The sequence below is a fragment of the Kosakonia sp. WA-90 genome (assembly GCF_039871955.1).
In the GTDB taxonomy this organism is placed as follows: domain Bacteria; phylum Pseudomonadota; class Gammaproteobacteria; order Enterobacterales; family Enterobacteriaceae; genus Kosakonia; species Kosakonia oryzendophytica.
This window is the reverse complement of the sequence record NZ_JBDPLJ010000003.1, coordinates 229,894-345,236: the sequence shown is the minus strand read 5'-3', so window position 1 is coordinate 345,236 and position 115,343 is coordinate 229,894. Positions and strand designations below refer to the sequence as shown.

General features: G+C 54.7%; 101 protein-coding genes and 2 pseudogenes (1 of these 103 running past the window's edge). 35 read left to right on the top strand and 68 right to left on the bottom strand.

The window, feature by feature from the left end; translation table 11 throughout:
* Window positions 1-351, bottom strand: the 5' end (the start) of a protein-coding gene (locus ABGA49_RS08090; RefSeq protein WP_347665407.1) for a substrate-binding domain-containing protein. It extends 381 nt beyond the left edge of the window; the window shows 351 of its 732 coding nt (coding positions 1-351); it begins with the start codon at window positions 349-351; the stop codon falls past the left edge of the window.
* Between the two features lie 162 nt (window positions 352-513).
* Between ABGA49_RS08090 and nikA the strand changes: the two genes are divergently transcribed.
* From nikA to nikR, 6 genes are read left to right on the top strand one after another with little or no spacing between them, the layout of a single operon-like run.
* Complete coding sequence (gene nikA, locus ABGA49_RS08085; protein WP_347665406.1) at window positions 514-2,085, top strand: nickel ABC transporter substrate-binding protein; 1,572 nt, start codon at window positions 514-516, stop codon at window positions 2,083-2,085.
* Window positions 2,082-3,023, top strand: coding sequence for a nickel ABC transporter permease subunit NikB (gene nikB / locus ABGA49_RS08080; RefSeq protein ID WP_061492763.1), 942 nt, complete (start codon window positions 2,082-2,084; stop codon window positions 3,021-3,023). Before nikA ends, nikB begins: the two co-directional genes overlap by 4 nt.
* Window positions 3,023-3,856 (top strand): nickel ABC transporter permease subunit NikC, encoded by an 834-nt coding sequence (gene nikC / locus ABGA49_RS08075; protein WP_061492762.1) that lies wholly within the window; start codon window positions 3,023-3,025, stop codon window positions 3,854-3,856. The genes nikB and nikC overlap by 1 nt, the downstream gene beginning before the upstream one ends.
* Window positions 3,856-4,620 carry a nickel import ATP-binding protein NikD gene (gene nikD, locus ABGA49_RS08070; RefSeq protein ID WP_061492760.1) on the top strand — a complete coding sequence of 255 codons (765 nt, stop codon included), beginning with the start codon at window positions 3,856-3,858 and terminating at the stop codon, window positions 4,618-4,620. The genes nikC and nikD overlap by 1 nt, the downstream gene beginning before the upstream one ends.
* Window positions 4,617-5,402, top strand: coding sequence for a nickel import ATP-binding protein NikE (gene nikE, locus ABGA49_RS08065; protein WP_088238336.1), 786 nt, complete (start codon window positions 4,617-4,619; stop codon window positions 5,400-5,402). The genes nikD and nikE overlap by 4 nt, the downstream gene beginning before the upstream one ends.
* Entirely contained in the window at window positions 5,390-5,791 is a 402-nt protein-coding gene (gene nikR, locus ABGA49_RS08060) for a nickel-responsive transcriptional regulator NikR (RefSeq protein ID WP_061492756.1), read from the top strand. The genes nikE and nikR overlap by 13 nt, the downstream gene beginning before the upstream one ends.
* 2 nt (window positions 5,792-5,793) lie before the next feature.
* Here the strand turns inward: nikR and ABGA49_RS08055 are convergent, their stop codons facing one another.
* Complete coding sequence (locus ABGA49_RS08055; protein ID WP_061492754.1) at window positions 5,794-6,885, bottom strand: iron-containing alcohol dehydrogenase family protein; 1,092 nt, start codon at window positions 6,883-6,885, stop codon at window positions 5,794-5,796.
* Between the two features lie 216 nt (window positions 6,886-7,101).
* Between ABGA49_RS08055 and purB the strand changes: the two genes are divergently transcribed.
* The 4 genes from purB to ABGA49_RS08035 are packed head-to-tail and all read left to right on the top strand — an operon-like array spanning window position 7,102 to window position 11,469.
* A complete protein-coding gene (gene purB, locus ABGA49_RS08050) occupies window positions 7,102-8,469 on the top strand; it encodes an adenylosuccinate lyase (RefSeq protein ID WP_061492752.1) in 1,368 nt (455 codons plus the stop codon).
* Entirely contained in the window at window positions 8,466-8,993 is a 528-nt protein-coding gene (locus ABGA49_RS08045) for a GNAT family N-acetyltransferase (protein ID WP_061492750.1), read from the top strand. The genes purB and ABGA49_RS08045 overlap by 4 nt, the downstream gene beginning before the upstream one ends.
* Window positions 8,994-9,004: 11 nt before the next feature.
* Window positions 9,005-10,150: an amidohydrolase gene (locus ABGA49_RS08040; RefSeq protein WP_061492748.1), complete on the top strand. Its 1,146-nt coding sequence runs from the start codon at window positions 9,005-9,007 to the stop codon at window positions 10,148-10,150.
* Window positions 10,147-11,469 carry an MmgE/PrpD family protein gene (locus ABGA49_RS08035; RefSeq protein ID WP_088238334.1) on the top strand — a complete coding sequence of 441 codons (1,323 nt, stop codon included), beginning with the start codon at window positions 10,147-10,149 and terminating at the stop codon, window positions 11,467-11,469. The genes ABGA49_RS08040 and ABGA49_RS08035 overlap by 4 nt, the downstream gene beginning before the upstream one ends.
* On the opposite strand, the gene ABGA49_RS08030 is transcribed toward ABGA49_RS08035, so the two are convergent.
* From ABGA49_RS08030 to ABGA49_RS08015, 4 genes are read right to left on the bottom strand one after another with little or no spacing between them, the layout of a single operon-like run.
* Window positions 11,446-13,740, bottom strand: a complete 2,295-nt coding sequence (locus ABGA49_RS08030) for a molybdopterin-dependent oxidoreductase (protein WP_347665405.1) — start codon at window positions 13,738-13,740, stop codon at window positions 11,446-11,448. The two genes, ABGA49_RS08035 and ABGA49_RS08030, sit on opposite strands and share 24 nt — an antisense overlap.
* 1 nt (window position 13,741) lies before the next feature.
* The gene (locus ABGA49_RS08025) at window positions 13,742-14,503 is read right to left on the bottom strand and encodes an amino acid ABC transporter ATP-binding protein (protein WP_061492741.1); all 762 of its coding nucleotides are present in this window, start codon (window positions 14,501-14,503) and stop codon (window positions 13,742-13,744) included.
* Window positions 14,496-15,422: an amino acid ABC transporter permease gene (locus ABGA49_RS08020; RefSeq protein WP_061492739.1), complete on the bottom strand. Its 927-nt coding sequence runs from the start codon at window positions 15,420-15,422 to the stop codon at window positions 14,496-14,498. The genes ABGA49_RS08025 and ABGA49_RS08020 overlap by 8 nt, the downstream gene beginning before the upstream one ends.
* Window positions 15,422-16,315: an ABC transporter substrate-binding protein gene (locus tag ABGA49_RS08015; protein ID WP_061492737.1), complete on the bottom strand. Its 894-nt coding sequence runs from the start codon at window positions 16,313-16,315 to the stop codon at window positions 15,422-15,424. The genes ABGA49_RS08020 and ABGA49_RS08015 overlap by 1 nt, the downstream gene beginning before the upstream one ends.
* A 224-nt stretch (window positions 16,316-16,539) precedes the next feature.
* On the opposite strand from ABGA49_RS08015, the gene ABGA49_RS08010 reads away from it, so the two are divergent.
* Window positions 16,540-17,334 (top strand): SDR family oxidoreductase, encoded by a 795-nt coding sequence (locus ABGA49_RS08010; protein ID WP_088238331.1) that lies wholly within the window; start codon window positions 16,540-16,542, stop codon window positions 17,332-17,334.
* A 16-nt stretch (window positions 17,335-17,350) separates the two neighbouring features.
* On the opposite strand, the gene ABGA49_RS08005 is transcribed toward ABGA49_RS08010, so the two are convergent.
* A complete protein-coding gene (locus ABGA49_RS08005; protein WP_347665404.1) occupies window positions 17,351-18,328 on the bottom strand; it encodes an AEC family transporter in 978 nt (325 codons plus the stop codon).
* A 359-nt stretch (window positions 18,329-18,687) separates the two neighbouring features.
* Between ABGA49_RS08005 and ABGA49_RS08000 the strand changes: the two genes are divergently transcribed.
* A complete protein-coding gene (locus ABGA49_RS08000) occupies window positions 18,688-20,088 on the top strand; it encodes a hypothetical protein (protein WP_347665403.1) in 1,401 nt (466 codons plus the stop codon).
* A 62-nt stretch (window positions 20,089-20,150) separates the two neighbouring features.
* Here the strand turns inward: ABGA49_RS08000 and ABGA49_RS07995 are convergent, their stop codons facing one another.
* The 10 genes from ABGA49_RS07995 to ABGA49_RS07950 all read right to left on the bottom strand — a co-directional run bounded on the left by ABGA49_RS07995 (window position 20,151) and on the right by ABGA49_RS07950 (window position 24,948).
* Entirely contained in the window at window positions 20,151-20,510 is a 360-nt protein-coding gene (locus ABGA49_RS07995; protein ID WP_071889834.1) for a hypothetical protein, read from the bottom strand.
* Entirely contained in the window at window positions 20,507-21,007 is a 501-nt protein-coding gene (locus ABGA49_RS07990) for a hypothetical protein (RefSeq protein ID WP_061492730.1), read from the bottom strand. Before ABGA49_RS07990 ends, ABGA49_RS07995 begins: the two co-directional genes overlap by 4 nt.
* Window positions 21,004-21,387, bottom strand: coding sequence for a hypothetical protein (locus ABGA49_RS07985; RefSeq protein WP_061492728.1), 384 nt, complete (start codon window positions 21,385-21,387; stop codon window positions 21,004-21,006). Before ABGA49_RS07985 ends, ABGA49_RS07990 begins: the two co-directional genes overlap by 4 nt.
* Window positions 21,388-21,432: 45 nt before the next feature.
* Entirely contained in the window at window positions 21,433-21,783 is a 351-nt protein-coding gene (locus tag ABGA49_RS07980; protein WP_088238329.1) for a hypothetical protein, read from the bottom strand.
* 75 nt (window positions 21,784-21,858) lie between these two features.
* The gene (locus tag ABGA49_RS07975; protein ID WP_061499713.1) at window positions 21,859-22,398 is read right to left on the bottom strand and encodes an SMI1/KNR4 family protein; all 540 of its coding nucleotides are present in this window, start codon (window positions 22,396-22,398) and stop codon (window positions 21,859-21,861) included.
* A gap of 40 nt (window positions 22,399-22,438) precedes the next feature.
* Entirely contained in the window at window positions 22,439-22,882 is a 444-nt protein-coding gene (locus tag ABGA49_RS07970; RefSeq protein WP_061492725.1) for a tetratricopeptide repeat protein, read from the bottom strand.
* Window positions 22,883-22,897: 15 nt separating this feature from the next.
* The gene (locus ABGA49_RS07965; protein ID WP_061492723.1) at window positions 22,898-23,467 is read right to left on the bottom strand and encodes a hypothetical protein; all 570 of its coding nucleotides are present in this window, start codon (window positions 23,465-23,467) and stop codon (window positions 22,898-22,900) included.
* Window positions 23,464-24,246 (bottom strand): hypothetical protein, encoded by a 783-nt coding sequence (locus ABGA49_RS07960; RefSeq protein WP_347665402.1) that lies wholly within the window; start codon window positions 24,244-24,246, stop codon window positions 23,464-23,466. Before ABGA49_RS07960 ends, ABGA49_RS07965 begins: the two co-directional genes overlap by 4 nt.
* 53 nt (window positions 24,247-24,299) lie before the next feature.
* The gene (locus tag ABGA49_RS07955; RefSeq protein WP_061492718.1) at window positions 24,300-24,623 is read right to left on the bottom strand and encodes a hypothetical protein; all 324 of its coding nucleotides are present in this window, start codon (window positions 24,621-24,623) and stop codon (window positions 24,300-24,302) included.
* Between the two features lie 31 nt (window positions 24,624-24,654).
* On the bottom strand, window positions 24,655-24,948 hold the full coding sequence (locus tag ABGA49_RS07950) for a hypothetical protein (RefSeq protein WP_061492716.1): 294 nt from the start codon (window positions 24,946-24,948) through the stop codon (window positions 24,655-24,657).
* A 96-nt stretch (window positions 24,949-25,044) separates the two neighbouring features.
* Between ABGA49_RS07950 and ABGA49_RS07945 the strand changes: the two genes are divergently transcribed.
* Entirely contained in the window at window positions 25,045-25,635 is a 591-nt protein-coding gene (locus tag ABGA49_RS07945; RefSeq protein WP_061492714.1) for a DUF4291 domain-containing protein, read from the top strand.
* A gap of 34 nt (window positions 25,636-25,669) precedes the next feature.
* On the opposite strand, the gene ABGA49_RS07940 is transcribed toward ABGA49_RS07945, so the two are convergent.
* From ABGA49_RS07940 to tssI, 19 genes and pseudogenes are all read right to left on the bottom strand, one after another.
* Window positions 25,670-26,116: a hypothetical protein gene (locus ABGA49_RS07940; RefSeq protein ID WP_347665401.1), complete on the bottom strand. Its 447-nt coding sequence runs from the start codon at window positions 26,114-26,116 to the stop codon at window positions 25,670-25,672.
* 63 nt (window positions 26,117-26,179) lie between these two features.
* Complete coding sequence (locus ABGA49_RS07935) at window positions 26,180-26,521, bottom strand: hypothetical protein (protein WP_061492710.1); 342 nt, start codon at window positions 26,519-26,521, stop codon at window positions 26,180-26,182.
* A complete protein-coding gene (locus tag ABGA49_RS07930) occupies window positions 26,511-26,990 on the bottom strand; it encodes a hypothetical protein (protein ID WP_347665400.1) in 480 nt (159 codons plus the stop codon). Before ABGA49_RS07930 ends, ABGA49_RS07935 begins: the two co-directional genes overlap by 11 nt.
* Before the next feature lie 50 nt (window positions 26,991-27,040).
* Entirely contained in the window at window positions 27,041-27,820 is a 780-nt protein-coding gene (locus ABGA49_RS07925) for an SMI1/KNR4 family protein (protein WP_271044634.1), read from the bottom strand.
* Window positions 27,821-27,887: 67 nt separating this feature from the next.
* Window positions 27,888-28,331, bottom strand: a complete 444-nt coding sequence (locus tag ABGA49_RS07920; RefSeq protein WP_347665399.1) for a DUF6386 family protein — start codon at window positions 28,329-28,331, stop codon at window positions 27,888-27,890.
* Between the two features lie 48 nt (window positions 28,332-28,379).
* Window positions 28,380-28,628: a hypothetical protein gene (locus ABGA49_RS07915; protein WP_347665398.1), complete on the bottom strand. Its 249-nt coding sequence runs from the start codon at window positions 28,626-28,628 to the stop codon at window positions 28,380-28,382.
* Between the two features lie 275 nt (window positions 28,629-28,903).
* The gene (locus ABGA49_RS07910; protein ID WP_134319074.1) at window positions 28,904-29,245 is read right to left on the bottom strand and encodes a hypothetical protein; all 342 of its coding nucleotides are present in this window, start codon (window positions 29,243-29,245) and stop codon (window positions 28,904-28,906) included.
* A 175-nt stretch (window positions 29,246-29,420) separates the two neighbouring features.
* Window positions 29,421-29,930 (bottom strand): hypothetical protein, encoded by a 510-nt coding sequence (locus ABGA49_RS07905; protein ID WP_347665397.1) that lies wholly within the window; start codon window positions 29,928-29,930, stop codon window positions 29,421-29,423.
* A gap of 101 nt (window positions 29,931-30,031) precedes the next feature.
* The gene (locus ABGA49_RS07900; RefSeq protein WP_347665396.1) at window positions 30,032-30,409 is read right to left on the bottom strand and encodes a hypothetical protein; all 378 of its coding nucleotides are present in this window, start codon (window positions 30,407-30,409) and stop codon (window positions 30,032-30,034) included.
* 772 nt (window positions 30,410-31,181) lie between these two features.
* Window positions 31,182-31,352 (bottom strand): hypothetical protein, encoded by a 171-nt coding sequence (locus tag ABGA49_RS07895; RefSeq protein ID WP_347665395.1) that lies wholly within the window; start codon window positions 31,350-31,352, stop codon window positions 31,182-31,184.
* Window positions 31,353-31,479: 127 nt separating this feature from the next.
* Window positions 31,480-31,785 (bottom strand): hypothetical protein, encoded by a 306-nt coding sequence (locus ABGA49_RS07890; RefSeq protein ID WP_134319077.1) that lies wholly within the window; start codon window positions 31,783-31,785, stop codon window positions 31,480-31,482.
* A 9-nt stretch (window positions 31,786-31,794) separates the two neighbouring features.
* A complete protein-coding gene (locus tag ABGA49_RS07885; RefSeq protein WP_347665394.1) occupies window positions 31,795-32,250 on the bottom strand; it encodes a DUF4329 domain-containing protein in 456 nt (151 codons plus the stop codon).
* Window positions 32,251-32,253: 3 nt separating this feature from the next.
* Window positions 32,254-32,376 (bottom strand): annotated as a pseudogene (locus ABGA49_RS07880) (RHS repeat-associated core domain-containing protein); the annotation flags it as partial.
* A gap of 249 nt (window positions 32,377-32,625) precedes the next feature.
* A complete protein-coding gene (locus ABGA49_RS07875) occupies window positions 32,626-32,928 on the bottom strand; it encodes a hypothetical protein (protein ID WP_134319078.1) in 303 nt (100 codons plus the stop codon).
* 337 nt (window positions 32,929-33,265) lie between these two features.
* Window positions 33,266-33,868: pseudogene (locus ABGA49_RS07870) on the bottom strand (RHS repeat-associated core domain-containing protein); the annotation flags it as partial.
* Between the two features lie 348 nt (window positions 33,869-34,216).
* Complete coding sequence (locus tag ABGA49_RS07865; protein WP_061492693.1) at window positions 34,217-34,534, bottom strand: hypothetical protein; 318 nt, start codon at window positions 34,532-34,534, stop codon at window positions 34,217-34,219.
* Window positions 34,535-34,537: 3 nt separating this feature from the next.
* Window positions 34,538-38,983, bottom strand: coding sequence for an RHS repeat-associated core domain-containing protein (locus tag ABGA49_RS07860; protein ID WP_347665393.1), 4,446 nt, complete (start codon window positions 38,981-38,983; stop codon window positions 34,538-34,540).
* 2 nt (window positions 38,984-38,985) lie between these two features.
* On the bottom strand, window positions 38,986-39,405 hold the full coding sequence (locus tag ABGA49_RS07855) for a DcrB-related protein (RefSeq protein ID WP_134319082.1): 420 nt from the start codon (window positions 39,403-39,405) through the stop codon (window positions 38,986-38,988).
* Window positions 39,405-41,327 carry a type VI secretion system tip protein TssI/VgrG gene (gene tssI / locus ABGA49_RS07850; protein ID WP_061492673.1) on the bottom strand — a complete coding sequence of 641 codons (1,923 nt, stop codon included), beginning with the start codon at window positions 41,325-41,327 and terminating at the stop codon, window positions 39,405-39,407. The genes ABGA49_RS07855 and tssI overlap by 1 nt, the downstream gene beginning before the upstream one ends.
* Before the next feature lie 520 nt (window positions 41,328-41,847).
* On the opposite strand from tssI, the gene ABGA49_RS07845 reads away from it, so the two are divergent.
* The 3 genes from ABGA49_RS07845 to ABGA49_RS07835 all read left to right on the top strand — a co-directional run bounded on the left by ABGA49_RS07845 (window position 41,848) and on the right by ABGA49_RS07835 (window position 44,720).
* The gene (locus tag ABGA49_RS07845; protein WP_061492671.1) at window positions 41,848-42,552 is read left to right on the top strand and encodes a GNAT family protein; all 705 of its coding nucleotides are present in this window, start codon (window positions 41,848-41,850) and stop codon (window positions 42,550-42,552) included.
* 140 nt (window positions 42,553-42,692) lie between these two features.
* The gene (locus ABGA49_RS07840) at window positions 42,693-43,313 is read left to right on the top strand and encodes a histidine phosphatase family protein (RefSeq protein ID WP_347665392.1); all 621 of its coding nucleotides are present in this window, start codon (window positions 42,693-42,695) and stop codon (window positions 43,311-43,313) included.
* Window positions 43,314-43,892: 579 nt separating this feature from the next.
* Entirely contained in the window at window positions 43,893-44,720 is an 828-nt protein-coding gene (locus ABGA49_RS07835) for a DUF1796 family putative cysteine peptidase (RefSeq protein ID WP_061492666.1), read from the top strand.
* Between the two features lie 54 nt (window positions 44,721-44,774).
* Here ABGA49_RS07835 and ABGA49_RS07830 read toward each other — a convergent pair whose 3' ends face one another.
* A complete protein-coding gene (locus tag ABGA49_RS07830; protein ID WP_061492664.1) occupies window positions 44,775-45,974 on the bottom strand; it encodes an NAD(P)/FAD-dependent oxidoreductase in 1,200 nt (399 codons plus the stop codon).
* 228 nt (window positions 45,975-46,202) lie between these two features.
* Between ABGA49_RS07830 and pitA the strand changes: the two genes are divergently transcribed.
* Window positions 46,203-47,699 carry an inorganic phosphate transporter PitA gene (pitA, locus tag ABGA49_RS07825; RefSeq protein WP_061492662.1) on the top strand — a complete coding sequence of 499 codons (1,497 nt, stop codon included), beginning with the start codon at window positions 46,203-46,205 and terminating at the stop codon, window positions 47,697-47,699.
* Between the two features lie 130 nt (window positions 47,700-47,829).
* Here pitA and uspB read toward each other — a convergent pair whose 3' ends face one another.
* A complete protein-coding gene (gene uspB / locus ABGA49_RS07820) occupies window positions 47,830-48,165 on the bottom strand; it encodes a universal stress protein UspB (RefSeq protein ID WP_061499696.1) in 336 nt (111 codons plus the stop codon).
* Between the two features lie 454 nt (window positions 48,166-48,619).
* Between uspB and uspA the strand changes: the two genes are divergently transcribed.
* Window positions 48,620-49,054 (top strand): universal stress protein UspA, encoded by a 435-nt coding sequence (gene uspA, locus ABGA49_RS07815; RefSeq protein ID WP_061492660.1) that lies wholly within the window; start codon window positions 48,620-48,622, stop codon window positions 49,052-49,054.
* 65 nt (window positions 49,055-49,119) lie between these two features.
* Here uspA and rsmJ read toward each other — a convergent pair whose 3' ends face one another.
* From rsmJ to ABGA49_RS07800, 3 genes are all read right to left on the bottom strand, one after another.
* A complete protein-coding gene (gene rsmJ / locus ABGA49_RS07810; protein WP_088238311.1) occupies window positions 49,120-49,872 on the bottom strand; it encodes a 16S rRNA (guanine(1516)-N(2))-methyltransferase RsmJ in 753 nt (250 codons plus the stop codon).
* Between the two features lie 4 nt (window positions 49,873-49,876).
* A complete protein-coding gene (prlC, locus tag ABGA49_RS07805) occupies window positions 49,877-51,919 on the bottom strand; it encodes an oligopeptidase A (RefSeq protein ID WP_134319084.1) in 2,043 nt (680 codons plus the stop codon).
* Between the two features lie 158 nt (window positions 51,920-52,077).
* Window positions 52,078-53,349, bottom strand: coding sequence for a phosphatase PAP2 family protein (locus ABGA49_RS07800; RefSeq protein ID WP_347665391.1), 1,272 nt, complete (start codon window positions 53,347-53,349; stop codon window positions 52,078-52,080).
* 194 nt (window positions 53,350-53,543) lie between these two features.
* Here ABGA49_RS07800 and ABGA49_RS07795 point away from each other — a divergent pair, with 194 nt between their 5' ends.
* The 5 genes from ABGA49_RS07795 to potE all read left to right on the top strand — a co-directional run bounded on the left by ABGA49_RS07795 (window position 53,544) and on the right by potE (window position 60,144).
* Window positions 53,544-54,386 (top strand): 23S rRNA (adenine(2030)-N(6))-methyltransferase RlmJ, encoded by an 843-nt coding sequence (locus ABGA49_RS07795; protein WP_347665390.1) that lies wholly within the window; start codon window positions 53,544-53,546, stop codon window positions 54,384-54,386.
* A gap of 82 nt (window positions 54,387-54,468) precedes the next feature.
* The gene (gene gorA / locus ABGA49_RS07790; protein ID WP_061492650.1) at window positions 54,469-55,821 is read left to right on the top strand and encodes a glutathione-disulfide reductase; all 1,353 of its coding nucleotides are present in this window, start codon (window positions 54,469-54,471) and stop codon (window positions 55,819-55,821) included.
* A gap of 447 nt (window positions 55,822-56,268) precedes the next feature.
* Entirely contained in the window at window positions 56,269-56,373 is a 105-nt protein-coding gene (gene speFL / locus ABGA49_RS07785) for a leader peptide SpeFL (protein ID WP_134319175.1), read from the top strand.
* Window positions 56,374-56,629: 256 nt separating this feature from the next.
* On the top strand, window positions 56,630-58,828 hold the full coding sequence (speF, locus tag ABGA49_RS07780; protein WP_347665389.1) for an ornithine decarboxylase SpeF: 2,199 nt from the start codon (window positions 56,630-56,632) through the stop codon (window positions 58,826-58,828).
* Complete coding sequence (gene potE, locus ABGA49_RS07775; protein ID WP_061492648.1) at window positions 58,825-60,144, top strand: putrescine-ornithine antiporter; 1,320 nt, start codon at window positions 58,825-58,827, stop codon at window positions 60,142-60,144. The genes speF and potE overlap by 4 nt, the downstream gene beginning before the upstream one ends.
* 192 nt (window positions 60,145-60,336) lie before the next feature.
* Here the strand turns inward: potE and ABGA49_RS07770 are convergent, their stop codons facing one another.
* Window positions 60,337-61,230, bottom strand: a complete 894-nt coding sequence (locus tag ABGA49_RS07770; protein ID WP_082794119.1) for a LysR family transcriptional regulator — start codon at window positions 61,228-61,230, stop codon at window positions 60,337-60,339.
* Window positions 61,231-61,365: 135 nt separating this feature from the next.
* On the opposite strand from ABGA49_RS07770, the gene aguB reads away from it, so the two are divergent.
* Window positions 61,366-62,250: an N-carbamoylputrescine amidase gene (gene aguB, locus ABGA49_RS07765; protein WP_061492644.1), complete on the top strand. Its 885-nt coding sequence runs from the start codon at window positions 61,366-61,368 to the stop codon at window positions 62,248-62,250.
* 3 nt (window positions 62,251-62,253) lie between these two features.
* Window positions 62,254-63,336, top strand: coding sequence for an agmatine deiminase (aguA, locus tag ABGA49_RS07760; protein ID WP_347665388.1), 1,083 nt, complete (start codon window positions 62,254-62,256; stop codon window positions 63,334-63,336).
* Between the two features lie 34 nt (window positions 63,337-63,370).
* On the opposite strand, the gene ABGA49_RS07755 is transcribed toward aguA, so the two are convergent.
* Window positions 63,371-63,778 carry a GNAT family N-acetyltransferase gene (locus ABGA49_RS07755; RefSeq protein WP_088238304.1) on the bottom strand — a complete coding sequence of 136 codons (408 nt, stop codon included), beginning with the start codon at window positions 63,776-63,778 and terminating at the stop codon, window positions 63,371-63,373.
* Between the two features lie 309 nt (window positions 63,779-64,087).
* On the opposite strand from ABGA49_RS07755, the gene ABGA49_RS07750 reads away from it, so the two are divergent.
* The gene (locus ABGA49_RS07750) at window positions 64,088-65,737 is read left to right on the top strand and encodes an alpha,alpha-trehalase (protein ID WP_061492638.1); all 1,650 of its coding nucleotides are present in this window, start codon (window positions 64,088-64,090) and stop codon (window positions 65,735-65,737) included.
* A gap of 41 nt (window positions 65,738-65,778) precedes the next feature.
* Here the strand turns inward: ABGA49_RS07750 and ABGA49_RS07745 are convergent, their stop codons facing one another.
* On the bottom strand, window positions 65,779-67,365 hold the full coding sequence (locus ABGA49_RS07745; protein ID WP_088238303.1) for an STY4199 family HEPN domain-containing protein: 1,587 nt from the start codon (window positions 67,363-67,365) through the stop codon (window positions 65,779-65,781).
* A 156-nt stretch (window positions 67,366-67,521) separates the two neighbouring features.
* Here ABGA49_RS07745 and ABGA49_RS07740 point away from each other — a divergent pair, with 156 nt between their 5' ends.
* Together ABGA49_RS07740 and ABGA49_RS07735 are read left to right on the top strand one after the other, a co-directional pair.
* Complete coding sequence (locus ABGA49_RS07740) at window positions 67,522-68,058, top strand: GNAT family protein (RefSeq protein ID WP_061492634.1); 537 nt, start codon at window positions 67,522-67,524, stop codon at window positions 68,056-68,058.
* A gap of 68 nt (window positions 68,059-68,126) precedes the next feature.
* A complete protein-coding gene (locus ABGA49_RS07735) occupies window positions 68,127-68,525 on the top strand; it encodes a YdeI family stress tolerance OB fold protein (RefSeq protein ID WP_061492632.1) in 399 nt (132 codons plus the stop codon).
* A gap of 43 nt (window positions 68,526-68,568) precedes the next feature.
* On the opposite strand, the gene ABGA49_RS07730 is transcribed toward ABGA49_RS07735, so the two are convergent.
* A complete protein-coding gene (locus ABGA49_RS07730; protein ID WP_061492630.1) occupies window positions 68,569-69,327 on the bottom strand; it encodes an SDR family oxidoreductase in 759 nt (252 codons plus the stop codon).
* 118 nt (window positions 69,328-69,445) lie between these two features.
* Between ABGA49_RS07730 and ABGA49_RS07725 the strand changes: the two genes are divergently transcribed.
* The 3 genes from ABGA49_RS07725 to ABGA49_RS07715 all read left to right on the top strand — a co-directional run bounded on the left by ABGA49_RS07725 (window position 69,446) and on the right by ABGA49_RS07715 (window position 73,019).
* On the top strand, window positions 69,446-70,345 hold the full coding sequence (locus ABGA49_RS07725; RefSeq protein WP_061492628.1) for a LysR family transcriptional regulator: 900 nt from the start codon (window positions 69,446-69,448) through the stop codon (window positions 70,343-70,345).
* A 55-nt stretch (window positions 70,346-70,400) separates the two neighbouring features.
* Window positions 70,401-71,432: an inner membrane protein YhjD gene (yhjD, locus tag ABGA49_RS07720; protein ID WP_088238302.1), complete on the top strand. Its 1,032-nt coding sequence runs from the start codon at window positions 70,401-70,403 to the stop codon at window positions 71,430-71,432.
* A 270-nt stretch (window positions 71,433-71,702) separates the two neighbouring features.
* Window positions 71,703-73,019 carry an MFS transporter gene (locus ABGA49_RS07715; RefSeq protein ID WP_347665387.1) on the top strand — a complete coding sequence of 439 codons (1,317 nt, stop codon included), beginning with the start codon at window positions 71,703-71,705 and terminating at the stop codon, window positions 73,017-73,019.
* Window positions 73,020-73,157: 138 nt separating this feature from the next.
* On the opposite strand, the gene ABGA49_RS07710 is transcribed toward ABGA49_RS07715, so the two are convergent.
* Both ABGA49_RS07710 and pdeH read right to left on the bottom strand, forming a co-directional pair.
* Complete coding sequence (locus ABGA49_RS07710) at window positions 73,158-75,194, bottom strand: AsmA family protein (protein ID WP_347665386.1); 2,037 nt, start codon at window positions 75,192-75,194, stop codon at window positions 73,158-73,160.
* Between the two features lie 63 nt (window positions 75,195-75,257).
* A complete protein-coding gene (gene pdeH, locus ABGA49_RS07705; RefSeq protein WP_061492620.1) occupies window positions 75,258-76,028 on the bottom strand; it encodes a cyclic-guanylate-specific phosphodiesterase in 771 nt (256 codons plus the stop codon).
* 232 nt (window positions 76,029-76,260) lie between these two features.
* Between pdeH and ABGA49_RS07700 the strand changes: the two genes are divergently transcribed.
* A complete protein-coding gene (locus ABGA49_RS07700; RefSeq protein ID WP_347665385.1) occupies window positions 76,261-77,190 on the top strand; it encodes a sugar kinase in 930 nt (309 codons plus the stop codon).
* A gap of 45 nt (window positions 77,191-77,235) precedes the next feature.
* Here ABGA49_RS07700 and ABGA49_RS07695 read toward each other — a convergent pair whose 3' ends face one another.
* From ABGA49_RS07695 to bcsR, 9 genes are all read right to left on the bottom strand, one after another.
* Entirely contained in the window at window positions 77,236-78,729 is a 1,494-nt protein-coding gene (locus ABGA49_RS07695; protein ID WP_061492616.1) for a pitrilysin family protein, read from the bottom strand.
* A 218-nt stretch (window positions 78,730-78,947) separates the two neighbouring features.
* Entirely contained in the window at window positions 78,948-80,234 is a 1,287-nt protein-coding gene (locus ABGA49_RS07690; RefSeq protein WP_061492614.1) for a dicarboxylate/amino acid:cation symporter, read from the bottom strand.
* Window positions 80,235-80,390: 156 nt separating this feature from the next.
* Window positions 80,391-82,397 carry a biofilm formation regulator HmsP gene (hmsP, locus tag ABGA49_RS07685; RefSeq protein ID WP_061492613.1) on the bottom strand — a complete coding sequence of 669 codons (2,007 nt, stop codon included), beginning with the start codon at window positions 82,395-82,397 and terminating at the stop codon, window positions 80,391-80,393.
* Between the two features lie 218 nt (window positions 82,398-82,615).
* On the bottom strand, window positions 82,616-86,113 hold the full coding sequence (bcsC, locus tag ABGA49_RS07680) for a cellulose synthase complex outer membrane protein BcsC (protein ID WP_347665384.1): 3,498 nt from the start codon (window positions 86,111-86,113) through the stop codon (window positions 82,616-82,618).
* Window positions 86,095-87,198: a cellulose synthase complex periplasmic endoglucanase BcsZ gene (gene bcsZ, locus ABGA49_RS07675; protein ID WP_061492609.1), complete on the bottom strand. Its 1,104-nt coding sequence runs from the start codon at window positions 87,196-87,198 to the stop codon at window positions 86,095-86,097. The genes bcsC and bcsZ overlap by 19 nt, the downstream gene beginning before the upstream one ends.
* A 5-nt stretch (window positions 87,199-87,203) precedes the next feature.
* Entirely contained in the window at window positions 87,204-89,624 is a 2,421-nt protein-coding gene (gene bcsB / locus ABGA49_RS07670; protein ID WP_071889826.1) for a cellulose biosynthesis cyclic di-GMP-binding regulatory protein BcsB, read from the bottom strand.
* A 10-nt stretch (window positions 89,625-89,634) separates the two neighbouring features.
* A complete protein-coding gene (gene bcsA / locus ABGA49_RS07665) occupies window positions 89,635-92,253 on the bottom strand; it encodes a UDP-forming cellulose synthase catalytic subunit (protein WP_061492605.1) in 2,619 nt (872 codons plus the stop codon).
* A complete protein-coding gene (bcsQ, locus tag ABGA49_RS07660) occupies window positions 92,250-93,014 on the bottom strand; it encodes a cellulose biosynthesis protein BcsQ (protein WP_061492603.1) in 765 nt (254 codons plus the stop codon). Before bcsQ (ABGA49_RS07660) ends, bcsA (ABGA49_RS07665) begins: the two co-directional genes overlap by 4 nt.
* Window positions 93,015-93,025: 11 nt before the next feature.
* Window positions 93,026-93,214 (bottom strand): cellulose biosynthesis protein BcsR, encoded by a 189-nt coding sequence (gene bcsR, locus ABGA49_RS07655; RefSeq protein WP_061492601.1) that lies wholly within the window; start codon window positions 93,212-93,214, stop codon window positions 93,026-93,028.
* A 174-nt stretch (window positions 93,215-93,388) separates the two neighbouring features.
* Here bcsR and bcsE point away from each other — a divergent pair, with 174 nt between their 5' ends.
* The 3 genes from bcsE to bcsG are packed head-to-tail and all read left to right on the top strand — an operon-like array spanning window position 93,389 to window position 96,814.
* The gene (gene bcsE / locus ABGA49_RS07650; protein ID WP_088238295.1) at window positions 93,389-94,948 is read left to right on the top strand and encodes a cellulose biosynthesis c-di-GMP-binding protein BcsE; all 1,560 of its coding nucleotides are present in this window, start codon (window positions 93,389-93,391) and stop codon (window positions 94,946-94,948) included.
* Window positions 94,945-95,142 (top strand): cellulose biosynthesis protein BcsF, encoded by a 198-nt coding sequence (gene bcsF, locus ABGA49_RS07645; RefSeq protein ID WP_061492597.1) that lies wholly within the window; start codon window positions 94,945-94,947, stop codon window positions 95,140-95,142. The genes bcsE and bcsF overlap by 4 nt, the downstream gene beginning before the upstream one ends.
* Window positions 95,135-96,814, top strand: coding sequence for a cellulose biosynthesis protein BcsG (bcsG, locus tag ABGA49_RS07640; RefSeq protein WP_061492595.1), 1,680 nt, complete (start codon window positions 95,135-95,137; stop codon window positions 96,812-96,814). Before bcsF ends, bcsG begins: the two co-directional genes overlap by 8 nt.
* A gap of 562 nt (window positions 96,815-97,376) precedes the next feature.
* Here the strand turns inward: bcsG and ABGA49_RS07635 are convergent.
* From ABGA49_RS07635 to dppA, 12 genes are all read right to left on the bottom strand, one after another.
* Window positions 97,377-98,372 carry a glycosyl hydrolase family 8 gene (locus ABGA49_RS07635; protein ID WP_061492593.1) on the bottom strand — a complete coding sequence of 332 codons (996 nt, stop codon included), beginning with the start codon at window positions 98,370-98,372 and terminating at the stop codon, window positions 97,377-97,379.
* Between the two features lie 8 nt (window positions 98,373-98,380).
* Window positions 98,381-98,860, bottom strand: a complete 480-nt coding sequence (bcsD, locus tag ABGA49_RS07630; protein ID WP_061492591.1) for a cellulose biosynthesis protein BcsD — start codon at window positions 98,858-98,860, stop codon at window positions 98,381-98,383.
* Entirely contained in the window at window positions 98,860-102,843 is a 3,984-nt protein-coding gene (locus ABGA49_RS07625) for a cellulose synthase subunit BcsC-related outer membrane protein (protein ID WP_347665449.1), read from the bottom strand. The genes bcsD and ABGA49_RS07625 overlap by 1 nt, the downstream gene beginning before the upstream one ends.
* 14 nt (window positions 102,844-102,857) lie before the next feature.
* Entirely contained in the window at window positions 102,858-105,134 is a 2,277-nt protein-coding gene (gene bcsB, locus ABGA49_RS07620) for a cellulose biosynthesis cyclic di-GMP-binding regulatory protein BcsB (protein WP_347665383.1), read from the bottom strand.
* Window positions 105,131-107,245, bottom strand: a complete 2,115-nt coding sequence (gene bcsA / locus ABGA49_RS07615) for a UDP-forming cellulose synthase catalytic subunit (protein ID WP_347665382.1) — start codon at window positions 107,243-107,245, stop codon at window positions 105,131-105,133. The genes bcsB (ABGA49_RS07620) and bcsA (ABGA49_RS07615) overlap by 4 nt, the downstream gene beginning before the upstream one ends.
* Window positions 107,246-107,262: 17 nt before the next feature.
* Window positions 107,263-108,066 (bottom strand): cellulose biosynthesis protein BcsQ, encoded by an 804-nt coding sequence (bcsQ, locus tag ABGA49_RS07610; RefSeq protein WP_061492585.1) that lies wholly within the window; start codon window positions 108,064-108,066, stop codon window positions 107,263-107,265.
* Window positions 108,057-108,593 (bottom strand): cellulose biosynthesis protein BcsO, encoded by a 537-nt coding sequence (bcsO, locus tag ABGA49_RS07605; RefSeq protein ID WP_061492583.1) that lies wholly within the window; start codon window positions 108,591-108,593, stop codon window positions 108,057-108,059. The genes bcsQ (ABGA49_RS07610) and bcsO overlap by 10 nt, the downstream gene beginning before the upstream one ends.
* Before the next feature lie 619 nt (window positions 108,594-109,212).
* Window positions 109,213-110,226 (bottom strand): dipeptide ABC transporter ATP-binding subunit DppF, encoded by a 1,014-nt coding sequence (gene dppF, locus ABGA49_RS07600; RefSeq protein ID WP_061492581.1) that lies wholly within the window; start codon window positions 110,224-110,226, stop codon window positions 109,213-109,215.
* Complete coding sequence (dppD, locus tag ABGA49_RS07595; protein WP_061492579.1) at window positions 110,223-111,206, bottom strand: dipeptide ABC transporter ATP-binding protein; 984 nt, start codon at window positions 111,204-111,206, stop codon at window positions 110,223-110,225. Before dppD ends, dppF begins: the two co-directional genes overlap by 4 nt.
* A 10-nt stretch (window positions 111,207-111,216) precedes the next feature.
* A complete protein-coding gene (gene dppC, locus ABGA49_RS07590) occupies window positions 111,217-112,119 on the bottom strand; it encodes a dipeptide ABC transporter permease DppC (RefSeq protein ID WP_347665381.1) in 903 nt (300 codons plus the stop codon).
* Between the two features lie 9 nt (window positions 112,120-112,128).
* Window positions 112,129-113,148, bottom strand: coding sequence for a dipeptide ABC transporter permease DppB (gene dppB, locus ABGA49_RS07585; RefSeq protein ID WP_088238290.1), 1,020 nt, complete (start codon window positions 113,146-113,148; stop codon window positions 112,129-112,131).
* Window positions 113,149-113,283: 135 nt separating this feature from the next.
* Window positions 113,284-114,891 (bottom strand): dipeptide ABC transporter periplasmic-binding protein DppA, encoded by a 1,608-nt coding sequence (gene dppA, locus ABGA49_RS07580; protein WP_347665380.1) that lies wholly within the window; start codon window positions 114,889-114,891, stop codon window positions 113,284-113,286.
* Window positions 114,892-115,343 lie beyond the last annotated feature (452 nt).

Genomic DNA, 115,343 nt, shown 5'->3' with positions numbered 1-115,343 from the left:
ATCGCAGCCGGGCGTGGAGGTCGCCAGACGCAGCCGGGTATCCGCCAACAGCGTAAGCCAGTCGGCCTGCCGTGTGGACGCGCTATGACGAACTGTCAGGCTCAGGCAGTTACGGGCAAAGGTGTGCACCTCGAGCGCACACCCGCTTGCCAGTAAGGCCTGCGGGTGTGCGGTATTGGCCGAGGCAAACAGTGCGCAGGGTTCTCCGGCCTCAATACGTTCCCGCAGCAGGCCCGCCGGGCCAAAATCCGCCGTCACCGCCATTCCACTCTGCTCGCGAAAGGCCGCCAGTAAAGGGGTAAAGGCAGACTTCAGGCTTCCTGCCGCCAGGATATTCAGCGTTGTAGTCATCCTATTTACCCTTCTGAGTACGCTGCCATCATGCTACCTGTGCAGGCTGTGCGGTTAAACCCCTTTAAGTGACAGGGTTTTTGATCCAAAACATACTATTCGTATGATGAATATCTAAAATCATCATACTTCTTCGCCATACTTTTCGTCAGGGAACCTACTGTGTCTTTCTATCGTCAAGCCGGCGCTCTGCTGCTGCTCTGCGCATCTTTCGCCGTTTCTGCGGCGTTACCGACGCTCACCACCGCCTGGCCGGTGAACGTTGGCCCACTGAATCCACACCTTTACACTCCGAACCAGATGTTCGCCCAAAGCATGGTTTACGAAGCACTGGTGAAATACCAGGCCGACGGCAGTGTGAAGCCCTGGCTGGCAACAAGCTGGACGCACTCGGAAGACGGCAAAATCTGGGTCTTCACCCTGCGCGAGGGGGTGACTTTTTCCAACGGCGAACCCTTTAATGCCCAGGCGGCGGCAGAGAATTTTCGCGCCGTGCTGGATAATCGCCAGCGCCATGCCTGGCTGGAGCTAACCAATCAGATCACCGACGTCAAAGCCCTGAGCCCCAGCCAGTTACAAATTACCCTGAAAAGCGCCTACTATCCTTTCCTGCAAGAACTCTCCCTGCCCCGCCCGTTCCGCTTTATCGCCCCCTCGCAATTTAAACAACACGGAACAAAGGACGGTATCGTCGCACCAGTTGGCACCGGGCCGTGGGTGTTGCAGGAATCGCGCCTGAACCAGTACGACGTGTTGGTGCGCAATGAACATTACTGGGGCGAAAAACCGGCATTCGGTAAAGTCATCGTCAACGTGATCCCCGACCCGACCAGCCGCGCCGTGGCGTTTGAAACCGGGGATATCGATCTGCTGTACGGTAATGAAGGGCTGCTGCCGCTGGATACGTTTGCCCGCTTCAGTCAAAACCCGGCGTGGCATACACAGCTCTCCGCCCCGATGGAGACCGTGATGCTGGCGCTAAACTCGGCACGCGCACCAACGAACGAGTTAGCCGTGCGTGAAGCGCTAAACTATGCAGTGGACAAAAAGACGCTGATTGATGGCGCACTGTATGGCACACAACAGGTTGCCGACACGCTGTTTGCCCCGTCTGTACCGTACGCCAATATTGGCCTGAAACCGCGCCAGTACGATCCAGCGCAGGCGCGCGCGCTGCTGGATAAGGCGGGCTGGACGTTACCCGCCGGGAAAACCATCCGTGAAAAAGCCGGGCAGCCGTTGCATGTCGAATTGGCGTTTATCGGCACCGATGCGTTAAGCAAATCGATGGCAGAGATCATCCAGGCCAATCTGCGTGCTATCGGCGTGGACGTTGCACTGGTTGGTGAAGAAGAGAGCAGCATTTATGCACGTCAGCGCGACGGGCGTTTCGGCATGATTTTCAACCGCACCTGGGGCGCGCCGTACGACCCGCACGCCTTTATGAGCTCAATGCGCGTACCGTCGCATGCGGATTATCAGGCGCAGCTTGGCCTGCCGGACAAGGCTGTGATCGACAAAGAGATTGGTGAAGTGCTGACGACCCGCGAAGAAACCGCACGTCAGGCGCTATACCGGGATATTCTCACCCGTCTGCATAACGACGCGGTCTATCTGCCGATTAGCTATATCTCCATGATGGTGGTGGCGAAACCCGAACTGGGGGCCATCCCCTTCGCCCCCATCGCGTCGGAGATCCCCTTTGATCAGCTCACGCCAGGCGCCGCAAAATGAGCCGCTATATCTGCAAGCGCTTGCTGTTGCTGATCCCGATGATCTTCGCCGCCTCGGTGGTGATTTTTCTGCTGCTACGCCTGGGCGCGGGCGATCCGGCAATGGACTATCTGCGGCTGTCCAACCTGCCACCCACGCCGGAGATGATTGCCGCCACCCGCATCCAACTGGGTCTCGACCAGCCGCTGATCGCGCAATATAGCCACTGGCTATGGCGCGCGCTGCACCTTGATTTCGGCCTCTCTTATGCCACGCAACGCCCGGTGCTGGACGATGTACTGCACTTTCTGCCCGCCACGCTGCAACTGGCAGGCGCTGCGCTGGTGCTGATTTTACTCACCTCTGTCCCACTCGGCATCTGGGCGGCGCGCCACCGCGACGGGCTGCCGGATTTCGCCGTACGGGCAATCGCGTTCCTCGGGGTGTCGATGCCTAACTTCTGGCTGGCCTTCCTGCTGGTGATGTTTTTCTCCGTGCATTTGCAGTGGCTGCCCGCCCTGGGTTATGGCGGCTGGCAGCATGTGATCCTGCCTGCGCTCTCTATCGCGTTTATGTCGCTGGCCATCAACGCCCGTTTGCTGCGCGCCAGCATGCTGGAAGCCGCCGGGCAGCGCCATGTGACCTGGGCACGGCTGCGGGGGTTAAGCGAGAAGCAAACTGAGCGGCGGCACATTCTGCGTAATGCTTCGCTTCCGGTGATCACTGCGCTGGGGATGCACATTGGCGAGCTGATTGGCGGTACGATGATTATCGAAAGTATTTTCGCCTGGCCCGGTATCGGGCGCTATGCGGTGTCGGCGATTTTTAACCGCGACTACCCGGTGATCCAGTGCTTTACATTAGTGATGGTCATGGTCTTTGTGCTGTGCAACCTGGCGGTGGACCTGCTGAGCGCAGCGCTGGACCCGCGTATTCGTCACCATGAAGGAGCGCACTGATGCACTTTCTGAACACGGCCCGCTGGCCGGTGCGTATTGCGTTGCTGATCTTATTCCTGCTGTTGGTGATTGCCCTGACCTGCCAGTGGTGGACACCTTATGATCCGCAGGCCATTGATTTACCTGCCAGGCTATTGCCACCGGGTAGCCAGCACTGGCTCGGTACAGACCATCTCGGGCGCGATATTTTCTCACGCTTAATGGCCGCCACGCGTGTTTCGCTGGGATCGGTCATGCTGTGCCTGCTGCTGGTACTGGCACTGGGCTTAACGGCAGGCGGCTGCGCCGGACTGCTGGGCGGCCGGGTTGACCAGGGGATAATGCGCGTGGCGGATATCTTTATGACCTTCCCCACCTCCATCCTCTCCTTTTTTATGGTCGGCGTACTGGGCACCGGGCTGACCAATGTCATCATCGCTATCGCCCTTTCCCACTGGGCCTGGTACGCCCGCATGGTGCGCAGCCTGGTGATCTCGCTACGCGGTCGTGAGTATGTACTGGCGGCACGGCTCTGCGGTGCCAGTTCTCTCCACGTCTTTCGCGATCACCTGGCAGGCGCAGTGGTACCGTCTCTACTGGTACTGGCGACGCTGGATATCGGTCATATGATGCTGCATGTGGCGGGCATGTCCTTTCTGGGTCTCGGCGTCACCGCGCCAACCCCCGAATGGGGTGTGATGATCAACGACGCACGGCAATATATCTGGACACAGCCGCTGCAAATGTTGTGGCCAGGACTGGCGCTGTTTATCAGCGTGATGGCATTTAACCTGGTGGGCGACGCGTTGCGCGACCATCTTGATCCTCATCTGGAAACGGAGCACGCCCACTGATGCCTGCACAACTGAGCCTGGAGAGTATTACCCTGCATGCGGAACGCCCGCTGGTGCAGGACGTCTCGTTAACGCTGCAACGCGGGCGCGTGCTGGCACTGGTGGGCGGCAGCGGTAGCGGCAAATCACTGACCTGCGCGGCGGCACTCGGCGTATTACCGCCTGGCGTGCGGCAAACCGCTGGCCGGGTGCTGGCGGATGGCGCGATTGTCAGCCCGCAGGCGCTACGCGGCATCACCGTCGCGACAGTGATGCAAAACCCGCGCAGCGCGTTTAATCCGTTACGCACCATGGCGGAACATGCACGGGAAACCTGCCTGGCGTTGGGCAAACCCGCAGATGACGAAACACTGCTGGCGGCACTGCAGGATGTGGGGCTGGACGAGGCGCAACGCGTACTCTCGCTCTACCCCTTCGAGATGAGCGGCGGCATGCTGCAACGGATGATGATTGCCATGGCGTTGCTCAGCGACGCGGCCTATATCGTTGCCGATGAACCCACCACCGATCTTGATGCCGTGGCGCAGGCGCGCATTCTGGATTTACTGGAGAACATTGTTCGCAAGCGCCAGCCCGGCATGCTGCTGGTGACCCACGATATGGGTGTCGTAGCACGCCTGGCGGACGACGTGGCGGTGATGGATCACGGACGCATTATTGAATATGGCGCGGTGCAGTCACTGTTTCACGCACCGCAGCACCCGGTGTCACGCCAACTGGTGGCGGCGCATCTGGCACTGTACGGGATGGAGCTAACCTCATGAATCTGCTCGATGTGAACGGTCTGTCACATGGTTATCATCAGCAACGGATCCTCGACAATATTTCCCTGCAACTGAAGAGCGGCGAGACGGTTGCCTTACTGGGACGCAGCGGCTGTGGTAAAAGCACGCTGGCACGGCTGCTGGTCGGGCTGGAAACGCCAAACGAGGGCAATGTGGTCTGGCAGGGCACGCCGCTGTCCCGGCTTGACGCCCGCGCCCGCAAAGCCTTTCGCCGCGATATTCAGATGGTCTTTCAGGATCCGATAAGTGCGGTGAACCCGCGTAAAACCGTGCGCGACATTCTGCGCGAACCCTTGCGCCATTTGTTGAAACTGGCGAAAACGGAACAGCAGGCGCGCATTACGCAGTTGCTGGACGATGTTGAGCTGGAGAGCACGCTGCTGGATAAACGCCCGCCGCAGCTGAGCGGCGGTCAGTTGCAGCGCGTGTGCCTGGCGCGTGCGCTGGCGGTGGAACCCACGTTGCTGATTCTGGACGAAGCCGTCTCCAGCCTGGATTTGGTGCTCCAGGCCGGGGTGATTCGCCTGCTCAAACGCCTGCAAGAGCGATCCGGCGTCGCCTGCCTGTTTATCACCCACGATTTACGTCTGGTGGAGCGCTTTTGCCAGCGGGTGATGGTAATGGAAAACGGCACTATCGTTGAAACGCTGGACGTCGCGACGCCGCTACGTTTTACCTCTCAGGCCGGGCAAACGCTACAACAGGCGGTATTGCCTGCCTTCCCCCGCGCATTAACAAGGATCCTGCCATGCAACGCGTGACCATAACACTGGATGATGACCTGCTCGAAACGCTGGATAACCTCAGCGAACGCCGTGGCTACAACAACCGCTCAGAAGCGCTGCGGGACATTCTGCGCAGCGCGCTGTCACAGGAGTCCGCACAGGACAATGAAAAGCAGGGCTACGCCGTGCTCTCGTACGTGTATGAACATGAGAAACGCGATCTGGCGAGCCGTATCGTCGCCACGCAGCATCATCATCACGATTTATCTGTCGCCACCTTGCATGTGCATATCAGCCACGACGACTGCTTAGAGATTGCCGTGCTGAAAGGCAAAATGGGTGAAGTACAGCATTTTGCCGACGACGTTATCGCCCAGCGCGGCGTGCGCCACGGCCATTTGCAATGCCTGGCGGCAGAAGAGTAAGGCTATACCGCATAGCGGGGTGTAAAAAATTGCTCCGTCAGGCGTAGCGCTCGTTCAATGCGTGCGGGCTCCAGCGAAAACGGTAAATGCTCCGCCGCCGCGCGAGGAAAATTGATACTGCGCGCCACCGCCTGGATCACCGCCAGGCGGATCTCTTTCAGCGGCGCCAGCGTCAGCGGCATCTCGTACTGACGCAGTAAACTCAGCAGCGCGGCGTCCGGTGTTTCACCGTCGCCTTCGAGGAACGACTGCACCAGCAAGCTGTAACCTACCCGCTCGCCATGCAGCCAGTCACGCAGCGCCGGTTCGTAGGTTAACCGGTTATGAATAGCGTGTGCGACGCCTGGTGTGGGGATCTCGCCGCGAATGCTGTTGGCCAACCCGGCAATCGCAATATTGGCATCAATAACATTGATTAACGCCTCGCTGACAACCTGCGCTTTATTATCCTGTACCGCCTGCGCACCGTGTTTTTCGTAAATATCCACGGCCAGTCGGGCGGTCTGCACTTTTAACTGCAACGCCAGGTTATCCGGCGAATGTCGTAAATAGGGACGGAATTCGTACCATTTCGCCAGCGCATCCACGATACCCGCTTTTAAATAACGCACGTCGCTCTGTGCAATAATTTCACTGTCCACCAGTACCAGTCGCGGCAATGTTTTCAACGGTTGACTGCGGATTTGCCCGCCTTCTTCAGTATAAAACACCGACAGCGGCGACCAGGCCGCGCAGGTAGAGGCGACCGTCGGGATGGTGACCGACTCACCGCCGTCAAGCGCATCCGCTACGGCTTTCGCGGTATCCAGTACGCGACCGCCGCCGACGCCAACAATCCACTGCACCCCCAGTTTTCGTGCGCGCTGGGCGTAATGCGCCACCCGCTCGTCGGTACAATAGCCGGTCATGATCTCGGTCTGCCATTTCACGCCGCTGGCGCGCAAACTGCTTTCCAGGGCCGGGTTCACTCGTGCCCAGGCCTGCGCACTGGTAATAATTAAAATATGCTGTGACAGCGGTGAAATATATTTCCCTGCGTCATGACGAATACCTGACTGGTGGAACCAGGTTTGCGGCGTTTTTATCGCAAGCATTGAATTGTCCATTTAATTAATTAAATCGCATTATCAGCTCATGCTACAAAAATAAAAACAAAAAACAATCTTTCCTATTTTCTGTATTTTCATATCGATAGAAGAATATTAGATAAGGCGACAAATGCCTTGCCGCCGGTATATTCATGAATGAAGATGCTGAACAGAAAATAAAGTTAACCGGCATCTTTTTTTAATTTACGACAGGCACATAACATGTCATCGCATCCCATCGACTTTCTGATTATCGGCAATAACTTCGCCACACCGGAAATGCGCGCCATCTGGTCGGAAGAAAACCGCCTGCGCCAGCAGGCCGCCGTGGAAGTGGCGCTGGCGCGTGCGCAAGGTGAACTGGGCGTCATTCCGCCGAAGGCCGCACAGGAGATTGCCGACCGCGCGCAACCGCAGGCGCTGCAACTGAGCGATATCGCCCAACTCGCCGCGCAAATGAAGCACTCTTTTATGCCCACGCTGACGGCGCTGCAACAGCAGTGCGGCCCGGCGGGGGAATACCTGCACTACGGCGCCACCACGCAGGATATCGTCGATACGGCCACCATTTTGCAACTGCGCGATGCACTAGGCATTATCCGCCGCGATACCGTTGGCGTCGCCCGCGCCCTGCGCCAGCTTGCCGAACGCCACCAGCACACACTGATGGTCGGCCGTACTCACGGCATGCAGGCGTTGCCCACGACCTTTGGGTTTAAGGTCGCCGTCTGGCTGGATGAGTTTTTGCGCCATCTGACGCGTATCAACGAAATCAGTCCGCGCGTACTGACGGGCAACATCAACGGCGCTATCGGCACCAATGCGGCGCTGGGCGATCAGGGGCCGGAGGTGGAGCGTCGCGCACTGGCGCTGCTCGGGCTGGCCTGCCCGACGATTGGCTGGCAATCCGCACGCGATCGCTTGAGCGAATTCGCCTCGCTGGCGGTGCTGATCAGCGGTTCGCTCGGCAAAATCGGCAACGAACTCTACAACCTGATGCGGACCGAAATCGGCGAAGTGGAAGAGCCCTTCAGCGCCGGGAAAATCGGTTCCACCACCATGCCGCACAAGCGTAACCCTGCCGCGATTGAAGGGCTGGCAAGCCTGACTGCGCCCGTGCGCCACAGCGCCGGTCTGATTTTTGAGTCAATGCATGTTGAACACGAGCGCGATGCCATGAGCTGGCGCGCAGAGTGGCTGGCGCTCCCGGAAATCTGTCTCTATCTCTCTGCGCAACTGCAAAACGCACAGGGGATCCTTAACGGCCTGACGGTGAATAGCGAAAAAATGCGCGCCAATCTGGATATCCAGGCCGGGCTGCTGCTGTCGGAGCGGGTGATGTTTGAAGCCGGGAAAACCCTCGGGAAACAGACGGCGCACCACCTGGTGTACACCTGCGCGATGACGGCATTTGAAAGCGGACGCGATTTTAAAAGCGTGCTGGCGGAACAACCGGAAATCGCCGGTGCAATCAGCGGCGCCGATCTCGACAGCTGGCTGGATCCGGCGCGCTATTTAGGCAGCGCGGTCGAAAAAGTCGGTGATGTCTTGCGCGCCGCAGATGACTCGCAGTTGCTGGAGAGGGTATGAGCGAGCACTATCGCCAGCTGACCGCCGCCGACCGCGATATCTATCTGACGCTGATGCTGGAAGCCTACGCGCAGGTGCGTGAGATGGGCATTCATTTTGATGCCGCCACCACCACCGCCGCGCAGGTGACGCAACACCTGCAACAGCACGGTGTCTGGGGGCTGTTTGTCGATGATGCGTTAGCCGCCTCCATTACGCTGCGCTACCCGTGGGGGCCGCTGCCGGGGCCGTTTGGCCTGCCGCATATCGGCTGGTTTGGCGCGCATCCGCGCCATCGCGGGGAGCAGCGCGGGCGGCAAATCTACGACTGGGTGGAGACCCATATTCTGCGCGGTGTGTTGCGCGCGCCTGCGGTGTCGCTTGGCACCGCCATCAGTCACCCGTGGCTGATCCCCTTTTACCAGCAGTATGGCTTTGTGCCTTCGCATGAGGCGGATCTGGGCAAAGGCCATATCACCCTGTTTATGAAAAAAATCCTTGATGACGCTAACCACACCGCGTGGCTGGCGCGTCGTTCACCCTGATGAGTAACGCTATGACCGACATCGCTGAATTACCGGCCTGGCTGACCGACTTTCGCCATGAACTGCATCGTTTCCCTGAACTCTCTAACCAGGAGTTCGCCACCACCGCCCGTCTTCGTGCCGCGTTGGAAACCTACCAGATACGCATTCTGCCGTTAGACTTGCCGACCGGGCTGGTCGTTGAACTGGGCGGGCAACAACCGGGCCCGTTGATCGTCCTGCGCGCGGATATCGACGCACTGCCGATTGATGAAAAATCCGGCGTGCCGTTCAGCTCAGAGCACCCCGGCGTGATGCATGCCTGCGGCCATGATTTCCACAGCGCCTCGGCGCTGGGCGCAGCGATTTTGCTCAAACAGCAGGAAAGCAGCCTGCCCGGACGCGTGCGCATTCTGTTTCAACCCGCGGAAGAGACCGGACAAGGCGCACCGGCGGTGATTGCCGCAGGCGCGCTGGAGGGGGCAACGGCGATTTTTGGCATCCATAACGATCCGGCGCTACCGGTGGGCGTTATGGGCAGTAAAGCCGGCGCGCTGACTGCGGGCGTTGACCGCTTCCGCATTGATATCACCGGCACCGGCAGCCATGCTGCGCGCCCGCATGAAGGCAACGATCCGGTGGTGATCGCCGGGCAACTGATCTCTACCCTGCAAACCCTGATCAGCCGTAACGTCCCGTCCGATGAAAACGCCGTGCTCTCCCTGACTCAGGTGCACAGCGGCAGCACGTGGAACGTGATCCCGGATAGCGCCTGGCTGGAAGGCACCGTGCGTACCTTTAGCCAGACGGTGCGTGAACAGATTGAGCAGCGCATGCGTGATGTGCTGACAGGGCTGGCCGCCGCGTTTAACGCGCGCATCACGCTTGACTGGCAGCCCGGCCCGCCGTCGGTGGTGAACAGCGAAGAGTGGGTCTCGCTGGCGCTGGAAACTGGTCAGGAGGCAGGTTTTGACGCCCGCCGTATCGCCGCGAATCCGATTGGCGAAGACTTCGCGTTTTACCAGCAACGTCTGCCCGGCGCGTTTATCATGATTGGCTCCGGCGGCCCGTATGCCCTGCACCATCCCCAGTTCCGCGTGGATGACGCCGCGCTGTTCCCCACCGCACAGTGGCTGGCGACGCTGGCGGTAGAAGCGCTGAAAAAGGCGACGGCATGAGCGATATCACCCAGGCTGTCGCCCGGCTGATTGTCGACACGCAGCCGGATGACGCCGCCCGTGAACAGGCGCGGCGCGGTGTGCTCGACTTTTTCGCCGTCGCCTTGCCGGTGGTGAACGGCGCATTACCTGACGCTACCTTAGCGTCATTGCGCCAAATCTGGCCGGGGCAGGACGCGCAGTCTCGCGCGCTGCGTCTTGGCTACAGCGGACATGCGCTGGATTTCGATGATTTTCACCCGGATTTTCGCGGGCATGTCGGGACGGTCATCCTCCCGGCGTTGCTGGCGCTGTCGGCAGAGAGCGCCATCATTGAACCGACGCAGTTTCTCGATGCCTTTGCGCTGGGTGTGGAAATGGCAGGCCGCCTGGGTCTGGCGGTCGGCAGCGGTCATTATGTGCAGGGCTTTCACAACACCAGCACCCTCGGCGTGCTGGCAGCAGCGGCGGCCTGCGCCCGTCTGGTGAAGGCGGATCCTGCGCAAACCGCGAATATCCTCGCCATTGCCGCCACTCAGGCTGCCGGATTACGCGTGCAGTTCGGTTCGGATATCAAACCGCTGCATGCCGGGCTGGCGGCACGGGCGGCGGTCACCGCCGTACAACTGACGCAGCATGGCGTCAGCGCGCAAACAACCGGCGCGCTGGAGAGTTTTCTCGCCGCTTATAGCCCCACGACTGCCCGCCCGGCGTTGCTCACTGAATGCTGGGGCGCGCCGTGGCGCATTGTTACACCAGGGCTGGAGTTTAAGCCCTGGCCGACCTGTAGCGGCACCCACGGCGCTGCGCTGGCGGCACTGACGCTACGTGAGAAATGGCTGGCGGCAGGGTTTTCCATTGCGCAGTTACACCACGATGTGGAGCGGATTGAGGTGGCGTTTCCGCCCGGCGGCGATGTGGCGGCATTTATTCATACCCCGACCAATGGCGTTGAAGCCCGTTTCAGCCTTGAATATGTGATCGCCGAATGCTTACTGGACAATGATTTGCCGTTGAGCAGTTTCGCCCCCGGCAATGTCAAACCGGCTACCGCCGCGCTGGCGGCACGCGTCGTGCGTACGCCGGATCACAACGCGCCGCCGGACGCGCTCAACCCAGCTGCGCGTTTTCATCGCCTTCGCGTAACCACCCGCGCCGGAGTGATACTGGAAACCGAAGCCACACGCCAGATGCTGCTGGCAAAAGGCGTGGATTTAGCGGAGAAACTACACCGCTGCCTGCCACAAGCGGATGACGCCACCCGCAATGGCTGGCTTACGCTGACCCGTCTGGAGAGCGCCCAGGCGCTGCGTACCCTACAGGCGCTCTTGCTGGTTTAGGGGCACAAAAGCCTGCACCTCGCCGACATCGCCGGTAAACAGAGACACCTGAACGACAGTGATCTGCCCGCTGCACCCTTGCCCCAGCGAAGAGGTACCGATGTCGCGCGTCAGAACGTTGGGGTTACCATGACGACACAGTGGACGCGCAGCCAGCGGGTCCACCGGATCGTACCAGGCACCGGTCGGCAGTTGCACCACGCCGGGCATGATGTTCTCCGACAAAGTCACCGCCGCCAGCACGGCACCGCGCAGGTTATGCAACATAATCATCGCCCCTTCGGTAATACCGCGCGCAGCGGCGTCGGTCGGATGCATCATGCACACCTCTTTACCCTGCTGTTTATGCCGTGCACTGTGTCGCCCGTAGTCGAGCTGACTGTGCAGGCGGGTGGCGGGTTGATTGGCAATCAGCCACAGCGGATGCTGCGCGTCGGGTTGTTCGTCCGGCGTCAGCCACACCGGGTGACCGGGGCAATCAGCATAGTTGAAACTGGCGATGGTCGCCGAATAGATCTGGATTTTGCCATCCGGCGTCGGTAAGGGGTGCGCATCGGGATCATCACGAAAACGGCGCATCATGCGCCCGCCATCGTCCACCTGCGGCAGCGTCAACACGCCCTGCTGCCAGAAGCGGTCGAAATCGGGTGTTTTCACCCCTTCCTGCGCCAGTTTTTCCTGCATCTGCCCGTACAGATGTTGTAACCACTCACGCACCGTACGCCCTTCGGTAAACGCCTCTTCACGCCCCAATCGGGCGGCAATATCCCGGAAAATAGCAAAATCATCCCGCGCGTCGCCCCACGGTTCAGCCACCGGGTGCATGGCGAACAGGTGTCTGTCCGTTGGCGCGCCGCCCACGTCTTCGCGCTCCAGCGTCATGGTGGCGGGTAAGATCAGATCCGCATGACGCGCGGTCGCCGTCAGGCTGTGTTCGTGGACAATCAGCGTATCCAGTTGACAAAACGCGTGGCGCAACCGCGCCAGATCCTGGTGATGATGGAAGGGGTTACCGCCCGCCCACCACGCCAGCTTAATGTGCGGATAGCGGCGGCGCTGGCCGTTAAAATCAAAGGGCGCGCCAGGGTTGAGCAGCATATCGGCGATACGCGCGACCGGAATAAACTCGTCAACGCCATTGTTGCCCTGCGGCAGCGAGGGGAAAGAGACGCGGTTAAACGCTTTCCCGTAGTGACCCAGCGCCCCCAGCGCATAGGCATAGCCGCCGCCGGGCAGACCGGGTTGCCCCAACGCCGCGGCCAGCACCATGCCCAGCCACACCGGCTGCTCGCCGTGCTGCGCACGTTGTAACGAATGGGCGACCGTGACCACCACGCGCTTACCGTGCAGGCGCTGCGCCAGCGCAACAATGTGTGCGGCAGGCACGCCGCAAATGGCTTCCGCCCAGGCGGCATCCCGCACCGTGCCATCCTGCGTACCATTGAGGGAGGCAACCAGCGTTGGCCAGCCGGTGCAGTAACGCGCCAGAAAATCTTCATCACTCAGCCCGTGTCGCCATAAGGTGTGCAAGAGCGCCAGCATTAATGCCGCATCAGTACCCGGGCGCACCGGTATCCACTCCCCGGCGGCTTCATCCGGCAAGTCATGGCGCAATGGGCTGATGGAGATAAATTGCGCGCCGCGTTCGGCAGCCTGGCGCATATACCCGCGCTCGGTGTGTTCGCTCATGCCGCCGCTGGCGACCTGGGAATTTTTCAGCGCCAGACCGCCAAAAGAGAGCACTATCTCGCTGTGTTCGGCAATCTCACGCCAGCTCACACCGCGCCGGGAAATCTCATCCTGCGAGGCAGCAATGTGCGGCAGGATCACGCTGGCCGCCGCAGAACTGTATGACCATACCGAGCGAACATAACCGCCGATGGTGGTGTTCAGAAAACGGTGCACCTGGCTCTGCGCATGGTGGAAGCGCCCGGCGCTGGACCAGCCATACGAACCGCCAAACACCGCTTGCGGGCCAAAGCTATCCGCCACGCGTTGCAGTTCGTTTGCCGCCAGATCCAGCGCCTGCGCCCAGCTAATGGCAATGTACTCATCGGCCCCGCGCCGCGCGTCCGGGCCTGGCCCCTGCTCCAGCCAGCCTTTGCGTACCATCGGCCTGGTCACGCGCGCCGGGTGGCGCAGCACATCGGTAAAATTGTCCAGCAACGGGCTGGGATCGGGATCGCCAGCAAAGGGCGTAATGTGCAGTTCATCCCCCGCCGGGGTGGCAGTAAACGCTCCCCAGTGGGAGCTGTGCGTCACGGGCGGCATATTAAAGCACCGTGGAGAGAAAGTGGCTGACGCGAGCGTTGGCGTTATTTTCCAGTACCTGGCGCGCCGGACCGGAGGCGATCACTTTTCCCGCTTCCATAAATACGATGTTGTCCGCCACTTCGCGGGCAAAGCCGATTTCATGGGTGACGATCACCATGGTGATGCCGGAGTGCGCCAGCGCTTTGATCACCTGCAACACTTCCCCCACCAGCTCCGGGTCAAGCGCCGAGGTCGGTTCATCAAACAGCATGACTTCAGGATCCATCGCCAGCGCGCGGGCAATCGCCACGCGCTGCTGCTGACCGCCGGAGAGCTGCTGCGGCCAGTCATCTTCCCGCCCGGAAAGCCCAACCTGTTGCAGAAGCAGGCGTGCTTTCGCCACCGCCTGCGCCCTGGGCTGCTTTTTCACCCGGATGGGCGCATCGATAATGTTTTGCAGCACGGTGCGGTGCGGGAAGAGATTAAATTGCTGGAACACCATGCCGATACGGCTGCGCTGGCGGGCGATTTTGCTGTCGCTCACTTCAAACAGCGCCTGGCCTTTTTGCTCATACCCCACCAGTTCGCCGCCAATGCGGATTGTCCCGGCATCCAGTTTTTCCAGGTGGTTAATGCAGCGCAGCAGCGTCGATTTCCCCGACCCCGATGGGCCGAGGATCACCGTGACCGACCCGGCATCCACATCCAGATCGACGCTATCGACCACCGTCTGCCCGGAGAAACGCTTGGTGATATTGCGTAATTCAATTGCCTCAGCCATTACTCACTCTCCTGGCGTTAAACAGATACACCGGCAGCCTGCGGGCAAACCAGACTTTGGCTTCAACGCGCTTTACACCCCGGGAGAAGTAGCGTTCGACATAGAACTGCCCGACCGACAGTACGGACGTCAGCAGCAGGTACCACAGCGTGGCGACCAGCAGCAGGGGGATCACTTCATAGGTGCGTTGATAGATAATTTGCGCCGAGTAGAGCACATCCTGTAATGAGATAACCGACACCACCGCCGTGGTCTTCAGTTGACCAATCACCTCGTTACCGGCGGGCGGCAGGATAGCGCGCATCGCCTGCGGTAAAACGGTATGGCGGAGAATCTGCCCGCGCGAATAGCCAAGTGCCCGCGCAGCTTCCAGTTGCCCATTCCCAACGCTCTGGATGCCCGCACGGATGATCTCCGCCGCATAGGCGGACTGGTGCATCACCAGCGCGATCACCGCTGCGCTAAAGGGGCTTATCAACGCGTTCGCCGGAGAACTGTAAAGCTCCCCCAGCCCCGGCAGGCTAATGGCGATGGTTGGATAAAGCGCCGCCACGTTGTACCAGAGGAAAAGCTGCACCAGCATCGGCACGCCGCGGAAAAACCACGTATATCCCCAACTTACCGCCACCAGCACCGGGTTCGATGACAGGCGCATCAACGCCAGCACGGTGCCGCCCGCAAAGCCCAGCACGACGGAAATGGCGGTCAGTTGCAGGGTCATCACCACGCCGCTGATGATGGAGTCTTCGGTGAAGCTTTGCGCCACCACGCCCCACTCAAAACGCGGGTTGTTGAAAATGGAATGCAGCAAGCCTGCCAGCAGCAGTAAAACGAACAGGGCGCTGAACCAGCGCCCGTAGTAGCGTTTACCGACAATGCGCAAAGCGTCCTGCGAGGGTGAAGGAGTGGTGTGCGCCATCAGAAAATCTCTTCGTTACGTTTGGACTCTTTTACCGCGCCGAAACCAATCGACCAGTGGTCGAGGATCTTCTGGTAAGAGCCATCTTTGATCAGGGAGTTGAGGGCAGCCTGTACGGCCTCTTCCAGCCCGGAGCCTTTCGGGAAAGCGATAGATACCGGTGCATCGTTAACGCTGATTTGCCCGCTCATGGTCAGCGGTTTCACTTTGCTGACCTGCCAGGTCAGGCCTTCATAGGGGCCAAAGAACATCGGTACGCGCCCGCTGACCACCGCCTGTACACCTGCCGGACGGTCCGGGAAGACGGCGATTTTAATCGGCGCTTTACCCTGTGCTTCACACGCTTTGCTGCCTTCGTTCAGACGGTTGATTTGCGTGGTGCCCGCACCTGCGCCAATCTCTTTGCCGCACACCTGCGTCAGTTCGGTAAAGGCGGGAATGTTTGCATCCTGACGGGAGATAATGCCAAGGCGGGACGCATCGTAATAGCTGACGAAATCCACCTGTTCCAGGCGCTTTTGGGTGGCATTAATGTTGGCGAGCGCCACATCGTAGCGGCCGGATTTCAGCCCCGGAATAATATTGTCGAAACCGCCGGTATCGTGCCACTGCACTTTCACGCCGAGGCGTTCGGCAACCGCGGTCATAATATCGATTTCGCGCCCGGCCAGCGTTTTATTATCTTCCTGATAAAACGTTGTTGGCGGCGTATTTGGGTTGGTGCCCGCAATAATATAACCGCGCTGGATGACCTCCTGCGGTAATTTCGCTTTTAGCGACGCATCTGCCGCAATAGTAAACGTGGTTTGCGCCGGAACGCTCTGTTCAGCGGCATTAACCTGTTGCACGCCACTTATTGCGAGGAGAATGGAGAATACGCCGTATTTATTCATATTGTGGTCTGTCCCCTGAAAAAGAAAATAACTGCCAAATATATTGTGTGAATTCCATTCTGTTAGAGCAGTGAAAACGAGGGAAGCAATAAAACCAGAAAAGCAATGCTGCAAATTGCATAAGCCAGTGCGCACGCGTAATCAGGCAACAATTGGCAATGCGCGTGCTCACTCAGGTGCTAGCCTTGATCCATAGGTTAAATCCCTCAAATCAGGAGCAGACGATGAAGATTGATCTCAGCGGGAAAGTGGCGCTGGTGACGGCGTCAACGGGCGGCATTGGTTTTGCGATTGCCAAAGGGCTGGCGGAAAGCGGCGCGACGGTGATCCTCAACGGGCGAAGCGACGCGTCGACCCGTAAAGCAAAAGCCGCGCTGGAGAAAGAACTACCGGACGCCACATTGCACACGGCTATTGCCGATTTGGGCACAGCACAGGGCGTGGAGGCCTTGCTCAACGCGGCGGGTGACGTGGACATTCTCGTGAATAACGCCGGGATTTACGGCCCGCAGGATTTTTACGCTACCGACGATGAAACCTGGGAAAATTACTGGCAGACCAATGTGATGTCTGGCGTGCGCCTCTCCCGCGCGTTACTCCCGGCGATGGTGAAAAAACAGTGGGGACGCGTGGTATTTATCTCGTCCGAATCGGCGCTCAATATCCCGGCGGACATGATCCACTACGGCGTGACCAAGACGGCGCAACTGTCGCTGGCACGCGGGCTGGCAAAATTTGTCGCCGGCAGCGGCGTGACCGTCAACAGCGTCTTGCCGGGGCCAACCATGTCCGACGGCTTTGCGGAGATGATGAAAGAGGAAATCGAAAAAACCGGCAAAACGCTGGAAACGCTGGCGAAAGAGTTTGTGATGGCCCATCGCCCGAGTTCGGTTATCCAGCGCGCCGCCACGGTTGAAGAGGTAGCAAATATGGTGGTGTATGTCTGCTCGCAACAGGCTTCCGCCACCTCCGGCGCGGCGCTGCGCGTGGACGGCGGCGTGGTTGACGATATTGTCTGACCGGTTCCGGCTGGCCTCAGGGCCAGTCGGGATAAAAATGCCCCATCAGGATCATAAACAGCGGCGTCGTTACCGTAGAAAGGAGAGTGGACAGCAGCATGCTGGTCGCGGTCGCGCCTTGCAGCACCTGGAATTTTTGCGCCATCAGATAGACGTTTACCCCCACCGCCATCGACCCCAGCAACACCACCACCTGACTTTCCGCCCGCGGCAGATGCAACAGGTATGCCGCCGCCCAGATAAGCCCCGGCATCAACAGCAGTTTGAGCAGACAAATGGCGCTGCTCTCACGCAGGCCTTTGCGAATTTGATAGCGCGAGAGGCTCATGCCAAGGGTGATCAGCGTTAACGGCGCGGCAACCTGCGCCACCATGCTGACCGGGCTGTCCAGAAACTGCGGCAACGGGCGGTGCAGCGCAAAACTCCAGAAAAACCCGGTGAAGATGCCAATAATGATCGGGTTACGCAGCACGCTTACCAGCGTCTTGCCAATGCCACGTGCCGAGAAACTGCCGTTCTGCGCCCACTCGACAGACACGGTCACCAGCGTCCACAAAATCAGGCTGTTAAACACCAGCACCAGCGCGACCGACGCGAGACTCGCCTGACCAAGCAGGATGACAGCCACCGGAATACCGAGCATGACGTTGTTAGAAAAGATGCCGCCCAGGCCAAACACCGAGCCGGAAATTGCGTCCAGGTGGAACACATTTTTCGCCAGCACGCGGCCAATAACATAGATGACCAAGCAACTGCCGAAATAGGCGATCAGCAGCCGCATATCCACCGGCGGACTTTGATAAAACTTACTCATGACTTTGAACAACATGCAAGGAATCGCCACGTTAAAGCAGAAGCGATTTAACCCCTCGTTGACCGACTCCGGCCAACCGGCAAAGCGGCCTAAGCCATACCCCAGTGCAATCAGTAAAAAGAGCGGCGCAGAGAGGAGCAGTTGCTGCGCGAGTTGCCCGAAAAATTCCGCCGTGTCCATCCCTTACCCTGTCTGTATTAATGAAATTACTGTTAACGTCTTGTTTTTGACAGTATATGGGGAGGCAACCGCGCCGTCAGTCCCTGATGACGAAGGATCCACGCATTTTTGCGTTTTTCTTTTATTGAAAAGTTATACGTTTCGCTAACTATATAGTTTCATTGGGTAAATATAACGTTTGGCAACAATATTAGTAACAAGATATTTCTAATATATAACAAATATGTAATTTTATTCGTATAATTCCGTTATCTATTTTTTTAAGAAGGCCCACCTGCAACCTGAATTTATCTATTCCTTATCACAGCAATTATTAGCCAAATAGTAAAAACAAATAATGATAGTTCGAGGTTAACTCCATGATAGCACTGAAAGCATCCATTGTGGTTGCTGGCTGCGCACTGCTTTTATCAGGCTGCGCATCCTATGACAACACAGCCTGTAATAATGCCTTCACCGCCGGGCAAAATGCCATTAATAATAAAAACTATGATGCCTACCTGAATAATCGCCAATTAATGCTGCAACTTTGCTATTCCAGCCAGACGGAATATAAAGTTACCAGTGCAGTTATGGATTACGATAATGGATTATTAAAAAAACTCTATGATGATAAAGATTATGCGAATCTCATTAAATTCACTGAACAGCAATTCGCTGCCAGCGATACTAAAGACTATTTTTATCATCTTCTCATGCAATATCAGTACTATAGCGGGCTGGCAAAACAGCAAGCGAGCAGTAATAAAACGCAGGCTATCAGTACTCTGACGAGTTACGAGACGCTGGTAACACGTTATGCCCGCGAATTAGGCGCTGCGCATGCGAATTACCTGTATGCGTCCTCTTACAAAACCCACAGCGAAATAGGCGATGGCTCCAAAACGTTACTGGATAAATTCGTCACCGCGCTGAACCTGACGCCGCTGGCAAGCGGTGATATGTATACCGCAGCAATAAACCTGGCGCGGGACCTGAAAAATAATAAACTCGCCAGCCGCCTGGGGACACAGTGGTCCACGCTAAACAGCGCATGGGGCGGTGTGGATGAAGGCCATCGCGTTGTCGCCGACAGTAATAAACTCCGCGACGTGGCGGCCATTCTGAAGAAGAAAGGCTTTGGTGACCTGTCTGACGTGACGGCCGCGCTGGCGGGTACGCGCCATAAAACGGAGGTCAGTAACCAGCAATACGCTGCGCAGCAGGCACATGCGGAAGCCGAGCGCGCTCAGGCTGCGCAGCAAGAGGCGCAGCAGCCATCGCAGGTCGATACGCTGGTCAATGCGGTGACGGGTGTCGCCAGCAGCGCCATCGTTGCGCATGCCTCTGGCGGCAGCGTGTCTCAGGCCGTCGGTAACTCGCTCAACCAGGCCGCGCTGGCCGCTAACAGCAGCAGTGAGAGCAGTTATTCGCCCTCTGCGTCGTCCGGCGCCGGTGCTTCTTCTGCAGGCAGCAGCGGTGGCGGTTCTGGTGGGGCCCGCCCGGCGCTCTCCGCCGAAGCGATGGCTATCGACCTGAGTGGCGATTGTGATACCGCCGAGCGCAAAGGCACTGAAGCGGCAGAGAAGATAGGCGCACAGGCGCAGTCACCAGACGCCGGGATTTGTTCCTCCGGTAAAGGCGTCAAACTGCTGGGGGAAATCGCCGTTCGTGTTGCGCAGGCCTGTAAAGTCCGCCCGACCTGGAAACAGATGGAAGATCAGGGCTATGAGACGATTAACGAGGCGCAGCAGACCATTAACGATTCCTGTTCACCCTGACAAACAGCGCCCCGCACACTGCGGGGCCTTTCCACGCCGCGATTGATACAGCCGCGCCAGTGTCAGGCACAGAGCTGGTCGATATCTTCCGCGATAGGCTCCATTTGCAGACTACCCAGCGCGCCCAGATCCTGTGTGTAGATGGCTTCCTTGCCCACACGCGCGTGGATGAAATAGCCCACATCGCCATCCTGACCGATCAACAGGTATTCCGGCTCCACCTGCTGGACAGCATAGGTCTGGTTGCGCTCCAGCAGATCGTGGTAATTGAATAACACCAGAGCGTCGCCGTTCGGGGTGGTGATTTCCCAACACGCGTTTTCCCGGATCGTTTGCAGTAAATAGCGGCGGTAGCGCGGCGGCAATGTCATGCCCAGCACGCGCTCAAGGTGTTGCAGTGAAGGTGGCAGCAGGTTACTCATTTTCGTTTCTTCTTCACGTTCTTTACGTTGGGCACCAGCGGCGAGTGATCGTAAACGTAGATTTCGTTCAACGTCAGCTCAGGCGGTATCTGGTGGAGATGATCGGCGAGCTCGTCATGCGGCGAAGGTAGAGGAAACGACAATCCATAATCGTTATCGACAATCAGCGCGCCGTGCAGAATGCGCACCTCTTTCACGAGCATGGAAAGCTTCTCCATGGTGATCCCCGGGTAGAGGGTCTGCCGGTATTTACCGCTATAAGTCTGGTTACAGCCCACCGACACGATGATATCCAGCGAATTGGTGAAGACGACCATCGCGCCGTGATTAATAAAATAGCCGTGCATTGTCTCTGCCTGCGGGTGCGCGGGCGGGTAGATTTTCGTTTCCACCGTGAAGCGCTCAAGCAACTCTTCCAGATAGACATCAATCGACTGGCCAAGGCAGATATTGCCTAGCGAGTGATTACTGATGATGTCCGCATTCAGATCAATCATCCTTCCTCCTGCGTTGCCGGAAACCGGCCACGAAGATACGCAGACCACAGTTGCGTGACTGCCCAGCCGCCCGCCTTCCCGGCAGCCAGACTTTTAGCAATCAGATCGACATCGTCAGCAATACGCGCCGCGATCTCTGCATTGCCGTTGATGCGAAAAGCATGTTTGAATGCTTTTTCGCGTAATGTGTCGATAAAAGTCAGCACCTGCGCCGGGAATGCCTGGGCCTGAAGTTCGCGATATGCCTGCATCCAGGCCTCATCGAATGCAGCTTCATCGCGCAAATCCAGGGCGGCATCGGCATCCAGCGATGCCAGGAAATCAAAAAATCCGTTGGCGGATAAGCGGTTATCCAGCTCGGTTAAGGCAGGACTGATCATCTTGCTACTCGCTCCGTTGGTGCGCTGATGGGGATAGGGACACGCTCAGCGATAGATCCCGCGTTGCTCTGCCTGTTCAATCCAGATGTCCTGCAGGCTTCCCTGGATTTCGGCATCCTGATAATGCACCGCAAAATCGCCATCAATCCCTTGCGGGAAATGACTGCCATCCAGCATGCCGAAGATAACCGAGGCGCTGTCGGCCATCGCCATCTGTATAAAGCGCAACACATCGTGTTGCTGCTCGACGGTAAGCGATGCCAGCGCATTTCTGGCCCTGCCATAGACGTCGCTATCGCTGTTCACCGGTCTGGTCAACGCCTGCTGGTAACGTACGGCATTGTCGTCAAACAACGCGCGGGCAACCGCCTTCACCACCTGTTCATCATGTTCCATTATGTTCTCCTGCAATGGGGCTATCGCGGATGCCGCTCTCCCCTGAGGTCGTGTGCAAATGCAGAAAACGTGGCCTTATGCTATTTCCTGCCAGAAAGCGAGATTAACTGCGCCGACCGCGCTGGCAACCTCTTGCGGGTGCGCGGCCTGTAAAAACAGTGACCCAACACCCCGGATAAACAGCGCAAAACTGTCAGCAACCGGATCGTCATCCGCCGCTGTCGGTTCGCTGGTAATGGCGTAAACGCGCTGATTCAGGGTATTAAGCAGCAGGGTATACGGATCGGAAAGCGCAATCACGATGATGCCCTCAGGACGGCTGACGCCGGGCCACCAGCGGTTAAACGCCTCACTTTGATTGAGCGCTATCACCTGCGCGAGGTAATCCTCACCTGTGCCAAAGGCGATATTGCCAAGGGAGAAATGGTCCAGATCATAGCGGGAAAGAAACGCCAGGAAGTCACCGCTCAGCCTGACATTCAGGATTTGCTCAAGCGCACATATGTCGCCCACCGGTTCGCGCCGTTGTTTTAGCAGTAATTCATCCATCTCACCCTCTAAGGGTAAAAATTTTTCGGCCAGTCGTTGTTCAATATCCGCCAGGGTTAATAGCATCACGTCCTCGTTTACACGGTTTCCATCACATTGAATTGAATCATCGCTGCCGCGCAAGGTAAAACTCCAGGTACTTGTGAGGATATTCTTTAAAAGGCCGACGCTTGCCATAACGATAGATCGCGTCGAAATAGCGGAAGGCCTCATCCAACTGGCCCAGTTCATATAAGGCCATGCCCAAATCCATATGCGGCCCGACATCAATTTCAGAACGGCGATATTCCAGTTCAACCTCCGCCCATGCTTTGGCTTTTTCATAGTTGCCAAGGGCAAACCAGGCGTTGTAATAACTCCCTGTCAGCCATCCACCGATCATTTCCCATGCAAACTTCGGCTCAGGCAACAGTGCACAGGCCTGATCATATTGCCGGATAGCCTCGGCGAATTGCTTTTTATCCGACAATGCATTGCCAGCGTTAATAATATCGACAATCCTGTTTTCCAGTGCGGCGTCAGTTTCTGAGAGCAATGGGCTTAATAACATATCGGCTCCTGATGCTTATTCTGCTGGCTTGTTGTGAGCAGCCGGCGGCGTTAATCCGTATTTATTCATCACATGTCGTGCTTTTGCGGCTACCGGCTGCCACTGACTGTCGGTTAACGCCTGTAATGCGGCAATGGCAGACGGAGTGGCTATTTTCGCCAGCGCATAAATACAGTCCGTCGCCAGGTTAAATATTCCGTTCTCGCGATCATCACAAAGGTAGTCATGATCCGTTGCAGCACACTGATAAATTGCCGCTACCGCGCTTTCACTGCGCGGCGCGAGAGTTAACAGCGCTCTGAGCACTTCCGCATGCCGTTGATGCCAGAATGCCGTTAACGCCGGAATAAGTGCCTCGCTGTCCGGTGGTGAAAAGTGAAAGTGAAAACCAAGGTATAAGGTTAACTCCAGCGCCAGCGCATTTTCCGTCTCTACCGCATGACGCAACTCATCATTAATGAGGGTACCGATAGTTTCCTGGCTGGCCGGGTAGTTGAGGAAAAACACCGCATCGCTGATTTTCCCCTCGCGCAGCGGGCGGTTATCGAGCACCGCTAAAACCAGCGCCAGTTTGTCCGTTATCATGGCAGGCGCTTCCGTGTTTTAGTGGCGTCACCGCCTTTCCAGGCAATCAGTAATCCGGCCTCGCCCAGCGTCTGATTGACTTCAGCAATACGCGCGTCGCTGACCGTCCAGAGCCATAAATCATTCTGCAGGTGTTCAATACCACCGGCACCGGTTGTCGCGATCCAGGTTTGTAGCGGCATGCCCATTACCGGCTGTGCCAAATGATGGCGATTAACGACGTTAACGGGGTAAATCATTCGCAGCATGCTGCGCCTGTAACGCTCCGCCCCGCGGAACCGGCCCGGCGTTTCCCGCTTAAATAACGCGGGGTTTTCGCAGCCGCAAACAGAGACCAGATTTTCGCCGGCCGCATAATAGTAAGCTTTGCTGACCGTGTCGCAGTGGTACGCAATCCCGTAATCGAAATGAATCTCGCAGGCCACCATTCTGAGCAGAGCCGCCATATCCCCACACGCAGGAAGTTGCATATCGATATGGTGAAACTGGCCGAACTCGGCGGTGGACACACCGAAAGAAGCAGACCAGGGCAGCGCACCGGGCTTCTCGCTATACAATCTGAATGCATTGATCTGCTGCGCCGCCACTTTTTCCCGCAATGCATCCAGCGTGGACTCGATCAGATCGTGATCGCCGGGGTGGTCGCCCGGCTGCACATACTGATTCCAGCCACAGGATGAGACCTCCAGCGCAGCGTGTTTGAAAAGCGTCATACCCAGCGCCAGCGCCGAAGCGGGTGAAACCTGTTCTGTGCCGTATAGCGCAATTCCTGTGTACATACCTCTCCCTATGTTGCGGTTATTCCCCAATCCTGGTTTGTTGCACGCGCAAATCAATCACCGGGTTTTTCCCAGCAGCGAATTTTTTCCATTTCACGTTCCAGATCGCCCATATCATCATCGCCCAGTTCATCGTTAAATTTCGCAGACAATATGGCGCGCACCTTCGCCAGACGATGCGTTACCCGGTTACGATCGATAAAACCGGTAGTTTCCCGGCAATATGCCAGCTCATTTTCCGCCGCATCACATATTGTTTCGCCGTGGTAATAGTGGCGGGCGATATCGCGTAGGGAGATCAGGATATACTCAACCTCACTCAAAATGGCTAACGCCTCTTCTCCGGTCAGCTGGATCTGTTCGTTTTCTGCTTTCATATACTCTCCGCAGGCGCTGCAATATGTGTCTTCACTCCAGAAAGATCTGTTCTATATAGCGGTTAACCGCTGAACTCATCCCGGCAAGCGCGCGGGCATCTTCACCTGAAGCATATTTCAAGGCGCCTTCCAGATTATCGCGAAGGACAAACAGTGCCCAGGCGACGGATTTTGGAAGCAGGCTGTTATCTTTATACGCGGCGTAGAACGCATCCAACGCCCGATACAGTTCTTCCACGGTGTCCTTCCCGGGGATATTCGCCAGGCGGACATTCTCAACAATATCGAGAATCAACGCATTTATATGCGCAACACTGTTTTCCATAGTATCCCGTTATCTCTTACAGTAGATTCTCATCGCGGCGCGTTACCACGCCAACTGCGCGGTAAAAGACCGCCATGCACTTAGGATGAGTAAAAGATGATGCAAATAACAGAAAATACTCCCGTCGCGGAACGGGAAATAAGAGCGTTTTATACTAACGATGTTATCCGCGTTTATCAGGCTTATTCCGACGCCATTGCCGATAGCGCCCTTGCGCAGGGTACCTTTGTTTCCCCGCCCTTTAGCATGACCCGTATGACGTGGATTAAGCCCTCGTTTCTGTGGATGATGTACCGATCTGGCTGGGGGAAGAAAGATCCGCATCAGTGCCGGGTACTGGCTGTCGATCTTAGCCATGAAGGCTTTAAGCAGATCCTTAATCAGGGGATTTTAAGCAGTCACCGTCATGCCACTTGCGACGATCAGGCCGAATGGAAAAGTAAAATCGCCGCGTCCGATGTGGTCATTCAGTGGGATCCGGAGCGGGATATTCACATGAATAAACTGCCCTGGCGCACCATTCAGATTGGCTTACGCAACCAGGCAGTGGTGGATTATTGTCAAAAATGGATCGTCAATATCACCGATGTCACCGAACGTGCGACCGACATTCACACGCTGGTTAATGCCGGAAATATTGATGACGCCCGCCGGTTGCTGCCGGAAGAGAGAATTTACACCGTTTAAGCAGGAGGCATAACGCACCGGCCACGCAGAACAGTCAGCCGGATGAGGGGGCGGTACGATTCTGCAAAAAATAATCGAGATATTTTTGTGGTCGCCCCTGAAATGCCCGCCGCTGACCATAGTGCCAGGCTTGCGCAAAATAGTTCAGCGCCGCGTCGTATTCCTTTAGCTCATAGCAGGCCATTCCCAGATCAATGAGCGGCGCGGTATCAATCGCAGAACTGTTCGCGGCCAGAGCGATTTCGCCCCATGTTTTTGCCGCGGCGAAGTTCTGCAAATCGAAACAGGCGCTGTACAGACATGCCGCGACCCAGCCCGTCACGCTCCACGCCATTTTAGGCTCAGGCAGTAGCCCCCAGGCCTGCTGATACGCCGCCAGCGCATCGGTAACGTTCGCATTATCGTGGTGGATGTTGCCGGCTTCAACCAGCATCGTGATGCGATTGTCCAGTTCTGCGTCAAGATCTTCATGTTGCGTCATGTTCAACCTGCCAGGGTAAAAAGCGATCTTTCAAGTGAGTCCGCACTCGCATTACCGCCTCTGTTAAACCTTACCGGTTTGCATAAACTCTTCGAGTTGCCGGATAAAGTGCGCTTTTTGCTTTGTGCGCTTCACGTCCAGTACGCTGACACGGGTGATATGCCCCTTTTTGTCATAATCCTGTTTTTGTAACACCAGCACGAACTCCCCGCCGGGGATCCCTTCGGGTTCGTACCGGGAATCAAAACTCACGCCCAGTCGCTTATTTTCACCGCCGATCAACACCGCGCTGAAAAAGTAATCGATATTTTCGGTCACCGGCTCAACATCATAGAAATTATTAAGCGTGATAAACCATCCCGCAGGAACACGCAGCGGCTGCAAGCCAACATTCTTATCCGTCATGTGTCGCCGCCTTGAAATACGAGGCCGGAAGCGCAGCCAGTTGGTGGATTTCGTTATCATAGGCGTGCCGGCCGATGCCTTTTAACGTGGCCATGCGTTCAAAAAATCGACGCGCCTGTGTTGCCATTTCACGTATAAATTCGCCTTTCCCGACCACGGCTTTCACTTCACCGTGGCAATCAACGCTGATCAGAACCTGGTCCCGCAAGGGTGTAAACCGCACGGTGATAGGCTGATCCGGGAAACACGTTTCGAACGCGTTTTCTTCCGCCAGCGCCAGCAAGCCCGACGTGAAATACGCCCACAGCTGATCGACATAATCCCACATGGCCTGATTAATCAGCTCCACACCGTTTATCCGCAGCAGCAGAGCGCCATCAATATAGTCCGGATCCGTAATGGTGCCTTCAAAGGCGAAAACATCAACAAAACCCTGCTCAGACTTAATAAAACTCTGTACCTCAATCATGGTAAAAACCTTGTTCAGTCACGCTCAGGACATCCTCAGAATCGGGTTAATTAATCCCTTGTATAGCGGGTAAAAGAGGCAAGAAATGCCGAAAAATCTGGCCAGATGCCGAAGATTTCCGCCTGCTCATGCAAAATATAAAAATAGACCTGACCGGCGTCCTTTTCCCTTAACGATACCGCATAGATGCCCGAGCCCGGATCGTAAGCAAACGGGAGTAACTCGCCTTTTTTAAAGCCTTCCGGCAGACCCTCTTCATCGAACTGATGGAAACAGTCCCCTATCTCATCCACTGTAAAAAACGCATTGATGGGATAAATATAGGCATCGTCATGAACATACGAAGGCAGCGGCTGGCCGCCATTGAATGTCTGGTATAACGCGATCATCCCGACAGGCAGCGGCACGGGCGTGAGTGCGGCCAGGCGCGCAATGTCATTTTCCGTTGCGGGCGGCAGACTGTCGGTCAAAAACAGCGCCCCCTGGTAATCCTCGGCCGCATCAATGACCTCTCTCAACCAGTCGGCGAAGGTGTCAAACACCGTGACATTCTCGTATCCCGCGCTCGCAAAGTCGTGAATGATAATGACACGCTCGCCCTGATCCCGTTCCCAGCAGGCTATATCGTCGTTATCTTCCCGGCGGGCGAAAGGCAGCAGCGCCCGCCCCGGATAGCGTGTTTTCACGCCCTCATAGCGTGTCTTCAGCCTGTCGCCTTGCAGAATAATCCACGGGTCGAAATCCACCGTTCCTTGCGCGCAGAGTCGCAAAAAATCCGCTGGGTAGCTAAACCATGCCGGTAATTCACTGGCCGTTAAAAGTTGTGCCATGTCTTTTCTCCCTGTTAGTTACAGACCCAAGGGTTTCGTTTTTGCCGCAACGGCACAAGCCGGGTATTTATATTCTCAGGAGATCCTGAATATCATTTGATGCGCCCTCGACGGGGGTGAAGGACAGCGATATTTGCGACTGTGATTTGCTGTAACGGACCCTATAACAGCCCACCGGAAGGGGCAAAAATATGCCAGCCATTACCGCTGAGCCGTCAGGTTCAAGATCGCCGCCGGAGGTATCTTCGCCTGCGCCAATAAACACCCTGCCGGACGGAACGCGCAGCGACAGCGAGGCGCAGGTGTCATCGAGATCATCCATGATGATCACGCGGTATTCACCGTCCTCACCCAGATTAAGAAACAGCGCATTCCCGCGATTAATTTCTTCTATTTCATCTTCAGGAATGCTCCACCAATCAGCATCATCACTGACCCGATGCTGCAAACAAGCCAGGTCAAAAATCGCCAACGTCGCCGTGCCGGTGACAAAAGTAAATGTCGTCTCCATCAGGTATCCTTTGAGGTGAAGGCGCAGCTATAAAACGCCAACGGAGGGTTATTCATAGCTTTTAGCAGCTATTAATACATCGGCAAAAACGCCCCAGCTAATATTCTGGGGAAGCGGCAACTGCCTGTTTTTGTAATAACCGTCCATATCTTCCATCCACGATGCCATGGCCTCAAGATAATCCGCAACGCTTTTATTTTGCCACGCTTCAGGTGAATGTCGGGCATCGGTTGCTAATGCCTGTATCAGGGTTAGTAGTTCCTTCCGGTTATTTACCGGGAAATATTCTTCACACATGCTGTGCTCCTTATCCGTTCTCTACGATGTTGAGACCGATGATAAAGCGTACCGCTATCTTACCGCGGTTTTATCACAACAGATTTTCCGCACCTGCGCCCTCGATCAGTAAGGTGACCTGGCGATAATGAGGGTGAAATTTAAAAAATCGTGCGTCATTCAGGCTCCTTACACGCATACCCCCTGAACTAAAGCGCGTTGATCGTGTGTTGCGCAGAATAACAACAACACAGTGATGTGTGGATAATGATATTCACCACGTAGTAGCCCGGAGATTAGGGTAAAGAATGCGGAGCCCAACGTCGTCTCGTCCACTGTATTGCGTGATCAGATAACAGGGCTTTAATCCGTGCCTCAAACGCTTCATTGAAGTGGTCATCAGAAGCGATAATCACATCCAGAACATAGTGTTCGTCGCACAGCAATTCACTCAGTCGGTCCTCTTTATCGATAACCTGGATTTCAAAGCCCTGACAGACCGCACGGGCGATATAGCGCCCTTTATCATCACGACAGATGAGCGGCTGTTGAAAAGCACGCTCGAACTTGCAAAGTAGCGCGTCGAACGTCCCCTCTTCCGCTAGGACAAAACTCAACCACCGTTTATTGCTCGTCATATTTACTCCCCTGAATGAGACCAATAAATTAGCCCATATTGCTGGCTACGGTCGATGCATGCCCGTAGATGAGGATGGCGCTGCTCTGGCAAAGAGCCAAAAGCCGACATGTCTCCTTGCATCGCATACGCATTTTAACGGCTTAGACATTCCATCTTTCATAAATATGATGATATTAATAGATTATCAGCTTACCCACTGGCCATTTTCCATTCCAGCCGCAGGGAATATGCCCATGTTCATAGATATTAATAAGCGACTCAAAGAAGAGACTACCCTTTAAATGTTTTTTATACGCATCTTCCATCAAATAATTAATCAAATCCCATTTAATATTATCCAGAATAACATGTTGAACCACTTCATTATTTATCATTAGCGGGATAATTGCAGTATCGATAATTCCCTGAGCTTCTCTGGCAAGAGTATTCCATTCTTGATAGTCATTACTGTGTTTTTTGGCTAAATGCCCCGTTATTTCATTCCGTGCCTCAAGGGTGGTGTCTTCCCAATCCGTACTGGCAATCTCTTTAATAAACGCATTTTCATCAGTAAGCTGCGTTGCATCATATAAAAAAGTAGGCTTTCCTAAATTTATGAACCAGTTAATTTTCAGCAAGCGATCTACGGCTAATCTGGAGATATTCATGGCTTCACCTGATTTTTTTCGGTATTTCTGAGACATTCCTTGCACCATCCAGCACCGAGCGCATCGGGCAGATGCAAGCTGTTGCCGCAGCAGCACGGTGGAAACCGTAACATAAAAGTCCGTTAAAACCTCATAAATCAATCATTAAAAAGTAACGATGCTTTGGCAAGGTTATGTTCTTGTATATAGTTATCCTCCCATACAAGGTAACCCTCTGGTGCAGTGTAACTGTATCCTTTATCAAAAAAATGTTCGCCATGCGACATGACCATAGCCCAATAGTACTCTTCTTCATGACCTAACAAAGATGCTTCAAGATAATTTTGGGGTGGACGGGTAAACAGAGGCGTATTATTAATTATTCTTTGCGCCTCATCTTCAGTTTTTTGACCATAAAAAATCATGATCCCTTTAATAATAGATACCCAAGTATAAAAATTAAATATGATAAAGTCATTTGGGTTATTTTCATCTACAAATACCAAACCATCTTGTAGCTTTTCATTTTTGATCATATTATGTATTCACCATGTAAAATTCCATCTTTCATGTTAAATAATTCTTGGTCCGTTACTTTTTTGTCGTCAATAGACTTCCCACCAATGATTAAATTAAAACAATACATTAGATTGCTGGAGATTAGCGATAAAAGATAATTTTTAAAGTAGATATTTTTGCAATCAATGCCGTCACCTTAAACACTAGAATAAACCAATAAACAATGACAATATAAACCTAAAAATTATAATTTTCGAATGCATTACTGCTAAACACAATTATCCACCCTGATTTATTATAGAGAAAACACTTATTATTTATAAGCCACTTCTTTTAGAGTCTTAATTAAGAACGTTATGGTTTAGTGGATAAAACGGAAATCAAATAATAAATAACCAGCAATCACAATAACTTCCTGGCTTTGCTAAGTTTAACGATCATCGAAAATTCAAAGCGATAGTTTAGGATTAAGGATTTCAGACCCAATAGACTATTCAAAAGTCTATTGAGTCCAATGCTGGCAAGAGTATTATTTTATATAAACATTTTTCATGTATTTACCCCATCCAGCTTGTTGAATGTCATTTTCTGTTGCAAAAGAAGAAGGAACCTCATGTCCTAAAAAAACAGAGTTACTATCTCCAATATCCTTTTCATTAAACCACGATGAGTCACACTCATCGCAATTGAAGAACAAACGGCCATTCAGTTCCGATCGCTTAATAACCAATCGTCCTTGCCCGTAGCATTTTGGACATATACAAAACCAAAACATCTTTCCTCCTTACTTTACTCAACTGGAAAACCGGTACTAATTTTATTAGTATTTCTCTTAACAACGATAAAAATTTTATTCAATTCCTTCCCAGTATCTCTGTCGTATCCGATAGGATATTTCATATCAACAATAAATGTATCTGATACTGCATCAGATGAGTCCAGAAATGGATTAGACTTCATTCTTTTCTTCCATGCTTTATTGATTTGTTTAATAGGATTTTTATTAAGAAAGTTATGGTTTAGTGAATAAAGCGGAAATCAAATAGTAAATAACCGGGAACCACAGCAAGTCCCGGCTTTGCTAAATTTAACGATCACCGTAAATATAAATAATCTCTTGTGTTTTTATATCTATATCAACATTTACGCCACCTGCAATCCCTGCAGACATATCCATCCAGTTATCTTTTGTTACTTCTTGAGCGTAGAAACGAATGGTGTAGCATTTACTATTAGCTCTTTTATTAATTTTACTGTCAAACGAAATATAGTACTTAGAAATATCATGCATACCGGAAATAACAAATTCACTTTTCATTACAGCGCTAATAGCTTTTAATAAATATGGAGTATATTTTTTATCAAGCTTAAAAATAAGTTCATCCTGGCTCATATCTCCCCCTTATAAAGGTGTTGCGTCGTTAGGACCGCTGACTCTACCAAAAATCTTCCAGAACCGACCACTTGGAGTTCCTAAAGCATCTGTATAGCCAGGGAATGTATTATTGGCATTGTTGTGAATTCTTATATCGGCACCAGAGAATATATCACTATCGTGATAATCTCCTGCCTTATTTGTCCGGTTAAAACCTGCATCTGAATAATCACCATGCGTATGATATTGACCTACCGGTGTAGATCCTTTCGGTAAACCGGCTGATGATTCTTTAAATGTCGGTGCTGTTCTCCCCGTGCCTAACCGACCTCGGGTATAACCATATGTCCCATCCTTCGCTCTATATATAATTCCACCATATTCTCTGTTCTTAAATATAGACATAGGATTGTATTTATTCAGTGCAGATCTTGCGGCATCATCAACACTGCTAAATCCTCCAGTACATTTTCTCAAACCCAACGGATCCACCCAGACCAGCGGATCCACAACATAAGTATAGGTGTTCAGCCCACCCTGCAGCCCGATGGGGTCTCTCTGGGTGTAGCAGCCCCCGTTGGGGTCATAGTAGTAGCGGAAGGTGTTGTAATATAACTCCGTATTTTAATAATGTGACTGATTCGTTTTAACCCAGTCAGATGTTATTATAGCAACCTCATACCATTAGGATTGTTCTCCTGCTATTCACATACGCCTCTCTGATATTTTAGAAAAAAAAGTACAGCCCAATATATGAATATCTCCCTTCGGCTCTCCACCCATCTAATTAATCTGAACAATTCAAAATTAAGTAATAAAAGGCCGGAAAGACATAATCTTGCACCGGCTTTTATCCATTTAAAATGGTAACGTTCCTCTAATTGCAGAAAACCTAGTAATATCAACCCCTTGAATGCTAAAATAATTAAAAGCATCACCTATATCGGAAAATGAACTGATTTCTTCAGTTGCATAGTCCTCGACAAGTTCCATTTTTTCTTCCGGCACCTGAAAAAAATAGGCGCGATAAATATCACCATCTTTTTTTAGAGCGTATTGAAAGTAATAATTCTCACCATTAACCTCCTTCACCTCATCAAAACCTCTAACCTTCCCCTTTTCTATTGCAAGCACTAATTGTTCAATTGGCAAATCAACCATCTATATCGATCCTCACCATTGTTCCATCTGAACGTTTAATATTAACATGAGGCAAAGAACCATGCCCCGTTCCTTTTGGATCATCATGACCATATACGCGACCAGTATTAGAATCAATAGGATAGTCTTTCCTATAACGGACAGTACCGTCTCTTTTCTTAAATTGCTCCATTTTATGTTTCCTTCTAATACCAGTAGCATCCTGCGAGCCGATCCCTCTTACTTTCTGAGCATCAGGGAAAGCCTCCATTAATAAATCATGGGCTTCTTGTTTCGATTTAACAGTAATAACCGTCCCTTGAGGCCCCTCTCGTAAGGCTTTAGCATTTTTAGAGCAGGTCAACCCCAACGGGTCCACCCATCCCAGCGGATCCACAACATACGTATAGGTGTTCAGCCCGCCCTGCAGCCCGATGGGGTCCATCTGGGTGTAGCAGCCCCCGGTGGGGTCATAGTAACGGAAGGTGTTGTAGTGCAGTCCCGTTTCGCGGTCCAGGTACTGTCCCTGGAAACGCAGGTTCTGCGGCACGTCCCACTCCGCATGCACGCTTTCGCGCTGACTGCGCCCCCAGGCGGTGGAGGTGCCGCGCCACACGATTTCACCACGGCTGTCGGTTACTTTCTCCGGCAGGCCGTTGATTTCCGTGTGATACCAGTACATCTCCGCGTGCTGCTGCCGGCTGTCGATACGGGCCAGCGGCTCGTAACTGTTTTCCGTGTAGACATACTGCACGGCTGCGTCCGGGTCGCTGTCGCTGCGTTCGCCCACCATCTGCAGGCCTGACCACGCGTACTGCGTGCGTTCCGGTTTACGGGCGTGGCGTCGCCACACCTGTTTCTCCGTACGGCGGCCCAGGGCATCGTAGCGGTACTCCGACCGGGTGAACGCCGGGTCACCCTCAATCACCACCGCGCTGATGCGCTGCTCATCGTCGTAGCTGTGAGGATATGCTGAGTGCTGGACTAAAAGTATCTGCTTAAAACTTGTCTATCAAAGTTATTGACAAGAATGTTTCCATATAAGATTTGTGAAAATGCAAATTAATCCATTTTCACTCATAATGCAGTTACTCTGGAAAGTTAGATATTTGAAACTGCTATATGGCACACCGGGCACTAATATTCAAGTGTCGCCATTTAGCGAAGATCAAGTTTTCCTAAAACATCCAAATCAGTAGATGTGCCCTATAAAGTATGCCCCAATAACGATATTGTTGCTTATCTGATTATTAATAACCATTTCATCAACTCTTGAAGAAATTTTAACGCCCTCTTTCACAAGAGTTAATTATTTTTTATTTAGCATTTCTAGAATTTCCTCTTCCGTTTTGCCATAAGGAGGACGCCATACTGCAGTCTCAACCTCTAAATATTCATCAAATTCATCAGGAGACATTCTTTCCTCCAGCTCATGGTATAAAAATTTTCTTACTTTGGACAATTTGTCAAGCACATTGCATTGATTAAAGAAAAGTAATAATGCTGCGGCTGTAACATTACTATGCTCGAAACCGGAACCTATCTTATCTGATACAGAGACAATTTCTTCCAGAAAAGCCGTAACTTCTTTTAATTCTTCAATATTTTCCTTACTCTTATTTTTCATACATCAGCACCTTTTAATAAATTTCGTGGTTTTCGAGTTAAGTTCAACATCACCTTTTATCTTATACTCTTCAACACCTAAATCATTTTTCCTAAATTCGACACGACTATCGTCAATATCGAAGTCTATATAATTGCGAGCATGGTTCTGTTTAATTTTAAATCTATCAGCTGCATCAGCCATACTTAATGGTTTACCTTTTGCCTTAGTGGCAAATACTGCATTCTGATCTCCAGCCTTAATTACCATTGTTTCTTGGATACCAGTAAACCCTTGGTTGCTTGTATAGTGCCTCAAACGAACGACAGCTAAACCCAACGGGTCCACCCAAACCAGCGGATCGACAACATACGTATAGGTGTTCAGCCCGCCCTGCAGCCCGATGGGGTCCATCTGGGTGTAGCAGCCCCCGGTGGGGTCATAGTAGCGGAAGGTGTTGTAGTGCAGTCCCGTTTCGCGGTCCAGGTACTGACCCTGGAAGCGCAGGTTCTGCGGGACGTCCCACTCCGCATGCACGCTTTCGTGCTGACTGCGTCCCCAGGCGGTGGAGGTGCCGTGCCACACGATTTCACCACGGCTGTCGGTTACTTTCTCCGGCAGGCCGTTGATTTCCGTGTGATACCAGTACATCTCCGCGTGCTGCTGCCGGCTGTCGATACGGGCCAGCGGCTCGTAACTGTTTTCCGTGTAGACATACTGCACGGCTGCGTCCGGGTCGCTGTCGCTGCGTTCGCCCACCATCTGCAGGCCTGACCACGCGTACTGCGTGCGTTCCGGTTTACGGGTATGGTGTCGCCACACCTGTTTCTCCGTACGGCGGCCCAGGGCATCGTAACGGTATTCTGCCCGGGTGAACTCAGGGTCACCCTCAATCACCACCGTGCTGATGCGCTGCTCATCGTCGTAGCTGAAACGCTGTGTGATGCCGCGATGGCTGTCGTGGCGCTCCGTCATCCGGCCAAAGCCGTCATACTCCCGGCGCACACCGTCCAGCCGTTTTAACAGGTTGTCCCACACCGGCTGTAAATCCGGTGTCGTGCGGTTATCCGCCGCGTCATACCAGAAACGCTCTTCCCCGCCCGGCTGAAGGCTCTGCGTCATGCGTCCTGCCGCATCGTAACCCCACAGCGACTGACGGTATTTCTCCGCCGGGGTCGCCGGTGCGCCGTCGGTGTACATCTGGCGGATAATCTGGTCGGCGCGGTCCCACTGGTAACGCCGCTCAAACACCAGCCGGTCACGCACATTGTCCATGCAGCGGCGCTGCGTGATGCGCCCGGCAACGTCATACTCCGTATCCAGTGCCAGCGACCCCAGCGTGCGCTGCGTCTCCCGGTGCAGTTTATCGCGCTGATAACCCGTCACCGGCAGCGTTTTACCGCCGAACGAAAGCTGCATCTCCAGCAGGTGCCCGGTGCCGTAACGCAGATACTGCATCTGCCGCCCGTCCGGGAAGGTGGTCGCACTCAGGTTGCTTAATGCATCGTACTGATGCTCGTATTTGCCGGACGCATTCTCTTCACTGACCAGGTCGCCGAGCTTGTTGCGCGTCAGAATGATGGTATCGATACTCTGCGGCTCGCGCATATCAATAACCGACTGACGCCACTCACCGTAGGCATAACGGCGGATTTCCGTCGCCAGCGCACTGTAGCGGTACTCGGTGCGGTGCTGTTCGGTTTCCCGCGCCACCATCCGCCCGAGCGCGTCGTATTCGTAGTTCACCATCTGCGGCGGCAGCGCACTGCCGCGGGCAGGGTGACGGGTCATCGTCGCCACCTGCTGCGCGGCGTTGTACAGATACTCGGTCTGCCGCCCGGCGTAATCCTGCTGGCGGGTCAGCAGCCCGGTGGCGGTGTAATCAAAACGCCACTGCTGATTGTTGGCATTGGTCAACGTGACCAGGCGGCCAGCGCGGTTAAAGGCAAAACGGGTGACCTGCCCGGCAGAATCCACCGCTTCGATGACCTGGCCGCGCGCATTCAGCGTGACGTTGCGCTCCAGCATGCCGTCAATGTTCTGCCCGCACAGTAACCCGGCTTTGTTGTACTTGAACAACGTCTCGCGGCCATCGGCGCGCACAAAAGTTTGCAGGCGCGACGCCGCGCTCCAGCGGTAACGCTCGGTATTGCCCAGCGGATCGGTCACAGACACAAGCCGGCCTGCGGTGTCGTACTGGCGGCGGCTCTGGTAACCCGAGCAATCCTCTTCGCGGATCAATTGCCCCAGCTCGTCCCACCAGAACCGGTGGCTGTTCTCCAGCGCATCGATGCGGCGGGTTAAATCGCCCTGATCGTTCCACTCAAAGCGGGTGACACCGCCTTCCGGGTCGGTCAGCGCCACCACATCCCCCGCCAGGTTGTACTCATAGCGCCAGATCGCGCCGTCGGGTAACACTTCAATCGCCGGGAAATCATACAGCGGATGCCAGGTCGTCATCCTTGCACGATCCAGCGGATCGCGTTCCAGCGTCAGGTTACCGCGCTCGTCCCAGGTGTATTCCCAGCGGCCGCCATCCGGTTGAATAGCAGAACGTAACTGTTCGGCATTTCCCGCCCAGTTAAATTGCCACTGACCACCGTGCACATCGGTATAGTGGGTGATGCGATACAGCGTATCCCAGTGATGTTCGCTGACCACGCCTTCGTCATTGCTGACCCGGGCGTAGCGCTTTTGCTCGTCGGCGTCGATACGCCAATTCTCCAGCACGGCACCCTGTTCGTCGTGAACCTGGTAGCCGCTCACGCGCCAGTGTTCAGAGCCTGTCTCTGGTCGCCACTGGTAGTGAACCGTTAATCCCGTCGAGAAGCTGTGCCAGGCCAGCATGTCGCTGGCGCGATCCCAACCGAACTGGCGGGTGACCACACCATCGGCGTCCGTCACTGTGATCAGTTGCCCTTGATCGTTATAGCGATAAGAGACCAGCAAACGGCGCTCGTCTGCGCAAATCTGGTACACAGCACTCAGTCGCCCGAAGCGGGATTCATACTCCAGTTCCACATCCAGCGCTTCGTTATCGCTGGAGATGCGCGTCAACTGGCCTTTTTCGTTCCAGCTGTAATAGTGGGCGTTCTCATGGCGGTCATAAATGCGCTGGATGCGCCATTCACCCGATCGAGTCGGATCCGGTTCAAAGATCTGGTGCTCGCCATCGCCCGTTTGCATGGCGATGATCCCGTTCGGGCTGGCGAAGATCCGCATGCCATCTTCCGGGTAGAAGATCATATCGCCGACCCGTACTTCGCCCAGCCCCAGTTCACGCCCGCTCATATCGCGGAAGATCATCTGGTTCTCAGCCAGGCGCAGGAAGCGGGTTTCAAACGGCATCATCCAGCCGGTACCGAGGATGCCGGTGGCGCGATTGCGGCTGTGGTAGATACGCTGCCAGTAGAGTGGCATGCGATCCGGCAGCACAAAGTCGAGATCCTCTTCCTTGGCGAGGATTTTGCTGCCAAGCGGAATATGAACAGGGAAAAAGGTGTGCGCTGCACTGATTAGCGCTGCTGAAAGGGTATCGGAGACGGCAACGCCACCGAGCAGACAGAGAAACTCTTTTGCCAGCCCGCGTAGCAACTGGCGTTCACAAGCGAGCTTCGCCAGCCGCGACAATGCGCCCAGGCCCACGCTGCCCACCAGGTTGCCCAGTAGATAAGCCAGCTGGTTTTTGCCGCTGTGAATATCGCGCACCGTAATGGTATCGCCACCGATTCGCACGCGCGGGTCGTCACTGACTTTGATTTCGGCTTCGCAGGTGCTTTTCTCACCGTTGCGGGCGGCTGGCTGGTTGTTAATTAAGACTTTTTTCGAGCCCTGCGCGACAAAGTTGCTGCTGGTGACCATATGGCCTTTTTTACAGTCAACGTTGTCTTTCGGCATCGGGGTCGCATGAGGATTCGCGCTTTCCACTACCGGTTGTGTGAGGGTTTCCCAAAAGCTGGTGCCCCACTTTTTCAGGTCATCGAGGGTGATATCTTTGGCGCGTTCGGCGACCGCCATCATCACACCGCCTGGCGTGAGGATCGTTTTCGCAGCTGTGGCCGCGACGGCAAGTGCAACCATACCGACAGCGGCCCAGTCAATGCCTTCATCGGCAGCCGCGGGGCTGTTCAGGTAATCGCGCTCCACCGTTCCGGCAGCGCGGGCGGCTTTTTTACCCTTGATATAGACATTGTCCGAACCGGAAACAATAACCGCGTCCGGTGGCCCGGGGTCGATGAGCGCATCCACCATTTTGCCCGCGGCATTGCCGATCTCCTCCAGTTTGCCGCTGAAAATTAGCGCAGCAAGCCCGGCAAGCGCCACACCGGCAACCAGAAGGCCAACACCCGTGCCAACAAAAGCGATGACGCCCCACACGATCGCCCCTTCCACCATCCCGCCAACGAAATCCGCCAGCGCAGAGCTGTGAATAAGCGGATCGTCAATACGGGCAGCGATGTAATCCGTCATCCTTACGCCCTCAGCTGTAAACCCGTTCTGATAGACGCCCAGAATGCATCGGCATCGGCATCGAAAGGCGCAGTACGGCTGAGCGTCAGCACCAGCAGATGGTCTTCTACGCGGGTGATCGCGAGTTTTTCATACACCATCGTGCTCTGGTTTAAGAAACGCAGCGCCACCTCGCGGGCAGGCTGACCAGCGATGGTGCTGTCTTCCACTTCGCCCATCGTGACCTTTTTCATGCTGCGCTGCACTTTCGCCAGTTGCTGCTTAATGAATGTTTCTTCTGCACCAGGCTGAATATCCCATGCCCGGGTGATCGCCAGCGTTGCGTCATACTCTGTGAATTTCAATAAGTTAATACTGCGATCCTGGTACGCGCCCGGCAGATTAAGCTCACCTTCGGACAGTGCAAACTGCGTTGTCGTCATTATTTATCCGTCCCTTGATTAAATGCTTGTTTCACGGCAGCCTGGATTTCTGACGGCGTGGGCGACGCCTGGGTTGCGGGCTTGGCTTCAGAGAGATTCAGATCCAGCAGACCGCCGGTGTTAATCACGCCGTGTCCGCCCGCTTCGATAAGAAAGTCATTGCACTTGAGCTCCACCGTACCGTTGGCGTTCAGCGTGAGCGACGAATAGCCGCTGACTAATGTGATGCTGGTGTCCGAGGCCTGTAGCAACCCACCCTGGACTTTCTGTGTAAACCCGCCGCCCACCAGTTCCCCGTGTGCAAACTGCGTCGCCTGGGTGTGCGAGCCCGCCACCGAACCGGTGTAATCCTGCGCAACGCTGACCGTCCGTGAGCCGCCAACGCTGTGGGTCTCATCGTTTTTAACGTGAGTATCCATATTGCGTTCGGCCTGGATCCACACCTGCTCTTCACCCGCCTTATCTTCAAAACGCAGGGCGTTGGCGTTGTCAACGGAGCCATCTTTCGAACGGCTGAGGAACCCCATCTGCGTGGCGGCAGCCGGTAGTGCCCACGGCGGCATACTGGCTTCGTTATATACGCGCCCGGTGATAATGGGCCTGTCCGGATCGCCGTTGATAAAGTCGATCACCACTTCATCGCCCACACGTGGAATCTGCACGCCACCGAAGCCCTGCCCGGCCCATGCACTGGAGACGCGCACCCAGCAGGAGCTGGTGTCATCACCTTTTGCCAGTCTGTCCCAATGAAACTTCACTTTTACCCGACCATAACGGTCAGTCCAGATGCTCTCGCCCTGCGGACCGACCACTTTTGCCGTCTGCGGACCATAAGTGCGCGGCCATGCGGTTTGCTGCGGTGGGCGGAAAACGACCGAAGAGGGGATCACGCTAAAATCGATACGGTGGATAGTTTCGCTGTCCGCGCCGCTGGCATAGCGATTCTCTTCAAAGTTGTACCAGGCGGCGGTGACCAGGTACTCGCCGTTGTCGTTAAAAAACGCGGCATTGGTCAACTGGAATGTACTGCCCGGCGCAATACCGATCGCCGTTGCGGTGCCTTCGATCTGCTGGTGCTCAACCTGCCAACGCTCCTGACGAATGCGGGCGTAAAATTCACCATGCCCGTGTTCAACAAAACGGCCAGGCCAGTCATAGACATCAATGGCACCAGGAGACGGCGAATTGGGGTTTTGCCGCGCCTGGAAAAGCCAGGCGTTCGGCTTACGGAAATCGTAATCGTCCAGGCTGTACAATCCCGGCGTGACGCTGTCTTCCAGCGCCCACTGACTGATACCCTCTTCGTCGGTGCTGCCGCCGGACGGGGTCTGATGGTAAGGAATGGATTCGTAACCGCTGAACGGTTGATGCTGGGTCGCGGCATCCGTCAACACCAGCGTATGTTTGTCCGCCTCGTGGCGGAAGTGATAGGTAATTCCTTCAAGCTCCATCAGACGGCTGATGAAATCAAAACTGCTCTCCTGGTACTGCACGCAGTATTCCCAGGTGCGGTAACTGCCGCTCAGCTTGTCTTCAATATTGACCTGATACTCGCCAAGCAACGTTTTGACGATCTGCGGTACCGTTTGTTCCTGGAAAATGCGCAGGTTGCGGTCGCGCTTCATCGGCCAGAGATCAGGTTCAACAGTAAGCTGATAAACCGCATAACGCGTACCACTTAGTTCAACGGCACTCACCGCCACACGGGTAATTTTGCCATTAAGATAGCGGGGGCCAGTCAGCCCCTGTGTAGGAATGGTGACGGTAACCGGTTTGCCGAGCAGTGTGCTGCGATCCATTCGCGCATCGGTGCCAAGCAATTGCAGGTTAAAAGCAAATGACTCGGATAACGCTTCCCGACCAGAAAGTTTCCAGAAAAGCAGTCCTTCGACAGGTAACTGAACAGCAATACGATTACTCATAAATCGAATCCTGACATAAAGACGGATGCCGCTCCGGGCTCCGTTCTTGAGTTTAATGTTGCGATATCCGGGTAAAGCTACCGCACGAAATCCGTAAATCAAAAGATCATTATTGTCTGTTTTCTCCGCTAAATAAATGCCAGGAATAATCCTAATCCAGGGTGGTAAACCTGAAAAAAATTCACGTTTTTAGTGGCTTAAGCACAATGAATAATCAAAACGGCAACATAAGATAAATTTTAACCCGCAAAAAGGCGTGTTTTGGATAGGGTCAGTAAGATGCCAAAGCCCCGATTCTGCGTCCTGACGCATTGTTTCGCGAGTATTATCGCAATTTCATCGCAAATATTAGACGGCACGGCTGAAAGGCAGTATAAGTTTTTTATACGTTTTCACATTTATTATTACCCTGGCTATATGCACGTTCTTTTTATATATCCATCGCATAAGCCCTACTGATAGTTAATAACCATTTAATTACGTTTAAGCGAAATTAAACTGGTCATTTATGGAGGGAGTCATGGAAAGTTATAACCAGTTTGGGCAAAGAATTGGCCCGGAATTGCCCGAGTGGACAACCCGGGAAATGCCGGAAAAAGTCAGTCTTCGCGGGCTTTACTGCAACGTCATACCCTTAGCCATCGACCATGCTGAAGATTTGTTTCCTGAATGGCACAGCATCGAAGATGAACGGGACTGGACCTACCTTGAAGGAGACAGACCGAAAGATAAAGCTGCTTGTTATGCCTGGTTAAGAGAGTTAATTGCACATAAAGAAAGATATTATTTTTCGGTGCAGGATCAAAAAGACGATCAAGTAAAAGGCATCTTTTATATCGGTAAAGTGGATCCGGACAATGGCTCTTTCGATATATCCGAAATTAACTGGACGCCATTAATGAAACGCACACGTTCCAGTACTGAATCACTTTATCTTATTCTTGCTTACTTTTTCGACAACCTGAAGTATCGCAGATGCGAATGGCGCACCAGTATCTATAACGCTGAGGGCACCCGCTCGGCGGAGAGGATCGGGTTTGTCAAAGAAGGTGTATTGCGGGATAAAAAAGTCCGCAAAGGGCATTCGACGGATATCGCCGTTTTTTCTATCACCCGAAAAGAGTGGCCAGGGATCGCTTCAATGATCACCGCCTGGCTGCGGGAAGAGAACTTTGACGGTCTCGGTCATCAGTTACAGAAATTAAGTGCCTTGCGTCGCTATTAAATGTAAATGTCATTTGAATATCATCGTTGCCATGCGTTGGTTTCTCTCTGTCAGCGCATGGCTGTTGATGCAGTCACTGGCTGAACCCTCCACGCAACGGTAAGTCATACCCCACCCGATTACTGGAACAATACCTCACAATGAAAGTGCTACTGGTACGCCACGCTGAAACAGAATGGAACCAACGCGGTATTATTCAGGGACACAAGGATAGTCCCCTGACGGTACGCGGCGCGCAGGAAACGTCGGCATTACTGGCAGCGTTAGCCTCTTATCCCATTGCGTGTGTTTATGCATCCCCTCTGGGCCGTGCATGGCAGATGGGACAAGCATTGGCGGGACATTTCGACTGCCCACTGGTGGCACACACGGCATTGAAAGAGCAGGCATTCGGCCACTACGAAGGGATGCCATCAGCGCTATTGCGTGACGAACATCCCTATGAGGCAGAGGCGTTATTTGCAAAAGACGCCACGTTTTGCCCACCCGGCGGCGAGTCTCTGGCGCATGCTTCCCAACGCATTATCGATTTTATACAGCAGCAACAACAGACAGCGGCGCACCAGACGCTCTGTATTGTTACGCACGGGCAGGTCAGCCAGGGCGTTCTTGCTCTGCTTAAGGAAGGGAATATCGATAATTTCTCCCGTTATGCTCAGCCAAACGCAAGCTATTCCGTTTTCGAAATGACGGAAGGTCAATGTATTACGCTCCGCTGGGGGATCGCTACGCATTTACGCACCCTGGCCCTCCATAAATAAATGTATTTCCTCGCAAACCGCCCCACTCAGAACATTTTGGGATTTTCCTGATGAGGGGTAAATCCATTACAAAGCGTAAAATATGTAACGAGCAATGAGTCACTGTATCAGATCGCTTTTTTGTCGACAGCATTCTTACAATTTTATGCTGAGGTTTGTCCGAAGAGAAAACACCGTCCCGGACATAAGCGATATATCCACAGAGACCGTTATTCACCTGAAAAGTTTGCCGCTAAGCGAGCAAACATGCCTCTTCAGGAAAGCCATATCTGCCAAAACGATGCCAATAAATACACTCTCGCGGTCATAGCGCGACGTCGTTATTTGTTGAGAAGCCTCTATTTTTGGGCAATCAGAACGCTGCGACGCGCATAAACCCCTTTCTTAAGGGGATGTATTTCTTTTATGGCCATGTTTTGCAGGCTTCGAGCCTGTTGTGCAGAGAAAACCACATTAACAACCTCTATTCGCGCGACATACCTGTACGAATACAGGGGAATAAAACAACAAAAACTCAGGCGTGATGAGGTTCTCCGTCACGTCATTTGGAATGGTGTAATACAACATGAGGTGCCCTTAATGAAAGGCGAAGCCATTGAACACTGTGTGAGAGATCATCTTAAATCACTGAAACGGACAATTACCAACCTGCATAAGAAATGGAAATATCGAAATAGTTTTAGTTCGGAAGTAAGTTGGATTTCATTGGGTGAAAATTGTCTTCCTGACGATATTCTCCGGCGACATAACAGAAAATCATTCAGTTCTGTATTTTCCTCCGGACGATCAAATATAGAATATATTATTCAGATGGAAAAAGATAATTACCGAAATCTGCTGAAGAAAGAGCATCTGCAACATTTTCCCGATGGTCAGCATTCTGTGGTGCGCTCTACATTTTATAAAAACTGTGTGGGCCAATACAGCGAAAGGCATATGTTGGGGTTTGAATTCACACATCATGACCCGCTCAGAATTAAAGAGGATAACCGCGCTTTCCAACGACGAATCAGCCGTCAGTTACAATACCGTGGGAATAAAAACTTTGTTTTTCTTTATCATCACAGAATAACAGAGAACTCAGATCTTGCTCTTTTACGGGCGCATTTAAATGAATTTCTTACCTTCTACAACACGCAAGGCCGCGATTGCAAAATGGTGCTTTTTTACCAACATATCATCGCGGAGAACGAGACGAAGCGTATCGATTTCACACCGCACGATACAGGGCTCCTCGAATTTACCTGCCATACCCATGAGATATGGGGAGGGGATGATCTGGAAACGTTCTGGGCCAAAAAAGATGATGGCCTGTTCGCAGAAATGTTCGACACGGTTGATAAATACAATCTGAGTGCGGATAAACCTTACCCTGGCAGCCCCCTTGTCCCGGCAGGCACAGTATAAGCCGCCTGGCTCTTCTCTGAGCGTGTTTAACACCTCAGAGAAGAGTCTGCTTTTTTATCCTTCAACAGCCGCCAGTGCCTGTGCGCATGCCGCTGCGCTGGACCACGCCCACTGGAAGTTATAGCCGCCCAGCCAGCCGGTAACATCCATGACTTCGCCAATAAAATAAAGCCCCGGTACATTGCGGGCCTCCATAGTACGTGACGACAATTCGTTGGTGTCCACCCCGCCCAGCGTCACTTCCGCCGTGCGGTAACCTTCGGTGCCGTTTGGCTGTACGCGCCAGCAGGTAAGCGTATCGACCAGCGTTGTCTGCTCGCGGGCATTAAGCTGCTTTAACGTCACATCCGGGATCTGCCCCAGCTGTTGCAGGCATTCCACTAACCGTTTCGGCAACTGCATGGCGAGGGTATTTTTCAGGCTTTGATTCGGGTGCACATCGCGTTGCTGATCGAGGAAGCTTGCCAGCTCGCACTCCGGCAGCAGATTAATGCTGACGAACTCACCCGGTTGCCAGTAGCTGGAAATTTGCAGGATCGCCGGACCGGACAGGCCGCGGTGCGTAAACAGCAGGTTTTCGCGAAAAACCGTCCCGTCTTCGGCAGTGATCACGGACGGCACTGATACGCCAGAAAGCGTCTGCATCTGCTCAAGGAGCGGTTTGTGCAGGGTAAACGGCACCAGGCCCGCACGGGTAGGTAACACCTTTAAACCGAACTGTTCGGCGACTTTATAACCAAACGGCGACGCGCCCAGCCCTGGCATCGATAAACCACCGGACGCGATAACCAGTTTCGCCGCCTGTACGCTCGCACCATTCAGTTGCAGCGTATAACCCTCCTCGTTGCGCTCCACGCTCAACACTTCACTGCGCAGGCGAAGCGTGACGTTGCCTTTCTCACACTCAGCGACCAGCATATCGACAATCTGCTGCGCAGAGTCGTCGCAGAACAACTGCCCGAGCGTCTTCTCATGCCAGGCAATACCGTGCTTGCCCACCAGGTCGATAAAATCCCACTGGGTATAGCGCGCCAGCGCAGATTTGCAAAAATGCGGGTTCTGACTCAAATAGGCCGCAGGTTCCACATAAAGGTTGGTAAAGTTGCAGCGTCCGCCGCCGGACATCAGGATCTTACGGCCCGGTTTTTTGCCGTTATCCAGTAGCAACACGCGGCAGCCCGCCTGCCCTGCCAGAGCCGCACAGAACATTCCCGCCGCACCGGCGCCGATAACAATGGCATCAAACCTTTCCACACCCGTTTCCTCATTTAAAGATCGTGGCGGATTGTAAAGAGATCATGCTGGTCGCACCAGCGCGAATACGCACAGCAAGATGATGACGTTGAAAAATATAAGATATTTTAAAGATTTAAGGGCTTTGTAAGAAATAATGTCAAAAAAAATACATATTTCACTTTGCCCGCACTGGCAATGTCCCTGATAATGCGCCGCGTTCATGTCCTCAAAATGGCGTAACGGCTTATGTTACATTTGTTTGCCGGCCTGGATCTTCATACCGGGCTGTTACTCTTGCTTGCTCTGGTTTTTGTTCTGTTTTACGAAGCGATTAACGGCTTCCACGACACAGCAAACGCCGTGGCAACCGTGATTTATACACGCGCTATGCGCTCTCAGCTGGCGGTGGTGATGGCAGCGGTGTTTAACTTCTTCGGCGTTTTGCTGGGCGGGTTAAGCGTCGCGTATGCAATTGTGCATATGCTGCCAACCGATCTGCTGCTAAATGTCAGCTCTGCGCACGGTCTGGCAATGGTCTTTTCCATGCTGTTGGCCGCGATTATCTGGAACCTGGGCACCTGGTATTTCGGTCTGCCTGCTTCCAGCTCCCACACCTTGATTGGCGCGATTATCGGCATTGGGTTAACCAATGCATTGATGACCGGCACGTCAGTCGTTGATGCATTAAACATCCCGAAAGTGCTGAATATCTTCGCGTCGCTGATCGTTTCCCCGATCGTCGGCTTGGTGTTCGCAGGTGGACTGGTGTTTATACTGCGCCGCTACTGGAGCAGCACCAAAAAACGTGCGCGCATCCATATGACCCCGGCTGAACGCGAGAAAATCGACGGCAAAAGAAAGCCGCCGTTCTGGACGCGTATTGCGCTGATCCTCTCCGCCATTGGCGTGAGCTTCTCCCACGGCGCTAACGATGGTCAGAAAGGCATTGGCCTGATTATGCTGGTGCTGATTGGCGTCGCCCCTGCGGGTTTTGTGGTGAATATGAACGCATCCGGTTATGACATCACCCGTACGCGTGATGCCGTAAACAATGTGGAATCCTATTTCCAGCAACACCCGGCGCTGCTGCAAAAAGCGACGGGTGTGGATCCATTGATCCCAACGCCGGAAGAAGTGACCACACAACCCGGTGAGTTCCATTGTCATCCTGGTCGCGCCATTATCGCGCTGGACCGTGCGAAGTCGATGCTGACGAATGTTGAAAGCTACGACAAACTGCCGGTTGAACAGCGCAGCCAGTTGCGTCGCATTATGCTCTGCCTCTCCGATATTACGGATAAAGTGGCGAAGCAGCCGGAAGTCAGTGTTGACGACCAGCGCCTGCTGAAGAAACTGAAAAGCGACATGCTGAGCACCATTGAGTACGCGCCAATCTGGATCATTATGGCGGTCGCGCTGGCACTGGGTCTGGGCACGATGATTGGCTGGCGCCGTGTGGCAACGACGATCGGCGAGAAAATCGGTAAAAAAGGCATGACGTACGCGCAGGGGATGTCCGCGCAGATGACGGCAGCGGTTTCTATCGGTCTGGCGAGTTATACCGGGATGCCAGTCTCCACCACGCATGTGCTGTCATCGTCCGTTGCCGGCACAATGATTGTCGACGGCGGCGGTCTGCAACGCAAAACCGTCACCAGTATTCTGATGGCCTGGGTCTTTACTCTGCCAGCATCAATTATTCTGTCCGGCGGGTTGTACTGGATTGCGCTGCATCTGATTTAACAAATCAGATGCAGGACAAAAACGGGTCAGGAAACTGGCCCGTTTTTTTATGGCTCAAGAATGGCAATGCGCCGTCACTTATCCGGCTTCTGCAGGCCAGAGAAAGCATAGCCGCCCGACAGCACGGCCTTTAGTGCCAAATCATCAGCGCAATCAAACTCACCACTACCAGCCCGCATAACGCGCTGGTCAGGATGAACTGACGGCGTACGCGTTCGCAGCGGCGAATAAACTCTTCGTCATGATGATCGCGGTAACGCTGGGCGTAGATGTACCACACCAACCGCATCTGTTTACCCGGCTGACCGTGCGAAGTGAAAAAGCCTCCGCCGTCCACATATTGATAGAGTAAGGGGTCACAACCTCGAAGTACCACTAACAGTGCGCGCAACGATGAGTAATAACGCACCATGTTAACCACACACACGACACACAAGGCCCAAAACAGCGCAACAGTGCTGATCACCATATCCCCTCCCCGGCGATTCGCCCACGAAGACCCGCTTCGCAACGACCGCTCCTGGATACTCAACCAAGTCAGACAATGAAGAGTGTTATCAACGCCGAACGGGGCGACAGCACAGGCGGTGTCCCGCAATTGACCGTGCATCCATGCCGGGACAACTGTGGGACACCGTCTGTTTTCCGTACGGTTTATTAATAGTGTAGGAGAAAGGATTCTTTTTTTGCCACAAGGTTATCATCATCAATGCATATGGTTGTAAATATGGCTTAAGTGAATCGTGATCCAGGTTAATTGACGGTGCTGCAAGAGAGTTATAAGGTAGAAATATCTTCTACAATGAGATCCTTAAGGCCGGGCGCTACCCGCTTATGTGATACGCAGGATGCGGGCGCAGTGCACACACATCAGGGCTTTGTCCCGATGGTCATCGACAACTTATGGAAGGAGTAACACTATGGCTTACAAACACATCCTCATCGCTGTTGATCTCTCCCCCGAAAGTAAATTGCTGGTTGAGAAAGCAGTGTCCATGGCGCGTCCTTATAACGCGAAGATTTCCCTGATTCATGTCGATGTAAATTACTCCGATCTGTACACAGGCCTGATCGACGTTAACCTCGGCGATATGCAGAAACGCATCTCCGACGAAACGCACCAGGCGCTGACCGATCTCTCCACCAATGCAGGCTATCCGATTACCGAAACCCTGAGCGGCAGCGGTGACCTCGGACAGGTGCTGGTAGACGCGATCAAAAAATACGATATGGACCTGGTGGTCTGTGGTCACCATCAGGACTTCTGGAGCAAGCTGATGTCTTCCGCGCGTCAGCTGATCAACACCGTTCACGTGGATATGCTGATTGTCCCACTGCGGGATGAAGAGGATTAATGCCTCGCTAATGCACTGTCGTTAGAGCGAATACCGCCCGGCCCGCGCAATGCGGCCGGGCTTTTTTATTCCCCGGAACCGGGGTAGATGTCAAAGCGATGACTTTTGGTCACCACCGCCGATTGTGTCGCGACACCCGCCAGCGGCGGCGCATAATCCGGGCGTTTCACCACCACCCGCTTAATGGCAAGCTGACGCGCGGGCTCCAGCAAACCATCGGCATCCAGATCCGGGCCAACCAGTGACTGAAACACACGCATCTCTTTCTTCACCAGCGCGCTTTTTTGCTTATGCGGGAACATCGGATCGAGATAGACCACCTGCGGGCGCGGCGTGATATCTGCAAGCCCCGTCAGGCTGGAGGCGTGGATCAGTTGCAAACGCTCGCGCAGCCATGAGCCAATTTCCGCATCCGCATAACCGCGATTGAGACCATCTTCCAGCAAGGCCGCCACCACCGGGTTGCGCTCCAGCATGCGCACCCGACAACCGACAGATGCCAGTACAAAGGCATCCCGTCCCAGCCCTGCGGTGGCATCCACCACATCCGGCAAATAACTGCCTTTGATACCCACCGCTTTGGCCACCGCCTCACCGCGACCGCCGCCGAACTTACGCCGGTGCGCCATGCCGCCGCCGACAAAATCGACAAAAATACCGCCAAGCTTAGGCTCATCGCGCTTGCGCAGTTCCAGATGCGTAGGCGTCAGCACCAGCGCCATCAGGTTGTCATCGTCCTGTTCCAGCTCAAAGCGGGCTGCAAGAACAGATAAGGCGCCGTCTCCGGCGCCTGTTTCATCTAACAAACAGATTTTCAATGCATTAGCCTTCGATACCGTAATGCTCAAGCATCGCGTCGATCTGCGGCTCACGGCCGCGGAAGCGTTTGAACAGATCCATCGGCTCTTCCGAACCGCCGCGGGTAAGGATGTTATCCAGGAAGGACTGCCCGGTTTCGCGATTGAAAATTCCCTCTTCTTCGAAGCGGGAATACGCGTCTGCTGCCAGCACATCGGCCCACAGGTAGCTGTAGTAACCCGCCGCGTACCCCCCGGCGAAAATATGGCTGAACGCATGCGGGAAACGGCCCCACGACGGCCCCGGCACCACAGCAACCTGGCGTTTGATTTCTGCCAGCGTTTCAAGGATTTTCGCCCCTTGTTCCGGACTAAACTCCGCATGCAAGCGGAAGTCGAACAGACCAAACTCAAGCTGACGCAGAATAAACATCGCCGCCTGGTAGTTTTTCGCCGCCAGCATTTTATCCAGCAATTCCTGCGGTAACGGTTCACCGGTTTCATAATGGCCGGAGATAAACGCCAGCGCTTCCGGCTCCCAGCACCAGTTTTCCATAAACTGGCTCGGTAATTCGACCGCATCCCACGGCACACCGCTGATGCCCGCGACACCGGCAGTTTCAATACGCGTCAGCATATGATGCAAACCGTGCCCAAACTCATGGAACAACGTGATCACTTCATCATGGGTGAACAGTGCAGGTTTGCCGTTGACCGGGCGGTTAAAGTTACAGGTGAGATAGGCCACCGGCTTTTGCAGTGAACCGTCGGCTCTGCGCAACTGACCCACACAGTCATCCATCCACGCACCGCCGCGTTTGTGTTCGCGGGCGTACAGATCGAGATAGAAGCTGCCGCGCAGTTCATTGCTTTCGTCATACAGCTCAAAGAAACGCACATCCGGATGCCAGACATCAATATCTTTGCGCTCTTTGGCGGTGATGCCGTAAATGCGTTTCACCACTTCAAACAAGCCATTAACCGCGCGTTCTTCCGGGAAGTACGGGCGCAGTTGTTCATCGCTGATGCTGTAGAGGTGTTGTTTCTGTTTTTCGCTGTAGTAGCCAATGTCCCACGGTTGCAGTTCATCGACGCCGAACTCCGCTTTGGCGAACGCGCGCAGTTGTGCCAACTCTTTTTCCCCCTGCGGACGGGCGCGTTTGGCGAGGTCGGTTAAAAACTCCAGCACCTGCGCCGGGTTTTCCGCCATTTTGGTGGCCAGCGATTTAAAGGCATAGCTTTCGAAGCCCAGCAATTGCGCCAGTTCATGACGCAGCGCGAGGATCTCTGCCATGACCGGGCTGTTATCCCACTTACCGGCATTCGGCCCCTGGTCAGAAGCGCGAGTGCTGTAAGCGCGATACATCTCTTCACGCAGCGCGCTGTTGTCGCAGTAAGTCATCACTGGCAAATAGCTCGGGATATCCAGCGTCAGTAACCAGCCCTGCTGCTCTTTGGCTTCCGCCTGCGCTTTCGCCGCCGCTAATGCACTTTCCGGCATGCCAGACAGCTCGGCTTCGTCCGTGATCAGTTTGCTCCAGCCCATGGTGGCGTCCAGCACGTTGTTGCTGTAGATGTTGCCCAGTTCAGACAAACGCGCCGCGATTTCGCCATAACGCTGCTGTTTCTCTTTCGGCAGACCGATGCCCGATAAGGTAAAGTCGCGCAGCGCGTTATCCACGGCTTTTTTCTCTGCGGTGCTCAGACCTGCGTAATTCTCGCCATCGCGCAGATCGCGATACGCGTTATACAACCCTTCGTGCTGCCCGACCCAGGTGCTGTACTCAGACAGCAGCGGCAGCGTCTGCTCATAGGCTTCACGCAGCTCCGGGCTGTTTTTCACCGAATTCAGATGGCTGACCGGCGAGAAAAGACGCCCAAGGCGGTCGTCCACTTCCGCCAGCGGCTGGCAGAGGTTATCCCAGCTATAAGGGGCACCCTGCGCGACAACGCTTTCTACCGCAGCCCGGCAGTCTTCCAGCGCCTTTGTGACGGCGGGAACAACATGTTCAGGAAGGATTTTGGAAAAGGGCGGTAATACGAAAGGCGTCAGTAATGGATTGGTCATATGCGCAGTCCTTGGAATGAGGTAGTTGTTTAGCATGGGGTTAAGTGTAGGAGATTTCAATGCCAGGCGGTGCGCTTAACGGGGTATTGCTGCAATAAGCAGCAACCATCAACACACCCGGCGGCATTGCGCTCGCCGGGCGGAATACAACATCACCCTTAACGGGTTTTATGCGCCGCGTCGTAAGCTGCCGACAAATTCAGACGCTGCCAGAAGTTCTGTTCATCGGTCGCGCCGGAAAGCGGGTAACCTGCCGGAAGCGCGGTTTTCACCATCAACGCGCGACGCTGGCTGGCGGAGAGTTTTGGTAAGGCCGCCTCCAGCAGCACGTCAGCACCTTCCGGTACGCTCACCGCCTTCGTCGCCCCTTTCTGCTGTGGCAGGTTGTAGGTCATGGTGAAGCGGTAAAAGTCATGCATTGCCGGGTCGCGATAAGGATCGTCTTTTCCTGCGGTCTGTGCGCATTGCGCCAGCGTTGTGCCACACTCTTTTTCCAGCGCGGCGCGGAGCTGATCGCGCGCTTCGTTGAACATTGCACGGTACTGTGCATCATTGAGGTAATGAGCAACATTACGCTCGGCCACCATCCGCGAGCCGATAACATCCAACGGATAGTGCACGCCCAGCACCACGCGGGAATAACCGTAACGCGCACCGCGCGCCAGCAGTGCGTCAAAACGTTCCGGGATCATCTCCGCCATCAGCAAAGCATCGGTATAACCGGTGTTGGTATGCCCGCTCGGAAAAGAGCCACCGTCTGCGGTATAGGGTTTGTTATCTTTGACCACCACGTCGTCCGGAACCAGGTGGATGCTGTTTCCAGGTATCAAAAACGGGCGCTTGTAATCGAAATGTTTTTTCGCCACACCAGTACTGACTTCGCTGGCTTTGATCAGCGCCGCCGCCTTGCCTAACTCACCTTTATCGTAAGCCGTAAGAAAGGCTTCTCCCAGCTTTGGCCCCAGCGCATCAGCCAGAAAATAGAGATAGCTAATACCTTCGGCATCCGCCAGCGCCTGACGACGCAGACCTCGCGTGGCATCGCGGTTGATCGCTTCAACGGTTTGCAGGTTGGCATCCAGCACCGGTTTCGGCAGCGCGTTAAACCCCGACAGCAGTTCAATGCCCACCTGCTGGTTCTCTTTGGTACGGAAGTCATAACCCCGCGCTTTCAGCCACGCATTATCGGCTTGTTTTGCCGTTTGGGTCGCGTGTTCAAGCGGAGTACGAGTAAGTTGAGACGCATCGCCCTGCAATGACTGGCGCAGGGCTGCCAGCGACTGCGCTTCGAGCACAACAAAGGGCTGGCTCTCCGCTGCCGGTGTCGTGGTATCGGCGATATCGCGCACCTGAGTCAGCGGAATATCATTTGCCATCGCTTGATGAGCCAGCAGCAGCGCGGCAGTTAACAGCGTGAGACGGATTTTCATTTTTTGCCCTTTTATTCAAAGAATTACCTTGCCTTCAGCCGACGCTAGCGCCGCAATTTGACCGTTTTATGACACGGTTATGTTTTGAAACCTTTTCCGACGGCCTGAAACAAGCGCGGCGCGCCTGCGGTAATCCGGAGCAATCTGCGGTAAACTGTGGCAAACCTCGTTTATTTTCCGGAATCCCAGTATCCATGCTCAGTTATCGCCATAGCTTCCACGCTGGCAACCATGCCGACGTCCTTAAACACACCGTTCAGAGCCTGATCATTGAAGCGCTGAAAGAGAAAGAGAAACCGTTTCTCTATCTCGACACGCACGCAGGCGCAGGGCGTTATCTGCTCTCCGGCGAGCATGCGGAACGTACCGGGGAATATCTGGAAGGTATCGCGCGTATCTGGCAACAGGATGATTTGCCTGCGGAGCTGGAGCCTTACATGAGCGCAGTGCGCCATTTCAACCGCAACGAGCAGTTGCGTTATTACCCGGGTTCGCCGCTGATTGCCCGCCAGTTGCTGCGTGAACAGGACAGCCTGCAGCTCACCGAACTGCACCCGAGCGACTTCCCGCTGCTGCGCCAGGAGTTCCAGAAAGACAGCCGCGCCCGTGTTGAACGCGCTGACGGTTACCAGCAGCTAAAGGCCAAACTGCCGCCGGTCTCCCGCCGTGGTTTAATCCTTATCGACCCGCCGTATGAGATTAAAACCGATTATCAGGCGGTCGTGAGCGGTATCAGCGAAGGGCACAAACGTTTCGCCACTGGCGTGTTCGCGCTCTGGTATCCGGTGGTGTTGCGCCAGCAGATAAAACGCATGCTGCGCGATCTGGAAGCCACTGGTATCCGCAATATCCTGCAAATCGAGCTGGGCGTACGCCCGGACAGCGATCAACGTGGGATGACCGCCTCCGGTATGATTGTGATTAACCCGCCGTGGAAACTGGAAGCGCAAATGAACAATGTACTGCCGTGGCTGCACGGTAAACTGGTGCCCGCGGGCACCGGGCATACGCTGATTCACCAGCTAGTCCCGGAGTAATCGCAGCCATTGGTGGAACCTTTCGGGCTGCGCGTTACAATCGCGACACTTTTCGACCTCGTTCAGGATTAAGGAATCAACCATGAGCAAACATTACGACTATATCGCTATTGGCGGCGGCAGCGGCGGTATTGCATCGATTAACCGTGCAGCGATGTACGGTCAGAAATGCGCGCTAATCGAAGCGAAGGCGCTTGGCGGCACCTGTGTGAACGTCGGTTGTGTTCCGAAAAAGGTTATGTGGCACGCGGCGCAAATCGCGGAAGCCATTCATCTCTATGGCCCGGATTACGGGTTCGACACCACGGTAAACCACTTCGACTGGGGCAAACTGGTCGCCAGCCGTACGGCCTATATCGACCGTATTCACACCTCGTATGACAATGTGCTGGGTAAAAATAATGTCGATGTGATCCGCGGCTTTGCGCGTTTTGTTGATGCAAAAACCGTCGAAGTGAACGGTGAAACCCTCACCGCCGATCATATCCTCATTGCCACCGGCGGTCGCCCGAGCCACCCGGACATTCCGGGGGTGGAGTACGGTATTGATTCCGACGGCTTCTTTGCACTGCCGGCGCTGCCAAAACGTGTGGCGGTGGTGGGTGCGGGTTATATCGCCGTTGAACTGGCTGGGGTGATTAACGGCCTTGGCGCTGAAACGCATCTGTTTGTGCGTAAGCACGCGCCGCTGCGCAACTTCGATCCGCTGATCACCGAAACGCTGGTGGAAGTGATGGCCGCCGAAGGTCCGACGCTGCACACCCATGCCGTGCCGAAAGAGGTAGTGAAAAATGCCGATGGCAGCCTGACCCTGACGCTGGAAGATGGCCGTTCACAGATCGTGGACAGCCTGATTTGGGCGATTGGCCGCGAACCCGCGACAGACAATTTCAATCTTGCCGCCACCGGAGTGAAAACCAACGCCAAAGGCTATATCGAGGTCGATAAGTACCAGAACACCAGCGTACCGGGCATCTATGCGGTAGGCGACAACACCGGCGCGGTGGAACTGACGCCAGTAGCGGTCGCAGCAGGCCGCCGTTTGTCTGAACGTTTGTTTAACAACAAGCCGGACGAACATCTGGATTACAACAATATCCCGACCGTGGTGTTCAGCCACCCGCCGATCGGCACCGTCGGGTTAACCGAGCCGCAGGCGCGCGAACAGTTCGGCGATGAGTTAGTCAAAGTGTATAAATCGTCGTTTACCGCCATGTATACCGCAGTGACCACCCACCGCCAGCCGTGTCGTATGAAGCTGGTCTGCGTTGGTCCTGAAGAGCGTATTGTCGGTATCCACGGCATCGGTTCCGGTATGGATGAAATGTTGCAAGGCTTTGCGGTCGCGCTGAAGATGGGCGCAACCAAGAAAGACTTCGATAACACCGTGGCGATTCACCCCACCGCAGCGGAAGAGTTTGTGACCATGCGCTAACCACGCGCCCTCCTGCCTTCCTCCCCATAAGCTGAAGAGAAGCCTTCACTGTGCTTCTCTTCAGTCACTTTCTTTGTCTTAGTTTGCGCCTGACCACTTCTTCACCCTATCGCAAATGTCATTGTATTCAACGAAGCAACATAACGACCGCCATTACAGGTTATTTCGTGAATTCTTATTCATTATTTTTAATTAACTAACGCCTCTTTTTATTTAACTTATTTGTCTTAGCTAATTTATTTTTTCTGGATGTTAAAAAATAAATAAAATATTAATTTTAACAAAAATAACAAATAATAAACAATGCAGTGCGTTATCTCGCAATATGCATAAAACGCGACCAATTATTTCTGAGACGATCTGTTTTTATTGATCATAGTCACACAAAACGGCTTTTTCCTGGATAAAATACCCTCACCTTACATTTACCCAGGAAAGGTGATGAAAATGGAAAACAATAACCATGCAATGCCACATATAAGGCGAACAACACATATTATGATGTTTGCCAACCGTAATAGCTTCGACTTTCATTTCTTTAATGCCCGATAGTCATTTGACTACGGGCACTCCAGCATACAGGTCTTTCTGACCCTCTGTAATACAGGCTGAATGCCTGTATCTCGCGGTGCTCGCCCAAATAAACCCTGAGTTACTTGTGACCGGACTGGTTAGGGTTTATTGCATCTGAATAAAACCGACTTACTGATTTTAATTTATCAGTGGGACGCTCTTATTCGCTCCGGAGATATCAATTTCCTGTTCAGGAAATTGAGGACCTGCTATTACCTGAAATAAAGAGATGAAAATGTCTGAATTAAAAATTGCAATCAGCCGTTCTTGCCCTGACTGTTTTTCTACCCATCGCAATATTGTGAATATTGATGAAAGTAAATTTATCGACGTCGCTGCTATCGTGTTATCCGTCAATGATATTGAACGAGGCAAACTCGATGAAATTGACGCTACCGGCTATGGCATTCCGGTCTTTGTCGCCACAGAAGATGAAGAACGTGTTCCGGCTGAACATCTGCCACGCATTTCGGGCGTCTTTGAGTTTAACGAAACCCGCAGCGATTATTATGGTCGCCAGTTGGAAACGGCGGCACATCACTATGAAACGCAACTGCGTCCACCGTTCTTTCGGGCACTGGTGGACTATGTAGGTCAGGGTAATAGCGCGTTTGACTGCCCGGGGCATCAGGGCGGTGAGTTTTTCCGCCGTCATCCGGCCGGGAATCAGTTTGTTGAATATTTTGGTGAAACGCTCTTTCGAGCCGACTTGTGTAATGCCGATGTCGCCATGGGCGATTTGTTGATCCACGAAGGCGCGCCGTGCATTGCTCAGCAACATGCCGCCAACGTCTTTAACGCCGACAAAACGTACTTTGTGCTCAACGGTACCTCATCGTCCAACAAGGTGGTGCTTAACGCCCTGCTGACGCCGGGAGACCTGGTGCTGTTTGATCGCAACAACCACAAATCAAACCACCACGGTGCGCTGTTGCAAGCTGGCGCAACACCGGTCTATCTGGAAACCGCGCGTAACCCGTACGGTTTTATCGGCGGCATCGACGCCCACTGTTTTGAAGAAGCGTACCTGCGCCAGCTTATTGACGAAGTCGCACCGCAGCGGGCGAGAGAAACACGCCCCTTCCGCCTGGCGGTGATCCAGTTAGGTACTTACGACGGTACCATCTATAACGCCCGTCAGGTGGTGGATAAAATTGGCCACCTGTGCGACTACATCCTGTTTGACTCCGCCTGGGTGGGTTATGAGCAATTTATTCCGATGATGGCCGATTGCTCACCCTTGCTGCTGGATCTGAATGAAAACGATCCGGGCATCCTGGTGACACAATCGGTACACAAACAGCAGGCAGGTTTTTCTCAGACGTCGCAGATCCACAAAAAAGACCGCCATATCAAAGGGCAACCTCGCTATGTACCGCATAAGCGCATGAATAATGCCTTTATGATGCACGCCTCCACCAGCCCCTTCTACCCGCTGTTTGCCGCGCTGGATATCAACGCCAAAATGCATGAAGGTGTGAGCGGTCGCAACATGTGGATGGATTGCGTCGCCAACGGCATTGATGCCCGCAAACTGATCCTCGATAACTGCCGTTATATCCGCCCGTTTGTGCCGGAAACCGTCGATGGTAAGCCATGGCAGTCTTACGACACGGCTGAAATCTCCGATGATCTGCGCTTTTTCCACTTCGTTCCGGGCGCACAGTGGCATGCTTTTGAAGGCTATGCCGAACATCAGTACTTTGTTGACCCCTGCAAATTGCTGCTCACCACACCCGGTATCAATGCCGCAAATGGCGAATATGAAGACTTTGGCGTTCCGGCGACTATCCTCGCCAACTTCCTGCGTGAAAACGGTGTGATACCGGAAAAATGCGATCTTAACTCGATCCTGTTCCTGCTGACCCCGGCGGAAGATATGGCCAAGCTGCAACAGCTTATCGCCCTGCTGGTGCGTTTCGAAAAATTGCTGGAATCCGATGCGCCACTGGCTGACGTTCTGCCCTCACTCTACCGTCAGCATCAGGCGCGTTACGACGGTTACAGCCTGCGCCAGCTCTGCCAGGAGATGCACGACCTTTACGCCCGCCACAATGTGAAACAGTTGCAGAAAGAGATGTTCCGCAAATCGCACTTCCCACGCGTCAACCTCTCACCACAAGAAGCCAACTACGCCTACCTGCGCGGCGAAGTAGAACTGGTTCGTCTGCCGGATGCGGAAGGCCGCATTGCGGCAGAAGGCGCACTGCCTTATCCGCCAGGGGTACTGTGCGTGGTCCCCGGTGAAATCTGGGGCGGTTCGGTACTGCGTTATTTCAGCGCGCTGGAAGAGGGGATCAACCTGCTGCCGGGCTTTGCGCCTGAGTTACAGGGTGTGTATGTCGAAGAACAAGACGGTCGTAAACAAGTGTGGTGTTACGTCATCAAACAGCAGGAAAAGCAACATAACCTGTTGAAAGGAGAAAAATTATGAGTGCTCAAAAATCCAATAAGATGGGCGTTCTCCAGCTCACCATTCTGACCATGGTCAATATGATGGGCTCCGGGATTATTATGCTGCCCACCAAGCTGGCAGAAGTCGGTACCATCTCGATAATCTCCTGGCTGGTGACCGCCGTGGGTTCGATGGCGCTGGCATGGGCATTTGCCAAGTGTGGTATGTTCAGCCGCAAATCCGGAGGCATGGGCGGCTATGCGGAGTACGCGTTCGGCAAATCCGGCAACTTTATGGCGAACTACACCTATGGCATGTCGCTGCTAATTGCTAACGTGGCCATTGCGATTTCCGCAGTGGGTTACGGTACCGAACTGTTTGGTGCGTCGCTGACGCCGGTACAGATTGGTCTCGCGACGATTGGCGTCTTGTGGATTTGCACCGTGGCTAACTTCGGCGGTGCGCGCATTACCGGGCAGATCAGCAGTATCACCGTCTGGGGGGTGATTATTCCGGTGGTGGGCCTGTGCATCATCGGCTGGTTCTGGTTTAGCCCGAGCCTGTATGTCGCCTCATGGAACCCACACAACGTGCCATTCTTCAGTGCGGTCGGTTCCTCTATCGCCATGACGTTATGGGCATTCCTTGGCCTTGAGTCGGCTTGTGCAAACGCCGACGTGGTAGACAACCCGGAACGTAACGTACCGATTGCAGTACTGGGCGGAACATTGGGCGCAGCGGCGATTTACATCATTTCAACCAACGTGATTGCCGGGATTGTCCCCAATATGGACCTGGCGAACTCCACGGCACCGTTTGGGCTGGCTTTCGCGCAGATGTTTACCCCGGCAGTCGGGAAAGTGATCATGGCGCTGATGATCATGTCCTGTTGCGGGTCACTGCTCGGCTGGCAGTTCACCATTGCGCAGGTCTTTAAATCTTCCGCCGACGAAGGTTATTTCCCGAAAATCTTCTCACGCGTGACGAAAGTGGATGCGCCGGTGCAGGGGATGCTGACCATTGTGGTTATCCAGAGTGGATTATCGCTGATGACCATCAGCCCGTCGCTGAACAGCCAGTTTAACGTGCTGGTCAATCTGGCGGTGGTCACCAACATCATCCCGTACATTCTGTCGATGGCTGCGCTGGTTATCATTCAGAAAATGGCCAACGTTGCCCCGTCGAAAGCCAAAGCCGCTAACGTTGTCGCCTTTATCGGTGCGCTGTACAGCTTCTACGCGCTTTACTCCTCCGGTGAAGAGGCCATGCTCTACGGCTCAATCGTGACCTTCCTCGGCTGGACGCTGTATGGGCTGGTTTCACCACGCTTTGAACTGACCAACAAGCACAGTTGAGTCTGCAGGGTTCAAGCGCTCTCTGTCAGCACAGTTCTGCGCTGCCTGGGCAGGAAGAATCCGCAGTGACCCGATACGCTGGATGTAAAAAAACCGACCTCACCCGTCGGTTTTTTTTCGCTTGTACCGCAGCACCCTTATCCTGACATGAGTTGGCACTGTATTTCCTGCCTTGTTCATAACACAAGGGGGTCACGCTATCCGCACCGTTTTTAACTCATTAATCAGCCACTGTACCGCAGGCTGGTAGTCATACAAACGGTGGGTAAGTAGCAATAAATCGTACGATGGCGCGCCGTCCGGCAGATCCAGGATACGCAGCGGCAACATCTTCGCCAGCTCCTGCGCGATGCGGAAAGGTACGCACATCAAATAACCGGATGCCACCGCCACACGCCCACCGACAGCATAACTCTGCACCACCGTCGCCAGAGGACGATAGAGATGCTGCGACAACAGCCAGCCGTCAATATGATCCGCGCCTGAACTGACCGCGGGTAAATGGATTTGTGGTTCGCTGACCAGGTGTTTCATCGTCAATTGGTCGGGCAAATCGTGGCGATCAACAGAGGCAATGGCCACAAAATGGTCAGAAATAAGTGGGTGTTTATTAAAATAGTGCGGAATATGCTGCACATTATCCACACCAATAAATGCATCCAGTTGCCCCTTCTCAACCCGTTCGACTTTTATCGTCTCCGACAGAATATCGACAGACAAGCGCACATTGGGCGCGATGGTTTTAAAACGCGCGGTCAGCACCGGCATAAACATAAATTCGAAGTAATCCACCGCGCCGATATAAAAGGTGTGCGCATCACGCAGCGGATCAAAGTGACTCGGCCCGCGCGTGGCGGTATCCAGCTTGCTGAGCGCATTCTCAATCACCGGGATCATCATCGCTGCATAGGGCGTGGGCTCCATGCCGTTGCGGGTGCGGATAAACATCTCATCATTTAACTGTTCGCGCAGGCGGTTCAGCGCGTGGCTAAACGCCGACTGGGAAAGGTTCGCTTTCTGCGCCGCACGGGTGACATTTTTCTCTTTCGCCAGAATCGGCACCAACCGCAGCAAGTTCAGATCCATCGCCACTATGCATCCTGTTCATGTTTTCATGATAACAATACATTTTATGCATAACGGTTTTCGTTGCTATAGTTTGCAGCAAAATAAGTGCTGATGCTCTGCACCGCCTGAACTGAGAACCACGGGAGATTTTTTATGAGAAATGTCACAGTCGCCGCAACGCAAATGGCCTGTAGCTGGGATCTGGAAAAAAACATTCAGAACGCTGAACGCCTGGTCCGTGAAGCCCACAGCAAAGGCGCGCAGATCATCCTCATTCAGGAGCTCTTCGCTGCGCCCTATTTCTGCATCGACCAAAGCCCGGAACACTACGCGCTGGCACAGGAAGTCGCCACCAGCCCACTGATTAAGCACTTCTCTGCGCTGGCAAAAGAGCTGGAAGTGGTGCTGCCACTGAGCCTGTTTGAAAAGAGCAATAACGCTTATTACAACTCGCTGGTGATGATCGACGCCGACGGCAGCGTGCTGGACACCTACCGTAAAACCCATATTCCGAACGGCCCGGCGTACCAGGAAAAACAGTTCTTTATCCCTGGTGATACCGGCTTCAAAGTGTGGAACACCCGCTATGCCAAAGTCGGCGTTGGCATCTGCTGGGATCAGTGGTTCCCGGAAACCGCACGTTGCCTGGCACTGCAGGGCGCAGAAGTGATCTTCTACCCGACGGCAATCGGCTCTGAACCCGCCTACCCGGACATCGACAGCCAGCCGCACTGGACCCGCGTCCAGCAGGGCCACGCTGCCGCTAACGTCATTCCGGTGATTGCCTCTAACCGCATCGGTACCGAAGCCAGCAAATACATTGAAGGTCTGGAAATGACCTTCTACGGCTCCTCTTTCATTGCCGATCAGACCGGTGCCCTGGTGGAGCAGGCAAACAAAACCGACGAAGCGGTGCTAGTGCACACTTTCGATCTGGATGCCGTTGCCGCACAGCGCGCCGCCTGGGGTTTGTTCCGCGACCGTCGCCCGAACATGTATGGCGCCATCGCCACCTCTGATGGCAGCGTAAGGAGCTAACCGATGTCACAGCTGACCACGCCGGTGAAAGATGGATTTGCCATGCCCGCAGAGTGGGCGCCACACCAGGCGGTATGGATGATTTGGCCTTATCGCACGGATAACTGGCGCGCAGATGCCGCCCCCGCGCAGCAGGCTTTTGCCGCAGTGGCAAAGGCTATCTCGCACAGTACGCCGGTTATTATGGGCGTCCCGGTCGCTGAGATGACCAAAGCGCGCGCCACCCTGCCCGCTGAAGTGACGCTGGTGGAGATGGAGAGCGATGACGCCTGGATGCGCGACACCGGCCCCACCGTGGTGCGCAATGCGGCGGGCGAACGGCGTGGCATTAGCTGGACGTTTAACGCCTGGGGCGGCTTCAACGGCGGGTTGTACGCGCCGTGGGACCGCGATCAACAGGTTGCGGCTCAGGTGGCGAACTACCACCAGATGCCTTGCTATCACACAGATTTGATTCTGGAAGGTGGCTCGATCCACGTTGACGGCGAAGGCACATTGCTGACCACCGCCGAATGCCTGCTGAACCCCAACCGCAATCCGGGGTTAAGCCAGGATCAGATTGAGCAGCAGTTGCGCGACTATATTGGCGTATCGCAAATAATCTGGTTGCCGGAAGGTGTGTTTAATGACGAAACCGATGGCCATATCGACAATATGTGCTGCTTCGTGCGTCCTGGCGAAGTGGCGCTGCACTGGACTGACGACCAGAACGATCCTCAGTACGCCCGCTCCGTTGCAGCGCTCAACGTCCTGGAGAACGTAAAGGATGCGCAGGGTCGCACACTGAAAGTCTGGAAAATGCCCTCTCCGCAACCGCTGTACGCCAGCGCGGAAGAGACCATTGGTGTGGAAAAAGGCACGGCGATTGAGCGCCATGAAGGCAACCGCCTGGCCGGTTCCTACGTCAACTATCTGGTCAGCAATCAGCAGATTATTTTCCCACTGCTGGATGCGGCAACCGATGCCAAAGCACAGGCGCTGTTCGAAGAGATGTACCCCGGCTTTGTCATTACCGGTGTCCCGGCGCGCGAAATTTTGCTCGGCGGCGGCAACATCCACTGCATTACCCAGCAAATCCCGCGTTAACCCTCCTCCCGGCGGCAGCCATGTCGCCGGGTGTTTATAACCCGCGCGACATGCGAATGTACTCCACCCCTTTTTTACAGAACGGTGTCCCTTCGGCTATAAAACCAAAACGGGTATAGAACGATGTGGCCGATGTTCTGGCATCCAGTTGTACCGACGCCATGCCTGTTTGCAGTAGCCGATCGAGCACCGAGCGCAATAAAAAACCGCCAAACCCACGCTGTTGATGCGCCTGCAAAGTGGCAAATTTGCGGATCTGGCAGTGACGATCGCCGAGCAAAAACACAGATAAACAACTGACGATCTGCTGCTGCGACAATACGCCATAATGCCAGGCCTGCTCATCGCCTTCCACGCGCGAGGCATCCCGCTCAAGCTGCGGCCACAGTACCGCATGGCGGATATCGAGACATTGCTCTAACGTAATAGTGGCGAGTTCCAAATAGCGCTTCCTCTTTATGACGGGCAATCCCCCTCACTTTACCCTGCACGAGTGTACAGCGGGGGGATTATTCACAAATCGTTGCAAAACGAATGCTCCGAATTTCGCCGCTGCGCCAGCCGTTGGGTTATCCGTTTTGTTTATGAATAAACAACAGGTTATGGAAAATTCGCCAACCGTTACCCGATAAAGAAACGTGATCAAGCGCACAGTTTGTCTTTCACAGACCGAAGCGAATGTCTACGCTTATTAAAGAACCGGGCAACACCCGTCATTTTTTTACGACGACATCCGGAGGCCAACGTCACTATGTTCAACCAGAAACAACAAAGCGCAGAACCTATCGAATTCGTGATTGCAGAAGAAACCGTCTACGAAACCGATCCGTGCGAGTTAAAACTGGATGAAATGATCGAGGCGGAGCCGGAACCGGAAATGATCGAAGGGCTTCCCGCGTCGGATGCGCTTACCCCTGCCGATCGTTACCTTGAACTGTTTGAACACGTGCAATCATCACGCATCTTCGCCGATAGCAAAACGTTTCCCGATTGCGCGCCGAAAATGGATCCGCTCGATATTCTGATTCGCTATCGTAAAATCAAACGCAAACCGGAATTCGACCTGCGTCAGTTTGTCGCGAGACATTTCTGGATGCCGGAAAACTACGCCAAAGAGTATATCTCCGACCCCAGTCGTTCGCTGAAAGAGCATATCGATCACCTGTGGCCGGTACTGACCCGCGAGCCCCAGGATCATATCCCGTGGTCTTCATTACTGGCGCTGCCGCAAGCCTATATTGTGCCTGGCGGTCGATTCCGTGAAACCTACTACTGGGACTCCTATTTCACCATGCTTGGGCTGGCGGAAAGCGGCCGTGACGATCTGCTGCGCTGTATGGCGGATAACTTTGCGTGGATGATCGAACGCTACGGCCATATCCCGAACGGTAACCGGACCTACTACCTGAGCCGCTCGCAGCCACCCGTCTTTGCGCTGATGGTGGAACTGTTTGAAGAGGATGGTGTACGCGGTGCGCGGCGCTATCTTGAACACTTGCTGATGGAGTACGCCTTCTGGATGGATGGCGCAGAGTCGCTGGCGCTCAACCAGGCCTACCGCCATGTGGTGCGCATGCCTGATGGGTCACTGCTTAATCGCTACTGGGATGACCGTGATACGCCACGCGACGAATCCTGGATTGAAGACGTGGAGACCGCGCGTAACTCGGGGCGACCGGCCAACGAAGTCTACCGCGATCTGCGTGCCGGTGCAGCGTCCGGCTGGGATTACTCGTCACGCTGGCTGCGCGACGCCCATCGTCTGGCGAGTATCCGCACCACGCAGTTTATTCCTATCGATTTGAATGCGTTCCTGTTTAAGCTGGAAAGCACCATCGCCAACATTTCCGGTCTGAAGGGCGACCGCGAACGGGAAGCGCTGTTTCGCCAGAAAGCCAGCGATCGCCGGGCAGCGGTTAACCGTTACATGTGGGATGATGAGCATGGCTGCTACCGCGACTATGACTGGCGTCGTGAAGAGATGGCACTGTTTTCCGCTGCCAGTATCGTCCCGCTGTATGTCGGTATGGCGACGCATGAACAGGCTGACCGGGTGGCGGAAGCCGTTACAGCGCGCCTGCTGACGCCGGGCGGCATTCTGGCAACCGAGTATGAGACCGGTGAACAGTGGGATAAACCCAACGGCTGGGCGCCGCTACAGTGGATGGCCATTCAGGGCTTCAAACTGTATGGCAATGATTCACTGGGCAACGAAATCGCCCATAGCTGGCTACAAACGGTGAATCATTATTACCAGCATCACCATAAGCTGATTGAGAAGTACCACATTGCCAGCAGCACCCCTGCTGAAGGGGGCGGTGGGGAGTACCCACTACAGGATGGCTTTGGCTGGACAAACGGTGTGGTGCGCAGACTGATTGGTTTATACGGCGAGCCGTAACGAAAATGCCCGGCAAGCATTGCGCTACCGGGCAGATTTGATTAATCAATGACGTCATAGATCGCAGACTGAATATCCGCCAGTTTGCGGTTCTCGTCGGACGGGTCAGCGTTATAGCGCAGTTGCGCCTGTTCCATCTCATAGCGCTGGCGCTCCACCACTGGGTCCCGCGTACAGAATGCCCTTAGATAATTTTTTGCGGTTGAAGTGAGTTTTTTACCCGCCAGCATTTCATGGGACAACGTGGTGATAAACCGCCGACAGGGCCGGTTTTCATCCATTTGCAGCCGGTAGCGGAGCAGCATGTCCAGCACTTCGTTGTAATCCGACTCCATTGCCTGTTCCGTCCAGGAGAGTTTCCAGTTCATCCCCGTCCGTAAAAACATCGACACCACTTTGGTGTCATTGCGATCGATCGCTGAACGGAAGTTGTTCTCATCGCGCGGAATCCCCATATTGCTCAGTTCTTCCTTTGGCGATGTCCGCTGGCGATCTTCGGTAATCGGAACGGTAATACCGCTTCCACGGGTATTCGGCACGGAGAGCCCGCTGGTAAACATCCAGAACGCGCCAATCACCATTAACAGCACCATCACGCCCACCGCGCCCCATAACGCCCCGGAGAGCATGACCTCTCGCTCCTCGCGGCTACGCGCCGCACGTTTCGCGGGCGGTTCAATATTGTCACGTATCGGCATTGCATCACCTCCGGCCGCGCGATCTTTCTTCCGCGCTTGTTCCCAGAAAGCGTCCAGCCCCATTCCCGCTTCTTTCAGTAATGCGTCGGGGTTTGTTTTCGTGCGCCCCTCTTCCCATGCCCGCTGTACCGGCCCGGTGATTTGCGGGTAATAACTCGCCAGCAGACTCAGCTGGTTCGACGTCAGCGGCTGGTTTGCAATCACCGCCGCACGTATCTGGCGGATATCTTCCAGAAACGTCTGTAGCGTTTTACGCGTTTCCAGAAATAGTGTTAATACCGACGAGTCATTGAAGATCCGCGCATAGTGCTGGCTGAACTCCTTCTTATCGATCAGCATCAGCGCCAGTTCACTAAACCGCATACCACTTAGCACATCGTTACGATCGCCAACGCGCAGCCAACGCCGCACGCGGTCTGCACCAAACTGTACTTTGAGATGGTTACGCAGCCGCTCCGGGTCCGACCATGCTTGCGTCACCAGCGACGTGATCATCAACTCCAGCGCCCGCAACTGTGTCAGGCCTTGTTTCTGCTGCGCATCGCTCACTTTTGTCAACGTGTTGTAACTCAGCAACGGCTGCTTAGCGCGCAGATTTTCTAACGCCGCCACAAAACGCAACGCGGCGATAAGCTGATTTTCCGTCACGTTTTGCCCGCTCTCATAGTGCGGAACGAGCTGCTGCAAATGGCGAAGTTGTAAAGTGAACTGTGTTAATTCCGCATCGTTGAGTTTAAGTCGTTTAGCCACTGCGCCCCACCCACCCATACTGAGGCGCGCAATATCCAGTTGTTCTAAAAACCAGCGGGGATCTTTTCCCTCATCGAAATGCGCATTGAGCAATAACAGAATTTCGATGGATGCCTCGCGAATAACGGCAATACACTTTTCAAACTGTTCACCCGTACTATCTGGGGCAGTATGTGTCATTATTTTCCTTTAAGTACAACTGTAGAAATAATTAGCTGGACAATGTCAGCGCTTAACTTTTTCTTTATTTATGAGTCATTAAAAGATAGCTCAGATGCTACGTATTATCAGTGACAGCCGTTTGAACACGAAAAAAAATTGCCGGAGACATTCACGATGTTAATGCTTCGTACCCCAAGACTGATCTGCTCGTCGATTGTAGAAAGTGACTGGGAATTTTTCCTTTCACTGCAACAGCAGCCGGATGTGATGCGCTACGTTGCGGATCCCCGCTCCAGCGAGGAAATCCGCGAGCAATTCCTATCACGACTACCGGAATGGTTCCCGGGAAGCCGGCACTGGCTCTGCTTAGTCGTCCGCGACAACACGACGCAAATGCCGCTGGGGGTGACCGGATATATTCACCGCGAAGATGACTGTGCCGAAGTGGGTTTCCTGTTCGCCCCCCAGGCGCAGGGCAAAGGCTATGGTCGGGAATCCCTAAAAGCAGTGTGCGATTACGCGTTCAGCGAGGGTGGCATCCGGCGGCTGGTGGCTACGGTTACGTCAGGAAATATCGCTTCCCGGCGCTTACTGGAAAAAACCGGTTTTATACTGGAAGGGGAACTGCGCGAAGCCTGGTGGCTGGCGGGACGCTGGCAAAACGACTGGTTATTTGGTTTATTGCGACACGAATATGGGAATAATGGCTAATTCGCCAGCATACCTTTCCGACCTCTGCCAGGCTTAGGAGTGTGTTCCGGTCCTATTCAGGAGAAGTGATGAAGAAAATGTTGCTGACCGCCTGTCTGGCGGCGCTGTTCTCCATGACAGCATTCGCAGACGATCAACCCGGCCTGAAGGCAGATAAGGCCCCGCCGCCGCCGCATAAGATGGATGATGGCTATCGCGGCATGGAGGATGCCCGCACCATGACTATCCAGCAGGCCAAAGCCCTGCATGACGGTGCATCGGTCTCACTGCGCGGTAACCTGGTGGAAAGGGAAGGCAAAGATGTGTACTTGTTCCGCGATAAAACCGATCAGATACAGCTGGATATTCCAATGGCGGTTTTTGACGGGAAATCCATCTCGCCCGATGAACTGGTGGGCGTCACCGGCTCGCTGGATAAAAAACAACAACCGGTTCGCGTCCGGGTTACGCACTTTCAGAAGCAATAATCGCCATACGCCCGGCAGCAATGTACCTGCCGGGCGTCGCGTTTTACAGGAACATGCCCCCGGAAACTTCGATACGCTGCGCATTCATCCAATGCAGCTCATCGCTGAGCAAGGCAGCAATTGCATCGCCAATATCATCCGGCAAGCCCACACGGCCAAGCGCCGTCTGCGCGGCAATATGCTGATTAATCTGCTCATTATCACGTACCATGCCACCGCCGAAATCGGTCTCGATTGCCCCCGGCGCAATAATATTGACCGAAATGCCGCGTGCTCCCAACTCTTTCGCCTGATAGCGCGTCAGAACTTCCATCGCACCTTTCATGGCGGCATAAGCGGCATAACCTGGCTGGCAAAAACGAGCCAGGCCGCTGGAGACATTGAGAATGCGCCCGCCGTTTTTCATTAGCGGCAGCAGGCTCTGCGTCAGGAAGAACGGTCCCTTAAAGTGGATGTTCACCAACTGGTCAAACTGCGCTTCCGTCGTGTCGGCAAACGACGCGTTAATGCCAATGCCAGCGTTGTTTAATAAATAATCAAACGTCTCACGCTGCCATACCGTTTTCAGCTGTTCCTGTACTGCACGGGTGAAAGCGGGAAAACTCGCGCTATCGCCGACATTCAACTGTAATGCCGTGGCTTTTACGCCTTTTTGCTCAATTTCGCGTACCACCTGTTGCGCATCGTCGGCGTTATTATTGTAGGTCAGGATAATGCCGATTCCTTTCGCCGCCAGCTTCAGCGCCGCGTTTTTACCTAATCCACGGCTACCGCCAGTCACTACTGCAATATGTTGTGTCATAAGAACCTCGTTTTTGCTGAATCAGGGGAGTGATAAAAGCTTATTAGGTGATATGAAAACAATAAAGGTGCTAAATTACGTTTCACTGTTTCAATGACGATAACAATAGCGTGCAATGATGGATAAAATTTACGCAATGCAACTGTTCATTCGCGTCGCGGAACTGGAGAGCTTCTCCAGGGCGGCAGACTCTATGGGACTTCCTAAAGGTAGTGTATCGCGGCAGATCCAGGCGCTGGAGACCCACCTTGGTACACAGCTGCTGCACCGCACTACACGACGCGTACAGCTCACGCAAGATGGGATGGTCTATTACGAGCGGGCAAAAGATCTGCTAGCGAACATGGATGAGCTGGATGGCCTTTTTTTACACGATCCTTCCAGCATCAGCGGCCGTTTACGGGTTGATATGCCCGTCGGTGTCGCGAAAAATCTGGTGATCCCGCGCCTGCCCGCGTTTTTACAACAGTATCCCGGTATTGAACTGGAACTGAGCAGTAGTGACCGGCTGGTGGACATTATCCGCGAAGGGTTTGACTGCGTGGTACGGGTGGGCACGCTGAAAGATTCTGGCCTGATTGCTCGCCAATTGGGCCGCTTGTCGATCATCAACTGCGCCAGCCCGGATTATCTGGCGCGTTTTGGCTATCCGGAAACACTGGAGGACTTATCTTCCCATGCTCTGGTGCACTACGCCGTCAATCTCGGCACCCGACCGCAAGGTTTTGAGGTGTGGCAGGATAACCAGACCCGCTGGGTGAAAACCGGCGGCATTCTGACGGTTAACAGTACTGAAACTTACCAGGCCGCCTGTCTCGCCGGGCTGGGGATTATCCAGGTACCACGTATTGGCGTACGGGATGCGTTACGCAGCGGAAAACTGGTGGAGATCCTGCCGCAATACCGCGCAGAGCCAATGTCGGTGTCGCTGATTTATCCCCATCGCCGTAATCTTTCTCGCCGGGTACATCTGTTTATGGAGTGGCTGGCAGGCGCGTTAAGAGATTATGTCGATTAGCCCCCCAGGCTATAATTTTCACACTAACCCATTCAGGAGAAGGAAAACGCACCTGATGACGCCGGAAAACCACGAAAAACGCCCGACGCACGATCTCGACTACCAACCCGTCAGGAAGATGGCGGAGCAGCCCCCCGAAAAGAAACGTCCCGCCAGCGATAAACTCAACAGTACGCTGAATACGCTGACCAGCACCGCGAAAAAAATCCAGCGACGCCCGATGATTGCGCACCTGATCCGCGCGACGGAACGCTTTAACGATCGTATGGGAAATCAGTTTGGCGCCGCCATCACCTATTTCTCATTTCTGTCGATGATCCCGATCCTGATGGTCTCGTTCGCCGCCGCCGGTTTTGTGCTCGCCTCACACCCTACGCTGTTACAGGATATTTTCGACAAAATCCTGATGAGCGTCAGCGATCCGACGATGGCAATGACCCTGAAGAACACCATCAATATTGCGGTGCAACAACGCACCACTGTCGGTATTGTCGGGCTGGCAATTGCCCTCTATTCCGGCATCAACTGGATGGGTAACCTGCGTGAAGCGATCCGCGCCCAGTCGCGTGATGTCTGGGAGCGCAATGCCCAGGACAAAGAGAAACTCTGGGTGAAATATTTCCGCGATTTCATCTCGCTGATAGGTCTGCTGGTGGCGCTGATTATTACGCTGTCGATCACCTCGATTGCTGGCGCAGCACAACAGATGATTATCTCAGCGCTCTACCTGGATTACATTGAGTGGTTGAAACCGGCCTGGCGACTGATTGGCCTGGCGATATCTATTTTTGCCAACTATCTGCTGTTCTTCTGGATCTTCTGGCGCTTGCCTCGTCATCGCCCGCGCAGAAAGGCGCTGATTCGTGGGACGTTAATTGCCGCCATCGGCTTTGAGGTCATTAAAATCGTCATGACCTGGACGCTCCCTTCACTGGTGAAATCCCCTTCCGGCGCTGCATTTGGCTCCGTGCTCGGGCTGATGGCCTTTTTCTACTTCTTTGCCCGCCTGACCCTGTTCTGCGCAGCCTGGATTGCCACCGCGCACTATAAAGATGACCCGCGCATGCCGGGCAGGACACCCCGCTAAGCAGCTATCGGGCTGAACGTAAACGCAAAATATCAGCCCGATCGATGATTTCAGCATGATAATCCAGAACGTAACTTTTATTTAACCAAAAACCAGTTTTATCCACCAATCTTTAAAAATTGTGAAGCATTTCATAGAAGGTAAATCGCGAGCCTGAAAATTATTCGCTTTTTGCTCAATTTTCAGGCTGTCCGTGATTTTGTTACAGATTGAAATGTCTCTTTTGCTGTGACTAATATGGCTGTTCGTTCGCCAAAATAAGAAAATTTTATGCAAGCTACAGCCACAACATTAGACAACGAACAGGAAAACGCACCGGTAAACTCCCGTAATAAAGTCGTCATCGCGTCTCTGATCGGCACCGCCATCGAATTCTTCGACTTCTATATTTACGCCACCGCTGCGGTCATTGTTTTTCCTCATATCTTCTTCCCGCAGGGTGATCCGACGGCGGCAACACTGCAATCGCTGGCAACCTTCGCGATTGCCTTTATCGCCCGTCCAATCGGCTCTGCGGTATTTGGTCACTTCGGCGATCGCGTCGGCCGGAAAGTTACACTCGTCGCCTCGCTGCTGACCATGGGCATTTCCACGGTCGTGATCGGCCTGCTGCCGGGCTATGAGACTATTGGCGTAATGGCGCCGTTGCTGCTGGCGTTGGCGCGTTTTGGCCAGGGTCTGGGCCTGGGCGGTGAATGGGGCGGCGCAGCCCTGCTGGCGACGGAGAACGCCCCGCCGCGCAAACGTGCGCTGTATGGCTCCTTCCCGCAGCTTGGCGCACCGATCGGTTTCTTCTTTGCCAACGGCACCTTCCTGCTGCTCTCCTGGCTGCTGACCGATGAACAGTTTATGAGCTGGGGCTGGCGCGTGCCATTTATCTTCTCCGCCGTGCTGGTCATTATCGGTCTGTATGTTCGCGTGTCCCTGCATGAAACCCCGGTATTCGCCAAAGTCGCGGCGGCAAAGAAACAGGTCAAAATTCCGTTGGGAACGCTGTTGACCAAACACGTCCGCGTGACGGTGCTGGGCACGTTTATCATGCTGGCAACCTATACACTGTTTTACATCATGACGGTCTACTCGATGACCTACAGCACCTCGGCGCAGGGGCTGGGCCTGCCGCGTAACGAAGTGCTGTGGATGCTGATGCTGGCCGTGATCGGTTTTGGCGTGATGGTTCCGGTTGCAGGCTTACTGGCGGATGCGTTCGGTCGTCGCAAAAGCATGGTGGTGATAACCTCGCTGATTATTCTGTTCGCGCTGTGCATCTTCCCGCCGTTGCTCGGTTCCGGTAACGCGGTGCTGGTGATGGCGTATCTGTTGATTGGTCTGAGTCTGATGGGGCTGACCTTTGGCCCGATGGGCGCGCTGCTGCCGGAGCTGTTCCCGACGGAAGTTCGCTATACCGGCGCGTCGTTCTCCTACAACGTGTCGTCCATTCTGGGCGCATCGGTGGCACCGTATATCGCGACCTGGTTGCAGGCGAACTACGGTCTGTTTTACGTTGGGATTTACCTGGCGGCGATGGCGTCATTGACGTTGCTCGCTCTGCTGCTGACGCACGAGACTAAGCACCAGTCGCTGTAATATTTACCCTCACCCCGCCCTCTCCCTAAAAGGGAGAGGGAGAAAACCCCCGCACCCCAGGGAAGAAAATCCCAACCTTCAGGAAGAGGCAGAATATTCACTCGCCGGTGACGGAAACCAGAAACCCCACTTTCTCCTTTAGTGCTTCATCTGCGACAAAATGGCCTGACATTGATTTTGTTCACCTTCAGAAGGCGAAACCAGCGCCAGTAAGGCTGCTGCTGGGGTGACTAACGTTGCCAGTGCTGCCGCGACCGCACCGCGGGCAATCAATGGCCCGGCTTTGACGCCCGCCTGCGGGTTTTTGAAACTGCCGCGCACGTACAACGGCGAGCGTAGCGTCACAATACGGATGCCTTTACTTTCCGGATCGATGGTTAAATCCAACTGCTCTGACGCAAAACTGGCGCTGCCTGTCACGTTGATCAACGCGTTCTCCGTATCAAAAGCAAAGATCTGCGGGCGCGCGACGCCGTTCACCAGATTGAGATTCGCCGCCGCACAGTTGACCCGGACTTCATCATCGCCAAAGATCTGCCCGACAAGGTAATTACCGACGTTAAGACCGAGGATCTCCATCAGGTTACGGCTCACCAGACCGTCGTTCATCAGCAGCTTCAGATCGCCATTGCTGGTACCCAGCAGTGCTGCGACAGAATTACCCACCCCCCGAATGTTGGCATCACCGTTCATCTCCCCGAGCGTCTTCTGCATCAGTTCCACGTTGGGCATCAGTTCTTTGAGCTTCAGGCGACGCGCCTGGATATCCGCCTGCCCGTGCATTGGCTTCTTATCGCCTTCAAGGTGGAGGGTGGCTGAAATCGTACCGCCCGCCAGGCCGAACTTCAGCGGTTGCAGACGCAAATCGGCATTATTTAGCAATACGTGTGTCGAGAGATCACTGATGGGCAGCGTTGAACCGTGTTCAATACGGCGACCTTTAAAACGGACATCGGCATCCATCACGTCCCATTTGTCGGTTTCGAAACGATCGTACGGCAGCACCTTCCCTGCCGGCTGCGTTGACGCATCCTCTTTTTTCGCCACGGTGCCTTTGCCGGAATTGACGCCAATCAGCGGCCCCAAATCCGCCAGACGAAGCTGGCGCGATTCGACGTCACCTTCCAGTTTAGGGCGTGGTTTTCCGGTGGTGTACTTGAGCGTACCGTGAATATCGCTGTCACCGATATGGCCATTAAAGTCGCGGTAATCATAGATCTGGCCCTTAGCGTCATAGAGCTTCGCCACTAAGTGACCATCCGTTTCAAAGGGGGGCGTATCCGGCAGCAGTACGCCGGTGAGATCGTACAAGTCGCCAAGCGAGTCGCCGCCGAATTTCAGTTGCAGATCGATGCCGCCCAGATTCAGAGGGTCATTAACAGTGCCGACAAATGCCACGCGAGTATTGCCTGAACGGAAATCTGCCTGCACCGGAAAGGGCGTCCCTTCGCTGCGCAGCGCCAGCATGCCACCGATTTTCCCCGTACCGGAGAGCGGCTGACCGTTGTAGCGCCCTTTCGCCGTCAGGCCAAAGACATAATCTCCGGCGTTGGTTTTGTTATCGCTTTTGCCTGTGACTTCGCTAAAGGGCAACGGCTTGCCGAGCGGGTCGACCAGGATGTCGATATTGGCGCGGGTTACGCTGTCATCAAAAGCGATGCGACCGCGATCGAAAAGGATCGTATCGAGGCGGAAAGACCAGTCGGAGGGGGGCGTATCGGGCTTTTTCGTGCTGTCACTGGCGAGGTTGAAGGTCCAGTTATTCAACGTATCGGAGCGACGAATCAATCTGGCATCGGGCTGCTGAAGTTTGATCCACGGTAGATAGACGGTTTTGGTTAGCAGCGCGAGCGGGGCCAGCGTGGCTTCCACACGAGGCAGATGCACCATGGTGATTTCGGGAATGTCCGGCGGGTTGCCAAGCAGGACGTCATCGGCATGCACATGCGGCCAGGGCACCCAGCTTCGCCAGCCAGTTTCCTCTTTTTGCCGCTCCCAAACCACGCCAAGATCGCCGCGGATGGCGAAAGGGCGGTTCAGTTCAGCTGAGACTTTCTCGTTAATCGTCGGTTTGAGGCGGTTCCAGTCGAATGTGGCGACAACAATGATGGCAACCACAATCAGTAACAGCAGCGTCGCAATGACGGCAATAATCGCTTTACTCGTTTTTGTCATTGTGCCTTTCCTTTACAGCCTGACTTTCATAAAGATAGTTGAGGCTCAGGGAAAGGGCGGTGATTACAGTTCGAGTATCACATGTTCAAGCCTGGCTAAAGGAACCGGGCGCGAGAGAAAATAGCCCTGTGCGGCAAACGCCGGCGAATCCTGCACGTCGCGCCACTCTTCCAGGGTTTCAACCCCTTCAACAATCACGCCCTGGCAATAACGGTTCATCAACTGCAACAGTAGCGTAAACAGATTTTGCCCTTCCGGGGTTTTACGCAACATGATGAACAGATCGCGCGCGACTTTGATGTAGTCGTAACGGACTTCGCTCAGCGCCGAAAAATTCGCCATGCCGGTGCCAAAATCGTCCAGCCAGAGCGGGCCGATTTCGCTGATTGACGCGAAGGTGGAGTCTTGCGGTAAACGGATATGTTCAACCAGCTCGAAGCGGATCCACGGCAGTGATGCCACCAGTGACATTAACTCTTCATTCTGGCGCATCGCCAGCAGCGTTGGGCCATCGACATTCACCGATGCCAGCACATCATTTTCCTCGAAGAATGCCTTTTGCTCTGCCAGTAGCGCCACCTGCTCGTACACCACTTCCACACGCTGGCGCACTGCCACTTCCGAAAAGTAGCGATCCGGCGCGATGCGCTGATCCGGTTGCAACGGATGGGTCACAATGGTCAATACTTCAATAGCCATCAGGCGTCCATCTGTTCTGTAGATGGGCTGATAAGTATAAGCACGCTCGCATTGCAGCCAGTAACGACGTTCCTGCAAGCTTTCTATATCTGCCTCAGGAATATTGAGTCGCTGGATGACCTGCTTTAACTTCATTTCTACTGTCCTGTCGATGGGATGACCTGGAGGAACTCGTCAAAGGGTTATCGGCGCTCGGTCTGATAACTTTATGTTCACGCTGGCGGCAAAAACCAAAAAGCGGGACGCCGGAATCTGCACAGAACACGCTTTAGCTCAAAAAAATACTGGAACGTTGTTTTAATATAGTTGACCACGAATCACCCACAACGCACACTACCGTTAATTCATCTGATTCAGGTTCACGACTATGTCCAGGAAAATTGCCGTCATTGGCGAATGCATGATCGAGCTGTCACAAAAAGGCGCAGAAGTTAATCGTGGCTTTGGTGGCGATACCCTTAATACGTCGGTTTACATCGCGCGCCAGGTCGATCCTGCGGCGTTGTCCGTGCACTATGTCACCGCGCTGGGTACGGATAACTTCAGCCAACAGATGCTGGAAGCGTGGCAGAGCGAGAGCGTGGATACCCGCCTGACTCAGCGTATGGAAAACCGCCTGCCGGGCTTGTACTACATCGAAACCGATGCGACCGGCGAACGCACCTTCTACTATTGGCGTAACGAAGCCGCAGCCAAATTCTGGCTGGAGAGCGACCAATCCGACGCAATCTGTGAAGAACTGGCCACGTTCGATTATCTCTATCTGAGCGGCATTAGCCTGGCTATTCTGAGCCCGACCAGCCGTCATAAACTGCTGTCATTGCTGCAGGAGTGCCGCGCCAATGGCGGTAAAGTCATTTTCGATAACAACTACCGTCCACGTCTGTGGACCAGCAAAGAAGAGACGCGCCAGGTTTATCAGCAGATGCTCGCCTGCACCGATATCGCTTTCCTGACGCTGGATGATGAAGATCTGTTGTGGGGCGAAAAACCTGTCGAAGAAGTGATAGCGCGTACCCAGCAAGCCGGTGTGAAAGAAGTGGTCATCAAACGCGGCGCGGACGCATGCCTGGTGGCGATTGCGGGTGAAGCGATTGTGGAAATCCCGGCAGTGAAATTGCCGAAAGAAAAAGTGATCGATACCACCGCAGCGGGCGACTCGTTCAGCGCAGGCTATCTGTCCGTGCGGCTGACCGGCGGCGATGCCGTTGCGGCAGCAAAACGCGGCCATTTAACCGCCAGCACGGTAATTCAGTACCGTGGTGCGATCATTCCGCGCAACGCGATGCCGAACTGAGTTGACGTTGACGCCTCTGCCCGATGGGGAGAGGCGTCATTTTCATCATTGCCGTGGCGGAATATCCGACACATCGGAACGCATATCATCATTGCTTGCCGGCGCAGCTGTGGCTTCGGCTGGTGCCATCACCTCTTCCCACGTCGCCTGCAAATCCTTCATGTTGTATTCCGGCTCACCTTTTGGTTGCAGCAGTATCAACGACATATCCTGCGATAACTGCTGGTGCAGATCCTGGTTCAGCATTTCCGGCGTTAAGTTGTTGAGGAAGGCCTGACGCAGTTTTTGATACTGCTCCGGTGCAATGTCCACGACCTGGTTTTGCAACGAGCGCACCCGCTGGCTAATCAGAATATCGGTGCCGGTGCGGGCATAGGTCGCAAACAGCTTCTGCAACTCCAGGTTCTTCTGCGCGATCAGCGCCTTAAACTCCTCTTCCGGCAGGCCTTTTTGCCGCACTTTCCCCAGTTCACGCGCGATCAGCCCCGCATTGGCATTAAGCTTGTCGTTTGGTGAATCAACGTTAATGGCGCATTGCGCCCGCTGGAACAGCACGCGGCACTCGAAGCTCAGGCCAATATCCTTGGCGTTATTGCGGGTCAGATTCTGCTGGATGTGCCAGAACAGCGCTTCACGGGCCAAATCCGCACGCCAGTATCGCTCCAGCGCCGACGATTCACGGATCGGCTGCCAGGCAGAATCCCACATAATTGACAGGCGATCCTGCGTAACCGCGTCGGTCATCAGACTTACCGGCTGCGGCGGCAAAGGCGACAGCGTCGGCACAGGCGCTGGCGTATGGCGTTTACCTTTCAGCTCACCAAAGGTTTTATTGATTTGCTCGGCAATCGCGCGGCTGTCCACATTGCCGACCACAATCAGCGTCATGGCGTCCGGTGTATACCATTTTTCGTAGAATGCCTTGACCTGTGCGGCATCGATCGGCTCTTTTGGCATCACGGCCGGATCGTGACCCAACAACGCGGAACCTTTCAGGCGATAACGCCAGGCGTTATCTGTCGTATTGCCAGGCCAGGTAACGACCATATCGTTGCTGGCAAGCGCATGATTAACGGTCTCAGGCGTAATGGTTAAGTTCCCGGCGGCATCCGCCAGCCAGGCCAGCGCCTCTTTCAGCAAGTCGCCACGATTATTTGGCAGACTCAGGCTGTACTGCGTAAAGTCGTACGACACCACCGCTGGCGGCAACGGACGTTTCGGATCGATGCCCTGCTGCCAGAGCGAACGCATCTGCACAGGTTCCAGCGGACCGCTATGGGTCAGCGCGATGCGAGGAATAAAATGGTTGAAACCGCTCTGTTGTGTGCTTTCGGTGAGCGAACCGGTATTAATAGACAGGCGAATTTCAATGCGATCGCTGGGACGCTGTGGCGTGGCTAAAACCTGCCACTGAAAACCATTTCCCAGTGTCCCTTGTTGCCAGGCCGGGTCGGGCTGGAGCGCATCTGCCTGCACATAACCGACAGCCGCCAGCATCAGCAAACCGCCTGTTAACAACCGAATTTTTGTGCCCTGCATGAGAACCCCTAATCAACATTCCTGGTTAAAAAGTCAGCCCTCCAGGAGGAGGCCGAAAGATACGTAAAAACACTTCGCTTTTAGACCGCAGGAAAAGCAAAACGTCACACCGTGAAGTGAATAATCCCGAAAATTCATCGTGAATTGTGACGGTAATAGGGGGAATTATGCGCAGAAGCCCGCAGTCCGACAAGGGACTGCGGTCATAAGTCATGAAATTATGAGGAAATTTCGCGGGTTTTTCCGCTTTCAGCACGATTATTGAGCGTATCGGACAACTGTTTCTGATCCAGTTCCTTCACCCACTTCGCCACCACAATGGTCGCCACACCGTTACCCACGAGGTTGGTTAACGCACGGGCTTCCGACATAAAGCGGTCAATCCCCAGAATCAACGCCAGGCCCGCCACCGGTAGATGACCCACCGCAGAGAGCGTCGCGGCCAGCACAATAAAGCCACTCCCGGTCACCCCGGCAGCACCTTTCGAGGAGAGCAGCAGCACCACCAGCAGCGTAATTTGATGGAAGATATCCATATGACTGTTGGTAGCCTGGGCGATAAACACCGCCGCCATCGTCAGATAGATAGAGGTGCCATCGAGGTTAAAGGAGTACCCCGTCGGAATAACCAGCCCGACCACCGATTTGCGGCAGCCCAACCGTTCCATCTTCTCAAGCATGCGTGGCAGCGCAGACTCCGACGACGATGTACCGAGCACGATCAGCAGCTCTTCACGGATATAGCGAATAAACTTGAAGATGCTGAACCCGGTCGCCCGGGCAATCGCACCGAGTACCACCACCACAAACAGAATACAGGTCACATAGAAGCAGATAATCAACTGGCCGAGCTGCACCAGCGTGCCGACGCCATATTTGCCGATGGTGAATGCCATTGCGCCGAACGCGCCAATCGGCGCAAGACGCATGATGAAGTTGATGATGCCGAAAATCACCTGCGAGAAGCTTTCGATAACGTTGAAAATCAGCTGGCCTTTATGACCGAGGCGATGCAACGCAAAGCCAAACAACACGGCGAACAACAGCACCTGAAGGATATTACCGCTGGCGAACGCACCAATGACGCTGGCGGGGATCACATCCAACAGGAAGGCGATAATCCCCTGTTGCTGCGCCTGTTCGGCGTAAACCGCCACCGCTTTCGCGTCCAGCGTCGCGGGGTCGACATTCATCCCCGCGCCGGGTTGCACTACGTTAACAATGACAAGGCCGATAATCAGCGCCAGGGTACTGACGATCTCGAAGTAAAGCAGTGCAACCGCACCGGTGCGACCAACCGCCTTCATGCTTTCCATACCAGCGATACCGGTGACAACCGTACAGAAAATGACGGGCGCGATGATCATCTTGATAAGCTTAACGAAGCCATCACCAAGCGGCTTCATCTGCGCACCTAATTCAGGATAGTAATGGCCAAGCAGAATACCGATGGCTATTGCTGTCAGAACCTGAAAGTAGAGACTTTTAAATAGAGAGGTTTTCATAAGGTGTCCTTGGATTAAACCTCAGGCTTTGTGGGGTTTTCAATTAGCCTGCGGTTTAAAAATAACACCCGTCAAACATGACAGAAATAAACTTACATCAAATCCGAAACAACAATGTTAAAAAGTTTGAACTGACTCGCACAACCTCGTAACAATTTAACGATTTTCAGTCATATCCGAACCGGTAAACCAACGCTGTTCAAACGCCTCTGGTGACGAGGCATGGGCAAAAAGGAAGCCTTGCGCCACATCTACGCCCGCTTGCGCCAGCCAGTCGCGCTGATTTTCCCGCTCCACCCCTTCAGCAATAATCTCCAGCTCGAGGCTGCGCGCCATATGGATAATGGCCGATACCAGGCTGTTGTCATCCGGTAACCCGTCAACAAATGTCTTGTCGATTTTCAGCACATCCACAGGCAGCGATTTCATATGTTGTAACTGACGTAACCCGGCATAACCCATACCGAAGTCGTCCAGCGCAATGCGAACCCCGGCGTCGCGCAACGGGCGTAGGATCGCCACCGCGGCTTGCGGATCATCAATACGGCGACTCTCCGTGATTTCCAGGATCAGCGTACCGGGTGCGATACGGTAGCGATGCAGCAGTTCAAGCATATCGGACGCCATATTGTGATGAAGAAGTTGCAAGGCGGAAAGATTGACCGACAGCGGCAGCATAATCCCCCGCGACTGCCATGCCGCCAGTAAGCGACAGGACTCTTCCAGCACCCAGTAACCCACGTTGATCATCAACCCACTGGATTCGATACGTTCAATCAGACCTTCCGGCAACGCCCAGCGAGAGTCCTCTTGCTGCATACGCAGCAACACTTCTGCGCTTTTAAGTTCACCGCTGGCAAGATCCACCTGCGGTTGCAGCCAAATCGCAAATTTTCCCTGCTCAAGCGCAGAGAGAATATCGCTTTCAAGGGCCAGACGCTGCTGCGCCAGCGCCATGTGTTGCGGATCGAAGAACTGGAGCTGGTTTTTCCCTTTGTGCCGCGCACTGCTGGCTGCGGATACCGCGCGGCGGTAAAGCTGCTCAGCGGAAAGATCGCCATGACACATCGCCACGCCGATACTGGCTGTCGGGCGTAACTGGATCCCCTGAAGCGGAATCCGCTCGTTAATCGCAGTGAGTACTTGCTGACCTAAAGTGATGGCATGCCACGGCTCCTCTACGCCGTTGGCAATAATCGCGAAGTCATTACCGCTGACCTGCGCAAGCGTCATGTGCGGTGACAGCACCGACTTCAGCTTCTCCACCAGCGTCAGCAGCAGCATTTCTCGCTGATTTTCCTGCAATACGCCCGCCGTATCGCGCAGCGTGTCGCAGGCAATCACCATCAGCGCTGTGGTCTTTTTCTGCGCAACCGTCTGCTCCAGCAACGCCATCAGAAAAGCCTTGTTCGGCAATTCAGACACCGGGAACTGCGTGGATTGCTGATTTAACGCATCATATTCCCGCAGCAATTGCTGTTGATGCCGGTTATAGCCACGCACCAGGATGCCTATTTCATCGTCATGGTGATGGGAAGGCAAAATCAACTGATGCCCAAGGCGATCCTCTGCTGAGAGATCATTTAACTCACGGGCGATTTTCCGCAGCGGGTGTACCAGTAACCGATTCATGCACCAGGAAATCGCGACGGTCAGCATGAGCCAAAGCAGTAAGTAAGCAGTCACTAACGTAGACAGTGTGCTGATAACGAATTTATAGACACGGTACGAATCCGCCTGCAACACCAGGTAAGCCAGTGGCTGAGGGTTGGCCGGGCGCTCCAGCGAATAAATCGGCAGCGAGATCTGGATCGGTAATTCAAACATCCGGGTGATCATCACCGGGATTGGGCGTTCCGGAATAAAGCGCATCCGCAGCGCCTGAAATTGATTGGGCAGCACGACGTCCGCCCGGCTCACCACCCCGGCAGGTTTAATTTGCTGCAAGATAGATTCCGCGTCAGGAATATCGGCTTTCAGAATCGCTGCCGAGAGCGGTTCTCGAACAGAGCGGGCAATACTTTCCAGTTGCATGGCCGTGTTATAGCGATTCTGCTGTAAGAAGTGAAACAGCAGAATGACGCAAAAAATAAAAACAAACACCATGGACACGGCAGACACCGCAGCCATCTGTTTAATGGTTAAAGAACGGCTAACACGCAAAATCACTCTCCAGAGGTACGATAAGCGCAGAGGAAATCAACAGCGACTCTGCCGCCAGATTATACTCGATCGTGACGCTCTTGAGACAAACGCCCGCCAGATTGCAACGCGAAAGAGGATTGCGGCAATCATCGTAGGTAACTGATTGAATAAGAAGTGTTTAATCACCCTGCGCCAGCCATGACGCACAGCGATTAACCACCAGGAATTGTCTTTTATTACCAGTCAGCGTAAGGCGTGAGCGTTTGCGGCGGCATATCCATATCGCCCTGCCACCCGGCGCCGGAATAACGTACATAAATCAACGCATGGCTTGGCGTGTAATCCTTCGCTTGCTGAATATCGACACCCGCCCCAACAAACCAGTGAGACGTCACCCGACGCTCTACCAGCGCACGGGCGGTATAACCAAAACCGTTCGAGCTGCTGCTCGTGCTGCTATTGTCCTTATCCAGGAACATTCGGTCGCCGTTAGCAAAGAACTGGTTATCCGGAATCAGATTCTGCAACGGATAGCGTTTGATGCCATCGGTTTTTGAGTGCGACCACGAACCCGACGCGCCCAGCTCCCACGACCAGTTTGCCGTACGTTTCCGCCAGACAACCGGCACCGCAAACGAGATATACTGCTGCGGGCTGTAATAGCCTCCCTGTCCCAGCGTGTAGTCGCTCAGATCCTTGTCGTAATGCCACAGCATATTGTTGAGGCCGACGGTCAAACGTTCATTATCTTTGTTGATTAGCTTGTAGTAGTAGCCAGTCATCCAGCGAATGCGCCAGTTATCCGCCACGTTCTTACCGGTGAGGGAATCCGCATTCAAACTCGACCAGACACCGTTCGCTTCACCTTTGTCGTAACTCAGGCTAACGCCGCCGCCCGTTGCGCGAACCCCCCCCCATGTGACGCCGGTGTTCGGATCTTTTTGCCCGCCGAACGCCAGTAATGAGCTGGAAATCGGCCGACGATGGACGTTAACAGTGTACCCCAGCGGCCCCAAATCGCTGCTGTAGCTCAGGCCACCCACGACATCCACCACATCAAACCCCATCGGCGTGGTGCCGATATCCCCCGACCAGGTGCCATTTTGCCAACCGACCGCGAGACTTGCGCCATTGGCTTTCTGGCTGGTGTTGCCGCGACATGGCGTCGCGGAACAGGTACCCCAGTTGGGATCGTAAACATCATCTGTGGTGTCGAAGCTGCCCACGTTCATATTCACCACATCGGTGCGGAAGAACATCCGTCCGTCCGCCAGCGGCGCATCCGCCTGCAACAGGGTGGTATGGGCTTTCAGATCGGAATACCCGCCGGTACCGCTGGAGCCCCAATAATCATGCTGGAGCGTGACATTGATATCCTGCTGCCGGTAGAGATCGGCCGCATCGCTGCGGATACCACGCTTCAGCCAGTCATCTTTCGCGTTATTGCGCGTTAAACGCGTGAAGGTGTCGTTATCCGCAGGCGGCGTGGTAGTCACGCCGGAGGCCACCATGGCATCTTTCCAGGTTTCCAGCGCCTGCTGCGGCTCGCCCTGCTGCGCCTGAAAACGCGCGGCATCACGCAACACCAACGCGCTCTCCATTGACGGCGGCTGTGCTTTCGCCTGCGGCATAATGCGGCTAAAGGTTTGCCGGGCGCTGTCGGTATCGCCAAGCGCGGCCTGCACCAGCGCCAGACGCCGCTGGGTATTGATGGATTGCGGTTGTGCCGCCGTTGGGGCGGGCAACTTCGCCAGTTGCGCACGCGCCGCCATTTTATTGCCATCGGCGGCATACAACTCCGCCAGACCAAGCAGCGCGTCCTGGTTATTCGGCTCCCGCTCCAGCACCCGGTTGAAATAGTGCTGCGCAGATGCGCTATCGCCACCCTGCTGCGCCCAGTCAGCCAGTGTCAAATCAATACGCGTCGACGCAGGCTGCTGCGCCAGTAGCGCCCGCGCCTGCTCTTCATGGCCGCTGTCGCGCAGCCGGTTGGCGTTGTCCAGCAGGCGATTGGTTTGCAGCCGTTCCGCCAGTTCCTGGATATTACTGTTCCACTGTGCTTTCGGCAGCGCATTAAGCTGGTTCAGCGCCGCCATCTCCTGATTATTACCAGAGAGGTACAGGCCATAAGCGTACACCTGCTCCGGATCGCCGGGTTTGAGCGCAGCGAGACGCTGCATGTGCGCATCGGCTTCGCGTGGCTGTCCGGCCTGGCGCAAATCGCTCGCCAGACGATAAGTCACCCATACGCTGCCAGGATCGAGTGCCAGCCGCTGACGTTGCAACTCCGCCGCCTGCGCCCACTGGCCGCTGTTTTCCAGCGCTTCCGCCTGCTGCGCCAGGCGATCGTTTTTCAGCCCGCGCTCAATGTCATCAATGCTGCGGCGCTGGCTGGCGGAAAGCGATTGAATAAATGTGTCGGCCTCTTGCGGCGAACGTGCGCGGTAAATATTCGCCAGCCCACGGACCGCATTGCTGTTGCCACTGTCCATACGCAGCGCCTGGCGGTAAAAACTTTCCGCCGCGTGGCTGTCCTTGCGGGCCATCGCCGCATCGCCGAGGCCAAGCACCGCATAGCTGTCGGTATTATCAATGCGCCGCGCCTGTGAATAGAGGCGCTCCGCCTCACCAGGGTTGTTCGCTTTCAACGCCGCATCGCCCTGCTGGATCAGCAGCCAGTAGCGATTGGTTTTTAACAAACTGTCCCACTTACTGCGGTTGCCACTGGTGGGATCCATGGCGATGGCTTTTTCGAATTGCGCCACCGCACGGGCGCGGTCGCCGCTTTGCGAATAGGCTTGCCCGAGCGCGCCAACGGCTTCACTGTCCGTTCGATTGGCATTAACGGCCTGGCGCAACTCACTCACGGCTTTCGCCCCTTGCCCGGCATCCACTGCCGCCAGGCCGGTGGCCCGGGCGCGAAACACCGGATCGGCGAGTTGTTTTTGCTGCGCGGCAAGCTGTGTACGGGCGCTGTCCACGGTGTCACCCGAGCTGAATACGGTCAGAAAACGTTGTAGCGCTTTCACACTGGCGTCACTCACCGGCATGCGTTGGATTTGCTGATACCAGAGCCCAGCCGCCGCTTCACGGCCCGCACTGGATTTCGCCATCTGCTCAAGCACCGCATACGCTTCGGCATCACGACCTTCGCCAAACAGCAATTGCGCCAGCGAATTTTGCAGGGCCGCGTTGCCCGGATTGCGCGCGTTCAGTGCTTTCAGTTGCGTGATGGCCTCACTGCGACGCGCCGGAACTTTCGCAACCAACGCCCAGTACTCGACCGCCAGATCGCCCTCTGGCGGGTTACCTTTAAACAACGCGTCATAGGCTGCGAGCGCTTCCGGAATATGCCCTGTCGTTGCCTGTAAACGTGCCTGTTGCAATGCCTGACGGCCTTCTGCGCCAGAAAGCGTCATCGACGTCACGGAGGATTTATACGCCGCAGAATCTGGCGCCAGTTGCTTCATGCGATCGAGCTGCTTTTGCGCCCCGGCGTTATCGCCCTGGCGCAGTAAATAGCGAAAACGCGCGGCAATCACATCCGGGTTATCCGGATCGATAAGTTCGAGACGGTACAACGACTGACGCACCAGGTCCTCACGTTTGGTGGCTTCGCCCAGCCGCACTTGTGACAGCAACTGCTGCTGAGCGGTGGGCTCATCCGCTTGCGTAGCTGGTGTCAACGCAAGCACGAGTGAGAGACAAAGTAAGCTTACTGTGAACTTGCGCATGCCTGGCCCCAGTCAGGTTGTAACTCACCGCGAGGGGTGAAACGAAAACGGTGCTCATCCCAGCCTTGACCGAACAGGGTAAGAACATAACTGAAATAAGCATCATCGCCAGGGAAATGGTCGGCGACCTTTTGCCGTTGCACGGCCTGCGCATCACGATCCTGCAGGAAGGGCAACAGCGCAGCAGCAAAGCCGACAGGGCCATCACCGCGCGGTTGTGCTGTGGCAACATCCACTTTTTCCGGCACAACGCCCTTTTTCGCCGTCAGCGCTGCCATCGGTTTTAGCCGTTCGAGCAGAGACGCTTTTTGCGCATCGTGGTCGTTCATCATTCCCACCCACAGATAGACGCGGATGGCATCGTAGCCACTGATCAACGTCTTATCGGGGGCCAGTTGCCAGCCTTTACTTTTTTCATAACGCACCCAGTCCGGGGAAAACCCCTTCGGCGCTGTCTCCAGCAACAACCGGTGATTGGTCTCCTGCAGTGTCGTCCAGGGTTCGCCAAAACGGGTCAAATAGCGGGCAATCTGCGGCGGCAGGTAGCTGGGGTTAAACCGCCAGACCGTCTCCTCGGCAAAGCCGACTTTTCCTGGTAGCAGCATTGGCCCCAGCCCTGGCACAGTCACCACTTCCTCTTTGGCGATACGGTTTAACAACGCATTGCCCAGGGTGGTATAGCGCGCTTCTTTCCATAAGCGTCCGGCTTCCAGCAGCGACCAGGCTATCCAGATATCCGCATCCGACGCGGAGTTGCTATCCAGTACGGTCCAGTTGTTTTCGTCCTTTTTCCCCCACAGCCAGGCCGGAAGATGTTCGCCGGGATCCCCCTGCGCCAGATTGTCTTTTGTCCATTCCAGCACGTTATCGAACATCGGGCGGTCATTCGCCGCCAGGGCGAAGAACAAGGCATAGCTTTGCCCTTCCGAGGTGGTTATCTTGCGCGCGTCGCTGGGGTCAATCACCCGCCCGCCATCGCTGATATACGCCCGTTTGAAGTGTTCCCAGGCAGGCCATGTGCAGGCGGCGCGCACATTCATCGCCGCCAACACCAGCGCCATTACAACCCAACGTAATGCCTTCATCGCCGTTACTCGTGATCCGGGTCAAGACGACGGCGGCTGATGATCCGCAACAGACGCCACAGCACCCACGCCAGCAGCACAATACTCACCGCTGCCAGCACCGCCAGCAGCACGGGATGGTTCGCCAGCGCATACCAGACACGCTCAAACCATGGCAAATGGCCCACGTAATAGATGTCACCAACGCGTAAACCGTTCACCCCGGACTCGCGGATCACCGACACCGAACCGAAAATCGCCGCGCGTTTGCCACTGTCATTCATTGCCTGATTGAGCAAGGTGTAACCACGCGGGCTATCCGCCAACAGTGCAACCACGCTACGCTGATCGTTAAACGGTGACTGGAAGCCGACAATGGCTGCCATCGGGCCGTCGGAGGTGACGGCGGTCTGCGTCTCCGCCTGGCGATCGACTTCATCCGGCAGGCTCGCCGTAAACGGGGTCTGGCGCTGCGGCGTTTTCACCCAGCTTTGCGCCGCCTCCACCAGCAGGTCGATTTTCTTATCATCTTTGAGCGATGGCGGAATCGCGCCGACAATCATGATATCCGCATCTTTGCCCTGGATTTTGCTGGCATCGTCGGTCAACTGCACATTAATAGCCGGGAAGCCCGTCTGCGCACCTACGGTGCCCAACGCATTGAGCAACGTGGTCAGTTGCGCAGGCGCGGGTTTAGGGGGCATCACCACCAGCGTTTGCGACAGATCCGCCATCCGGCTGAACGGGAAGCCTGCATTGGCGAAAGCACGCAGATCCGGCATGGCAATAAAGTGGTAATACTTCGAGAAATCGATGGTGGAATCGTCGCCAATCACCACGCGGTTATCCACCTGCTGGAAAGTCACGCAGTTATCGATAGTGCCGCCCGGCATCGGGTTCATATACTGGAAATCAAAGCGTAACTGATTGACAGCCCCCAGTTTCAGCGCCGGAATGGAGACATCCGTTTTACCGTCCAACAATCCCTGTAGCACCGGCAAGCGCAGCAGCAACTTATTGCTGTCCTGATTGCTCAGCAGATTGAAATATTGCAGGAACTGGTTGTTCAGGCTGATATCCATGCGCGAGTTATCTTTCGTCGGCGGCGCGGTATAACGGTAATTGAGGTTCATATCAATGCCGTTGCTGCGCAGCAGATAGAGATCCGGCGGCAGATTCAGCGCCACGTTGATCGACGCAGGTTGCAACCCGGTTGATTGCAGCTGCTCTTCATAGGTTTTCAGCTCGCCAAAACTGACCGGACGATCGGTGCGGATCCAGTTCGGTGCATCATAGGGCTGACGCGCCAGCAACGGTTTCACTTCATCAACCGTGACGCTATCGCCACGGAACAGCACGTTGCCCTGCGCAATCCCTTTTGCCGCCTGCAACAGATCGTTATCGTCACGCCCCATCACCACCAACAACTTCACATACGGATTCCCCGGATGCGCGATCATGCTGATGGTCGGCCCTTTCACCGCCGGGGCATCACGCAGGAAGTCCGGACGCTTATCATTGGTAGCGAAAACAATGGCGTTACTGTCCGGCAGGGTGTTGTAACTGACCGGGAACGTCTGCCCGCGCCAGCCGGAGCGGGAACCAAACCAGGAAGCAATAACCGCCGCAGCCTGCTGTTGCCCCAGGCCCGGCGCATCGGCAAAGACCATCGGCAGCGTTAAGGCACGGTTATCACGCGCATCAAAGAACGGAACAGGGAAGTGGGACAGATCGTTTTGCACAGCCAGCTTCTGATAGGTCAGATCCAGCGAACTGCTACGCCCGATATCCAGCCACAGCGTGTTGCTGGCCGGGTTTTCACAGACATCGCGATAGTGCCCGATAAACTCCAGACGCACGCGGTTAAAATCAGTGATAAAGAGCGGGTTAATCGGCACCTGCGCCAGCGTTTTTTTGCCCAGTTGCTCTTTGCTGACCGGCAGTACGCCCATCAATTCATCGTTCAGGTAAACCTTCAACTGTGACTGCACCGGCAGCAGCGACGGTGATGGGGTGTACTCAAGGTTCAGCACCGCTTTTGACACCAATTCATCGCTACGCATGCCAAACTCAACGCCGCCATTCGGATTGACGCCGCGCAGCACCATACTTCCCGGCGGAGGCGCGATCTGAGCAAACGTCAGCTTCACATCGCGGGACGGGGCGTTTTCCGCCACGACCGGCGCGTTCGCGCCCTGTACGCCAGGCATAACCTGGCCAACCATCGCCGCACCATTCGCGGCAGGCAGCGTCTGCCCGGTGGTCGGCGTCGTCGGTCGCAGGGCTTCCGCTTGCGCTGGCCCTTGCGTGACCACTGGCTGTGTCGCTGGCGAAACGGCCGGAACAGTTGGCGCAGCAGGGTTCGCAGGCGCCGCAAGGGTCGTCATCGGAGGCAGCGCACTCATCCCCACTGCCACTGCACAAATCCAGGAGAGTTTTCTTTTCATCGCGTTTTCATCATTGTTGAGCCATAACCGGATTCGGTTGCTGTGCCGTCAGGTTCCGTGCTGGCCTGCGAGGGATAAACGACACCACCCAGGAGACCAGGCCGGTGAGCACACGGAAAATCACCTTCACTGACGACGGAGCGAATTCCGCGAGATGGCGATAGCCGCGGAAACCCAATTTCAAAATATCGAACAGGCTTTCCAGCGGTTTATCTTCCGGAAAACTGTCCTGCCACAACGCCCATGTGTCGGCGCGGGCAAACGTACACTGCACAAAATCGATATGCTGTTTGGTGGTCAGCGGCATCAGTTGCAAACCGACTTCATTGCCGGAGACGCGCGCCACGGTCGTAGGAAAGACGTACTCTTGCCGACCGCGCTTGAGCAACAGGTTTACACGTTGCCCTTCAAGCACCTGCGCCTGGCCGTTGATCTTGATGCCCAGCCCACCGTCAGAGAAGTCATGCACGGTACAGGAGAAAAGATGGCCGTCTTCACGGGCGATCGCCGCTGGCATGGAGATTTCGACCCTGTGCGCCCGGCGAACCTGCTTGCTCTCCACCGATACCGCCACCGCGCCACCGAGAATGACCATGTTGTAGAACACCCACGCCATACTGACGAAGACCGTCAGGATTTCGTTTTCCGGCCCATAGAAGTAGCGCCATACGCCAACCGCCAGACCGAGCACGTTAATCAACACCAGGTAGATATAGGGACGGGAAATCACCCAGTCCACATACTCTTCTTCCACCAGGCCGCCTTTCGCCGTGACGTTAAACTTGCCTTTGTGCGGGTTAAAGAGCGCCACCATCGTAGGCGGCGCGATATACCAGGCCAGTACCGTTTCATAAATCTCACTCCAGAAGGAGTGACGGTATTTGCCCTGAATTTTCGAGTTGGTCAGGCTGGCGTGGATCATATGCGGCAGAACGAACAGCGCGATCATCAGCGCCGGGGCATAAATGATGTAGGCATGCAGCAGCAAAAATGCCAGTGGCGCGGTCAGGAAGATCAGGCGTGGAATACCCGATAAGAAGTGAAACATGGCGTTGACGTAGCACAATCGCTGCCCGAGCTTCAGCCCTTTGCCAAACAGCGGGTTATCAAGGCGGAAGATCTGCACCATACCGCGTGCCCAGCGAATACGCTGCCCAATATGTGCAGACAGACTCTCCGTCGCCAGCCCTGCCGCCTGCGGAATACGCATATACGCGGAGGTGTAACCCAGGCGGTGTAAACGCAGGGAGGTGTGCGCATCTTCGGTGACGGTTTCTACCGCAATGCCGCCGATTTGATCCAACGGTTCACGGCGGATCACCGCACAAGAGCCACAGAAGAAGGTGGCGTCCCACATGTCATTGCCATCCTGTACCAGGCCATAGAAGAGCGTGCCTTCGTTAGGCGTTTTACGAAAACGCCCGAGGTTACGTTCAAACGGATCCGGCGAGAAAAAATGGTGCGGCGTCTGCATCATCGCCAGCTTTTTCTCTTTCAGGAACCAGCCCATGGTCATTTGCAGGAACGAGCGCGTGGGCACATGGTCGCAGTCGAAAATCGACACAAATTCGCCCTTCGCATATTTCAGGGCGTTGTTGATATTCCCGGCTTTGGCGTGTTCATGAGTGGTACGGGCGATGTACTCCACCCCGACGGTGTTGGCGAAGACACGAAACTCTTCGCGGCCGCCATCGTCAAGGATCCAGATTTTGAGTTTATCTTTCGGCCAGTCAATGCCCAATGACGCGTAAATGGTATTTTTCACCACGTTTAAATCTTCGTTATAGGTGGGCACGAAGATATCCACCGAGGGCCACAGCGCCATCTCTTTTGGCAACGGCACCGGCTGGCGATTGAGGGGCCACACCACCTGGAAATAACCGAGGATCAGCACAATCCAGGCGTAAGTTTCCGCAAACAGCAGTATCAGGCCACACACCAGACTGACCGGATCGTTCCAGTTCAGTGTCGAGGTATAACGCCACCAGATATAACGACAGGACACAGTGAGTGACAGCACAATCAACATTAACGCTGAGAAGCGCCCCGGAATACGCCGTACCAGCAGGGCCACCCCCCATAGCAACATCAGGAACACAAACTGCGAAAGCGGGTTAAAAGGCTGCGTAATACACAAAATCGCCAGAACCAGCGAGAAGACAACCACCACGCCAAGAATGAAACGCCGGACGCGCGGATGAATATGCGCCAGCTCTTTTTTGTGGTCGAGGTGACCGGTATGTTGCGTTACCCGTGCCGGCAGACTATCCAGCCAGTGATACCAGCGCCCACGCAACGCGCGAGCCCGGGCAAAGCGCTGACGGCGCGCGGATTTCGGCGGTCCCCAGGGTAGGGTGACTAACAGCCAAAGGGTTTGCACCAGGTAACGCGCCGGGTCGAAAGGGCGTGGTTTGTCAGGATCAATATGAGGAAATAACTGATGTTGCTGCGCACGCAATTGCTGCCAGCGTGGGTGCTCAAGCGGAATGAACATCCATGCGAGTATCGCCCAGAAGCAACCAGAAGCCGCGCTGAACCCGGATGCGCCATGACGGCGATAGTGCTGATAGCGCTCGCTTAAGCGCGCGCTAACTGGCGGGATCAGCAACCAGGCAGACAGGCGACTCATTGCGGACTCCTTGCCAGCTCCTCACTGCCCGCACGCGTTTGTGCACAGTGCAGCAGGCACCAGTTCGCCAGCGTTAACATCTCTTCCGCTGCCAGCGCATCAGCCCGGTATTCGCCCAGCGGCTGTTTTGCCGCCATGCACTCTGCCATCGCTTCATCGCGATGAATATAGATCGGCAACATTCGTCGCTGGCTCTGCAACCACACCTGCCAGAGGTCATCCTGTAGCTGACTGCCTACGCGCAGATCGTTTATCAGGATATGCGTGCCCACGGGTAAAACCTGCTGGTGCAGGCGCACATGGCAGTTCGTGTCCGGCTTGATAATGGTCAGCGTATGATCGCACTGCTCAATAAACTGACGAGCCAGTGGTGAATACCCGTGCGGCAGGTCGATCAACACCCACTGATAATGTTGTTGCTGTTGCAGCGCCTGCAAAATAGAGGTGAGCGCGTTAAGCACGTCGGGCAGCCGCTGGCTATTTTCCCATTCGCTTGTCGTCAGGCGGCCAAAAGGCAAAACATCCAGTTGGGAAGTGTAACGCAATCCCGCATCACGCCAGTCCTGACCATCCAGTAACGCGCGCGCCCAACCGCCGTTATGATCGAAATCGACATTAAATGACAGGCGCAAAAGATTATCGGGGCACGCGTCAATAACGAGCACCGACTCGCCTAATAATTGTAATGACCAGGCCAGAGCCGCAGTGATGGATGTTGTACCCACGCCACCGCGTATCCCCTGTAATCCCAAGATGGCCATTCATGGCTCCCTTATTGTTGACGGGCGAATTCAGCAAGCAGCGGCCAACGCTTAATAGCTGCCGCCAACTGTTCTCGTTGGGAAATATCGGCATAATCTATTTCAGGCAATGAAAATGCTTTGCTCAGCGCCAGAAAATCATTTTGAAATGTGTAGCCCAGCGTGGGATCTGTCTGACTTTCGAATTCATCGCTATGCATGTTTAACCGATCCCTATGAATAAAAAGCACTTGAGCAAATGAGGCAAGGCAATCGCGCCTGAGAAAATTCGTTTACATGCTAAATCTGATGTTCTTTAATTTCAATGTTAGGTTTATTTCTTCGCTTACGCTAGTAAACTGAGATACAGTTAAATTCTCTGTAAGAGGGACATCGTGGACCCCGTATTTTCTATTGGAATCCAGTCGTTATGGGATGAATTACGTCATATGCCCGCAGGCGGCGTCTGGTGGATAAATGCCGATCGCGAGCAGGATGGAATCAATCTTATAAATCAGACGATTGCGACACAAGATAAAGAAGCCAAAGTCGCAATAATTGGCATGGGCCACGATCTGCATAAAATCATGCACCTGGATAACGATCACGGGCCAGAAAAAGTCCAGCTGTTCACCATGCCAAATCAGGAAAATGGTCTATACTTTTTCACCCGCGATTTACTGTGCTCAATAGAGCCTGAGAATTATTTGCTGATCCTGCTGTGTGCCAACAATGCATTTCAGAATATTCCCGTGGATAATTTGCAAAGATGGCTGGAAAAAACTCATGCGTGGGCAAAATACCATAAATGTGCGTTGCTGATAATTAACCCCAGCGGCAACAGCGATAAACAGACGTCGATTTTAATGAGTGAATACCGCACATTATTTGGCCTGGCCAGTTTACGCTATCAAAATGACTTACATGTTTATGACGTTGCCTGGTGGTGTAATGAAAAAGGAGTTAGCGCACGGCAACAGCTGCAGATCCTTAATCTTCAAGGACGTTGGCAATTAGCGGAACGGGAAGAAACATCTGTCCAGCCACGCAGCGATGAAAAGCGAATCTTAAGTAATATTGCTGTATTGGAAGGCGCACCGCCGCTCTCCGAATACTGGTCATTATTTGAAACCAACGAAGCATTATTTGAAGAAGCTCGCGCCAGCCAGGCGGCAACATTGATATTTGCGCTGACGCAAAATAATCAAATAGACAGTATTGCGCGGCAGATCCACACGCTGCGTCGCCAACGCGGCAGCGGCCTGAAAATCATTGTCCGTGAAAGCCACGCCAGCCTGCGCGCCACGGATGAGCGCCTGTTGCTGGGTTGCGGAGCCAATATGGTTATCCCGTGGAATGCTCCGTTATCGCGCTGTTTAACGTTAATAGAAAGCGTGCAAGGCCAGCAGTTCAACCGTCGGGTGCCGGAAGATATCACCACGCTGCTGTCGATGACCCAACCGTTGAAACTGCGAGGTTTCCAGCCGTGGGGCACATTCTGCGATGCTGTCAGCAATATGGTGAATAACCAGCTTTTACCCGCAGATGGCAAAGGCGTAATGGTCGCGCTGCGACCGGTGCCGGGCATTCGCGTTGAGCAAGCACTCACCCTGTGCCGACCAAACCGCACCGGGGATATTGTGAGCATTGGCGATAACCGGCTGGTGCTGTTTTTATCTTTCTGCCGGGTCAACGATCTCGACACCGCACTGAACCATATTTTTCCGCTGCCAACGGCGGATATTTTCTCTAATCGCATGGTGTGGTTCGAAGATAACCAGATTGCCGCCGAGCTGGTACAAATGCGCACGCTGACGCCGGATCAGTGGGCAAAACCGTTAATCGTCACGAGTGAAACGAAGAAAGTGATCAATGCAGAACACGATGGCACCGCCTGGCGCCGTATCCCGGAACATTACCGGTTACTCAGCGAAACCACGGAGCGTACATCATGATGTCGATTAGCGATATCGTTCAGCTTGTTGTGTTGTGCGCGTTAATTTTCTTCCCGCTGGGGTATCTTGCCCGCCACTGGTCGCGCCCGATTCGTACCGCGCTCCGTTTAACCTTTTCCAAACCCCGCTATGTGAAACCAATCGGTATTTTGCGCCGGGAATCGCTCGTCAAGGCAGACCGTAAACATGACTAATCATACAACGACCTCTCCAACGCCTTCGCCGCTGTGGCAATACTGGCGCGGCCTTTCCGGTTGGAACTTCTATTTTCTGGTGAAGTTCGGTCTGCTGTGGGCGGGATACCTTAATTTTCATCCCCTGCTGAACCTGGTATTTATGGCATTCCTGTTGATGCCGCTGCCAAACCTGCGTCTGCACCGACTGCGGCACTGGATTGCCATTCCTGTCGGCTTCGGGCTGTTCTGGCACGATACCTGGTTGCCGGGGCTGGAAAGCATGATGAGCCAGGGTTCGCAGGTTGCCGGATTCAGCGCCAGTTATCTGGCCGACCTGGCGCTGCGTTTTATTAACTGGCAAATGGTCGGTGCGTTGTTCGTTCTGCTGATTGCCTGGCTCTTTTTGTCGCAGTGGATCCGCGTGACGGTGTTTGTCGTTGCGCTGATGATCTGGCTGAACGTGTTGACTCTTACCGGTCCGGCCTTCTCGTTGTGGCCCGGAGGCCAGCCAACCACCACGGTAACCACCACCGGCGGCGCGGCGGCGGCAACCGTCGCAACGGCGGGGGATACGCCAGTGGTTGGCGATATTCCGGCGCAAACTGCTCCGCCAACCTCAGAAAACCTCAACGCATGGCTGGCCAGTTTCTACGCATCGGAAGAGAAACGTCAGAGCACGTTCCCGACTGAGCTGGCGGCAGACTCACAGCCTTTCGACCTGCTGATGATCAATATCTGCTCACTCTCCTGGGCGGATATCGAAGCCGCCGGGCTGATGTCGCATCCGCTGTGGTCACACTTCGATATGGTATTTAAACACTTTAACTCCGCCACCGCTTATAGCGGCCCGGCGGCCATTCGCCTGTTACGCGCAAGCTGCGGCCAGTCATCACATAAAAACCTCTATCAGCAGGCGGGAGCGCAATGCTATCTGTTTGATAATTTGGCGAAACTTGGTTTCACCCAACAGTTGATGATGGATCACAACGGCGAATTCGGTGGTTTCCTGAAAGAGGTCCGCGACAATGGCGGCATACAAGTGCCATTGATGAACCAGGCTGGTCTGCCACCGGTCCTGCTCTCCTTTGACGGCTCGCCAATTTTTGACGATACCGCGGTGCTGAATCGCTGGATGGAGTCAGAGGCCACTAACCAGGGTAAACGTACCGCGACGTTCTACAACCTGTTGCCGCTGCACGATGGTAACCACTACCCGGGCGATCGCAAAAGCGCGGATTACAAGCTGCGGGCACAGAAGCTGTTCGATGAACTGGATGCTTTCTTCACTCAACTGGAGAAATCCGGGCGCAAAGTGATGGTGGTGCTGGTACCGGAGCATGGCGCGGCGTTGCAGGGCGATAAGATGCAGGTTTCCGGCTTGCGCGACATTCCCAGCCCGTCAATCACCAACGTGCCTGCGGCGATTAAGTTTTTTGGCATGAAAGCGCCACATCAGGGCGCGCCGCTGGAAATTACCCAGCCGAGCAGTTTTCTTGCGATTTCGGAGATTGTTACGCGCGTGCTGGATGGGAAGATTTTCACCCAGGATAGCGTGAACTGGCAGCAGTTGATCGGCAATTTGCCGCAGACCGCGCCGGTATCGGAGAATGCGAACGCGGTGGTTATTCAGTACCAGGATAGGCCCTATGTACGTCTGAACGGCGGTGACTGGGTGCCATATCCGCAATAACGCCCTTCTCCCCTCACCCTAACCCTCTCCCCAAAGGGGAGAGGGAACAGACTACTGCAGACTTCCCCTCGCCCCAACCCTCTCCCCAAAGGAGAGAGGGGACAGACTGCTGCGGACTTCCCCTCACCCCAACCCTCACCCCAACCCTCTCCCCACAGGAGTAGAGGGAACCGACTGCTGCGGACTTCCCCTCACCCCAACCCTCTCCCCAAAGGAGAGAGGGAACAGACTGCTGCAGACTTCCCCTCACCCCGGCCCTCTCCCCAAAGGAGAGAGGGGACAGACTGCTGCGGACATCCCCTCACCCCGCCCCTTTCACCACAGGGGAGAGGGAACCGACTGTTGCGGACTTCCCCTCACCCTAATCCTCTTCCCAAAGGGGAGAGGGAACCGTTGCTGCAGACTTCCTCTCTCCCTGACACTCTCCCCACAAAGGTGAGGGAACAGACCCGTGCGGATTTATCCTTACGGGTCCTTCGATAACAGGGCGAGAGTACAGAATGGTACGGTTTTCTCCCTCTCCCTTTCAGGGAGAGGGCCGGGGTGAGGGTCAGCAGCGCCGTTACTTCTGCTGCGCCAGCCACACCAGCATCTTCAGACTGGCGGAATAGTAATCGTCCTGCGCAGTGATTTGCGGCTCTGCGGGCGTTGCGCCCAGTGTGAGATCGCGCACCGCCAGCAACCCGTCGTTCATATTGTACGGCGCGGTATCGTTGGTCGTGACATTCACCCAGGCAGGCGTCTGGTTGCGGCTAAAACCTTGCCACCAGTTGCGCCATGGCGTTAATAGCGGACTTTGCGCATCCTGCCAGCTCACATACAGCGGAATACGGATCGCATCATAGCTCATGCGCGGTGGCCACTCTTTGGCTGGCGACAGTTTGCCATCTGCCGACAATGCAACCCAATCCGTCGGCAGCTGCGCCTTACCCCAAGCCATTTTGCCCAGCAGCGTTTGCGCATCTTTGATCAGTTCCCGCCAGGCCACCAGATGGCTACGGTTGGCGAAATCCTGCCATGCCGGGAAGATAAAGTACGAGGGATTGAGGTTCACATAGGTGTTGCGGTTGAAACCATTCGCCCCTGGCAGCATCACGCGGTAACCGGCAAAACTGATCACCGTATGTTTCAGCACCGCCTGCGTGATCGCATCGGATGCCGCAAGATACGCCGGGATATTCCAGCGCTGCCCGGCTTTTAACAACGCCCAGGCGATCAGTACATCGCCGTCAGTGGCATCGTTTTTATCAGGAATGGGATCGGCTTCCACCGGGTTATAACGCCAGTAATAGAGGCCGTTATCTTTGTTTTTCAGGGTGTTGTTGGTCCAGTTCCACATGCTGTCAAATGCGGTTCTGTCGTTATTTGCCACCGCCAATAGCATGGCGTAGCCCTGACCTTCGGTGTGAGAAATGCTTTTATTGCCGGTATCAACGATACGTCCATCCGGCATCAGAAACCGCGCTTTATAGCTATCCCAGGCCGCAGAGGCCTGAGAAAATGACGAAAACAGCAGACTCACCATCACCACCATCGCGGCGAAAATGCGCTTCAACATGGGTTTACTCACTGTGGTTTAGCGTAGCGGAATACTACATCTGACACAGAATAGAGACTTTCGCGCGTAAAAACGAGACCGGAATCGCCGCCCTGCCCACGCAGCCAGCGCGAATAAAGCCCTTCCAGGATGGCGCAAAACGCCGAACACCAGCGTGTCTGCAGCGCTTTATCGCGGGCAACGGGTATGCCCTGATGACGGAACGCCAGCCCATTTTCGCTAACAATCATGTCAATGCAGCCCCAATTGAACACCCGCAATTGCGCATTGATGTGGGCTTCCAACTCACCCACGGTCGCCGAAACGGGCAGCGGCGTGCGATCCGCCATGGCTTCGCCCATCTGTCGCAGGAACGGCAGGCTTTCCGCCTCGCCGACATTACGCACCATGCCATCAATCATCACGCCAAGCAGATCAAACCAGCCCGGCGGAGTCTGTTGCTGCTGAAAATAGGCCAGCAATGCGGCGTTGGCATTATCCGTTTTCATTATTTGTCTCCCAGCATATACCGGAGATAAAGTCCGGCGGTGCTTTCGTTATAGCTACCGAAGGTGTCGTAACTGACGTTACCGCCCACCGTCATTTTGTTATTCACGTTGTAATCCAGACCCGCATGGACGTTATAGCCGATGCCGTTTTGCGAACGGCCGCCATACTGCGCTTCTTTGACAAAGCCCATATCAGCCAGTTGTTGCATCATCTGCTGCGCTTCCGGCGCGGTCGGGAAATAGTCGCTCTTATCCTGGCTGTAGGATTGATAGCCCACCGAACCCCCAAGCCGCAGTTTCCAGTTGTCGATTTTCTGCGAGAAATCTACCGGCAACGCCACGCTGACGTAGTTCTGCGGGCTGAAGTAGCCCCCCTGCCCATAGGTGAAGTAGCTGAGGTTCTTCGAGAAATCCATCCAGCTCACGCTAAGGCCGGTCTGCAACTGGCGGAAACTGTCATGCAACGGGCGCAGATAGACCCCGGCGCTGGCGTTCATACTGGTGTTGCTCGCCACGTTCTCACCAAGATAGCTATAACCGCCGCCACCCACGTAGAAACCGGCGTCGCCATCATCGTAGCTCAACTGCGCGCTACCGCCGTTTTTGGTGACACGCCCCCAGCGCTCACCGGAATATTTATCATACAGGCCCACATAGGAGAGCAGACTGTCGGTTACGGCGCGGCGCTCACCCGTCAGGATCAACGTGAGGTAGTTGGTCAGTTTCGGCGACCATTTCACGCCGCCCACGAGCGTACTGAGATCCTGACCCAGCGGCGTTGTTCCGATATCCAGCTTATAGCTGTCGCCGCTCAACGCCATATTCAGCTCAACGCCGCTGGCGTTTTGTGAATCGGTCGAGGCGTTAATCGCATCGTTATAATTCTTCTTATAATTCGATTCGCTCAGGCTTTGTAAGCGGCTCGAATTCAGCAGCGAGGTCAGATTGCTATACCCTTCTGCCGTAAAAGGCGACAGTTTGCTGGCATTCGCATAGCTGGCGAGATCGGTGAACTTATCGCTACCATCCGTTGCCGTGGAACTGTTGGCCGTTTTGATTGAGGTGCTGATGTTGCTCACCGCATCTGCCAGCGGGTTGGAGCCATAGCGGCGCCAGGCATCGCCCGAAGCGCTGCCCGAGCTCAGGGAAACCGGAGTGGCGGTAAACTCAAAACGCGACTCGCCAAACGGCGAACTGGACCAGGTGAGCGGTGCTTTTGCTTCCGTCAGTTTACTGGTGCCGGTTTCGCCATCGCGCCCGCGGATCTCCACGTTGCCCTGCAGCCACATACCGGTTTTCTCGTCCATTTGCTGCATCATGTCATCGACCTGACGCAGCGTACGGGACTGTGCGGTTTCAACCGGTAAATCGGTGCGGGTGGTGCCTGGCAACGTACTGCCCGGTTCACGAGCCACCTGCGCTACTTGCCACGGCAGGGTCTGCCCGTACAGCGATTGCGGAGCGGTGGTTTTACTGGTGGTCATAAACGGGTTATCCGCCAGCAGTACACCGCCGATGGTTGGCGTTGCCGCACTGTTGGAAGAGTCCAGACCCACCAGTTTGCCGCGCGCGCTGCGCAGGTAGGTCATCGCCTGCTGGTGGTTGCCTTTCGCCTCTTCCAGACGCGCCAGCAACAGTAAACGCTCTGGCGATGCGTTGCTGCGCAGACCATTGGCCAGGCTTTGCGCTTTCTCCACATTGTTTTCCGCCAGCGCCACATCGATAGCGCCCACACGTGCGGCCTGATCTTCGCTGTCCCGCGTCATCAGGTAGTCATACAGCACGCCCGCTTCTTTGTTCATTTTGCCCGTTTGATACAGACGGCCCATCGCGAACATTAAATCCGTATTCTGCGGATCGTTTTGCAATGCGCGAATGAGCTTGTCGTATGCAGCGGCATAGTTGCCCTGCTCACGCAGCCGATCGGCTTCATTAATCACATAACCATTACGCACGCCCGCCAATTGCGCAGGGGTGCTGCGCGATTGCAGTTCCGGGCTGGCGACAAAACTCTGCGCTTCCTGGTTCAGACCGGCCTGGTTGAGCACGGCAACCTGATCGGCATAATCACCGGCGTTACCCTGCACACCCTGTTTCATGTTGTCACGCACCAGCGACACCGCGGTAGTCAAATCACCGGTTCGGGCCAGCATGCGCGCCAGTTTCCCGGCATCGACCGGGTTTTTCGGCGGCGTCGCCGACAGCGCTTTTAGCGTGTTAGACGCTGCGGTCATATTGCCCTGGGCGAGGTAACGTTCTGCGGTCGCCATTTGCAGGTTGTAATTCACCCGCTGCGCAAGATCGCGCATCTGGCTGTTTTGACTGGACGGAGAGATACGCGCCAGCAACGAACTGGCCTGCTGCCAGCCGCCATTCTCACTGGCAAACAGCGCCCCGGCATACAGCGAGCTGGCGCCTGCGCCGTCGCGCCCGGTGGGCATCATGACGGTTGCGCCTTCGCTCTCGCGCCCGGTTTGCTGAAGCAAGCGCGCCAGGTCAAGACGCAGCCACGGATCGTCCGGTAGTCGCGCCACACCCTGGCGTAATACGTTGATCGCCTGCTCCGTGTTCCCCGCAGCGACCAGTTGCTGTGCCTGGCGGCGCAGCGGGTCGCCAGGGGTTCCGGTGACCACACGTGGTTGCAACTTCGCCTGCAAGCCCGCTGGTAACGTATTCAGCATGGCCTGCGCTTCCGCGGCCTTGTTCTGGTCACGCAGCACGTAGTAGAGATTTTCTCGTGCCGGGGCATTCTGCGGTTGTTCGTTCAGAATGCCGCGCAGCGTCTGTTCGGCCTGGCTGTAATCTTTGTTCTGCCGCAACACATCCGCACGGAACAGTTTCGCCGCCGTTCCGCGTTCGCCACTCTGTTGCGCCAGCGGCGCAGAGAGCGCCAGCGCTTCGCTAACGTTGCCCTGTTTTAAGGCGTGTTGGGCCTGCGCCAGCTGACCGTAAAATGCCGCGTCCTCTGCTTGCGCACGGCGTTCGCCGGAGGCGTCGCCGCCCTGGCTCGCCGCGCGGTTAAGGTACTGAGCAGCAGCCTGATAGTCGCCATTGCGCTGGGCAATATAGCCCAGGCCTGCTAACGCGTCAGCATCGTCCGGGTTCGCTTGTAATACCTGGGCGAACTTCTGTTTCGCCAGGCTGCTGTCTCCGCTGTTGAGAGCGTTAAAGCCGGCCCCTTTCGCCGCGCCGCCAACATTTTTGCGATAGTACGTCTGCACTTCGCTGTCCTGTGGATGGCGCTGCAACCAGGTGTCGTAAAAACGCTCATCGCCGGGTTGCGGCCCCAGCCATAACAGCGCCTGTCGCAAACCGTCATCAGCCTCACGGCTGCCGCTGGACATCGGTTCCAGCAATAAAATCCCGTCGCGACGCGTCTCTTCACGCCAGGTCAACATTTTACCCAATGCGATACGGGCGGCCGTGTCCTGTGGATACTGCGCCACAAAACGGCGCATCTGCGACAACGCCTGCGGATAGAGCGCTTTGTCGCTCGCCATGGTCTGGTAATATTCCGGCGCCAGGCTTGGCGGCGGCGTGTCGCCGTTAAACATGCTGCGCCACGTCTCCAGCGCAGCCGGGACGTTGCCGCTACGCGCTTGCTGGCGGGCGAGCGTAAGCTGCCCCTGCGGCACCTGCGCGAGCTGTTTTGCGTTATCCAGCGCCTGCAAACTGCTGTCTCCCGGCGCAGCTTTCGCCAGTCGCGCGCGCCACTGTGCCGCAGTTTGCAGATCGCCATTTTGCTGCGCCCACAGCGCCATCAGATACATCGCCTGGGCGTTGTTGGCATCGACCATTAAGATCTTTTTCAGTGACTCCATGGCCAGATCGTCGTGGGACTTTTCATGCCAGTAATTGGCCTGATCGAACAGCGCCTTCAGCGCAGCATCATTTGCTGCGGCGTGCACCAGCCCCGGAGTGCTGAGGATCAGAGCGCCGGAGAGGCAGAATGTGGATAACCGACGGGCGGTTTTTACGCTCATGGTGGTGACCTTTTTCACTTGTCGCTCTCCGGATCAAGACGTTTACGCTCGCGTTTTTTCAGCGTGATATACAGCACCCCGCCGACCAGCGAGCCAAACAGCAACCCGAGGATCGCCAGCAACGCTGAGTGCTGGTTGGCATACCAAATCACCATCATATGCACCGGCATTTCACCGCTCGGGAATTGCTCGCCCACGCGGAAACTGCGCACGCCGGTTTCGTTGGTAATGATGGCCGCATCGCCGCGTATCCCGGCATTAATGCGCGCGGAACTGAGGTCAGCGTGCAACTGGGAGAGTTGCTCGTCGTTGCTCCCTAATGCCAGCACCACCAGCCGTTCGTCATTCCACGGTGAGCGGAAACTGACAAAACCGCGCCACGCTTCGTTAGAAGAGAAGTAGCGGTCGGCTTCAATGCCCTGCGACGCCCAGTCGCCGCTGATCCAACGGCGGATTTTCTGCCAGCTCCCCGGCGCGCGGACGCCCAGCGTGCTGTCGTGCAGAGTAAACGGTGAGTTCGCCAACAGTGCGCGGTTAAACGCGTGCTGGTCCATACCGGTAACCGCCAGCACATCGCGGTCGCGCATCAGCTCGCTATCGGTCGGTAGACCCAGTACCACACGGTTATGCCCAAGCGCAGTGCCGGTAGCATTCCCGGCGCGCGCTGTCATATCCAGCAGGGTCGCGACTTGCGTCTCTGTCGGTTGTGCGGGCAGCATCAGCAACGTTTCTGAATAGTCTGCCTGTCGGGTAAACGGAAAAGAGGCACCGACAAAGTAAGAGAGGTTCGGCAACAGGGCAAAGTGGCGGGTGTGGCTCAAATCAATCCACGAGTCGTCATCAATGCGGCTCTTGATGTTGTTATTCAGCAACGTGCTGCACGGCGCGTTCTCTTTCGGCACGATGTTGAAATAGAGCGAAAGTTGGTTGTCGCCGTAAATCATGTATGGCTCCAGCGGCATATCAAACGACTCCTGCCGCGCATCGCCACCCAGTTTGTGCCACAACGTCTCCAGCGCGCCCTGCTTGTTAACCGGCAGGTTATGCAGGAAGGCGTCGTTCAGGGTCATACTCAGCCATGAGCGCTGCTCATCAATCCAGTTTTCCGTCGGGAAGCGGTAGCCGACATGCAGCGGAATGGTTTCTCCGTCCCACAGGAAGAGATCCGGCGCTGCGCGAAACGCCACCTGCAACGGCGAATGCCAGATCCCGGTCGTAGTCAGGCTTTGATCTTTGCGGATCAACTCCGTCAATTTCACTGGGCGATCCGTCGGGATCCAGCGTGGTGCATCATACGGTTTGCTCAACGGAATAGTTTGCGCCTCCACCTCCACGGACGGCGTTTGTGCGGCAAAGTTACCGCGCGTTAAACGCCAGGCCGCAGCACGCAATTCGGTATCGTCTTTCCCGACCACCAGCAGCAGTTTGTAAACCGGGTTCGCCGGGTTATCGACAATTTTCAGTAGTGGTTGCGTGGTTTGCGGCAGCGTCAGGCCGCCGATCTGCTCGCCGGGATGACCGATCAGGATGCCGTTTTTCTCCGGCAGACGATCGTGATACGTCGCAAAAGAGACGCCGCGATAATCCACTTGGATCCCCAGCCATGAGGCGATCAATGCCGCCGCGCTAATGGTATCTGCGCTAAGTTTTGGCCCAAACGCCACAGCGATAGCCGCAGGCGTCATCTGCATGCTGTCAAAGAACGGACGCGGGAAGTGGCTCAGATCCGCACCGATATCCAGCTGTTGCCCTTCCAGTTCAAAATGCGAATCCGGTAGCACAGTGACACGGTATTTGTCGCTCAGGTCGCGCTGACACTGCATCGCGTCACCGTCATTAATTTTCACGCTCAGGCTGTTGCTGGAGACCATCAACGCAGCCGGAACATCCAGTTGATAACGAGCGATATCCCCTTCGGCGGCGCTCAGCGGTACGGTGCCCAATGGCTGACCGTTAAGCATCAGTTGCAGCGTGGCGTTACGCGCCGCCATTGCCGGGGAAATTTTTAAATTCAGCGCCAGTCGGGCATTGGTCATCACCTGGTCCAGCGGCAGGGTAAAATCCACTCCGCCCTGGAATTGCCCACCGCTCAGGGTGATGCCCTGTGGCAGGCCCATTTGCGCAATGCTGATACTGTTCACCACCGAGGGGACAAAAGTCGGCGGCGTTTGCGCCTGTGTCGGCGCGGGCAGATTGAGTGGCAACAGCGACTCAACCGGGGTTTCTTCACTGTGCAACGGGGCGATAAACAGCGCGCTCACCAACACCGCCAGCGTGGTCAGACGTTTCATACTCGCCCCTCTTCAGACGCCGTACTGGCCGCTTGTTCAGCGCGCAGACGTCGGTTTTCGCGGCGCGATGTCCAGGTCATCCAGAACAGATCAAACACGCAGCGCACAATGGTGGCCATCGAACGGAACGGATTGTCCTGCGGTTTCGGCGGGTGAATCCATGCATCGGCGCGGGAAAGCACCACCCGCACCAGCTCGCGGCGGCGCGACAGCGGAATATCATCAAACATCAGGCGGATATACTCTTCGTCACTGGCCACCGTGTTGACCGGGATGCTGATCGCCCCCGATTGCAACAGCAGCTCCACTTCTTCGATTTCATCGTTCAGATGGCGGTCATCCGGCGCGATAACGCGACAGCCACCCATCGACAAGTCTGCTGTTTTGCTGCGCGAGGTGATGCCGCTGGCATAATGCAGCAACACCGGAATATCCACATCGATACGGATCGTTTTGCGTGTCTGTCGCGTTTCACGCGCCACGGCGATGGCCGCCAGCAGGAAGATCAGACTGTACAATCCCCAACCGACGTTCAGGGCGATAACGCGCGGATCCACGCCAAAATAGTCATGGGCAAAGGCGCGCGCGAGACCGGCTATCACACCCGCGCCGAGTAACACCGCGATAATCAAATGCAGACGCACTACGCTAAAGTCGAAGTAGCCAACGTTTAACAGGCCGCCTTTATCGGTCACGTTAAATTTCCCGCGTTTCGGGAAGAACATGGTGACGACCGTCGGCAGCACAATGTGGAACGCCAGCACGATGTCGTAGATCTCCCCCCAGAAGCTATAACGGTAACGCCCGTTTAGCCGCGAGTTGACGTAGACCGACAAGAACAGATGCGGCAGCGCATACGCAAATACCAGGCTCGCCGACGAGTGAATAATGTTCAGGTTAAACAGCAGATAGGCCAGCGGCGCGGTTAAAAACGCGATGCGCGGCAGCGCGAACTGGTAATAGAGCATGGCGCTCAGGTAGCACAACCGCTGCTGGATGGTTAGCCCGCGGCCAAACAGCGGGTTGTCGAGGCGGAAAATCTGCGTCATACCACGAGCCCAACGGGTACGTTGAATCACATGCAGCACCAGGCGTTCAGTGGCCAGGCCTGCCGCCAGTGGAATATCAAGAAATGCCGAGCCCCAGCCCAGACGCTGCATTTTCAGCGCAGTGTGGGCATCTTCCGTCACGGTTTCGACGGCGAAACCACCAATCTCTTCCAGCGCGCTGCGGCGAATAACCGCACAGGATCCACAGAAGAATGTGGCGTTCCAGTTATCATTCCCCCGCTGGATTGGACCATAAAACAGCGAGCCTTCGTTGGGGATATCTCGCCCCAGCGAGAGGTTACGTTCGAACGGATCGGGAGAGTAAAAGTAATGCGGCGTCTGCACCAGCGCCAGTTTCGGATCTTTCAGGAACCCACCCACTGTAGCCTGCAGGAAAATACGGGTGGCCACATGGTCACAGTCGAACACGCAAATCAGCTCGCCGTTGGTGAGTTTCATGGCGTGGTTCAGGTTACCGGCTTTGGCGTGCGCATTATCATTACGGGTGATATAGCCTACGCCCACATCGGCGGCGAATACCGCAAACTCGCGACGTTTACCGTCGTCGAGCAGATAGATTTGCATCTTGTTGCGCGGGTAATCAATACACTGCGCCGCCAGCACTGTGTCGCGCACCACGTCCAGCGGTTCGTTATAGGTCGGAATGTAAATATCGACGGTCGGCCACTGGTTCATATCGTCCGGCAACTGGACGATTTCACGCTTCAGCGGCCATGCGGTCTGCAAATAGCTGAGCAGCAGCATCACCCAGACGTAGACTTCCGCCAGAAATAACCCCATACCGAGGATCGTTTCGACTTCGGAATTAAAATGCAGGGTTTGCGTCAGGCGGAAATACATATAACGCGTCGACAGCAATATCGACATCACTACCATAATCAGTGAGATGCTGCGCTTTTTGCTGAAGCCGAGCAGAAATAAAATACCGATACTGATCAGGCCAAAAATGTACTGTTTTTGGCTGTCCATCGGCGTAATGACCACTAAAAGGGCAACCGGAACCATTGCCAGCGCCAGCAATATATAAAGAAACTTTTTCATGGGGGTGCCCGTGAGCGTTAGAAGCCAGACATCTTAGGTTTACTGTGAACGGTACCGTCGCCGATCTTGACGCCTAAAATACCGGCGACGCGTTTGGCAATGAGTTCAATATCAAATGCCGCTGCGGAGGCCGGACTGAAGTCAAAGATGGACTGTTGCGATGCATTCGCTTCCGCAACGCTCTCATCCCGGTGCAGGACACCCAGCAGCTTATTGCCCAGGCGCTGCTCCATAAATGCCGTCACATCGCGGCTGATCTGGCGGCGGCTGTCGCTCTGATTCACCACAAAATAGTGACCGGCTCTACGGTTGAGGACTTCACCCGTCAGGCGGTTATTATCAATGTGTGGCAGCAGGGAGAGCGATGCGGTATCCGCCAGCAGCGTAACCAGATGCACATCGGCAAGCCGCGACATGGCTTTTAATGCCGCCGACGGCCCGGGAGGGAAGTCGGCAACAATAATCAGACCGGGATAATTAAGCAGCGTATTCAGCCCGCGCGTCAGGAAGTGTTCGTCGTGAGTCAGACGCTCTTCAAACGCAACACGCTCTTCCTCAGTGGCATCACCATACGGCAGAACAAAAATATTGCCGCCCGCCGTGAGGACAAACTGGCTCCAGTCGGAGGATTCCGCTGCCTTCGCCACGAAACCGCGCCCGTCAGAGAGTGGCACGCCGAAATGCAGACGCAGCGCATTTTGCACATCGAAGTCCAGCGCCAGAACTTTGCTGCCAGAACGGGCAAGAGCATACGCCAGGTTAGCCGTCAGCGTCGTTTTTCCGACGCCGCCTTTCGGCGAACAAACACAAATTAACGGCATGACGCGATCCTTTCTAACAACGATTGTAAGGGCTGATTTTTTTCAATGGCCGGTTCCGCTTCCGGTGCTTTTGGCGCAAAGAGTCGGGCAAAATTTGCGGGCTCTGAAGACGATCCACCAGAGACCGTTCGCGGTGCTGGCATTTGCATCACCGGCGCATATCTGTCTGGCTCCGGCAGATTCGCCGCAGCGTTAAACGCGGGCGCGACGGCATCAAGCTGGCTGGCGACATCTTTAAAAATGGAGGCCGACGGCACAGGCGTCACGTCACGGAGAACCGGAACGGCAAGCGGAGCCTCTTCTTCGGCGTTGATGGCGAAGAGATCGGGCTCAACGGCATGAGGAACCGGAACGGACACATGACCGCCCATTGCCAGCGTGGAGGTTTCGGTTGCAGGAGAAAGCTGATTAATAATGGTCCAACTGCCCTGGTCGTGTGCTAAGTGCTGTGCAGAGAGATCCTTGAAATCGTGTTTCTGGTTACGAGTCTTGTCCTTGAACCTCTGCAAATCATCGTAATGATTCATAGTTATTCTCATGATTTACAAAAAAATATTGTACCCACCACCGCCATGATCTTAGTGACCTGGTATAGGTAGTCGTATGATTTTTTATTTTCGCGGTGCTGTCGTGCGCGGGTACGTGATAACGCGTTTTCTATTATCCACAGCCTGTTTTTGCGGTTGAAATTGTAGCGCCGCTAACACACTGTTAATTTCCAGCAAATATATAAATATTCTCTATACATGTGCTATCTTTTTTTTTCACAATTACCATTACAGCATTTACGACTATAAAAAAGCGTCATCAATAGATGAATAAATCAACTTAAATAAAATTTATATATTTCTGAATTAATTTTAATTAAATCAATAGAATAATAAACTGCGATAAATAACTATTGGTTTAATTTTTTATTACTTACCGAAATATTTTGAAATAAAAATTTGCAGTTAAAAAAGCCGTAATTAATCTAACTCGTTCTTACTGCTGGACTTATTCCGAAACTACCTTTTTTGGCAGTTTTTTGGAAATATTTAAAATAAACCGGAATTTTACTCAGTTTTTAAGATTATCGCCAGAGTGGGGAAAGGATAAAAAAAGCCCGGTAAATAGACGTTACCGGGCAGTACGTTACAGCGATGTTTATGCCAGCGGTTTCTCGCCGTTCTCGTCCTGGTCAACCGCAAAACAGGCAACCAGCTGACCGCCGTAGTCCTTCAGTTGCGGCTGCAACTGGGTGCAGGGTCCAAAACGGCGACGGCAGCGGGCGTTAAATGCGCACCCCGGCGGTGGATTCAGCGGGCTTGGCAGCTCACCGGTCAGTTTAATACGCTCGCGACGCTCATCCGGGTTCAGACGTGGTGTTGCCGACAGCAGCGCCTGCGTGTACGGATGGCGTGGATTGGAGAATATCTGATCTTTGGTGCCCTTCTCCACGCAGCGGCCGAGGTACATCACCATCACTTCATCGGCAATGTGCTCAACGACCGACAGATCGTGAGAAATAAACACATAAGACAGCCCCAGGTCCTGCTGCAAATCCATCATCAGGTTCAGTACCTGCGCACGCACGGAAACGTCCAGCGCGGAGACCGGTTCATCGGCAATCACCACGTCCGGGTCGAGCATCAGGCCGCGGGCAATGGCAATACGCTGGCGCTGCCCACCCGAGAACATATGTGGGTAGCGATCGTAATGCTCGGTTTTCAGGCCGACTTTTGCCATCATCGCCAACGCTTTTTCCCGGCGCGCTTCTTTGCTCAGAGCCGTGTTAATCAGCAACGGCTCTTCGAGGATTTGCCCCACTTTTTTACGTGGGTTCAGCGAACCATACGGGTTCTGGAAAACGATCTGAATTTTCTGGCGGCGCAGCTTTTGCGCATGCGGATCGTGCTTAAGCAGATCCTGACCTTGATAATAGAGTTCCCCCCCGGTTGGGGTTTCGATCATCGTCAGCAGACGACCAAGCGTGGATTTACCACAGCCAGACTCGCCCACCACCGCGAGGGTTTTACCGCGCTCCAGCGTAAATGAAACGCCATCCAACGCTTTGACCAGGCGCTCCGGGGCAAACAGCCCTTTCTTCACCGGGTAGTGTTTCTTCAGGTCGATAGCCTGCAACAGCGGCTGTTGCGAGGTGGCCTCGTGCGTACTCATAGTGTCGGCCTCCCGGCGTCATCGAGTGGGTAGTGGCATTTAGACTGACGGCCGCCGTCGACGGTGTTCAGCTCAGGCTCTTGCTCACGGCATTTGTCCGTTGCATAGGGGCAGCGCGGGTTGAGCAGGCAACCGGTCGGGCGGTCATATTTGCCCGGCACCACACCCGGCAATGACGCCAGACGGGCTTTGTCCTGCGCGAACTCCGGCAGCGCGCGCAGTAGCGCCTGCGTATAGGGGTGACGCGGCGCACGGAAGATATCGCGCGCTTCGCCGGTTTCCACTACCTGGCCTGCATACATCACAATGATTTTGTGCGCCGCTTCCGCCACCAGCGCCAGATCGTGGGTAATCAGGATCAGCGCCATATTCTCTTTTTGCTGAAGCTCCAGCAAAAGTTCGATGATCTGCGCCTGAATCGTTACATCCAGTGCGGTGGTCGGTTCATCGGCAATCAGCAGTTTTGGCTGGCAGGCTATCGCCATCGCGATCATGACACGCTGACTCATCCCTCCAGAAAGCTGGTGCGGGTAAACGTCCAGACGCGAGGCTGGATCGGGAATACCCACCTGCGTCAGCAGGTCAATCGCGCGCTGACGTCGGGTTTTTTTATTCCCGCCCTGGTGCACTTTGATGGCTTCCATGATCTGGAAGCCGACCGTATAGCACGGGTTCAGGCTGGTCATAGGATCCTGAAAAATCATCGCCACTTCAGAGCCCACTAAACTGCGGCGTTCTTTTTCCGAAATGCGTTTCAGATCCTGGCCGTTGAACTCCAGCTTGTCGGCCATCACGCGACCGGGGAAGTCAATCAGTCCCATGATTGCCAACGAGCTGACGGATTTTCCGGAGCCGGACTCGCCGACGATGCCGACCACTTCGCCCTGGTTTACGCTATAGCTAACGCGGTCTACGGCGCGGAACTCGGAGCCCACGTCGCCGAAGTGCACCGATAATTTATCTACATTTAATAACGCCATCTCGAACCTCTTACTGCTTCAGTTTGGGATCGAGCGCATCGCGCAGGCCGTCACCCATCAGGTTAAATGCCAGCACCGTCAGCAAGATCGCGACGCCCGGGAAGGTCACGACCCACCAGGCACTTTGTGCGAACTGCAACACGTCGGAGAGCATGGTGCCCCACTCCGGTGTTGGCGGCTGCGCACCCATGCCAAGGAAGCCAAGGGCGGCCATATCGAGAATGGCGTTAGAGAAACCGAGCGACGCCTGAACAATCAGCGGCGCAAGGCAGTTCGGGAAAATGTTAATGAACATCTGGCGCATCGCCCCCGCACCGGCGACGCGGGAGGCAGTCACATAGTCGCGATTCACCTCCACCAGCACGGCGGCGCGGGTGAGTCGGACATAATGTGGCAACGCCACAAAAGTAAGCGCCAGCGAGGCATTGACTATCGACGGACCAAAAATGGCCACCAGAACCAGCGCCAGCAACAAGCTCGGCAGGGCCAGCATAATGTCGACAATGCGCATGATAACGTTGTCGATAACACCGCCAAAGTAACCTGCGACCAGGCCAAGGATGATACCGGCAATCAACGACAGCACCACCACCAGACAACCGACCAGCAGCGACAGGCGCGCGCCGAACATCAAACGCGACAACGTATCGCGGCCCACATCATCCGTCCCCAGAATGTGCGACCAGGTGCCGCCATCCTGCCAGACCGGTGGCGCGAGCAGCGCATCACGGAATTGATCCGCCGGGTTATGCGGTGCCAAGTAATTGGCGAACACGGCGATAATCAGCATGATAAGAACGTAAACCAGCCCTACAACGGCGCCTTTGTTACGTTTGAAATAGTGCCAGAACTCCTGCAACGGGGTCATCGGTACCGGTGCGGTTACAATTTTATTTTCAGTGACTTGTGACATGATGGCCCCTTACTTCTTATGCCGGATACGCGGGTTCACCACGCCGTAGAGCAGGTCGACCAGCAGGTTGACGAGGATGATCATCGTCGCGACCAGTAATACCCCACCCTGAACAACCGGATAGTCGCGGCGTTGCAGCGCATCAATCAGCCAGCGGCCAAGGCCCGGCCAGGAAAAGATGGTTTCGGTCAGAATAGCGCCCGCCAGCAACGTGCCGACTTGCAGACCAATAACCGTCACCACCGGCAACATCGCATTACGCAGGGCATGAACAATAATCACGCGCATACGGGTCAGCCCTTTTGCACGCGCGGTACGAATATAATCTTCACCCAGCACTTCCAGCATTGAGGAGCGCGTCATACGCACAATCACCGCCAGTGGAATCGTACCGAGCACAATGGCCGGCAGGATCATATGCGCGAGGGCGTCAATAAAGTTCCCCTCTTCCCCCCAGATGGCGGTATCGATCAGCATAAACCCGGTGAGAGGGTTACTGTCGTCGAGGAACACCATATCGCTGACACGCCCGGAGACCGGCGTCAGGTTGAGTTGCACGGATACCAGCATGATAAGCATCATGCCCCACCAGAAGATTGGCATCGAATAACCGGTCAGCGCGAGGCTCACTGCGGTGTGATCGAAAATGGAACCGCGCTTCACGGCAGCCATAACGCCGACCGGAATACCTACGGCAACGGCAAAAATCATGGCGCAGATACCGAGTTCAAGCGTCGCTTTAAAACGCGGCACGAACTCGTCCCACACCGGAAGACGGCTCTTGAGAGAGAGACCTAAATCACCATGCAGTACGCCCCATACATAATGGACGTACTGTTCCCAGAGCGGCTTGTCGAGCCCAAGCTCGGCCAGCAACTGGGCGTGACGCTCAGGAGAGATACCACGCTCACCTGCCATGATCATCACCGGATCGCCGGGGATCATATGGACAAAGGCAAAGGTGAGAAGGGTGATACCGATAAACGTGGGGATAACCAGCCCCAAACGTCGGAGAATGAACTGCAACATAACCCGGATTCTCAGTAGTGACGCAGCGCCTGGCGACGATGCATCTGTATTGCTCACAAATGTAAATTCCCTGCAAGCAGGAAATACGCTTACCCCCTCTCCCCGGAGGGAAGAGGGGGTAAAGCTTCGTGCTTTTTATTCGACAGACACGTTTTCGAAGTGGTGTTTGCCTAATGGGTCAACCACGTAGCCTTTGACTTCTTTACGCACTGGCTCGTAAACGGTGGAGTGTGCCACGATCAGCGCCGGAGCCTGGTCATGCATCACTACCTGCGCCTGTTTGTAAAGTTCAATACGCTTGTTGTGGTCGTCGGTGGCACGCGCCGGTTGAATCAGATCTTCAAACGGTTTATAGCACCAGCGGGAGTAGTTGGAGCCATCTTTTGCCGCAGCGCAGCTAAACAGGGTGGCGAAGAAGTTATCCGGATCCCCGTTGTCGCCGGTCCAGCCCATCATCACCGCCTGGTGTTCGCCTGCTTTCGCACGCTTCAGGTATTCACCCCACTCGTAAGTGACGATCTTGGCCTGCACGCCGACTTTCGCCCAGTCAGCCTGAATCATCTCTGCCATACGGCGAGCGTTCGGGTTGTACGGACGCTGTACCGGCATCGCCCACAGCTCAACGGTAAAGCCTTTATCCTGACCGGCTTCTTTCAGCAGTTGTTTCGCCTTCTCAGGATCGTAGGTGTAATCTTTAACGTCGTCGTTATAGCCCCACATGGTCGGCGGGATCAGGTTTTTCGCCGCAACGCCCGCGCCTTGGTACACCGCTTTGATGATCGCTTCTTTATTCACCGCGTAAGTCAGCGCCTGACGCACTTTCACGTCATCAAACGGTTTTTTCTCGGTGTTGAAAGACATGTAGCCGACGTTCAGACCCGCCTGCTCCATCAGGTTGATACTTTTGTCTTCCTTCATGCGCGCAATGTCAGCCGGGTTCGGGTACGGCATAACCTGGCATTCATTTTTCTGCAGTTTTGCATAACGTACAGAGGCATCAGGCGTGATGGAGAAGACCAGACGGTCAATTTTCGGCTTGGTACCCCAGAAGCCTTCAAACGCTTTGTACAGAATGCGGGAGTCTTTCTGGTACTGCAGCAGTTGGAACGGACCGGTACCGATCGGATCGAGGTCAACTTTCTCCGGGGTGCCTGCTTTCAGCATGTTGTCTGCGTATTCTTTGGACAGGATGGAAGCAAAGTCCATTGCCAGGTCAGCCAGGAACGGCGACTCAGGACGCGTCAGCACGAACTGCACCGTGTGATCGTCGACTTTCTTCACTTCGCTAATCAGGTCTGGCAGCCCCATGCCTTCAAAGTATTCGTAGCTGCCACCAGAGACTTTGTGGTACGGGTTTTGCGCGTTTTTCTGACGATCAAAAGAGAACACGACGTCGTCAGCGTTGAATTCACGCGTCGGTTTGAAATCTTTGTTGTTCTGCCACTTCACGCCTTTACGCAGGTGGAAAGTGTAGGTTTTGCCATCGGCGCTGACGTCCCACTTTTCAGCCAGACCCGGAATGACTTCAGTGGTGCCGGTTTTAAATTCTACCAGACGGTTATAGATCGGCACTGAGCTGGCATCGTAAGTAGTACCAGAAGTGAAAAGCTGTGGGTTGAAGCCTTCAGGCGAACCTTCAGAACAATAAACCAGGGTTTTTGCTTGCACGCTGGCCGCGACGGTCATTGCCACCAGGCTAAGACCGAGCTTCAGCATCCCTGACTTCTTCAAGGAAATACTCATTGATTCTGCTCCAATGTGATATGTGTTGTTACCCATGCATGGGTATATCCGACAGGCCTTTATTAGTTTTTTACCCGGTCTGGTCGGTAGTGCCCGAGGGCGTTATGAGAGATGGGGATTCCTTTCACAAGGTTGACTGAGTTGCAGTACAGATTCTCCTTGAAATGCCCCTCATGCCCTACAATCTGTCAACAGAATGTCAAAACGTCAATACAGGTAACCGGGATTTACACCGGCGGTGAGAATCCGCAGACAAAGTTTAAAAAAACTTCAAGCCTCTATTTTCAGCAGAGAAAATTGTGCTACCGCCATGATGGCAGAATAATCACCTTGCTATCAGAAAGTATCCAGTGATTAACATTCATCCAGATTATGAAAAAATTCTTACGGAATGCTGAATATATGAGCGATTAATACCGAGAACGTTAAAACGCACAGCGTAATATGCTGAC

Bases quoted from the DNA above. Each gene is read 5' to 3' on its own strand.
- nikB (WP_061492763.1), top strand. From the start codon at position 2,082: ATGAGCCGCTATATCTGCAAGCGCTTGCTGTTGCTGATCCCGATGATC.
- nikC (WP_061492762.1), top strand. From the start codon at position 3,023: ATGCACTTTCTGAACACGGCCCGCTGGCCGGTGCGTATTGCGTTGCTG.
- nikD (WP_061492760.1), top strand. From the start codon at position 3,856: ATGCCTGCACAACTGAGCCTGGAGAGTATTACCCTGCATGCGGAACGC.
- nikE (WP_088238336.1), top strand. From the start codon at position 4,617: ATGAATCTGCTCGATGTGAACGGTCTGTCACATGGTTATCATCAGCAA.
- nikR (WP_061492756.1), top strand. From the start codon at position 5,390: ATGCAACGCGTGACCATAACACTGGATGATGACCTGCTCGAAACGCTG.
- ABGA49_RS08055 (WP_061492754.1), bottom strand. From the start codon at position 6,885: ATGCTTGCGATAAAAACGCCGCAAACCTGGTTCCACCAGTCAGGTATT.
- purB (WP_061492752.1), top strand. From the start codon at position 7,102: ATGTCATCGCATCCCATCGACTTTCTGATTATCGGCAATAACTTCGCC.
- ABGA49_RS08045 (WP_061492750.1), top strand. From the start codon at position 8,466: ATGAGCGAGCACTATCGCCAGCTGACCGCCGCCGACCGCGATATCTAT.
- ABGA49_RS08040 (WP_061492748.1), top strand. From the start codon at position 9,005: ATGACCGACATCGCTGAATTACCGGCCTGGCTGACCGACTTTCGCCAT.
- ABGA49_RS08035 (WP_088238334.1), top strand. From the start codon at position 10,147: ATGAGCGATATCACCCAGGCTGTCGCCCGGCTGATTGTCGACACGCAG.
- ABGA49_RS08030 (WP_347665405.1), bottom strand. From the start codon at position 13,740: ATGCCGCCCGTGACGCACAGCTCCCACTGGGGAGCGTTTACTGCCACC.
- ABGA49_RS08025 (WP_061492741.1), bottom strand. From the start codon at position 14,503: ATGGCTGAGGCAATTGAATTACGCAATATCACCAAGCGTTTCTCCGGG.
- ABGA49_RS08020 (WP_061492739.1), bottom strand. From the start codon at position 15,422: ATGGCGCACACCACTCCTTCACCCTCGCAGGACGCTTTGCGCATTGTC.
- ABGA49_RS08015 (WP_061492737.1), bottom strand. From the start codon at position 16,315: ATGAATAAATACGGCGTATTCTCCATTCTCCTCGCAATAAGTGGCGTG.
- ABGA49_RS08010 (WP_088238331.1), top strand. From the start codon at position 16,540: ATGAAGATTGATCTCAGCGGGAAAGTGGCGCTGGTGACGGCGTCAACG.
- ABGA49_RS08005 (WP_347665404.1), bottom strand. From the start codon at position 18,328: ATGGACACGGCGGAATTTTTCGGGCAACTCGCGCAGCAACTGCTCCTC.
- ABGA49_RS08000 (WP_347665403.1), top strand. From the start codon at position 18,688: ATGATAGCACTGAAAGCATCCATTGTGGTTGCTGGCTGCGCACTGCTT.
- ABGA49_RS07995 (WP_071889834.1), bottom strand. From the start codon at position 20,510: ATGAGTAACCTGCTGCCACCTTCACTGCAACACCTTGAGCGCGTGCTG.
- ABGA49_RS07990 (WP_061492730.1), bottom strand. From the start codon at position 21,007: ATGATTGATCTGAATGCGGACATCATCAGTAATCACTCGCTAGGCAAT.
- ABGA49_RS07985 (WP_061492728.1), bottom strand. From the start codon at position 21,387: ATGATCAGTCCTGCCTTAACCGAGCTGGATAACCGCTTATCCGCCAAC.
- ABGA49_RS07980 (WP_088238329.1), bottom strand. From the start codon at position 21,783: ATGGAACATGATGAACAGGTGGTGAAGGCGGTTGCCCGCGCGTTGTTT.
- ABGA49_RS07975 (WP_061499713.1), bottom strand. From the start codon at position 22,398: ATGCTATTAACCCTGGCGGATATTGAACAACGACTGGCCGAAAAATTT.
- ABGA49_RS07970 (WP_061492725.1), bottom strand. From the start codon at position 22,882: ATGTTATTAAGCCCATTGCTCTCAGAAACTGACGCCGCACTGGAAAAC.
- ABGA49_RS07965 (WP_061492723.1), bottom strand. From the start codon at position 23,467: ATGATAACGGACAAACTGGCGCTGGTTTTAGCGGTGCTCGATAACCGC.
- ABGA49_RS07960 (WP_347665402.1), bottom strand. From the start codon at position 24,246: ATGTACACAGGAATTGCGCTATACGGCACAGAACAGGTTTCACCCGCT.
- ABGA49_RS07955 (WP_061492718.1), bottom strand. From the start codon at position 24,623: ATGAAAGCAGAAAACGAACAGATCCAGCTGACCGGAGAAGAGGCGTTA.
- ABGA49_RS07950 (WP_061492716.1), bottom strand. From the start codon at position 24,948: ATGGAAAACAGTGTTGCGCATATAAATGCGTTGATTCTCGATATTGTT.
- ABGA49_RS07945 (WP_061492714.1), top strand. From the start codon at position 25,045: ATGATGCAAATAACAGAAAATACTCCCGTCGCGGAACGGGAAATAAGA.
- ABGA49_RS07940 (WP_347665401.1), bottom strand. From the start codon at position 26,116: ATGACGCAACATGAAGATCTTGACGCAGAACTGGACAATCGCATCACG.
- ABGA49_RS07935 (WP_061492710.1), bottom strand. From the start codon at position 26,521: ATGACGGATAAGAATGTTGGCTTGCAGCCGCTGCGTGTTCCTGCGGGA.
- ABGA49_RS07930 (WP_347665400.1), bottom strand. From the start codon at position 26,990: ATGATTGAGGTACAGAGTTTTATTAAGTCTGAGCAGGGTTTTGTTGAT.
- ABGA49_RS07925 (WP_271044634.1), bottom strand. From the start codon at position 27,820: ATGGCACAACTTTTAACGGCCAGTGAATTACCGGCATGGTTTAGCTAC.
- ABGA49_RS07920 (WP_347665399.1), bottom strand. From the start codon at position 28,331: ATGGAGACGACATTTACTTTTGTCACCGGCACGGCGACGTTGGCGATT.
- ABGA49_RS07915 (WP_347665398.1), bottom strand. From the start codon at position 28,628: ATGTGTGAAGAATATTTCCCGGTAAATAACCGGAAGGAACTACTAACC.
- ABGA49_RS07910 (WP_134319074.1), bottom strand. From the start codon at position 29,245: ATGACGAGCAATAAACGGTGGTTGAGTTTTGTCCTAGCGGAAGAGGGG.
- ABGA49_RS07905 (WP_347665397.1), bottom strand. From the start codon at position 29,930: ATGTCTCAGAAATACCGAAAAAAATCAGGTGAAGCCATGAATATCTCC.
- ABGA49_RS07900 (WP_347665396.1), bottom strand. From the start codon at position 30,409: ATGATCAAAAATGAAAAGCTACAAGATGGTTTGGTATTTGTAGATGAA.
- ABGA49_RS07895 (WP_347665395.1), bottom strand. From the start codon at position 31,352: ATGAAGTCTAATCCATTTCTGGACTCATCTGATGCAGTATCAGATACA.
- ABGA49_RS07890 (WP_134319077.1), bottom strand. From the start codon at position 31,785: ATGAGCCAGGATGAACTTATTTTTAAGCTTGATAAAAAATATACTCCA.
- ABGA49_RS07875 (WP_134319078.1), bottom strand. From the start codon at position 32,928: ATGGTTGATTTGCCAATTGAACAATTAGTGCTTGCAATAGAAAAGGGG.
- ABGA49_RS07865 (WP_061492693.1), bottom strand. From the start codon at position 34,534: ATGAAAAATAAGAGTAAGGAAAATATTGAAGAATTAAAAGAAGTTACG.
- ABGA49_RS07860 (WP_347665393.1), bottom strand. From the start codon at position 38,983: ATGACGGATTACATCGCTGCCCGTATTGACGATCCGCTTATTCACAGC.
- ABGA49_RS07855 (WP_134319082.1), bottom strand. From the start codon at position 39,405: ATGACGACAACGCAGTTTGCACTGTCCGAAGGTGAGCTTAATCTGCCG.
- tssI (WP_061492673.1), bottom strand. From the start codon at position 41,327: ATGAGTAATCGTATTGCTGTTCAGTTACCTGTCGAAGGACTGCTTTTC.
- ABGA49_RS07845 (WP_061492671.1), top strand. From the start codon at position 41,848: ATGGAAAGTTATAACCAGTTTGGGCAAAGAATTGGCCCGGAATTGCCC.
- ABGA49_RS07840 (WP_347665392.1), top strand. From the start codon at position 42,693: ATGAAAGTGCTACTGGTACGCCACGCTGAAACAGAATGGAACCAACGC.
- ABGA49_RS07835 (WP_061492666.1), top strand. From the start codon at position 43,893: ATGAAAGGCGAAGCCATTGAACACTGTGTGAGAGATCATCTTAAATCA.
- pitA (WP_061492662.1), top strand. From the start codon at position 46,203: ATGTTACATTTGTTTGCCGGCCTGGATCTTCATACCGGGCTGTTACTC.
- uspA (WP_061492660.1), top strand. From the start codon at position 48,620: ATGGCTTACAAACACATCCTCATCGCTGTTGATCTCTCCCCCGAAAGT.
- prlC (WP_134319084.1), bottom strand. From the start codon at position 51,919: ATGACCAATCCATTACTGACGCCTTTCGTATTACCGCCCTTTTCCAAA.
- ABGA49_RS07800 (WP_347665391.1), bottom strand. From the start codon at position 53,349: ATGAAAATCCGTCTCACGCTGTTAACTGCCGCGCTGCTGCTGGCTCAT.
- ABGA49_RS07795 (WP_347665390.1), top strand. From the start codon at position 53,544: ATGCTCAGTTATCGCCATAGCTTCCACGCTGGCAACCATGCCGACGTC.
- gorA (WP_061492650.1), top strand. From the start codon at position 54,469: ATGAGCAAACATTACGACTATATCGCTATTGGCGGCGGCAGCGGCGGT.
- speFL (WP_134319175.1), top strand. From the start codon at position 56,269: ATGGAAAACAATAACCATGCAATGCCACATATAAGGCGAACAACACAT.
- speF (WP_347665389.1), top strand. From the start codon at position 56,630: ATGTCTGAATTAAAAATTGCAATCAGCCGTTCTTGCCCTGACTGTTTT.
- potE (WP_061492648.1), top strand. From the start codon at position 58,825: ATGAGTGCTCAAAAATCCAATAAGATGGGCGTTCTCCAGCTCACCATT.
- ABGA49_RS07770 (WP_082794119.1), bottom strand. From the start codon at position 61,230: ATGGATCTGAACTTGCTGCGGTTGGTGCCGATTCTGGCGAAAGAGAAA.
- aguB (WP_061492644.1), top strand. From the start codon at position 61,366: ATGAGAAATGTCACAGTCGCCGCAACGCAAATGGCCTGTAGCTGGGAT.
- aguA (WP_347665388.1), top strand. From the start codon at position 62,254: ATGTCACAGCTGACCACGCCGGTGAAAGATGGATTTGCCATGCCCGCA.
- ABGA49_RS07750 (WP_061492638.1), top strand. From the start codon at position 64,088: ATGTTCAACCAGAAACAACAAAGCGCAGAACCTATCGAATTCGTGATT.
- ABGA49_RS07745 (WP_088238303.1), bottom strand. From the start codon at position 67,365: ATGACACATACTGCCCCAGATAGTACGGGTGAACAGTTTGAAAAGTGT.
- ABGA49_RS07740 (WP_061492634.1), top strand. From the start codon at position 67,522: ATGTTAATGCTTCGTACCCCAAGACTGATCTGCTCGTCGATTGTAGAA.
- ABGA49_RS07735 (WP_061492632.1), top strand. From the start codon at position 68,127: ATGAAGAAAATGTTGCTGACCGCCTGTCTGGCGGCGCTGTTCTCCATG.
- ABGA49_RS07730 (WP_061492630.1), bottom strand. From the start codon at position 69,327: ATGACACAACATATTGCAGTAGTGACTGGCGGTAGCCGTGGATTAGGT.
- ABGA49_RS07725 (WP_061492628.1), top strand. From the start codon at position 69,446: ATGGATAAAATTTACGCAATGCAACTGTTCATTCGCGTCGCGGAACTG.
- yhjD (WP_088238302.1), top strand. From the start codon at position 70,401: ATGACGCCGGAAAACCACGAAAAACGCCCGACGCACGATCTCGACTAC.
- ABGA49_RS07715 (WP_347665387.1), top strand. From the start codon at position 71,703: ATGCAAGCTACAGCCACAACATTAGACAACGAACAGGAAAACGCACCG.
- ABGA49_RS07710 (WP_347665386.1), bottom strand. From the start codon at position 75,194: ATGACAAAAACGAGTAAAGCGATTATTGCCGTCATTGCGACGCTGCTG.
- pdeH (WP_061492620.1), bottom strand. From the start codon at position 76,028: ATGAAGTTAAAGCAGGTCATCCAGCGACTCAATATTCCTGAGGCAGAT.
- ABGA49_RS07700 (WP_347665385.1), top strand. From the start codon at position 76,261: ATGTCCAGGAAAATTGCCGTCATTGGCGAATGCATGATCGAGCTGTCA.
- ABGA49_RS07695 (WP_061492616.1), bottom strand. From the start codon at position 78,729: ATGCAGGGCACAAAAATTCGGTTGTTAACAGGCGGTTTGCTGATGCTG.
- ABGA49_RS07690 (WP_061492614.1), bottom strand. From the start codon at position 80,234: ATGAAAACCTCTCTATTTAAAAGTCTCTACTTTCAGGTTCTGACAGCA.
- bcsC (WP_347665384.1), bottom strand. From the start codon at position 86,113: ATGCGCAAGTTCACAGTAAGCTTACTTTGTCTCTCACTCGTGCTTGCG.
- bcsZ (WP_061492609.1), bottom strand. From the start codon at position 87,198: ATGAAGGCATTACGTTGGGTTGTAATGGCGCTGGTGTTGGCGGCGATG.
- bcsB (WP_071889826.1), bottom strand. From the start codon at position 89,624: ATGAAAAGAAAACTCTCCTGGATTTGTGCAGTGGCAGTGGGGATGAGT.
- bcsA (WP_061492605.1), bottom strand. From the start codon at position 92,253: ATGAGTCGCCTGTCTGCCTGGTTGCTGATCCCGCCAGTTAGCGCGCGC.
- bcsQ (WP_061492603.1), bottom strand. From the start codon at position 93,014: ATGGCCATCTTGGGATTACAGGGGATACGCGGTGGCGTGGGTACAACA.
- bcsR (WP_061492601.1), bottom strand. From the start codon at position 93,214: ATGCATAGCGATGAATTCGAAAGTCAGACAGATCCCACGCTGGGCTAC.
- bcsF (WP_061492597.1), top strand. From the start codon at position 94,945: ATGATGTCGATTAGCGATATCGTTCAGCTTGTTGTGTTGTGCGCGTTA.
- bcsG (WP_061492595.1), top strand. From the start codon at position 95,135: ATGACTAATCATACAACGACCTCTCCAACGCCTTCGCCGCTGTGGCAA.
- ABGA49_RS07635 (WP_061492593.1), bottom strand. From the start codon at position 98,372: ATGTTGAAGCGCATTTTCGCCGCGATGGTGGTGATGGTGAGTCTGCTG.
- bcsD (WP_061492591.1), bottom strand. From the start codon at position 98,860: ATGAAAACGGATAATGCCAACGCCGCATTGCTGGCCTATTTTCAGCAG.
- ABGA49_RS07625 (WP_347665449.1), bottom strand. From the start codon at position 102,843: ATGAGCGTAAAAACCGCCCGTCGGTTATCCACATTCTGCCTCTCCGGC.
- bcsB (WP_347665383.1), bottom strand. From the start codon at position 105,134: ATGAAACGTCTGACCACGCTGGCGGTGTTGGTGAGCGCGCTGTTTATC.
- bcsA (WP_347665382.1), bottom strand. From the start codon at position 107,245: ATGAAAAAGTTTCTTTATATATTGCTGGCGCTGGCAATGGTTCCGGTT.
- bcsQ (WP_061492585.1), bottom strand. From the start codon at position 108,066: ATGCCGTTAATTTGTGTTTGTTCGCCGAAAGGCGGCGTCGGAAAAACG.
- bcsO (WP_061492583.1), bottom strand. From the start codon at position 108,593: ATGAATCATTACGATGATTTGCAGAGGTTCAAGGACAAGACTCGTAAC.
- dppF (WP_061492581.1), bottom strand. From the start codon at position 110,226: ATGAGTACGCACGAGGCCACCTCGCAACAGCCGCTGTTGCAGGCTATC.
- dppD (WP_061492579.1), bottom strand. From the start codon at position 111,206: ATGGCGTTATTAAATGTAGATAAATTATCGGTGCACTTCGGCGACGTG.
- dppC (WP_347665381.1), bottom strand. From the start codon at position 112,119: ATGTCACAAGTCACTGAAAATAAAATTGTAACCGCACCGGTACCGATG.
- dppB (WP_088238290.1), bottom strand. From the start codon at position 113,148: ATGTTGCAGTTCATTCTCCGACGTTTGGGGCTGGTTATCCCCACGTTT.
- dppA (WP_347665380.1), bottom strand. From the start codon at position 114,891: ATGAGTATTTCCTTGAAGAAGTCAGGGATGCTGAAGCTCGGTCTTAGC.